Origin of the sequence: Sphaerochaeta sp. PS, assembly GCF_032144095.1 — a bacterium.
In the GTDB taxonomy this organism is placed as follows: Bacteria; Spirochaetota; Spirochaetia; order Sphaerochaetales; family Sphaerochaetaceae; genus Sphaerochaeta.
Genome location: NZ_JAVSNJ010000002.1, coordinates 1 through 115,343, shown reverse-complemented (window position 1 = coordinate 115,343; position 115,343 = coordinate 1). Strand labels below are relative to the sequence as shown.

Here is a 115,343-nt window from a genome sequence, read left to right as displayed (position 1 = left end):
AGTCAACCCTGTTGGTCCTGGTATCGACCTTCGCAGGAAAAGAGCTCATAGACCGGGCATACCGCCATGCGATCGATGAGCGCTACCACTTCTTCAGCTATGGCGATGCGATGCTGATACTCTAGAACAGGATGCCCTGGATTTCCAGGGCGATCTCCTCGATGCTTTTCAACCCGTCAAGGCGATAGAACTTCACATCCTTGGGCAGGTCGCTGAACAACGTTTCATAGTTGTTCCTTACGCTTTCCAGGAACTCTGCCCGGTCAAACAGTTCAGCCTCATCACCGCGAAGGGCGATGCGCCTGATGCATTCGGTGACAGGGGTATCGATGAAGAACAGATAGTTTGGGGCCGGAAACTGGTTGAGCTGCTCCACCTTTTCTAGCGGACACTCCACACCCTGGTAGGCAAGGGAGGAGTAGAGATAGCGGTCACAGATGACGAGTTTTCCCTCTTCAAGGTCGTTGACCAGGCCATATACGGGATTGTACAGGTGGTCCTCCCTGTCAGCGGCATAGAGCATCGCAAGCGCCAAAGGGGTTGTAACTACCTGTTTTTTCAGGATTGCACGCACCAGGCGTCCTATAGGCTTGTCAGTTGGTTCAAATGTGGCCTTGCAGGAACGGAGGTTTTTGTCACAGTATTCTGCCAACAATTGCATCTGTGTTGTGGTTCCCGCTCCATCAAGACCTTCAAAAACTATAAGATTTTCCAAAATAGATGACATTGCATTTCTCCTTGCACGACAATATGGTACCGTAAAGATGGGATTGCGTAAATCCAATTCGTGTGCAAACCCTAGCTGTGTAGCAAGCAAGTGGTGGCAAAGAACGCACAATAGGGTATACTGGTTCAAAGGTTTTAATCGGTGAGATATCATACTACGTTCAAGGACATAGCAGTTTCCCTCTTTGTCGTACTGGCATGTACCGGCATCTGCCTCTATGGGATGCTGTTTTTCAGTGTGATCAACCCAGCCCAGCCTTTTGCCGATTTCCTTGTATCACAACTCGATAGAGGCTCCTCCCTGAGCTTTAGATCTGAAGGTCTTGCACGATCCTTCCTCAAGCAGGTGGAACTTACCGAAGTCTCCATACAGAGTGAAGAGGAGATTCCGTTTGCAACCGATTCCGTGGTCATCGACCAAGGGGTAGGCTCACTTGTGTTTTCTTTGTTTGGGAAGGCCAGGCCCATTACCGTTACGCTCGTAAACCCCACAGTATCCCTCTCGGTGGCAGAGATTCCCAGCCTGTCCGACAGTGATGGCTCCTCCATGCCGGCTTTCCTCTCTTCCTGGCTTGCAAAAAACTCCCTGAACCTACGGACAACGTCCCTGGATTTCAAGCTTGAAGGCAGGGATTTTTCTACTTCTGCAACAGATGCAGACCTCTTTCTGTCGCTTGGAAAGGCGCTCAACCTCTCCTCGTTCAAAGGGACCATAGCCCAAGCCGAATTCCAGATGGGGCAAGCAGGACTCTCCCTTAGCTCCATTCGTTTGGATATGGATGGGAACCTCCTGGTTCTTGGGGAGGCAAAGCAGGGCATTGCCCGATTTGAAGATGGGTCAGTGGCCTTTGAGGATTTGGCAGTTGAGAGCGAACTGGCCTCCTTGCACATTGCAAAAGAGCAACTTGCCCTGGATTTTTCCCTCTCCAACCTTTTTCTTGACCATGCATCTGTACAGGCAACCATTCCACACCTCGCTTCCCATGTGGTCCTTGATTCTTTGGCCTTCACCTCCATGGATACTTCCTATGACCTGCTTGACCTGCAGGTTGGGGAGTTCACCCTCCATACCCCAACGGCCAGCATCAGCGCAAAACAGGGGGAAGATTCAATGCTCCTGGGATTTGCCACCAAGGCCCTTTCCCCTCTTTCCCTGCAGAAACAGGGCTTTGCACCTCTCTATGCAGATTCTCTGGTTGGATCTGCCCAAAGGGAACAACAGGGAGCTCTCTTTGCAAAGCTCTCCCTGCGGCAAGTGGCCACGGTGCTCGATGATGCGGCATTCACCCTCTCCGATGTGACGATAGCATCCCAGGCAGACAAGGATCTCTCTGTAGTTTCTGCGACGCTGGAAACCTTGGCAAACGTTGCATTCGCCCCAGCAGGGATAACCCTCTCCTCACCGGTGGTGGCGACCATCGCCCTGTCTGACCATTTCAGGGCGCTCTCCAGCTCCCTTTCCCTTCCGACACTATCCTCAAATCTGGTTGAGGAGCCCTTCTCCAGTTCCCTGGCCTACCAGCAGAACAGTGAGGGAGGTCAGTTCCAGGCTACCTTGTCCAATGGGAACAAGTTCCTTCTGCAGGCACTGTATGACCTTCCGAGGGGAGAGAAGGGTACCTTTTCCTTCCAGGCAAGGTTGCAGGACTTCGAGCTTGGCCTAGTCGAACCTACCCTGGAACGCTATGCACCCTTCTTTAGGCCCTACTATGGGAACGCCTCCACAATTACCGGCAACCTCTCCTTCCAGTCAACCCAAGGCACCGGTACGATTCTCGGCTTTGACGGAACCTTCTCCTCGGATTTGGTCCTTTTGGACATTACCTTGGGCAACCGCATCCTCAACGCAGGTTTCACCATTCTTGCGGGCATTGAGGGGGACCTTGTCGTGGTGGACTCGCTCTCACTCTCCACCGCTGACCTTCGTTTGGCCTACAACGGTACGACCGACCTGAACTACTGGCTTCCCTCCGGTGAGTTGCGTCTTTTTGATACGGTGAAAGGAACACAGCTTGCCTTCGCAAGTTTCTCGCCCCTGCCTCCGACCCAATACCGTTTCTCCATCACCACGCCCCTTGTTTCCTCCCTTCTCTTGGATGGGGTCATCGCCCGCGATGGTTTGGAGAGGCTCACCAGCAGGGCAAACCTCAGCCTCTATGGCACAACATATCCCCTGGATTTTTCCCTGTCGACTCCTACGTTGCAGATTGACCTTACCAGTGGGGAGATGCTTTCGTTGCAGGCATATCTTGCACCCCCCTACAGGGCAAAGGTTGTTGCAGACAACCTGCAGTTGCCCAAGGTTGGGGTATTTGACCACTCATCCATGGATGGGGAGCTTTCCCTCCAATTCAATACCGTCCATGACTGGAGGGTAGATGCAACGAACCTCAGACTCGGTTCATTGCTGCTCAATGGATTGCACTATGCCTTCTCAGGGTCCTTGTATGCCCTTCCTTCTAGCATCCAGACCATTGGCTCAGCCATTACACAGGATGCCACATCATATGGCCTCTCCCTGCAGTATTCAGGCTCTGACCTTCTTGACCTCTATGGTGCCAAGGGCCTGATGCCCTTTACCTTTAGCTTTACAATATCGGAGAACGCCATAAACAGGCTCGCCCTTTCGCTGATCGGAAGTGAAGAGAGGATCGAAGCCCTCAGTGAGGTCAAAAAGGTTGACCTTGGCAGGTTTGCCTCCTCTCTTGCAGGCGTTGAGATGAACCTGACAGCCCTTGGGCATACCGACTTCAAAAAGAAGGTCAGTATGGACGGAAAACTCTCCCTCGAGGGGCCACAGTTCTCCTTTTCCACCGACATGGAGGCAACTGAGACGCTGCTTACCATGGTGCATGGCTCATTCAGGAAGGGGAAGCTAGCGGTCGAAGATGTTTCCCTCACCCTTGATGGAGGAAACGGGAATCTCTCCTCCCAAGGACGATTCAGCCATATCAGAACCCTTTCCTACAAGGATCAGCTCTCCCAATTCACCTATTCCCTGAGCCTCCCCTTTACCCCGGTCGACTCCCTGTTCGATATCGGCCTTGCCATCAAGGCGATGAAGAGTGATCGGATTGCCGGTACCATTTCCCTTGGGGACCTCCTGCTGTATGGAGAGAAGGGGATCGCCGATGGTACCTATAGCTTCAGCTACAAGGACAAGGAAGTATCGATAAACAGTTCCTTGCTCTCGGCCCGCTACGATGCCAAGGATGGCTCCATCGATGCCCACGTGGATAACGCATTTGGGATTGGCATCACCCTAGGTGGGTGGGTACGAGAGGATGGGCTCTACCTCAGTGCAAAGGATATCTATTTCCCCCTGAATTTGCTGAACCGGCTCTTCCTCAAGCCTGTATTTGGATTTGTCGATGGGGTGGCGCAGGGTGAAGTCATCGTAGGGGGGACACTCTCCCAGCCCAAGATATATGGACAGCTCTCCCTCGATTCTGCGGCCATGGATCTCTTCTGGCTTCCCCAGGATATTCTATCTGTGAAAAATGCAACGGTAACGATCGACGGGCAGAGGGCCATCTCCCCGACATTCCCCTTCTTCTCGACCAATAGGGAGACAGGGGTCACGGTGAGGGGCATGGCAAGCTTACGGGCGGATTTTGACGGGTTCAACCTGAAGAGCTATGAGATTCATGCCGAACCTACGGAAGGGCAGGTCTACGTGTTCATACCTATCCAGGGCTTCGATGCCGATATCCGCACCTATGCCGAGGGGACATTCAACCTCTATGGCATTGGGTATGAGACCTGGGTATCAGGGGATGTGCTTCTGGAAAATACGACGATGAGCATGGGCATCACCGGCCTTCCATCCTGGTATGTCCCCACAGGCCTCTCCAGTGCGGACTTTACCCTTACCACGGGCAAGAATGTCACCTTCTTCTATCCTAACCCGGCCAATCCCTTCCTCAAGGCAACATTGACCGAGAACCAGAAGATAAAGGTGATGTTTGACCACACTACTGAAGCTATCTCCCTTGACGGGCTATTCTCGTTCAGAAGTGGTGAAATCTACTATTTCCAGAAAAACTTCTTCATAACGGAAGGTTCGCTGGACCTGCATACCGATGCCTTTACCGGCTCCTCGCAGATTCAGCCAAGGATCAACCTGCGTGCAAAACTTACCGATTTCGATCGGCAGGGAAACCGGGTCGACATCTTCCTGATCCTCAGGGACTCTAGCCTGACCAACCTGAATCCCCAGTTTGAGAGTGTCCCTTCCAAGGATATCAATGAAATTCTCGAGATTCTCGGGCAGAGCATCCTGCCAACCGGTGCATATGGTCAGGTCAACCTCTATAGCGTCGCCTCCCTTGCCGCGGCAGCTACCGATGTGGCTGGAAGGCTAGGCTACCTCAATACAGGGACAAACACAGCGTTGACTGAGTCCATCCGGATATCCCTGGGCCTGGATCTCTTCAGCCTGCGAAGCAACATTGTACAGAACATCCTTTTCGATGCCCTTCCTGGAAGCAGCATCTCCTCTTCCTTCAGCCCACTTGCCCGGTACCTGAACAATACGACCATCTTCATGGGTAAATATATTGGCAAGGACTACTTCCTCCAGGCCCTTATCCATCTTACGGCAACGGACAGGGCCAAAATTCTGCGTTCCTTCGTAGCCCCTGACCTTGCGATCGATCTTGAGCTCTCTTTGGAGTGGAGCAACCCCCTGGGTACATTCTCACTCTTCACCCAACCAAATGAGTTGTCGATTTATAATATTTTCGATACCATTGGTTTCAGTGTAACCAGACGGATAGTTTTGCGTTAGACAGTTTGATAGGAGTCAACATGGGTAACCAGAAAATAGTGCGGTTTTTTTTGATATTGATTTTACTTGTCTCTATGATAGCAACACTCGGTGCAGCTGAGGAACAGCCTTGGTACATGGGAAAAAAGATCACCTCTTTTTCCAATACCGGTTTGCAGAATGTTGCAAAGGGCGAGATAGAAGATATTCAATACGCCTATATTGGAAAAACCTTTACTGACGACGTGTTCAACGAATTGCAGGGCAAGCTCTATGCCATGGACAAGTTCCTCTATTTCCTGGCCGAAGCCCAGCGGGGAGGGGAGGGCAACAATGACCTGGTCATTGAGATGAACTTCTTCGAACTTCCGTACATAGAAAGTGTAACGTTGGTGGGAAATGACAACATCAAGAACAAGGATATCACCGATGTCCTCGTGGCAAAGACGGGCTCCTTCCTGCAGGACCAGAACATCGAGCTTTCCAAGGACGCCATCCAGAGCCTCTATAAGGGCAAAGGGTATGCAGATGCCAAGGTCGAGAGTTCCTACACGACCGATGAGGTTACCAACAGGACGGCCCTGACCTATACGATTGAGGAAAACAAGCAGAAGAAGATTGGGGAGTTGCTCTTTGAGGGCAACACTACCTTTACGGAAGAGATCCTGAAAAAACAACTGGAAAGCAAGGCTCTCTCCTATTTCAGTTCCGGCTACTACAACCCCCTTACCATTGAGACTGACAAGCAGAAGATTCTCACCTACTATGCAAGCAACGGCTACATCGAGGCCACCATCACCGACGTACGGCTGGAGGACATCAGCGAGGAGGGGGACAAGTTCACCCGGCTTCGTGTGGTCTTTACCATCGATGAAGGGTCGCAGTGGTTCTTCGGAGGCCTTGAGATCGAGGGGAACAACGTATTCACCACCGAGCAGTTCCAGAACCTCATCACCATAAAGAAGGGTGCCATCCTCGACCAGAGCCGAGTGGACGCACAGATTTCCAAAGTTGCCGACCTCTACTGGAACAATGGCTATATCTTCAACCTCATGTCCACTGAAAAGGTGCGCAACGAGGAGACCAGGACCATTTCGTACCTTCTGAAGGTGCAGGAGAACCAGCAGGCGGTTATCGAGGATATCCGCCTGGAAGGGACAACCAAGACCAAGCCCTATGTATTTTTGAGGGAACTGACCTTCAAAAAAGGGGATATCTTCAGCAAGGAACAGCTGATAAAGAGTGCCCAGAACATCTACAACACCCTTATCGTTACCGATGTCCAGTTCGACATCCTCAACGGCAGTGAAGAGGGCAAGGTCATCCCCGTCTTTACCGTAACTGAAGGCAACCAGATGGACATCCAGTTCGGCGCTACCTTCGGAGGCAATGTCGATGGTTTTCCTGTAAGTGGATTTCTGCAGTGGTCCGACAAGAACCTTGCAGGGACCGGCCGGGACCTCGCCATCTCCACCACCCTGAGCCCTGACACCCAGAACGTCTCGGTCTCATTCAGCGATGGCTGGGTAGGCGACCGCCGTTGGTCAAACGGCCTGACCCTCTCCTTTGACCGAAGCGTCAAGGACTCGGTGCTGCAAAAAGCTGGGGCAAGCCCCTACTATGGTGTCGACACCACTGAGAGTGCATACCCCAAGAACTACTCCAGCTATGCCGACTACCTTGCCGCAGGCAAGGCAACCCCAGCTAGCCAGTATTTGATGAGCTACGACTACCTACGATTCTCTGTCGCATACAACACAGGCTACACCTTCATGTTCCGCCCAGGTTCCCTGATCGTCTCAGGCGGGGTTTCCATCGGACTGAACCGTGCCATATATGACCAGGACCTCTACGATCCCTTTGAGAAACTTATCAGCCAGTACGCTGAAGCATGGCAGTTCTCCAACCGCATCAGCCTGGGCTTCTCATGGGATGGCCGTGACCTGATAGAGAACACCTCCAGGGGTTACCTGGTGTCCCAGAGCTTTGCCTATGCAGGAGGTGTTTTGGGCGGACTTTCCAACTACATCCGTTCTTCCTCCAGCGCAAGCGGCTATGTGACCCTCTTTACCTTTACCCTTGACGAGAAGAAGGCAAACGTGGTCCTTGGCGCAACCTCCACGGTAAATATCATGCTACCCCAGTTCTACCCTGACAGTTCAGGCTCCTGGGCATGGAGGGACGCAAAGGAAGGGGCTACCCGATATGAGCTGCTCTATATCGACGGCATGAATATCGGTAGGGGGTTCCCGGTCGTCTATGACCAGTCGTTCCTGTTCGACAACCAGCTCTCCATCAGCTGGCCCTTGGCCCAAAACGTCCTTTCTGCAGAGGTCTATACCAGCGCCACCGGTGTCAGCCCCACGCTGCAGGAGATCACCGGCCTCAGCTCCCTTTCCTGGTACTTCTCGATGGGAGCCGGTATCAAGCTGAAGATCCCAGGCTTCCCGCTGGGGCTCTACCTGGTCAAGAACGCAACCTACATGAACAACACCTTTGCCTGGAGCGAAAACAATACTCTCTTTAGGAATAGTTCGAATCCTGACAGTGGCCTGAGCCTAGTACTGGCCATTACGACCTCGCTCTATTGACCATGGCCGAAGAGAAACGCCTTACTCCCATGATGGTCCAGTACAGGAGCATCAAGGAGCAGCACAAGGACAAGGTCCTCTTCTTTAGGCTCGGTGACTTCTACGAGATGTTCGATGAGGATGCCGTAGAGGTCTCCCGCATGCTCAACATAACCCTTACAAGGCGGGGGAACCAGCTGATGTGCGGCATTCCCTACCATGCGGCAAAGGTCTACATTAAGAGGCTTTTGGATGCGGGGCAGAAGATAGCTATCTGCGAGCAGGTTGAGATGCCCCAGAACGCCAAGGAGATTGCCAAGCGTGAGGTGGTGCAGATCATCTCCCCTGCTACGGTGATCGAGGACGATTTCCTTGATGCAAGGAGCAACAGCTATGTGCTCTGCGTCTCTTTGCAGAAGCGGATGTTCTCGGTAAGCTATGCCGACATCACCAGCGGTGAGTTTGTGCTGAGAAGCATCGAGGTCGAGAAGCAGTTCTCCTCCTTGCTCTCCTTGTTGGAACAGGTCGGGCCGAGGGAAATACTGGTCAACGAGGATGAGTATTTTTCCAACCCTGATTTCCAGAGGGTGATCGACGGGCGCACTGCCATGGTCACCAAACTCCCTCCCTGGTATTTCTCCATCAAGGATGGGTATGCAAGCATGTGTTCCCAGGTTGGGACCTCCTCACTCAAGGCCTTTGGCCTGGAGAGTACCTCCATCGAGGTCGCCAGTGGTGGTGCTTTGCTGGGGTATCTGAAGGACTCTGCAAAGACTGCCCTGCAGCAGATCAGCCACTTCTCGGTCGAATCGGAGGACAGGTATCTCCGTATTGATGAATCAAGCAGGAAAGGGTTGGAACTATTGGCCAACACCTTTGATGGAAGTGAGCGCTTTACCCTCTTCTCCTCCCTTGATGAAACCATCACCAGTGCAGGCTCAAGGTTGCTCAAGAAGTGGATCACCTTTCCCCTGGTCGATGAGCAGCAGATCATGGAGAGACAGAAGTGGGTTACCTTCTTTGTTGAGGAGAGAAAGGAGCTGGAGAGGATCCGTCCCATTCTCAAGAACGTCCTCGACTTGGAGAGGCTCACCTCCCGTATTTCGATGGGTAGGTCTATTAGCCATGACCTGGTCGGCATCTCCCAGACTGTGCATGCATTCTTTGCCCTTGTCAGCGAACACTACCAGAGCTTGCTGCAGGAAGAACTCTCTGAGGAGAAGCTTCTGCAACTGGTGGAGGTGGTCAAGGAGCTGGACAGGGCGATCAACGACCAGTGCCAAGGTCCCTTTGTCGAAGGGCAGGTCATCCTTGACGGATATGATGCCACCCTTGATGAGCTGCGATCGATCAAAGGGGGAGGTAAGGAGCTGTTGGATACCTATCTTGCCAAGGTGAGAAAGGAGACCGGCATCACCAACCTCAAGCTCTCCTCCAACAAGATCCTTGGCCACTACCTGGAAGTTTCGAAAGGCCAGGTCGACAAGGTACCCCCTTCCTTCTATCGGAAACAGACCTTGGTAAATGCAGAGCGGTATACCAGCGATGTGCTTATCGAGTGTGAGCAGAAGATCCTCAGAAGCTCATCAGAGGCTGAAAAGCGTGAACGCTTCATCTATGAGGGACTTCTGGAAAAGGCGAGAAGCATGCAAAGCCAGCTGTTGGCCATTGCCGCCCTGCTCAGCCAGATCGACTGTCTCCAGGGGTTTGCCACCGCTGCGATCAAGGGAGGGTATACAAGACCTACCTTCGTACCGGAGAACAGGCTCTCCATAGAGGGTGGACGCCATCCTGTGGTGGAACAACAACTGGGAATGGGGAATTTTGTCCCCAATGACCTGGACATCGAGGAGAGTGGTGAACGGTTCTGTCTTATCACCGGTCCCAATATGGCCGGTAAGTCCACCTTCCTCCGCCAAACTGCCCTGATCGTCCTCCTTGGCCAGATCGGGAGCTACGTACCGGCACGGAAGGTGGAGATGCAGATCGTGGACCGTCTCTTCTGTAGGGTAGGGGCGAGTGACAATCTTGCCAGGGGAGAGTCCACCTTCTTGGTTGAGATGCAGGAAGCAGCCCACATTCTCCGAAGTGCGACAGATCGCTCCCTGGTCATCGTGGATGAACTTGGTAGGGGTACCAGCACCCAGGACGGGATGTCCCTGGCCTTTGCTGTGATGCAGACCTTGCTTGATATGGGCTCAAAGACCTTGTTTGCTACGCACTACCACGAGCTTGCCCATCTGGACAACTCCCGGGTTCAACTTCTTACCCTTCAGGTACTTGAGCAGAACAACCAGATCACTTTCGTACGGAAGGTGATCAAGGGCATTGCAAACAGTTCCTATGGCCTGAATGTTGCGAAGATGGCTGGCTTGCCCGCCTCCTCCCTGCGTACGGCCCGCAACTTCCAGAAAAAGCACTTTGCTGAATATGGTATGGCAAGCCCCCAGCTGGAACTGTTTGCCGACCATGAGCAAGGCCAGACCGACCTTCCCTCCCTTTCAGGTGAAGAGGAACAGGTTCTTTCCAGGATACGGGATTTCTCCGTTGAAAGCTCATCCCCCCTTTCAGCCCTCTTGTTTTTGGAAGAGCTCAAGGAGATGCTTGAAGAGAATTGAGTGAGACCGCACCTTACTGGGTATGCTTTGCCCACTCTGCGGTCGATTTTCCGATGATATCCTCTGCCCTGACTGTCTGTCACACCTAGAGAGTCTCTCCTTTGCACAGCTTTACCCAAACCGTTGTCCCCGATGCAACAGGCCTGTGGTGGATGAGGCGTATCCCTGCCTGTTCTGCCTCAATGCCTTCCAGGCCTATGGAACCTATACAGGCCTGTTGGCTGAGCTGCTTCTGCTCTACAAGATTGGGGGACAACGATCGTTGAAAAAAGTGTTGGCCTCCCTGTATGTACCTCTGCTGGAACCTTTGGGAAAGGTCGTGCTCATCCCCATCCCTGCCAGCAGGAATGGGCTGAAGAGGCGGGGGTTTGACCAGATGGGCCTTGTGTGCAGATATCTGAAACGGAGCAGGGGGTATGGGATGCTCTCCCTATTTGTCCAGACAGGGGTGGGCCAGAACAAGTTTCTCTCCCGCCACGAGAGGCATGAGCGGCATCCCCTCACCCTGATACCCAAAAAGGGGGCAGAGATTGCCCGGTATCAGAAGGAGGGGTATAGCTTTGTCATCATCGATGATGTCTCTACCACAGGCTTTACCCTACAGGTTGCACGAGACCTCCTTGCCAAGGCGTATGGAATAGACCCATTTTCCCTGGTTTTGGCCCTTGCATAGGGAATTTTTGCCCTATTGTCCAATCTTTTCTCCGATAGTCCTAGCCTACGATTGACAAAGGGGGGGTATCCACCTACTATTGCAGGTAGGATATGTCTGATTATTGGGGGATCGCTCGAAGGCGGATCCCTTTTTTATGAGAATTGGAAAGGTATGTTAGAAAAAGGAATACAAAAAACAAGTTTGTTTGCGGAGTATGCTCCGCTATTGGAAGCCCTTGGGATCACCATTGTTGATATCAACAGGGTCGATCGTGGCTTCGGTGTCGGGGTAACGATCATCATCATGACCAAAGACCATGAGGTGACTGTTGCAGATTGTTCGAAGGTATACAAGCTGGTCTATCCACGTATGGAACTGCAACTTGGCGAACGTGATCTGCACATCGAGGTTTCTACCCCAGGTCTGCAGCGCACCATCAAGGATGTATACGAATTTTCTCTCTTCGGGGGCAAGCGGGTACGCGTCTATGATACAAAGCATGAAGAGTGGGTCAGTGGACTCATCACCGACAGTGATGATGCATCGGTTACCCTTGCTTCTGCCTATATCGGAGATTCCAAAGAGATGATTGAGACAATGGTCGTGGATTTTTCAAGGATTCAAAAAGCAAAGCTCGACTACAGATGGGAGGACAATTCAAATGGCAACTGAATTAGGTGACGCTATCCAAAGCATGATAGCGGAAAAGAATATTTCCGAAGAATTGGTATTAAGCACCATTGAAGACATTCTCCGTGCAGCGTACAAGCGAAAGTTTGGTACGGAAGAGAATGCAGTCATCCAGTTCAGTGAGGATTTTACCTCTGTCGAGCTCAGTGCAAGACGTAAAATTGTTGATGATGACAACTGGTACAATGAAGTCACCGAGATTTCTCTCAGCGATGCAAAGGAAATCCACGAGGATTGCGAGATCGGCGATGAGCTGCTCATCCCTGTCGACCTGAAAGAGTTTGACCGCATCAGCGTTCAGAGTGCCAAACAGCGGGCTCACCAGAGCTTCAGGGACATCCAGAAGGATACCCTGTACAGCGAGTTCAAGGCCAAGGAAGGCCAGCTTATCATCGGCTATTTCCGCCGGCAGATTCCCAATGGCGACATCTACGTCGATATTGGCTCAACCGAAGGCATCCTTCCAAGAAGGAACCAGTCAAGTAGGGAGAGCTATGGCAACGGGGACAAGATCAAGTGCTTCGTCGACAAGGTGGAGAAGGCCGAACGTGGTGTTCGGGTTGTCCTGTCCAGGACAAGCCCTGAACTTATCAGACACCTTTTTGAGGTTGAGATTCCTGAGATCGCCCAGAACCAGATAGACATCATCAAGATTGTCCGTGAGGCAGGGTACCGCACCAAGGTCGCCGTTGCTTCCCGCAATGATGAGATTGACCCTGTAGGGGCTTGTGTCGGGTTGAAGGGAAATAGAATTCAGACTATCATGAGCGAGATAGAGGGTGAGAAGATCGATATCCTTCGCTATGACACCAATCCGTTGAACTATATCCGCAATGCACTCTCTCCTGCACAGGTGAAGGACGTTGTGGTATTGGACAAGAATATTTTCCATGCGGTGGCGATTGTAGAAGATAGTCAGCTCTCCCTTGCCATTGGAAAGCAGGGCCTGAACGTCAGGCTGGCCAACAAGCTTGTTGACTGGATCATTGATGTAAAGACGCAGGCACAGTTCAATGAGTTGGATATTGCTACGGAAGCCCGTTCCCGTGCAGAGAGTTTCTTCTCACAACCCGAGGAACTTGACCAGCCGCTGCGCTTTGAACAAGAAGTTCCACAGGTCGTTGCTGCTGAGCCAGAACAGGAAGAGAACCTTGTCGATGAAGACGAGATTGCCCTTTCTGACCTCCCGATGGATGCACAGCTTTTGAGCAAACTGCAGTTCCACGATGTGTACAGTGTTGAGGAGTTCATCAACCTCAGCGATGAGGATCTGGCTTCTTTCTCAGACCTGAGCGAGAGTGAGATCATTGCAATTAAGGATACTATCAACGAGTATGTCGATATCGTTGAGGATGAAGAAGATGGCGAGGCCGAGTATGTTTGCCCAAGTTGCGGTTCAGCAATCACCATCGATATGACTGTGTGCCCCAACTGTGGTACAGGTCTTGCATTTGAGGTAGAGTAATATTATCCAAGAGGGAATAATGACGGAAGAGAATAATAAGCCAAAAGCAACGTTGATCAAACATGTAGTGAATCCATCGGAAACCAAGGAAGAGAAGACAGCCTCTCCTGTTGAATCCGATACCAAGCCAAAAGCTCCTGAAAAACGGAGAGTGGTTGTGGTAAAGAAGAAGGTTGTGGTTGTAAAACCACAAGCTCGACCTGCTGCGTCAAGCTCAACACCCGATTCTCCAGGCTCTGAATCCGAATCCAAGGCTGCTGGGCAGAAACGCACCAGCACGCTGAGAAAGACCGTACGTTCCACTGGGGATAGGATCAACTCCTCTCCACTGCATACCGGTCCCGTTGTCATTAGGCCCACAAACCTTCCTCCTGTTCCCAATCAGGGACAGACAGTAAAAGATCACGCTGAATGGCAGAGCAAGAACCCCGATGGTGTGGCTCCTACTCCGGCACCTCCTTCAAACGGACCTCGCATTGCAGGCACCGTAGGTGGCAAGCCGGCTCCTGGAACACGTCCTGCCTATCAGGGCAATCGCACCGGTGGTGGCTATCAGGGAAACAATCCCCGACCAGCCGGAGCCGGTGGCTATCAGGGTAACAATCCCCGTCCAGAGGGAGGCGGTGGCTACCAGGGCAACAATCCCCGTCCAGAGGGAAGTGGCGGCTACCAGGGCAACAATCCCCGTCCAGAGGGAAGTGGTGGCTATCAGGGGTACAACCCCCGTCCAGCAGGTACCGGCTATCAGGGCAACAACCCCCGTCCAGCAGGTACTGGCTATCAGGGCAACAATCCCCGTCCAGCAGGTACTGGTGGCTATCAGGGCAACAACCCTCGTCCAGCCGGTGCTGGTGGATATCAGGGCAACAACCCCCGTCCAGCGGGTACTGGTGGATATCAGGGGTACAATCCCCGTCCAGCCGGAACAGGTGGCTATCAGGGTGGTGGTGCACCAAGGCCAGCTGGTACTGGTTATCAGCCCAGACAAGGTGGATTTCAGCAGAGACCTGGCGCTCCTGGCGGGCGTCCACCCTTCAATCGTCCTGGTACCGGTGGTAAACCTGGTAGCGGAAGCAGCGAAGGGCAGGATCTTGATGCACTGAACCAGAGAACTCCGAAGAAGACTTTCAAAAAGAAGACTTCTGCCAGCTACAAGAAACGAAACGCTGAAGAAGAGAAAGAGTTCCAGATTCAGAGAAGAAAGGAACAGGCTGCTGCAAAGCTCGCTTCTGTACCCAAGCATATTGATATGATGGAAGTCATTACCGTCTCGGATTTGGCCAAGAAGATGAACTTGAAAGCAAGTGAGATCATCGCCAAATTGTTCAAGATGGGTATGATGGTTACCATTAACCAACAGATCGACTATGAGACAGCGGAGATTATCTGCAGTGACTACAACTGTGATGTGCATCTTGTCTCCCTCTATGATGAGACCCTCATCTCCCGCGAACCTGAAACGAGCGAGGACTTTGTCCATCGTGCACCTATCGTTACGGTAATGGGACACGTTGACCATGGTAAGACCAAGTTGCTTGACGCAATCCGTTCTACAAAGGTTGCCGACGGTGAGTTTGGTGGCATAACCCAGCATATCGGTGCCTACAAGGTATCCCTTGAAGGCAGGGGAGATGTGGTATTCCTCGACACACCCGGACACGCTGCATTCTCGATGATGCGTGCTCGTGGTGCCCAGGTTACCGACATCGTCATTCTGGTCGTTGCCGCCAATGATGGCGTCATGCCCCAGACCCGAGAAGCCATCGACCATGCCCGTGCTGCAAATGTACCTATCGTGGTTGCCATCAACAAGTGTGACCTCCCTGAAGCAAAGCCCGAAAGGGTCATGCAGCAGCTGAGCGACCTCGGCCTGATGCCTGAAGCTTGGGGTGGTCAGACCTTGTATTGCCAGATTTCTGCCTTGAAGAAAATCGGTATCGAGGAGTTGCTCGATACAGTACTGCTCCAGGCTGAGATGCTTGAGCTCAAGGTCAACGCCAATTGCCGTGCTGAAGGAAAGGTCATCGAAAGTAGGATCGATCAGGGCCGTGGTATTGTTGCAAGCGTGTTGATCGAGCGCGGTACCCTCCATCAGGGAGACTACTATGTTGCAGGAATCTACCCCGGACGAGTCAGGGCGATGTTTGATGACAAGGGCAATAAGATTGATGTGGCAGGACCTGCAACCCCTGTGGAAATCATCGGGCTTTCCGATATTCCAGGAGCCGGCGATCCGTTCCAGGTAACTGAGGATGAGAGGCAGGCTAGGCAGGTAGGGGCTAAGAGGCAAGAGCTTGAGAGGGTTGGAGACAGCCGTAATGTCAAGAAGATTACCTTGGACAACCTCTATTCGAAGATCAAGGAAGGATCCATCCAGGAGTTCAATGTCATCATCAAGGGTGACGTGCAAGGCTCAGTTGAGGCACTGCAGGGAACACTCGATGCACTTTCCAACGATGAGATCCACCTCAATGTCATCCGTGCCTCGGCCGGTGCAATCATTGAGAGTGACATCACCCTTGCCAGCGCGTCCAATGCATTGGTCATCGGCTTCAATGTAAGGCCGACTCCCCGTGCCCAGGCCCTCGCTGACCAGGAGAAGATTGAGATCCGCAAGTACAACATAATCTATGATGCTGTCGATGACGTACGCGACGCCATGGAAGGTATGCTTACTCCGGATATCCGTGAAGTTGAGATCGGAACCGTCGAGGTTCGTGAAACCTTCAAGGTACCCAAAATCGGTACCATTGCTGGTGCCATGGTTACCCACGGTAAGGTCAAGCGCAACAGTCTGGTCAGGGTCATCCGTGACTCCATCCAGCTCAACCCCACCATGGTCAAGATTTCTAGCCTGAAGCGTTTCAAGGATGATGCCAGGGAAGTTACAGAGGGATTTGAATGCGGTATCGGTCTGGAAGGTTTCCATGATCTACGTGCAGGAGACATCCTCGAGATCGTTGAGACTGAAGAAGTTGCACGAAAATTGGAGAAAAGTGTCAAGGTATGAGTGAATATAGCCAAAAGCGTATAGAAGCAAAACTCTCTGAGGCGATCAGTACGCTGATCGTCACAGGGGAGGTCAAGAACCCGAATGTCAGCACGCTCTGCTCGGTAAACCGTGTTGAGCTCTCTGTCGACAACTCCTTTGCACTGGTCTTTATCTCATCGGTTCTGGATGAGGAGACCTTGCTCAAGTGTGTTGAGGGTTTGCAGAGTGCCAGTGGGTTCATTCAAAAAAGGGTCGGGTCTTTTCTGAAGACCCGAAACACTCCAGTGCTAAAATTCAAGGCAGATACATCCCTGAGGGATGGCCAGAAGATCAATGCACTGATTGATTCGCTGGTAGATAATGGGAACTAGGTCTAGCATTCTTCTGGTGAACAAACCCAGCGGGGTTACGAGCTTTACCTCTTTGAATTCCATCAAGCGTACTGTCGATCCTAAAGTAGGACACGCCGGTACGCTTGATAAGTTTGCAGAGGGGCTCATGATTGTCCTGACAGGGAGTATGACCAAGCTGAACCTGGTCTTCTCGACGATGGACAAGCGTTATCGGGCAACCATATCTTTTGGTGCTGAGACTGATACCCTCGATCCTGAAGGGGAGGTCATCGCCACTGCAGAAGCCCCTACGTACGAGCAGATTTTGCAGGCATTGCCGCTTTTTACGGGCGATATCCAACAAAGCCCTCCTCAATACAGTGCCCTGCACATCAATGGCAAACGTGCTTCCAAGCTCGCCAGGGAAGGGAAGGTCGTTGAGATGGAAAAACGACCGGTCTCGGTCTACTCCTTTACCCCGATTTCCTATGATGGAAAGCTCCTGGTAGCTGACATCCATGTATCCAAAGGGACCTACATACGGTCCTTGGCCAGGGACCTTGCCTTGGCATGTGGTTCACGGGGGTATCTGGTCGGACTTGTCCGGACACAGATAGGGCCCTTTCTACTGGAGAGTGCCTGTTCCTCTGTTGATACTGAAGCCCTTCTGGCCTCTACCGAGCACACCGATGCCCTGATCAGGGAGATCGATAGCCTCGCTTTGTTGGAAGTGGAGGACTCACAGCTGTTCTCCCTGGCAAATGGGGCCTATCCCGAGCAGTATACGACGATCAGGGATGCAGAGAATGCCCACTATGGAGCGGTCTACTCCAAGGATGGGACACTCTGTTGTGTCCTTGATCTGGAAGCAAGACGCATCCTAGCCCAAATACATCGACCACTAACGAGGTAACAGATGAAAAAATACGACTTCATGCACTTAAGTGAACACCCAGTCCTCTGGCAGACTGACATGTGTGTCTCCATAGGGGTATTTGATGGATTGCATGTTGGTCATCTTTCAATCCTAGGCAGGGCAGTGGCCTTGGCCAAGGAACATGGTTGGCAGAGCATGGCGATAACCTTCAACAAGAACCCCAAAATGGTGATGAAAAGCCAACCAGTACACAATAGATTGACAACAGAGGTGCAAAGTGAGGAAATTCTTGCTCAACTGGGCATCGATCACTTGGTTGTCATTGACTTTTCTCCTGATTTCAGTAAACTCACAGCTGAGGAGTTCCTCGCGCTCATCTGTGCATTTTGTCAGTTGAGGGCGATGGTTGTCGGAGAGGATTTCCGCTGCGGTGCCCCGGTTTCAAGCGCCGGACCTGTTCAGCTGCAGGAATATCTGTCACGACTAGCACCTGGTGCCATCATGGAAGTCCCCCCTTTTGTACGTACAAAGGATGGGGATGTTGCAAGTAGTACCTTGGTGCGGCAAAAACTTCTAGAGGGCGCTTTGGAAGAAGTCCAAAGTATGCTCGGCAGACCCTATGCCCTGGATCTGGTTGCTTACCCTTCCAAATTCACTGAAGAAGGCCTGCTGTATCGTACCGCTTCATTCGTACAGCTTCTGCCAAAGGCAGGAACGTATGAAGCCACGTTGCTTTTTTCGAATGGTCAAAGGACCGGGGTTGTCGCTTCAATCGATGAATCCTCTCTCCTGATCAGCGTGGAAGGCCCGATGTGGGACAGTAAGTCGGTACGTGCAAAATGTCTTAGCATTGCTAAGAGGAGTGTTTTATGATCTCGAAAGAAGAAAAACAAGAAATCATCATCAAGTTTGGTGGTGAAGCTACCAACACCGGTTCGACCCAGGCACAGATTGCCTTGCTTACCGCCCGCATCAATGAGCTACAGCCTCATTTCAAGAAGAACCCTAAGGACCACGCCGGTACCAGAGGGCTTCTGAAGATGGTCGGACAGCGCAGGAGATTGCTTAAGTACCTGAGAGACAACAATATCGAATCCTACCGTTCTCTGATTGCCGAGCTCGGCCTGAGAAAGTAGTTGTGGTGTTGTTCTCTAACGATTAGTAAGGATAGCTCCGGCAACCAAACAGGTTGTTGGAGCTATTTTCATTTGTAGCAGTAGGAAAAAAAGAACAAAGAAGGAATGAGAATATGCAAGAAGTAAAAAAAGTTTCCGTTAAGATTGGCAAGGGAGAACTGGTATTTGAAACCGGTAAGATTGCAAAGCAGACCAGTGGTACCATCTATGCACACTATGAAGGTAGTGCTGTCATTGCTACCGTTTGCTGTGGCAAGCAGCCCTCAGAAGCCCTTGACTATGTGCCACTCAGTGTTGAATACAATGAAAAATACTATGCTGCAGGTAAGATCCCCGGCGGATTCCTCAAGAGGGAAGCCAGGGCAAAGGACAAGGAAATTCTGGTAAGTCGCCTGATCGACCGTCCTATGCGCCCCTTGTTTGACAAGGCATTCGGTCGTGAGATCCAGATTGTCCCAACCGTTGTCTCCACTGACATGTCCCATACTCCCGACATCATTGCCATGAATGCTGCCTCAGCCGCTGTCACCATCAGTGACATCCCCTTCAATGGTCCTATTGCCGCAGTCCGCGTAGCCTTGGTCGATGGCGTGAATGTCATCAACCCAACCTTTGCCGAAATTGCAAAGTCAACCCTGGAAATTGTTGTTGCAGGAACCCGTGATGGCATTACCATGGTAGAAGGCGGAGCAAAAGAGGTGAGTGAGGAGCTGATGCTTGCAGCCATCGCCGCTGCCCAGCCTGTCATCACCGACATCTGTAATGCACAGCTGGAACTGCAAAAGATTGCAGGAAAGGCAAAGCTTCCCGTAATCGTCAGCAAGGTTGACCTTTCCTGGCTGGATCCTGTCAGGGCATTTGCAGAACCTTTGATCAAGACCGCATCCTTTGTAAAAGGAAAGATGGAACGCTATGCAGCCCTCGCTGTTGCACAGAACCAGGTCAAGGAGCAGTTTGCCGACCTTATCGCTGAGGATTCCAAGAGGGATGACCAGCTCTCAGCAATGTTTGAGGATCTTGAGTACCAGATTCTCCGCTCCTCCATCCTTAACGATGGCCTGAGGACCGACGGTCGTGCAGTAGACAAGATCAGGCCCATCACCTGTGAAGTCGGCTTGCTCGCAAGGACCCACGGTTCAGCCCTCTTTACCCGTGGTGAGACCCAGAGCCTTGCAGTTACCACCTTGGGAACAGCAAGCGACGAGCAGATGTTCGACACCATCGATGGGGACAAGTATTTCAGCAACTTCATGCTCCACTACAACTTCCCTCCCTACAGTGTTGGTGAGACTGGTCGTCTTGGAACAGGAAGAAGAGAAATTGGTCACGGACACCTTGCCCAGCGTGCCCTTGAAGCTGTCATTCCCTCAAAAGAGCAGTTCCCGTACACCATCCGTGTAGTCAGCGAGATCATGGAATCCAACGGTTCCTCCTCGATGGCCTCCGTCTGTGGTGGCTGTCTCTCCCTGATGGATGCCGGTGTTCCCATAAAGAAGCCTGTTGCAGGTATCGCCATGGGACTCATCACCGAAGGTGCTGACTACTCCAAGTATGTTGTCCTTTCCGATATCCTCGGTGAGGAAGATCACCTTGGTGACATGGACTTCAAGGTAACAGGAACCAGGGACGGCATTACCGCCTTCCAGATGGACATCAAGATCGCCGGCGTAACACCCGAAATCATGACCAAGGCCCTTTCCCAGGCCAAAGATGGCAGGATGCACATCCTTGGCATCATGGAAAAGACCCTCAGTGCACCAAGGGCTGAGATCAGCGACTATGCACCAAAGATCCTTACCATGAAAGTTGATGAGGAGAAGATCGGCGCTGTTATCGGCACCGGTGGAAAGACCATCAAGGCCATTGCTGCCCAGAGTGGAGCTGAGGTCAACATCGCTGATGACGGGACCATCACCATCTACGGAAGAAACAGTGCAGCTGCACAGTTGGCCAAGGAGTTGGTGAAGTCCATCATAGAGGAACCGGAAGTCGGTAGAATCTATGAAGGAACGGTCAAGCGCATCATGGATTTTGGAGCCTTCATCGAAATCCTCCCTGGAAAGGAAGGTCTCTGCCACATCTCCAAGCTCTCCAAGACACGGGTCCAGAATGTGGAGGACGTATTGAAGGTAGGTCAGGTAATTCCTGTGAAACTGATGGAAATTGACCGTCAGAACAGGCTTAACCTCAGCTACATCGACGCCCTTGAATCCAAATAACCATGGCCGAAGATCGTATCAACGTCCCTATAACCCTGCAAGCTGGTGCCAAGGCACCAGCGTATGCAACCCTGTTCAGCTCAGGTGCAGACATCTGTGCCTGTCTTGAACAGGATATGGTTCTTCCCAGTGGTTCCTATGCCAAGGTCCCTACAGGCCTCTCTATGGCCCTTCCCAAAGGGTATGAGGCGCAGATCAGGCCCCGTTCGGGCCTGGCTGCCAAGTTTGGGGTAACGGTCCTAAACAGCCCGGGAACCATCGATGCTGATTATCGTGGAGAGGTGCAGGTTCTGCTCATCAACCACGGCAAGGAAGACTTCACCATTCACCATGGGGATCGCATTGCCCAAATGGTCATTGCAAAGTATTCCCAGGGTACCTTTTTCCTGCAGGAGAGCCTTGAGGCGACTGAGCGGGGGCAAGGGGGCTTTGGTTCCACAGGAGTGTAGTTGTGGCCCACAATGAACGCTATACGTTGGTCTACCGACATGTAGGCAGAGAGTACCTACTCTCGTTCATTGTGGCGTTCATGTTCTTTTTTTTCATTTTCTTCATCAACCAGATTTTGCTTATTGCACAAAGGATACTGCTGAAAAATGTGAATTTTTTGGCAGTATTTCAATTGGTACTCCTTTCCATACCACAGTTTCTCCTCTACACCTTTCCCTTCAGCTCCCTCACGGCCTCCAGCATGGTGATAGGGGACCTCTCGGGAAGCAACGAGATACTTGCCCTACGCTCTTCAGGGGTTGCAATGAAGCGCATCTTCATCCCCATCATCCTCCTATCGATCCTCTTCTCCTTGGCCACATTCCTCACTGCGGACAAGGCACTACCCTGGAGTACGCGCCAGTACAAGGAGCTCTATACCACCCTGATGCGGGACCTTCCTACCCTGGAGCTGACCAGCAATGCAACAAACACCATAGGGGATAGGGTGATGGTCAACAAGGAGGTCACAGGCTCGATAGTTGAGGACATCGTCCTCTTTGACCTTGCCAAAGGCAAGAATAGCCAGGTCCTCAGCTCCCCTAGAGGTGAGGTCACCCTTGTTGACCTGCAGAATTTCATCTATAGGCTCGACCTCGATTCCCCCCTCATCTTCTCCTCAGATCAGGCGAACATCTCGTCCTGGACCCTGTCACAGGCCAAGGAGGCCCAGTTCTACCTCAACTTCTCAGGCCAAATTGCATCCTTGGCATCGGCCCTGCCTTCCCAACTCTCCATTGCCGAGCTTGGTGAGCGAATTGACAAATACAGGAGCTCCTATGAAGAGGACCTGCACATCTATGGAGCCAAGATGGAGGCAATGCAAGAGGAAAGAAACAGGCTTGCCTCAAATGGTGACCAAGAAGAGACAGCCCGCGTGGAAGAGCAGATTGTGCAATTCAGGAAAGAAAAGCCCATCAACTTCTACTACCAGTACTATAGGGCTGAGCTTCACAAGAAGTTTGCCCTTTCTGCTGCCTGCTTCATGCTGATCTTCATGACCTTCTCCCTCTCGTTCTTCCGGGTTAAGCATGGACGGTTGATAGGCTTCGGCCTTTCCATGCTGGTTGCCGTCACCTACTGGTATATGCTCTTTTTCGCCCAGATGCAGATTTTTTCCGTTTCGTTCAATCCAGCCTTCCTCATCTGGGCTCCAAACATGATCCTCTTTAGCCTTGGCCTACTGCTTATGCTGTTGACGAGGCGCCTATGAGGCTTCTGGATAGGCATATTGTGGTTTCCATCACCAAGGTGGGTTTGGTCACCTTGTCCCTCTGTACGCTCATGCTGGTAAGCGTCGACCTTTTCATGCACCTCGATTCCTACGTTACGGGCCAACTGCCATCGCTGACCATCTTCAGGCTGAGCCTGCTCTACATACCTGAGGCTCTGGTCTTTGCCCTTGCCCCCTCCTTGCTGTTTGCCGTAACCTACCATCTGTCGCAGATGCAGGCAAACAACGAACTCATATCGCTCTACAATTCAGGGATCAGCTACATGAGGATCATCCTCCCCATCCTTATCCTTGGTATCTGTTTCTCCCTGGTTCAGTTTGGTTTCAATGAACTGCTAGCCATACCCTCCTCGAAAAGCCGTAGTGTCATGCAAAATGAATTGTTTGGTCTCAAAAGCACCTTTGACAACCGTAATATCACCCTAAGTGACCCGATGGGGAGGTTTGTGGTGCATGCGTCCCACTATAATGATGAGAGGAAAAGGATCAGCTCCCTTACCCTGGTGGTGCAGGATGAGGTGGGTAGCATCCAAAGCCGCATTGATGCCACATCCGCAACCTGGGATGAAAAGCGTTTGGTATGGACGCTGGATGATGTGACCATCCATGACCTGGACAAGCTGGCTAACAGCGTAGTGTCGAGAAGGGAAGGCTCAATAGTGATTCCTTCCTTTGACCTGGAACCAGCCTTTTTCAGAAATATCTCCAATGACATCAAGACAATGGATTTGCCTTCGGCCCGAACATACCTGCAAAGGATCAGGCTCCTCAACCCAAAGCTCTGGTATCAGGCGGCGACAGATTTTGCCCAGAGGATCCTGGGTTCCCTGACACCGTTGGTCCTGGTCTTCATCGCTTGCACGATAAGCTACAGGTACAAGAAGAATGTCCTTTTGTTTAGCATCATCACCAGCCTGTTCATAGCAGTCATCTACTATGTGGTGCAGATGGTAACCCTCATTGTTGCCAAGCAAGGGGTGATCGAGCCACTATGGGGTATGGTAATCCCCATGATTGTGATAGTATCCATAGCAATACCAGAACGACTTATTCTCCGTTGAGGCAACATGCAAAAGATATTTGAAGAAACACATAAGGATGCAAACAGCAACGCAAGGCTAGGCCTTCTCTCCCTTGGACATGGGGTGGTTGAGACACCTGTATTCATGCCAGTCGGTACCAATGGTACAGTGAAGGGTATGTACCACCAGGATGTGGAGAAGATCGGCTACAAGCTGATCCTCGGCAATACCTACCACCTCTATCTGCGCCCAGGCATGGAGGTGCTCGATCAGTTTGGTGGCCTACATGCCTTCTCCAACTGGAAGCACAACCTCCTGACCGATAGCGGTGGCTTCCAAGTGTTCTCCCTCTCGGGCTTGCGTAAGATTAGCCAGAAGGGGGTTAGCTTCCAAAGCCACATCGATGGGTCGAAGCACCTCTTTACCCCAGAGAAGGTTGTCGACATCCAAAAGGTCATTGGCAGCGACATAGCCATGTGCCTGGATGTCTGTACCCCCCCTGAGATCAGCCTGAAGGCAGCAACAGAGGCAATGCACATCACCCACTCCTGGGCTGAGAGGGCCATCCTCCACAGGAACTCCCTTGGGGAGAGTTTTAGGGGGAATCTGTTTGGCATCGTGCAGGGGAATTTCTACAAGGAACTCCGCAAGGAGAGTGCCCAATTCTTCAACAGCATGGAATTCCCGGGCATTGCCATCGGCGGGCTCTCTGTAGGGGAGACTAAGGAGCAGTTTATTGAGTTCCTTGCATACACCGCTGATATCGTCACAAAGGAGAAGCCCCGGTATGTCATGGGAATCGGCAGTCCCGACTACATCCTGGAGGCTGTGGAAAACGGCATCGACATGTTTGACTGCGTGCTGGCAACCCGCATGGCACGCAACGGTGCTGTCTTTACCGATGATGGGGTAGTGGTCCTGAAGAAGGCGATCCACAAGTTTGATGCGCGTCCTCTTGAAGAGGGGTGCACCTGTACAGCCTGTACCCAGTATTCACGATCCTACATGCACCATATGGTCAAGACAGGGGAGATGTTGGGGGGGATGCTGGCCACTGAACATAACCTCACCTATTTCTATCGCCTGATGGAAAAGGTTCGGGCCGCTATCGCAGAAGACCGGTTCTCGTCCTTCAAGAGGGATTATCTTGCAAGATTCTACGGAAGATAGGGCAGGGGCGAAAAGCAGTGTCGTCGTAATGCTATGCACCCTTGCCAGCAGGGTGCTGGGAATCGTAAGGGCAAGGATCATCGGTTCCATATTTGGTGCAAGCGGAGTAGCTGACGTCATCAACTTCACGTTCAACATTCCCAACAACTTCAGGAAGATCTTCGCAGAAGGTGCGATGAACGCATCCATCATCCCCTTTTTCAGCAAGCTGTTGGGAAAGGAAGACCGCAAGTCAGCCAACAGGCTGTTTGCCTTGCTCTGCACCTACCAGACGCTGCTCCTTCTTCCCCTGGTTTTGGCATCATACTTCTATGGCGAGCAGCTCATTGCCTTCTTTTCGGATTTCGGCTCCGACCAACTTGCCCTTGGTGCCAGGCTTCTCCCCTTTTTCATGATATACCTGCTCACCATCAGCATCGGGTCCATATTCAATGGGTTGCTGCACTGCCACAAAAGCTTTTTCCACTCCCATGCGGCCCCCCTCCTGTTCTCGATCACCGTGATTGTCGGGGTACACTACCTTAGCCCGTATGTGGGGGCGATGAGCATGGCATATGCAACAGTGGTTGGAGGCTTTTTGCAAGGCTCCTATGCCTATCTGGTACTCAGAAGATATGGCTATCGGATTAAGCCTGCCCTTGACACCAGGGGCACGCTTTTCAAGCCTCTGATGAGATCCTGGGGCAAGATGGTGTTCAGCTCCGTCATGGTGGTGGTTGTGCAGATGGTGGCCTTCTGGTTTGCCTCATCGCTTTCGGAAGGGAGCGTGACGGCCTTCAGTAACTCCCTCATCTTCTGGCAGGCACCCTATGGCATCTTCTTCAATGCCATCGTTGCAGTGGCATTTCCCATGATGAGCCGTGCCATGTCCCTCTCCCGTAGGGATGAGCTACAAAAGATCAGCCGCGAGGCGCTGATTAATCTTTTGACGTTCCTGCTTCCCAGCACCATCCTGCTCTTTGCCCTGAGCTCTGAAAGTGTCTCTGCCGTACTGCAGACAGGAAACTACACCCTCCAGGATGCAAACCTCACAGCCTTGGTACTCAGATACTATCTGCTGACCATGGTGGTCGCCGCCTGGTTCAACTTGTTCCAAAGGGTAGGGTACAGTGCGAATCGTTTTACCCAGATGACAGTGGTAACCAGCCTGATGTGCTTGGCTGACATCGCCCTCATGTGGCTGTTCATTACCCTGGACTTTGGGATCAAGGCCCTTCCGCTGGCATCCATGGGTTCCTATGCGTTTGCCCTGATCCTTCTGGTTGTGCTCTTGCGGGATGTCTATCCAGCACATCGTGACAAGGCCCTGTTCAAGGGTCTAGGCAAAGTCCTGCTGGCAAACATTCCCCTTCTGGGGCTCTGCCTGCTCTATGGAATGCTGGAGATGACTTGGTACGAGAGTGGTTCGAACCTGAGGAATCTTCTCTACCTTGCCATGTTGGGAGTGGTGGGAGTGGCAACAACACTGCTCTCCTACAGCAAGGCAAACATCCCGTTCCTCCGCCTTCTCACAGGGAAGAATTAGGGGTTTTTACCCGTAGCATGGAAGAAGAGAAAAGCCCTTGTTCCTTTTGGGAGCCAAGGGCCTTTTTACATAGTGCTCTCTCTTACAGTTCGATTACAGAGATCTTACGAACAGTATAGTCATAATCCTGGTCGTTCAGGGTAAAGATGAACCTCTCACCTTCCTGGTGGTTGAGCAGGGCCTTCCCGAAGGGGGCCAGCAGGTTGATGATGTTCTCATTGGGGTTGGATTCCCAAGGTCCCATGATGGTGTAGGTAATCTCCTCACCCTTGAGGTTGTCGAACAGGACTACCTTGGTACCGAATCCAATCCGGGTAGGGTCAACCTTGTCCTTGGTGATGACAGTCGCACGATCGATCTCCTCACTGAGCCTGCGAAGCGTATTGCTGAGCATGGACTGCTTTTCCTTGCCATACTTGTATTCGCTGTTCTCCCTGAGGTCTCCCATATCACGTGCAAGGCCGATCTCCTTAGCTACCTCAACCAGCTCGACATGCTGGATGTGCTCCATCTCCTTCTTCTTGGCATCCAGGGCTGCTGCAGTGCAGAATAGGCCTGTAGGTACCAGAGACTCCCTATCGATGGGGCTGACCTCATCGAAGAAACGGAAGGAGGGGAACTTCTCGCTGATCGCATGCTTGATTTCTATCTTCTTTCCACCGGGAAGGTCGAACACATTTGCCACAAGGCTGTAGATCTTCTGTGCACTCTCTTCATTGCCCTCATTGATATGGTTCAATACGGCCTTGTCGGTGAACAGGAGGGTCATCAGGGTTTTTGCATTCTTGCGGTTTTCCTGGACATCCTTGCGGGTATCGATACAACGGTTGGTGAAATCGAGCAACTGCAGCTTGGTGAACAGCAGCTGTTCAGAAGTGATGCCGGCCTTGTTCCAAAGCTTCTCGTCCGAGTTCTTGATAAGGTAGATGAGGGTAGAGGACTTCTCCTTGAAGTTCTCCACAGCATCCCTGTAGACCTTGTTGAACTCTGCCTGCTTCTTGTGATGGCGGAAGATATCGGGAATATAGCTGGTCAGATAGTACTGGAAGAGGTTGGCAAGCACCTTGCTCCAGTTCTGGACCTCTTCAACTACATGGTCGATGAAACTCTTCTTGAGCTCCGGGTCCTTGATCGCATCAAAGGAGAGCTCATAGTTCTCTGTCCTTTCGAACAGGTCCTTGAAGGTCAGCCCCTCAGCACGGTTGATGAAGTTCATGTTCTGCTTTAGTACGAGATCCTCAAGTAGGAGGAATGCACTGAAGGTATAGTCGGTGACCTCTCCCATCTGCTTGAGTGAGCCATTTTCCTCAAGGAACATGTCACTGAAATACTTGACCATCTCATAGAAGAAATCACTTTCCACATCACCTTTGGACGAGAGGAACTCCTTCAGTCTCTTGATCTTGTCATAGAACTGCTTTTCGCTGCGGAAGACGGCAAGCTGCTTCTCCTCATAACTGACGGGAGTTGAGCGAAGGATGTAGGTATCGACATCGTTTGCAGAGAGGTCGAAGACCGGGTTGTTCATCAGTTCTTTCTTTGCATGGTTTGACCAGGAGGTCCATTGCTTGGGCTCAAGGACAGAGGGAACCAGTTCGGCCTTCATCTCCTTGAGTGAACTTTTGCCACCATTGCTGGTCAGCAAGGTCTTGAGGGTCCAGGGGATGTCCTCAAGTACCTTTGCACTGAGCTTCTCCTTGGGTAGGGCACTCTTGAGGACCCAGATATGGCTTTTGGCCAAAGGAAGCAGGCTCTTGAAGGCCATGGCGGTCGAAAGGCGGTTGCCTTCGGTGTTTTTCTGCCCGGCAAAATCGACGATGACATCGTTTTCGTTGATGGACCTGATCCTTCCGATCTTTCCTGTGGAGTTCTGGAATACAAAGGTTCCTTTGTCGAAGGCAATGTTGGTCTCAAAATCCTCTATGCTATGGATGACATCACGGACCATATTGCTGGTCAGTGCACTGGATTCGAGGCAGTTTTTAAGCCTGGAATGGTTTTTGTATTTAGCCTTGTAGCTCTTGATGAGGTTCTCTTTTGCATAGATATCCTCACGGTCGAGGCTAAGGATCTTCTTCTGTGCTTCGATCTGGTGGTCGACATTGTCCTTGTTGGCAATTTCAAGATCGCGCAACAGGGCAACGGCAGTGTTCTTGCTGAGGGTACCTACCTGGTCTGCAAGGTTCATGTAGTATTCGAAGTTGTCGTCATCCAGTTCAAGCAAGGTGTTGAAGATCGAGCGGATGGGGGAGCTGTCCTTTCGCTTGATGAGGCGATGGATGGCCTTCTTGTACATGGCTACGGCCTTTTCCTTGTTCCCTTTCTGCTGGGCATAGGTGCCGATAAGCTTGACGATCTCGATCTCGTCATAGTCAACCTTAACCAGTCGTTCCCAGATTGCGTATTTTTCGTCTTCACGGTTGTTCTGGGCATAGCTGTTTGCAAGCAGCCTCAGGGCATGCTTGTTCTCAGTCTTGCGCAGGATCTTTTGGCAGAGGAATTCCACAAGGGTCCATTTCTTACTCTCAGCGAACAGCTCGATGAGGTTGAGCAGCAACAGATAGTCCTCAGAACCTCTGCGTTCAAGTTGGATGGAACCGCTGATGTACATCGCAATGATGCTGTTGCGTTCCTTTTCAGTCAAATGGTTGTCACAAAGGATCTTAGCCTCTGTCTTCTCTTCCTCATCCAACTCACTGATCTGTACATCCAGCCCTTCCAAGCTCTGTATCGTATAATTGACTATGGTGGATCTCGTCCACTGCTCTTCTTTCAACAAGCTCTCGATTTCCTGGAATCCCATGGCTTCCTCCAAAATATTGCGTATATTCTATGACGTAAAAGAAAACCGGGCAGACCGGGACACAGCCTGCTCGGATTTGAATTTCATTTCATTGGCCATACTATACCATGAATTACGCTACTTAGCAATCGGTTAGTGCATAAGGTGTGAATATAGTTACAAATAGCGCATCACTACTCTGTCTTGGCAGAAGGCGGAGAAAATGTTATCCGTTGCAAAATCCCCTGTTTCCTGCTATAACAAGATTATATGAATACTGCACCTTTACTTGTAGCACCAAGTGTGCTTTCGGCCGACTTTTCCCGTATTGCCGAGGAAGTGGAAACCATCCGTACCAGCGGGGCTGCATGGGTTCACCTGGATGTGATGGATGGCTCCTTTGTACCGAACATCACCTTTGGGCACAAGTTCATCAAGGACTTGAGACCTTGCTCGCCACTGTTGTTCGATACCCACCTGATGGTAACACAGCCGGAACGGCATGTGGAGATCTTTGCCCAGAGTGGCTGTGACTACATCACCGTCCACGCAGAGGCTTCCATCCACCTGCACAGGACACTGCAGCTCATCAGAAGCTGCGGATGCAAGGCAGGGGTCTCCCTTGTCCCCTCTACCCCCGTAAGCATGATAGAGAGCGTTCTGGATATCGTGGACCAGGTCCTGATCATGACGGTCAACCCTGGATTCGGTGGCCAGCAGCTGATACCTGCAACCCTTCGCAAGATATCCGAACTGGACCAGATCAGGGCCGATGAGGGGTATGATTTCCTCATCAATGTCGATGGCGGCATCAACCTGAGGACAGTGCGGGATGTAGCCTCCTGTGGGGCCGATGTGGTTGTGTGTGGCAATGCCTTCTTTACCGCCGAGGACCGCGCCCAATTTGTCAGTGACATGATCCAGGCCGCTAGCGAAGAAAAGCGCAGATGAAAAGTGTGATCCAACGTGTCACCGAGGCTTCGGTGAGCGTGGAAGGTTCATGTGTTGGTAGGATAGACGGTGGGCTTTTGGTATACCTGGGCATCGAGAAAGGGGATACCGAGGAGCAGCTTCTCTGGCTCTGTACAAAGATAGGAAAACTGCGGGTGTTCTCTGACGAAAGGGGAAAGATGAACCTGGACCTCAGGGAGACGGGCGGGTCGGTGTTGGTGGTCAGCCAGTTTACCCTCTGTGCCGACCTGCACAAGGGCAACAGGCCTTCCTACAATGAGGCGGCCCTTCCTGAGGAAGCCCTGAAACTGTATGAACTGGCCATACGCACCTTTCAGCAGCAGGGCTTCCCTACAGAATCCGGGGTATTTGGGGCCCATATGCAGGTTAGCTACACCAACGATGGCCCTGTAACGATGTTGTTGGATGCCTAGGGTGAAGCACCTGAAGCAGAAACCAACCTTATTGATGGAAAGTAATTTAGAAACGTATTAGTAGGAGCATAGCATGGCAAAGAATAAGGAAAAGACTTTTCCTTCGGATACCTCACAAAAACAAGAGGCCCTGGAAGCTGCACGAGTCCAGATAGACAAACAGTTCGGAAAGGGCTCGCTGATGAAGCTAGGGGACAACAAGGACTCCCTGGACATTGACTGCATCTCCTCAGGCTCCCTCCTGCTCGATGAGGCCCTAGGGGTAGGAGGCTATCCCCGTGGTCGTGTCATTGAGATCTACGGCCCTGAGAGCAGTGGCAAGACCACCTTGGCCCTCCATGCCCTTGCCGAAAGCCAGAAGGCAGGGGGAATCGCAGCATTCATCGATGCCGAGCACGCCCTCGACCCCACCTATGCGAAGAAGCTAGGGGTCAACATAGATGAGCTGTGGATCAGCCAGCCGGACAGCGGGGAACAGGCCCTGGAGATCTGTGAGTCCCTGGTACGCAGTGGTGCTGTCGATGTCATCGTCGTCGACTCTGTTGCAGCCCTTACCCCCCAGGCAGAGATCGATGGGGACATGGGGGATAGCCACATGGGCCTGCAGGCCCGTCTCATGAGCCAGGCCCTGCGCAAGCTGACCGGCCTGCTGTCCAAGAGCAACACCACCATCATCTTCATCAACCAGATACGCATGAAGATCGGTGTCATGTTCGGTAACCCCGAGACGACCACAGGGGGTAACGCCCTCAAGTTCTACGCTTCGGTGCGCGTTGAGGTTCGCAAGATCGAATCACTGAGTAAAGGTGCCGATGATATCGTCGGAAACCGCATCAGGATCAAGATCGTGAAGAACAAGGTGGCACCTCCTTTCAAGAAGGTTGAGCTCGACCTCATGTTCGGTGAAGGCATCAGCTATGTCGCAAGCATCCTGGATGCTGCTGTGAAGTACAACTTCATCGAGAAGAGTGGCTCCTGGTACTCCTACAATGGGGAGAAGATCGGGCAGGGTAGGGACAAGTCGATCGACTTTCTGACCTCCAATCCTGATGTGGCAATTGACCTGGACAAGAGGCTCAGGGCCCTGATGTTCCCCCCAAAGGGTTCCACCCCAGTGCTTGAGAAGGCCGTACCACCCAGCGAAAGTTGATTGGAGCCTTGAGATTCATGGATGAAAGCGGGCTTTTTGCCCGCTTTCTTGCTATTCGGACCTTGCTTGGGTATACTCAAGGAAATACGTGGGGTGGATGTTGCAGGAAGACGAGATACCAGACAAGCACAGTGATGGCACCGAGTTTCTCCTTGAGTCGTTTGAGGGGCCTCTGGATGTACTTCTCTACCTCATCCAGAAATCGGAGGTAAACATCTATGACATCCCCATCTCACAGATCACCGACCAATACCTTGCCTACCTGAAAAACGCACAAGAGTTGGATCTTGGCAACCTGACCCAGTTCTACAAGATGGCTGCTGACCTGCTCTACATCAAGAGCAGGATGCTGCTTCCCGTCGACCTTGAGTTTGATGAGGAGTATGAGGATCCCCGGCAGGAATTGGTAGAGCGGCTCCTGGAATACCAGAAATTTCGCAAATACACCGAACTGCTTACCTCAACAGGTGGTGGTTCTGAGATGTTCATCATGCGTAAGGACTCCCAGTTCAGGCTTCCCTTCGGCGATGAGGAGCTGTTCAACGAGGTGACGCTCCAGGACCTGTTAACGACCTTCTCCAAGCTGATGACCAGCATCACGCCCAACAAGGTGTTCAACGTTTATGAGTCTGTGACGGTAAACGAGAAGATAGCCCTGATGCTCGAGCTGTTTGAGACAAGGCCGTACATCACCCTTGAAGAGGTAATTGTCCACCTGGATGTCAGGCTGCACATCATCTGCGCGTTCATGGCCATCCTTGATGCCTGCAAGTTCAGGCTCATAGCCCTGGAACAGTCACAATCCTATGGGCAGATCCTTATTCGCAAGCGTTTTGACGGACAGGAGGAGCACCTGGAAGAGGCCTATGATGACGATGAAATGGACAGTGACGAGCTATATCCTATCACAGATGAGGATGAATCTGAATTTTTAGCAGAAGATCTGCAACAAGAAGCGGAAAATGAGGTCACAACTGCTGACGATGGTAGGGTTTTTCTGTATGATGATGAGAGCGAAGCTGAGCAGATCCTGTTTGATGAGGATTAGCTTGGTTACGGAGGTTTGTCTGTTTTGAAGATTAAGGGCATACAGCTACCATTGGTTCAGAGGGAGAGTGGTCCCATCCTCAGTATGGAGGCAAGGCTTGCAGAAGCTTTCCTTTTTTTGGAAAATGAACCGGTCTCGCTGGAAAAACTGATGAGGATGGGTTCGTTTTCCCATGAAGAGGCGTCAAGCGCCCTCTCAGAGCTGAAGGAGCACTACACTCTTTTTATGCATGGGATGGACCTGGTCGAAAGCCAGGGCTCCTATCAGTTCCTCCCTTCCTCTGACTTGCATGACAGGCTTAAGGCCTGCTATGGCAAGCGTGTTGACCGTCGCTTATCCAAAGCGGCTTTGGAGACCCTCTCCATAGTTGCCTACAGCCAGCCGGTGACACGCCGAGAGATCGACAATATCAGGGGCGTTTCCAGCGATACGATCGTGCGTCTTCTGCGCGACCGTGAATACATCAAAGTGGTTGGCCGGAAGGATGTCCCTGGCCACCCCTGTCTGTATGGGACATCAAGGAAATTTCTCTTCGAATTTAACTTGAGCAGCATAAGTGCACTGCCAAAGCTATCCGACATCGATCGGCAGCGGTTCGAATGGGACGACGAACAGGAGAAAGAGACAGTATGAAATTGGAATATCCAATCCGCTTGCAGGCATATATGGCAAAAAGCGGTTGCGGTTCACGGAGGTTTTGCGAAACCCTCATTACAGCTGGTAGGGTTACCGTAAATACCAAGCGCGTGACAGAGTTGGGGACAAAGGTCAACGAAGACGATGTGGTGATGGTCGATGACGAGCTCGTAGAGCCCAGCGACAGGACCTACTACTACGCACTGCACAAGCCCAAGGGCTATGTATGCACAAACTACGATCCCAACGAGAAGCTCTATGCCAGGGACCTCATAACCATCAGGGACAAGAACCTGTTGTTCAACATCGGAAGGCTGGACAAGGAGTCCTCGGGCCTGATCCTCTTCACCAATGACGGTGAGGTTGCCCAGAAGATCATGCACCCCTCCGAGCAGATCGAAAAGGAGTACCTCGTCAATTGCAGCACTGAGGTACGGCGTATCGACCTTGAAGAGGCCTTGAAGGGCATCTACATCGATATACCCCAGCCATACAGGATAAAACGCTTTGAACTGCTCTCCAAACGGTGGGTACGCATTGTGCTGACCGAAGGCAAGAACAGGGAGATCAGAAAAATTTTCAGCTTTTTTGGCTATGATATCAAACAGCTGGTCAGGGTTAGGATCGGCAACCAGGAATTGGAAGACCTCAAGCCCGGCGAGTTCCGCCTGGTGACGGGAGCCGAGATCCAGTCGATGCTTGCAGGGGATACCGAAAAGCTGAAACAGGGGAGAGGAAGATAATGGTTGTTGCCATAGATGGACCAGCAGGAGTCGGGAAAAGTTCCATTGCTAGGATGATCGCAGACAAGTGCGGATTCTACTACTTGAATTCCGGTTCCTTCTATAGGGCTTACACCTATGCCCATCTACGCTCAGGTAAGGACCCCTTTGATGACGAAGGGGTCTTGGCAACTGCCATGGCTACAGAGATAACTGTCAAGGATGGAATGATTTGCATTGATGGCAATAGTGTAGAGGATAGGTTGCATACCTCTGAGGTCGATGCAGTAGTTGCTCAAATATCTGCCAATCCAGCCTTGAGGGACCAGGTAAATATCCAATTGCGTGAAATTGCGAAGGGTCTGGACGTCGTCGTGGAAGGAAGGGACATCACCACCGTGGTATTCCCCGACGCTGAATTGAAGTGCTACTTCGATGCAGAGCCTTCCGTTCGGGCTGAAAGAAGGTTCAAGCAACACCCCCAAGGGCAGAGCTATGAAGAGGTCCTTGCACAGATAGTTGCACGTGATGCAATCGATAAAAACAAGCAAATTGGGGCTCTGAAAGTTGCATCAGATGCCCTGTACATCGATACCTCACACTTGACTATAGGTCAAGTTTGTGAGAAAGTGTTATCTGCTATTTTTGCGCACAAAGCGAAGTAAATAGGTAAATTTAGGATCAGGAGAAATCAAGTGGCTGAAGAACAAGAAATGGATGAAAAGAAGACCAAAATGCAGAATATGCTGCAGGAGGAGTATCTTAAATCTCTTGATGGAATCGAAGACGGTCAGCTCGTGGCCGGTACTGTTGTCCAGGTAAACAACGAGTTTGTGTTTGTGGATGTCGGTTACAAGAGTGAGGGACGCATCTCTCTCGATGAATTCCAGACGGTTCCTGCTGTTGGCGAAGAGGTAAAAGTCGTCATCATCAACAAGGAAGGAAAGGGCGGACAGATCATTGTTTCAAAGAAACGTGCAGACTTCAAGGAACGCACCGATGAATTGAAAGCAGCATCTGAGACCCGTTCACCCGTTTTGGGCAAGTTTGAAAAAGTGATCAAGGGTGGTTTTGAGGTCGATCTCGGCGGCGAGTACAAGGGGTTCTGCCCTCTGTCCAAGGCTGATGTCGTACGAGTGGAAGAACCAGAGACGCTGATCGGAATTTCCGATTACTTCATCATTGACAAGTTCCATGGTGGCACGAAGCTCAAGAGCGTCGTGAACAGGCGTGAGTACCTTGACCAAAAGATAAAAGAAAACAAAGAGAAGTTCTTCTCTACCGTCCAGATCGGTGATGTGGTCGAAGGTGTGGTGAAGTCATTCACCTCCTTTGGTGCATTCATTGACCTTGGTGGTTTTGATGGGCTTTTGCATATCAATGACATGAGCTGGGGTCATGTAACCCGTCCTAAGGATTTCGTGAAGAAGGGACAGGTTGTACAGCTTCGTCTCATCAATATCGATCCTGAGACACAGAAGATCAACCTTTCCCTGAAGCACATGCAGGAAGATCCTTGGACAACCTTCGAACACAAGTTCAACGTTGGCGATATCATCAAGGCAGCAGTTACCAAGATCACAACCTTTGGTGCCTTCATTGAGATCGAGCCCGGAATTGAGGGCCTAGCCCACATCTCCGAACTCTCCTGGACCAAGAGAATCAACAATCCCAAGGAAGTCCTTGATGTTGGTGATGTGGTCGAGGCAAAGATCCTTGGTTACGACCTGGACAAGAAGCGTGTTTCCCTTGGCCTGAAGCAGCTTGATGACAATCCCTGGGATACCATCAGCGAGAGATATCCTACCGGAATGACCCTTTCCAAGCCTGTTGTCAAGATCACCAACAGTGGTGCATTTGTCAACCTTGAGGATGGCATCGATGGGTTCCTGCATATTGACGATATTTCCTGGACAAAGAAAGTCAAGAACATGGCTTCCTTCTGTGCAGAGGGTGATGTCATCGATGTGGTTGTTACCCGTGTTGAGCCTGAGAACAGACGGATTCGTCTTGGTGTAAAGCAGCTTGAGGGAAACCCCTGGCAGAACCTGCGCCGTGACTATCCCAAGTTCAGTACCATCAGCGGTGTCATTACCAACGTCACTGACTTTGGTGTGTTCGTCAAGGTCCCCGGTGAGATTGAAGGTCTTATCAGCAAGTACAACCTTGTTGGACCCGATGAAGAGTATACCGATGAAGCCTTGAAGAAGTTCACCGTTGGCGATCCTATCACTGCCATGGTCGTAGAATGCAATCCTTCTACCCAGAAGCTCTCACTCTCCGTCAAGGAGATGGTAAAGCGTTCACAGCAGTCAGAAATTGCAAAGTACATCCACGATGACAATGATGATGGTGACACCTATTCACTTGCTGATATGATGCGTTACAAGGACGAGGACAAAGAGAAAGGCGACAACTAGGACCTCTCTTTTGAGATACAGGCGGCTTATGCCGCCTGTAATGTATACCCTTGAAACGGAGAATATAGCATGAGTAATAAAAAAAAGGTTGAAACAGATCTTACCTTGAATGATAGGTTGGAGGGGTCTCTCGATTCCTTGCTCAACAAGAACAAAAAGGTTTTGATCATTGTCCTTGCTGTCCTGACAATTGTACTGATAACCCTTGGTGTTGTTTCTGCCGTATCCAAAAGCAATTTGCACAAGCAGTTCGATCAGATCGACCTGCTTGAAGAGACCTATACAGCAATACAGGCTATGGATACCGAAGATGCTACCTACCAGGCTAAGTATGATGAGCTTGTTTCCGGCTTGCAATCCCTCTCTTCCAAGAAAGCCAACTATCCTGCCTTGAAGGCCGAGTATCTTCTTGGAATGGTTTCCTTCGAGAAAAAAGAGTACCAGAAGGCCCTAGATAGCTTCATGGCAGTATATGGCAAGGCCAAGGCTACCTATCTTGGTTCCCTCGCACTTTCCAATGCGGCTGCTGCAGCTGAAGAGCTCAATGACAACACCCTTGCCCTCGAATACTACACCAAGCTTATTGATGAGTTTGGCTTCAGCTCTGCAGAGGCCCCAAAGGCTCTCTTCGGACAGGCCCGACTGCAGGAAAAGAGTGGTAACATGGATCTGGCCAAAGCTACTTTCCAGCAGCTTGCTGACCAGTTCCCAAGCTCTGAATATGGCAAACTTGCCCAGAACAGGGTTGCCTTGCTCTAGGCAAACAGGGTAGGGTGGAGTAAGACCACCACCTGAAAGGAGACAGATACTATGAAGATGAAACTAACCCTTCTTCTTTTGGTATCTGTCTTTTTTTGTCTCTTGGTATCGTGTGGGATGCCGACGATACTCTCCCTCAACTCCTGGGAGTATGTACTTGCCAATACCCCAATAACCCCTGTCACAAACCTTGTTCAGGGTACCTTCAAGATGGATGTAGATCCAGGGGTCACCTTCGACCTTCTGAATACAAACACCAAAGGGCCATCCCTGATGTTCTTCTATACCATCGATGACGGAACTGAGGCTGACTATACACTCAATGCAACCGACCTGAACTCGTTCATCACTGGGTTTGCCAGCACCTATACCAAAAATGGCTATGAAGGCATCCCTGTAACAGGTTCGAAAGAACTTGTTACCATAAAGAGCTACAGCCAGAATAAGGATGTATATCTTTACGCGTTAAGTGGTAAAGGCGCGGGTGCCACCTTCAATGCGAGTGACCAATATGTCCTCTATGCTACCAGCGATGCAAACAATGCAGAACTCACCTCCTTTACCCTCACGAAAACAGATGAACCTTCCCCAGGAACAGGATTCTCTCTTGAACTCGCCAGAACTTCACCAGGAAGTTCTCCCCCCTTTTCTGTAAATGCAACCAAGTTGTACGACTATGAAGGGAATCCTTTCCTGCAAACACGTTCGGATATACTGGCAAAAAAAGACTCATCCAATCATGAGTATGATTTTACCGGCGACTCTCCCTCAACGATCCGGATACATCTGTTTGTGGCCTTCTTTCTGGAAAAACCCAACACCAACAATTTCTGGAGTAGGCTGGTCTATCTGGATGCAATCCCCATTTGTCCCCTGATCGTTTCCCTATAAGAAAAGGCTAGCATAGTAATCTTAGCTTCCGTAACCTACGGAAGTTTTTTTTGTCTCTTTCTAAGGGTAAACAGAAAATCATAATACTTGTGAATAATATGTATTCTGTTAACTAGAATATCACATTGAATTACCCAGACCAACCATGGTTCATAGCCTCAGCTCTTCTGTCCTTTCTTGATCCCTTGTAGGTGGAACATCAATTCCAGTTCCTTATCACTGATATCACAGAAGTCTGCAAGCAGCCTGATCTCCCTCATATGCAACTCTATCTTCTTCAGATACTCATCCTTGACCTGGTCAAGGTCCCTGACCGCCACAAAGCTTCCCTTGCTGGGAATCGTACGGATGAAGTTCTCCCGTTCCAACTCCTCATACGCTCTCTTGGTGGTGATCGCACTTACCTGCAGATCCTCTGCCAGCTGCCGGATGGAGGGCATAGCCTCACCCTGGCTCAATTGGCCCGAATCTATCAAGGTCTTGATATGGTCAACTATCTGCTGATAGATTGGCTTGTTAGTATTGGACTGTGGCATCCTTTCCATGATTCAACCTCCGTATATATACACTATAAACACATTTGGAGGTTTTGCAACCCAATTTGATTGTTGTTATGGAATCTTTCCCCAATTTGCAGGTATACTGCTGTCTATGATTGATTACACTTATATACAGACACAAACCCTTGATGAAGCCCTCATGCAGCTCTTTTCCCTCGTTACGCTGCTTCGCAGCGAAGATGGCTGTCCCTGGGACCGTGAACAGGACAACAAGAGCATTGCCACATCCTTGCTTGATGAAACCTACGAGTACCTCGATGCTGTGCTCTCCAACAACAAGGAAGAGCAGAAAGAAGAGATCGGCGATGTTGCCCTCAATGTCATGATGCTATTGGAAATGCACCAGGAACATGAGGATTTTTCCATAGTTGATGCCATCAACGATGTTTGCAAGAAGCTCATCCGTCGCCACCCCCATGTCTTTTCCACGGCCAAGGCTGAGGACAGCACCCAGGTGCTCGACCTGTGGAACAAGATCAAGGTTGAGGTTGAAGGGAAAAGTGCCACGGAAGATGATTTCTTCAGCAGGGTCCCAACATCATTGCCTCCCATGGAGATGGCCAATGAAATACAGAAGAAGATCCGTAAGGTGGGCTTCGACTGGCCTGACAAGCAAGGGGTCATCGACAAGGTGTGCGAAGAGCTTGATGAGGTAATCGAAGCCGACACAGCCATTGACCGCGACCAGGATGAGGTGGAGATGGAGGTCGGTGACCTGCTCTTCGCTGTGGTCAATCTTGCCCGCTACCTGAAGGTATCGCCATCAGTTGCGCTGCACCGATCCAACATGAAGATGAAGCGTAGGTTCAATGCATTGAGCACCCTCTGCAAGGAACGTGGCATCACCCTTGACAGTGCACATCTAGAGGAGATGGATGCTATCTGGGATGAGGTCAAGGAAGGTGAAAAATAGTCCATGTTGTCCCAATTGGGGCAACATGCTATGATTCAAGTATGGAAAACACTGTTCAGGAGACATTAGTATCCTCCCCACGAAAGCGCCATGAGAGCGTAGCTGTCTATGAGAAGATTGCCTTGGATATAGCCAATCGCATCGTCAGGGGTGAACTAGCAGAAGGAAGCCGGCTCTCCGGCCGTTCGGTGATGTCCAGTGAGTATGGGGTATCACCCGAGACCATACGTCGGTCATTCTCCCTTTTGGAAGAGATGCAGGTAGTCGAGGTCAAGACAAACAAGGGCGTTTCCGTCATCTCTAGGGAACATGCCAAGAAATACATAACAGAGTATGGGAAAAGCAACGAAAACCGTCTCTTGCTCCTACGGCTACGCCAAGTCCTGGAGGAAAGGGAAGAGGTCGACCGTGAGCTATTTACCCTAGCCAAGGACCTCATTGAATCCAATGACCGGTTTTCAGCCAGCAACCCTTTTCCTACCTATGAATATTCTATCAAGGAAGGTTCCATTGCTGTAGGAAACTGTCTGGGGGAACTTGATTTTTGGCAAAAGACCGGGGCAACGGTCATAGCTGTCCGAAGGGACGGTTCCATCCTCCTATCCCCAGGCCCAGATCTCACCCTCAATACCTACGACATACTCATATTTGTCGGAAACCAGGACACCCTTGCCAAAACAGAGGAGCTGCTCGATTAGCATCTGACTCTGCTTTGTCCCATTCACCTGTCCTGGCAGCTATTGGCCTGCAGCTTCAGCAACTCAGCATTGAACTCTTTTGCTGTATTTATGTCCTGCAGCCAGAGCACCAGCTTCACTGTTGCATAGATGACCAATATGGCACATCCGAGCGAAATGACCATTGCTGGGCTGGTAAGTAGCCCAGCCCAAAGAAGCGTCGAGAGTACCACAGCTTCCAGCAATACAACATGGACTATATCCCTCACCAATACCTGCTTGGGTGAAAGTTCCTTTCTGGAATATTTCACCAGGCCAGGAAGGGATGCCATAAACCCAAACAAGAGCGGGGACAAAAACGCATCATATCCAAACCTGACATCAGGGGCAAACACCACCCCTATCAAAGCCATGGCAGCGGTTATACAGGTAATGGAAATGCAGAAGCCCATCACTACCTTCTTGATGAGGAATGTCTTAAAATCCATAGGGTTCACCTCCCAAAACTGCTAGTCTGACCTGTTGTACATACTGCCTTGAGATGATCAGATGGTCTCCATTTTTCATATTTGCCATGAACCGTCCGTTCAAGGCCGGGCTTATGCTCTCCAGCTTCATAAGGTTGATGATGTATGACTTGGAACACCTGACGAAGAATTGTTCTGCAAACGCACTCTCAAGCTTATAGAGGCGAATTCTGAGTTCGTATACCCTATCCTTTGTATAGGCCAGAACCTGCTCGTCAACTGCCTCAAAGTAGAACACCTCAGAAAGATTAAACTGATAAAAGCTATCATCCACCCGGCCTGAGAGCGTCGTCCCTATGGTAAGCACATAGGTGCGTATGTTCTCAATGTCAGGGGTAACTTCTACACATTCAATGTAGACACACTCTTCGGATTTTCTCCCGATCTGCTTGATCTGGACATTCATGGTCAGTATTCCTTTTCAATCAACAGCTCTTTTGCATCCTTCAGGTAGCAATCGAAAAATGCCAGAACGATGCTGTTCATAGTCTCTATACAGTATCTCGCATCTATGCGACCTACGCCAAGCAATTTTGCCAAAATCGGCGAAAATAGAGGAAGGTCGGTGAAATTCAGATGCCCGGATTCGTGAAATACCGTTTCATAGGCTATGGATGCGTTTTGTGAAGCAAAGAAATTAGGATAGGTTTGTCCAACAAGCGCTTTGGCATCTGTATAATGGTCATAGGCATATATATTCAGGATGGGAATCGGATAAGGTCTCTTTTCGAGCACTACCCTGTTGTCAAGAAACCCAACCTCCTCCCCTAGCATGGTCCCGTCAAGGACGATGACAGCAGCAATATCATTTCGTTCCCTGCCCAGCTGAGCTGAGGTTGCACCACCAAGGGAGTGACCCATAAGACCAATCCTATCCGTGTCGATAAGGGAGAATACCCCTTCGGGTTCCCTTACTTTGCACTCGGTGAAGATCCTGTCAAGCACAAAATTTTCGTCACCAATACGCAGAGCCATCCACTCTCTTGTCGTATTGTAGTTTTCTTCCTCGTGTGCTTCACCCTTGTCGGAACTGACCTCAATTGCCTTCTGCAGAAAATTGGGATTGACCGTAGTGAGTTTCCCCTGGGTATCAATGGTGTAGAAAGCCTGATAGGTGTGGGAGATGCTCGCAACAACATACCCATGGGAAGCAAGCTCAACAAAGGTGGAGTAGTTGCTTCCACTGAACCCAAACGCCCCATGCGAAAATACCACTAAGGGAAATGTCCCAGCTGATGCATCAGGGAACCAGAAATCAACGGTCAAGGCACGGCTCTCCCCGGAACTAGCAAATCCCTCTACCCTGCTTGTATCAAGCCAAGTATATTTCTCAGTTTCTACTCTAAGGTTCCCGCTAGTTGCCACTTGTTCATATTGGGGTAAGATGATGGCAATACAAAGAGTGAGGAAATATAGTAAGGAATTCCTTGCCAGGACTCCAATACGCCCCCCAATACCATAGAAGCTTTCTTTCATCCCAAGCAGTGCCCTTGTAGCAGCCAGAAACTGTATGACAAGAAGAAGAAGAAACGGCCCATAGCGAAAGCTCCACTCATAGAATCCAAACCCAAGCAACAAAACGAACAAAAACATGGTCCCTATCCGGATTATGGCAATCTCCTTGCGATGGACCTTCTTTGTCGTCACCGACCAGACAAACAAAAAACCCTCAAGACCAAGCATACCTATCAGTGTCAGCATCCCCATACCCATGTTCCTCCCATACATTTTTTCCCAGTATACCGAGGATTACGGACAGAAGTAGTTGATGTTGGATAGGATGCAATATGAGAGGACAAGCTACTTTCAGTATTGGAATATCTTCGGAATTGGGAGCCAAAGGGGCCTAGTAAGGAAACCACATAGCCCAAAATTCCAAGATGGATTTCTTAAATATGGAATGGTCACCCAATAGTTCGGCAAAAAAACAAAAAGATCCAATAGGTTCCCACAACAATGTTTCCTGTGCTTTTTGCTTTGAGGAAAGGAACAGCCAGGCAGGAAATAAGTATATACCTTCATTCGTGCAATCCCTGGAATCCGTATTTCTTTACAATTAATTTATTTCTTTCATTGCAAATAGTTAGAAGCTATCTTATACCTATTTGTGGATACTGGTTTTGAGAGCGAATACCCTTTGTATACAAAAGATACCCCTGGCAGAAACATAAATCCCGACTACCCTTTTGATAAAAAATGGCTGCCATTTTTCAAGGTAAAGTATCTTATTTCTTATCTGATATGGGGTTGACAAACCGCCAATCTATTAGTTTAATGAAGTTGTCGGTTATATACACCAAACATCTATCTTGGTTAGCAATGAACAGCATTAAAGGTATTGCATCTAGAACATACCAGAACCGACTAACGTTTTACGGAGGTACTTATGAAACGAACAGCACTCATTCTCTTGCTCTTGGTAGCAATGGTGACTACCCCACTATTTGCAGGCGGAGACAAAGAAGCCAAAAGCTCGGAAAAGGTTATCAGGATAGCAGAACAGGTCCCGGGTCTCATTACCCCAGGGGTTTGGGATGGCCAGGTCTTTTCCATGAACAGCTCAATGTATGAATATCTTGTGGAGATCAACGTTGGGACAGGACAACTTGACCCTGTCCTTGCTACCGACTGGTCAACAACAGATGGGAAAGACTGGACCTTCCATCTTCGCAAGGGGGTCAAGTTCCATGATGGATCTGACTTCACCTCCAAGGATGTACAGTATTCGTTGGAGAGAACCCAGGACCCTACCATTGGTCACCTGAAAAAACAGGATTTTTCTGTTGTCCAGTCCATTGAGACCCCTGATGACTACACAGTCATCATACATCTCAAGGAGAGCCGTCCTACCTTTGTCTACCAATTGACCGACTATAACATGGCTATGCTCTCCAGTGAGTATGACTATGCCAAGTATGGTGAATCAAAGCCGATGGGAACCGGGCCATTCATGATGAGCCAATACATTCCCAAGGAATCGATAGCGATGGTCAAGAACCCCAACTACTGGGATCCTGCCCTTCCAAAACTTGACAAGATCTTGATCTATTTTGTCGGCGATATCGATGCAAGCGTCTCGATGCTGGAAGCTGGGCGCGTTGATGTCGTAACCTTTGTAACCCCTGTCATCAAGAACAGGCTCTCAAAGATCGAAGGTATTTCGGTAATATCCCCCTACCAGGAGCAACGGTTCGTAGCCATGAACGTTGATATGAAACCCTGGGACGACAACCGTGTACGCCTTGCATTCAAGTATGCGATGGATCCCCAGATCATCGCCAAGAGCGTCACCCAGATGAACCTTGGAGAAGGGGCCCAGTACAACGAAACCCCCATCATGAACATGCTCAGCGAGTACAAGGAGCTGCCGCTGCGTCAGCGTGACATTCCCAAGGCAAAGGCCCTGTTGGCCGAAGCTGGCTACCCTGATGGAGTGAGCGTTGCATTGTACTACGCCTCTGACCACCCCTTTGGCAAGGAGCTTGCACAAACCCTGAAGGAACTTGCTCTTCCAGCTGGATTTGACCTGGAGCTCAAGGGTTTCACCCGTGATGTTTACCTTTCCCAGTATTGGCTCAATGTCCCAACCTCAATTACCGGCTGGGGTGGAAGGATAGACCCCTCAATGTTGCTTGGCCTTGCATTCAAGGGAGGCGGTCCCTGGAACGAGTCACACCTCAATGACAAGCGCATCAATGACCTGATCGACAAGATCACCGAGGAAATCGATGTACAGACCCGCATGGGCTATTATCATGAGTTGCAGGACATCTTCTATGCTGAGGGCGCACTGCTGAACGTGCAGGTCCCCTACCTGGTGGCTATCAACGATCGTGTGGTGGATTACAGACAACCCCTGACCATGATTCCCCAGTACAAATATACGGACATACGATGAATAGAACACTGAGCATTATCATTCGTAGGCTAGGGTCACTGCTGGTGACCCTAGCCGTAATGTCACTTATCATTTTCATGCTGGTCGAAATCATGCCAGGAGATGTTGCCCAGATGATTTTGGGACAGAGTGCTACCGATGAGGCAGTCCATGCCCTACGAGAGGCCCGGGGCTTGAATGACCCGGTTCTCCTGCGGTATGCACGCTGGGTTGGAGGTGTCGTTACCGGGGATCTGGGAGAATCAATCTACATGCAGGGCGTGTCGATCAATTCGATACTCTGGCGTCGGGTCGGACACTCTATGATTCTCGCCCTTACCGCATTTTTGATCTTTGTCCCCCTTTCCATGATCTTCGGGGTTCTAGCTGGGGTTAAGGAAAAATCGAAGACAGATTCGATCATCTCATTCTTTGGCCTGGCCACCATGGCCCTGCCCGAGTTTGTTTCCGGGGTATTTCTCATCTCCATCTTTGGTGTCCAGCTAAAATGGTTGCCCATTGTAAGTGTCATTCCCATTGGGGAGAGCCTATTCAGCAACCTGGAGATTTTGGTAATGCCTGCCCTTTCGGTCACGTTTGTCATGTTCGGCTATATCTCCAGGATGCAGCGCTCCTCCATGATTCAGGTAATGCACTCCGATTATGTAAGGGCGGCAATACTGAAGGGGATGCCTACAAGGTATGTAATTTTCAGGCATGCCCTGAAGAATGCCCTCCTGCCGACAATCACCATCATAGGGATGAACATGGGCTGGCTCTTTGGGGGACTGGTCGTTGTGGAAACTCTCTTTGGATATCCTGGTATGGGGTCTCTTTTGATGACAGCCATCAAGACACGGGACGTACCTCTTATCGAGGCATGCGTGTTGTTGATCACCATCATCTTCTCCCTTTCCACCATGGTAACTGACATTCTGTACAGTTACCTCAACCCCAGGGTCAGGTTACAAGGAGGTCAGAAATGAAATATTTCTTCTACCAGCTAAAAAAATACCCCCTTGCCATAGTTGGCATCACTGTTTTGTTGCTCTGGATAGTGGTCGCCATGTTTGGCCCTGTACTGGTCAACTATACCCATACTGCAATGGACTCAAACCATCAGATGACAGCCCCTGGGTTATATGGACATCTGCTGGGTACGGACAACATGGGCCGAGACATACTGGCCAGGATAGTATATGGCAGTCGCTCGATCCTCACCGTTGCCCTGATGACCTCTATCTTTTCCACAATCCTGGGAGTTCTCCTCGGCTTTGTTGCCGGGTACTTTTCCGGTAAGGTCGATGCTGCCTTCCTTCGTGCGATGGACATCCTGATGGCCATTCCTCCCTTGGTTCTCTCCATGGTGGTTCTGGGCATCCTCGGGGACTCTAGCATCATTACCCTGACGCTCATCGTATCCATTGCATTCATACCCGCAACCGCGAGGGTCTCAAGAGGAGTCCTCCTTACCGAAAAGAACCAGGAGTATGTATCCAGCGCCCGGATACGGGGAGAAAGCCACCTCTACATCATGTTTGTCGAGATCCTCCCCAACACAACCGGGCCGATCATCGTCGAGGCAACCGCACGGTTTGCCTATTCGATCATGATGGTCGCATCACTGGGCTTTTTGGGGGTCGGTTTGCAACCACCCACCCCTGACTGGGGAATGATGGTCATTGAAAATAAATCTATCATATCCCAGGCACCTTGGGCTGTCCTGTTCCCAGCCCTTGCAATCGCCTCCCTGGTCATAGCAATCTCGATTTTCTCTGACTTTGTCAGCAAGGTACTCATTCATGAACGATAATATACTGGAACTTGAACACCTGAATGTCCAATACAATACTTTTGAAGGCTCCTTCTCTGCGGTACGTGATGTATCGCTCTACCTTGGAACCAATGAATCCATTGGGATCATCGGGGAATCGGGTTGTGGAAAATCTACCCTAGCCTTCTCCATCATGCGCTATCTGGCACCCAATGCCCAGATGGACGGAACCATCACCTTCAAGGGTGAGAACCTCATGGAAAAAAGTGAAGCCGAGATGGGGAGGGTCCGGGGAAACCGTATCGCCATGGTTTTCCAAAATCCCTCCACCAGCCTCAACCCATCCCTTACCATTGGGTTCCAGCTTGATGAGGTGGGGATCTTCCACCAAAAGCTGGGCAAGGCCCAGGCGAGGAAAGCAACCCTGAAGGCACTGGAGATGATGAACATAGGCGATCCCAAGGGAACTGCCAAACGATACCCCCACCAGATAAGCGGCGGTATCCAACAGAGGATCTGCATCGCCATGGCAATCCTCTGCAAGCCTGACATCATGATCCTGGATGAACCGACCACAGCCCTAGATGTGACAACCGAGGCTGTCATCCTCGATTCCATAAAGAAACTGAAGGACCAGCTGAACATGTCACTCATCTATATCTCACACGATATGGGGGTCATCAACAAGGTCTCTGAAAAGATTGTGGTCATGTACAACGGGGAAATTGTCGAAGAGGGACCAAAGGCCCAGATCTTCGAGCAACCCAGCCACCCCTATACCAGGGCTCTGATCAACTGCATGCCACGTGGTGGCGTTGTCAAGGAGAATACCAAGCTCAACACCATCAAGGGGTATGTACGTCGTCGTGGCCTGATAGAGGGGGGATGCCCCTACGCCGACCGTTGTGACGCACGAAACGAAACCTGTGAGGCAAACTATGGGATGAGGGCGATACAGGATGACCATAGGGCAGCCTGTGACCGCGCATATGCCCAGGACATCGAGGAGACCCTCCAGAAAAAACGGATACCTCGGGTGCGCAGTGCCGTCTCCAAGCAAAACAAGAATATCCTGGAGATTGAAAATCTGCACAAGGTATATGGAAGCAGGAGAAAGATCTACGCTGTCAATGGAGTCGATGTAACCGTCGATGGAGGGACAGTGATGGGTATTGTCGGTGAGTCAGGATGTGGCAAGTCTACTACAGGCCACATGGTAGCCGGGCTGTACAAGCCTACAAAAGGCAAAATGACCTTCGACAAGAAGGACATCACCATTGGATGGAAAAAACGTGATGCAGAAACACTGAAGGACATCCAGCTGATATTCCAAAACCCAGGGAGGAGCCTCAACCCATCCCATACTGTCGAACAGATCATCGGTAGGCCGATGAAGCGCCTATTGCACATCAATGACAGAGAGGAACGGAGGAAGACCATCGTTTCGCTGCTGCACAAGGTGGACCTAGGCGGCGAGTATCTTGCTAAGAAACCTAACCAGCTGTCTGGAGGTGAGCAACAGCGTGTAGCCATCGCCAGGGCCCTCTCCATATCCCCCAAGATGATCGTCTGCGATGAACCCACCAGTGCCCTAGACGTTTCGGTCCAGGCATCGGTGCTTAACCTGCTCAACGATTTGCAGCATGACAGTGAGGTGACCTACCTTTTCATCTCCCATGACCTGAATGTGGTAAACTATATCAGTGATACGATCATGGTGATGTATGCAGGAAAGATCTGTGAGTTCGGCAAGCGAGATGAGGTGATGCAACCACCCTTCCATCCCTACACGGAGGCACTGCTCTCAGCCATGCCGGAAGTGGACCCGACCAAGCAAAGGGAACCGATCCGTCTGGAGGGAGGACTGCCCGATCCTGCAAAGAAACCCAAGGGGTGTCCTTTTGCAGGAAGGTGCCACAAGCAGGTCGGCAAGATCTGTGAAGAGCAGTATCCGCCGTTGGTGAGGATCAGTGATACCCACTACTACAACTGCCACATCGGAAACCCTGTTTCCTAGTCTTCGATCGGAATTCCTCTACAAAGCGGGAGGCCATCACGATGGAATGTCCATCCTGATGGCCTCTGGTTTGTTTTGCTCCTGAACCCACCTCAAACGAGGCGCTTCTGCTTACAGGCTGCTCTGGTATTCGGCCATCTTCCTGCTGAAGAACTGGACATAGTCCTCCTCCCAGGTTCCAGCACAGACGCTGGTACGTCGGATATTCAGCTGCGAAGCAATGGTGAACTTGTCAGTCTCGGTCCCGAATATGGTTTTTACCATGTTCTTCTCACCGGCAATACGAACCTCGTAGAGATACTCCCCCTTCTGGATAACCTGGAGCTCATCATTGTTCTTGGGAATGAAGGAGCGAAGGATCTGTTCATACTCATGGCTCTTCTGGGTATCTATGAGGTAGATGCTTCCCTTGATGAACTTTGCAAGGGTAAATTTCTTGCCTAGGTCGAGGAATAGCACCTTCTTCAGCTCATACCCTTCGTTCAGGCTCTTCTGCAGCTGCTGTTTTACCTGCTCTTCACTCATCTCCTGGGGGATCATCAGCTCTGCGAGCATCACCTCGTTCTCCCCACTGACACCAACGGCAAGAGGATTCACAAACTCCAGCTTGGGTTTGGGGTTGTATCCTTGGGTAAACTGCAGGTTCAGCCCACTTCTCTGGAAGGACATCTCAAAGTTCCTCATCGCATTGATGTGGCTTATGAACAGCGATCGCCCAACTCTCCTGTAGGTGATGATGACCTGCTTGGGAGGATAGACAGGGAGGACCCTTGCCACAATCTTTTCACCCGAGCTTTTCAGATCCTCCATGAGAGGGTCCTGGTATTCAGTATCGGTTACTTCGATGTTCTTGTTGCACACTCCACAGAGGTGGTCACACTCGGGTAGACAGCGCTCGGTGAGCAACAGGCTCTTGGCCTGCTCAAACTCCTCTTTCAGGAACTTCTTGCTTACCCGTAGGGAGACAGAGTCCCAGGGGAGCTCCTCTTCCAACGACAGTGGCTTGAAAATCGCCTCGGTAGGATCGTAGTCGGCCTCGTCAATCGCCTCCTGCCAGAGATCGGCCCTGAAGTGCTCATCCCAGGCATCAAGTCTGCATCCCTTTTGGTAGGCACTCTCGATGATGGATGCATAGCGCTGGTCCCCACGGCTGATGAGCCCTTCAAAAAAACTGATGTTGGGTTCATGGTAGCTGACCTTACAACCCCGGATCCTCTCCTGGATACTCCTCTTGAGGGCAGAGAGTTGTTCATAGGACTGCTGGGGTGTAAGCTGCTGGGCCCATTGGAACGGGGTGTGGGCCTTGGGAATGAAGGTTCCGATATTGATGTTCATGTTGATGTGGCTCGCTTCATAGACCTCGCTCAGGTAGTCTACGATCGCCTGGTTTTCCCGTTCCCGATCCACGAAGGGAAGCCCTATCATGAAGTAGAATTTGGCAAGTCTCCACCCCCTGCTCTTGGCTTCCTTCGCAATGGCTATCACCTGGTCGAGGGGAACAGGCTTGTTCATGGCAAGCTGCCAGCTTTCCACTGGAGTCTCAATGGCGAAGGTAAGGCCACTTTTGCGTACTTCGGACAGCTGCTCAAGGATACCCAGGGAAAAGGAGTTTACCTTGAGGCTAGGAAGGGAGAATGAGACATGGTCGGCACCAAATTCGGTATGGAGGTTTTCGATGATCTCCTTGATGTAGGGGTGGTCGCCACTGGAAAGTGAGGACAGTGTCACCTCCCTGAACCCAAAGTCATAGACATTCTGGGCGACCTGCTTTCTGATGGTCTCATAGGTCTTCTGCCTGTAGGGCTTGTAGAACTGGCCTGCATGGCAGAAACGGCAGCTGTTAGGACAGCCGCGCATGATCTCCACCACCCCATTGTCCTGGGTTACCTTGAAGTTTGGAACGACATAATGGTGGAATACATGGCCGATATCGGTTGCAAAGGTTGTATCAACCCTTCGTCTGGCACTCTTTTTTCCAGGATACCAAAGGGCATCAAAATCCTTGAGGGCTTCGATCTGCTGTGATCGGGTGAAGCCCTGCTTCTTTCCCTCGACCATGATCTGGACCAGCTCCTGTAGCCCTCCTTCAGCCTCCCCTATGTAGACAAAATCGACAAAGGGAGAGAACGGCAGTGGATTGGTTGCTGCAGGGCCTCCACAGATGACCACTGGGTCACTCTCCTTACGGTCTGCTGTCCGCAATGACAGGCCTCCAAGCTCCAATACCTGCAGGATGTTTGTTGCACACAGCTCATAGCCGATGGAGATGTTCAACAGGTCCAGCTCATTGAGGGGGATGGATTTCTCCATGGTAAAGAGAGGGAGGTTCCGTTGTCTCAGAAGAGCCTCAAAATCATGCGCGACAGAGAACACGAGGTCACAGTAGACTTCGTCCATCCTGTTGAGCAGGTCGTAGAGAATCCTCACGGCATTGTTGCTCATCCCTATCTCATAGAGGTCAGGAAAGCACATTGCCGTATGGAATATGGCCTTGTCAAAATCCTTCTCCCCGTAATGGAACTCACCGCCTGTATAGCGTGAGGGGTTCTGTATCAATAAAAGATCGTCCTTGATCATATCAAACGTATTCATCACTACCTTCTTCCTATAAATTCTGTGCAAGGGTACTATATTTCCTTGCCTGGACCCGCAAATCTGCATATCCATAGAGGTCAGCAAGCAACCCATATACCTGAACCGTATATGAAGAGTCCGTGATAGCCGCTTCCAGGGGGATTGCAAGGGAGAGCAAGAATTTGGCTCTCTCAGGTGAAACAGTATCAGAAGCAGAGCTTTGTATCAATGTAAGTTGCTCAAGGGGATGCAGAAAGGAGAACGCCTCAACCACTTTTTTTTCCTCGGCTTCTGAGGCAAGCAACATCCTGGCATAGGCAACCGGTTCTATCGTATCCTTCAGGAATCTGGTAAAGATGGTGGTAGCCTCATCGACATTGCCTGTCATCAACAAGGCCTGGTAGTAGAGCTCGACCTGTTCCCTCTCCAAAAGGGAGAGGGAGTCCAGCCAGCGTGCACTAGAAAGGACCTTTTCAGGTTCTTTTGCCTCGGTGGCAACGCGGCACATCAGCCGGTGGGCAACAACCAGATTGGCATCCTTAGCCGATGCCATGGCAAAATACAAGGAAAGGAGATGAAAGGCCTCATCATGCCTTGCCAATCCCTCCAAGGCCACTGCCCTATAGTAGAGGGTCTCAGCTTCAATCCTTTTGGAAAGGGCCTTTGCACTCTTCTGTTCCAGTTCGGCAAACTTGCCCCCATCTGCCAGTCTTGAAAACCCAGGAGCAGGAGAAATCCCACAAGAGGCAAGCAACAAAAAAAGGGAGAAGAGCAAATACGCAAGAGTTCTGTTTCTTTGCATACGCTATTCTCCCATGGTTATCTAAAAAAAGGCAAGCAATAAGCCGGGTTCTGTTTATGATGATCATCTATCCACACCCATTGTTACCAATGGATTGCAGCAACCGACCCGCAGGCTAAAGGCGGACAGCCCAACCTGCTGCTTGGTCTTGCTCCTGACGAGGCTTACCATGCCATCCCTGTTGCCAGCGATGCGGTGGGCTCTTACCCCACCATTTCACCCTTACCGGTAAACCGGCGGTATATTTTCTGTGGTGCTTTCTATAGCGTTACCGCTCCCGGGTGTTACCCGGCGTCATGTCCTATGGAGCCCGGACTTTCCTCAAGCGGTCTTGCGACCGCCCGCGATCATCTAGCTTGCCTTACAAATCCAAACCCTAGAGCAAATCGTCGAATTCGCTGCTGTCGACAAAGTCAGAAAGACTGCCTTCCTCGAAATCACCATCATCGATGCTTTTGCCGAACTGGTCTTCAGCACCGTCAACGTCCTCATAGAAGAGGATACGGCTGCAGTACGGGCAGAAATCTATCTGCTTCTCACTACGCACGTCATTGACAAACTGTACAGGAAGCACAATATGACAACCCTGACAAACAAGACCATGGACAGGTACAATACCCTTGCCTTTCTTGTTCTTCACGATGTTGCAGAACTTGTTGTACAGGTCCTCTGTAATATCGGCACCAATGTAGGAGTTGCATTTGATCTCCAAAGCGGAGAGTGCAGTATTTTTTTCAGCAAGCAAGGCTTCGATCTTGCTGGACTCTGAATCAACTTCGCTCTGCTGGAGGTTCATCAACTGCTCTTTCTCGGTAAGGCTCTCACCAAACTCATGAACCTGCTTTTCCTTGGCATGTACCTGCTTGAGCAGGCTCTGCTCTTTGGATGCAGCGTCCTTGATCTCTTTCTCCAAGGCTTCAAATTCACGTTGGGTAGTGATCAACTCCATCTGCTTTTCAGAATTCTCACGAGCACGAACAGAGTCGTCATACTGGATCTTGAGACTTTTCAGCTCCTGTTTCGCAGTTTCACTCCGGTCATTTTCCTCGATATATTCCTTGTTGATCTTGTCCAGCAACTCTTGCTTGACTTTCAAATCCCTTGGTAACTTGACAATCTCGTCCTCAAGGGAGAACCTAGCGGTGAGATCCTCCTGCAATTGGTTGAGTCTTGCGAAAACTTCTGCTTCTTCCATCATCCTCTCCTGCTATCTATCAAATGAAATCCTTCAATTTCCTGCTGCGCTTTGGGTGACGCAACCTTCTGAGCGCCTTGGCCTCGATCTGCCTGATGCGTTCTCTGGTTACTTCAAAATACAGTCCCACCTCTTCAAGTGTCAATGAGTATCCATCCTCAAGACCAAAACGCATCTTCAAAACCTCCTGCTCGCGGGCAGGCAGGGTTGCAAGCACGTCCTTCAGCTGTTCCTGAAGGAGGGAGTATGCCGTCTGTGTGGCAGGATTCTCCACTTCCTTGTCTTCTATGAAGTCAGAGAGCAAGGAGTCTTCCTCCTCACCTACGGGAGTTTCCAGACTGATGGGTTCCCTGGCAACGTTCTTGACTGCCTTCACCTTGACTTCTGTCCATCCAAGCTTTTCAGCGACCTCTTCGTCGGTGGGTTCCCTTCCAAGGGACTGCATCAGCATCCTTGACTCACGGACCACCTTGTTGATCTGCTCTATCATGTGGACAGGAACACGGATGGTCCGTGCCTGGTCGCTGATGGAACGGGTGATCGCCTGGCGGATCCACCAGGTGGCATAGGTGGAGAACTTGAAGCCCTTGCGGTACTCGAACTTCTCGACTGCCTTGATAAGGCCGATGTTCCCTTCCTGGACGAGGTCAAAGAAGTGCAAGCCACGGTTCGTATATTTTTTGGCGATCGAGACTACCAGACGCAAGTTGGCTCGAATGAGGCGGTCCTTGGCATCCTTCATCATCTTCTGCCCGTATTTGATCTTCGTCGAGTGAACGAGGATGTTGTCACAACACTCCTCGAACTGGTACTCGATCATCTTCAGTTCCTTGTCGGTGAGCTGCAGCTCCCTGATGAGGTCCTTGATCGTGTCACTGGTGAGGTGGAGTTCTTCCTCGATGACTGAGCATCGGCTCTGGGTTGCAAGGTCCCGGCCCAGCTGGCGCAGTTCCTTTGGGGAGGATATGTGCAGCTTGTTTTCCAACTGCTGCTTTTTCTCCTTGTAGGAGCGGATCTTGTTTTCGGAATCGATGAAATCATGGGTAAAGGAGGTGATCTCCTCTGGTTGCAGATCAATCTTCCCAAGCTTCTTGAGCAGGGCAGAGCGGCTCTTGGCAAGACTTTCATCATGGAAGACATCCTCTCCACTGCTGATCATCTGTTCCTTCTTGGCCATGTAGGTCTTCAGGGATGCCTGGACTTCCTTCAGGGGTTCTTTGTAAAACTGGGTAAAACGTTTCTGGTTGTTTACAAGGTCCTTGTAATCCTTGGCGTTGTACTCCTCTTCCTGGCCTTCCATCTTGGTGTTGAGGACCTTGATGATATCATAGAAACGGGTGATCATGATGCCGCTTTCCTGGATAACCTCGGTTATGATGCGTGCGCCATCCTCCATCTTCTTGCTCAGCTCGACCTCTTGTTCGGCGGTAAGGAGGTTCTCCCTTCCGATTTCGCGAAGGTAGAGCCGAATGGGATCATCACCGGAAGAGTCACTCTTGTCTGTACCAAGGATGGTGTTGTGCCTGACATGGTCGGTATCGCTGTCCTGGTCATTGAGTGAAGAGATATCCACAAAGCGGTTTCCACCGGCTGCGTCATCGTCTGTGCTCATGCCACTCCAGGCGTGTTTCATGGAGGATCCCTGGTCATCATCGTCCAGGTCGGAATCATCGTCATCCTCTTCAGCATCATCATCCCCATCTTCGACATCCTTTTTCTTGGAGGAATCCTTTATGGGGTAATCGTCAATGATAGAGTCTACAATGATGTCATCTTCCTCGTCTTCGAGGGTGTCATCGAGCAAGTCGGTATCATCCGGCTCGTCTTCTATGTCTGTGTCCAATTCATCGGCAGAGGGTTCTTCAACAAAGATGTCGGGAACAAGGGCCTTGTCACTTTCGGTTACAGGTATTTCCAGTTCACCTAAAGTCTGTAAGATCTCGTCAAGCGATTCATCCGTTGCCTTATCCTCACCAAGAGCATTGCGAATATCATCCTTAGAGACATAGCCCTTTACTGCCGAACGAGCTACCATGTCCTTAATGACGGTCTGCAAAATATTTTCATCAAGCATCTGTGTAATTACCTACCCTGTTTTGTATCTTGTCCAAGAGCTTGCCGAAGAATGGAGATTTTGGCGTCAATCTCTGTCTTTTCCCGAAGCAAATCCTCGATCTCGTCGTCTGCTGTCCCATCACTGAGGCTGATATCCAGCAGCCGTTTGTTGCTTACCCGTTTCTTTTCATAATTCCTGAGTTGGATCCTATTCACTGCTTCATTTAGGACATCCTGTGGTGCCAGCTTGAACTCTTCCATTGTGAAGGAGAGGGCTACATCACTGCGAAGCTGTGGGTCGTCGATCATTTGCAAGATATATTCGTCGTTCTTACCGACATCCTCACGGGCAGCATCTTCCAATACGTTGTACAGCGCTTCGGCCTCCTTGTCCTCAAGATCTTCCACAACCAGTTTGTACCGGGTTTGCAGGTACAAATCCCTATTGTTTACCAAGGTCAACATCGCATACAAGTCCAAAGAAAGGGTTGCAGGATTCAAAGGTCTGACCTGTGCCGCAGTTTCTTGCACAACCGGTTTTGCAATGAATTGCTTACCACGCAAATAATCGTCAATTATTGACGATTCGTCAACATTAAGCAACATAGAGAGATGTTTTATGAGAGCTTCCTTCTCAATTGCCGACTCCGTGGCATCCAAATAGGGCCTGACAGCCGAAAAAACAGCCGACTTTCCTTTGGACGTTGTTGTATCATACTTGTTTAACGCATTGTTTACAAGATAATGAAAGCCTTGCAATGAGGTTTGCAGGTCGCTTTTCAGTGCCTCCTCACCAGCCTTCTCAACCAGTTCCGCTGCATCCTTTGCCTTGGTCAGCTTGAGCACCTTATTCTCCATGCCAAACTTCTGTGCAAGGATGAGGGCCTTTGCGGTTGCATTCTGTCCAGCATCATCACTGTCGAAGAGTGTGGTGACGGAAACGCAGTATCGTCTGAGCAGTTTTACCTGTTCTTCGGTAAAGGAAGTGCCCAAAGGGGCCATGGCATTGGTGTACCCACTCTGATGCATCGCAACCACATCGAAATTTCCCTCACAGAGGATGGCCTTCTGGTCCTTCTTGATAGTTTCCAGGGACTCATAGAGGCCGAACAAGTTGTTTTTCTTGCTGTATATGGCAGTTTCGGGGGTATTGATGTATTTGGCCTTGCTGGTACCGGAGAGGTCCCGTGCCCCAAAGGCGACGGTTTTCCCCTGCCAGGTGCGGATAGGAAACATCAGGCGGTCCCGAAAAAGGGGATATTGTGTATTCTTTTGGCTGAACAGGCCGCTTTGCAACAGAATCTCATCGCTATAGTGCTGTTTCTTGAGGAAATCATAGAGCCACGAGGCATTGTCAGGTGCGTAGCCAAGGCGGAAACGTTCCCACATCGCAGGGCTCACATTTCGGCCCTTCAGGTACTCCCTCCCCTTCTGTCCCAACGGTGAGGAGAGCAGGATGTAGTGGAAGGAACCAGCAATCTTGTCGTAAAGGGAGTAGAGCGTCTCGTTGAGGTCTCGTTTCTCCTTTTCATGAGGGCTCTCCTCAGCAAGTTCCACATTGGCTTTGGTAGCAAGTATCTTTACCGACTCTATGAAGGGGACCTTCTCCATCTCCATGATGAAGTCAAACATCGACCCACCCTTCTTGCAGCTGAAACAGTAGTAGAAACCCTGGTCGTCGACTACAGAAAAGGATGCAGTCTTCTCCTGGTGGAAGGGACAGAGCCCCCACAGGCGCCCACCCCTATTGGAAAGGGTGACATAATCAGAGACAACCTCACTGATGGATAGCCTGGCCTTGATCTGGTCAAGGACATCATCGGATATTTTTGCCATAAAGACCTAAAACCTGATGATGGGTTGGTTGCCAGACCTGTCTTCAAGCAACGCTTCAATCTCTTCTTTGGTGTAGAGCTTTCCGATTCCCATACCAGGACACGATGCCATCTCGGCATCCCAAGCAGCTTTGTTTTCCACTATGCTTCTCCAGAACGGGTAGGTACGACACTGTTCGGGTCTACCTTCATAGACGGAACAGCCTTTCTCTGTCAGGAAAATGCAATCGTAATTCTTCTTTTCTTGAAGACTGATCATATGATGGGTATCAACAGGGACCTTTCGGCAGTAGAGCTCGATGCACTTCTCTTCGGAAATTCCAAGATGGGAGGATAACCTGGTAAGGTCTTCCTGGGAAAGGAACACAAACCCGGGTTCACAGCTACAACAGTAGTTGCAGCCAGTACATTCGAATTGTAACCCTTTCTCATAGAAGCAGCTCATTGACACCCCTTTTAGCGCAGTGTGACGGAAAAGAGGCCTTCCTCTGAGAAGAAGGCCTCCATTTGGAGAGAGAAGGATTCGAACCTTCGAAGGTGTAACCAACAGATTTACAGTCTGCCCCCTTTGGCCGCTCGGGAACCTCTCCGTTTGCCAAAGACAACCGTACATTACCGAGTATTGGTATCTTTGTCAACCTTGATTCCAGAAAAAAGCTTGTAAATACCCCATGGAATCCAATTTCTCAGAAGCCCTTGACATTGTCACAACCCAACCAGTATATTGCAGATGGTCTTTTTGCCGCCTTAGCTCAGTTGGCCAGAGCACGTGACTTGTAATCTCGGGGTCGTCAGTTCGAATCTGACAGGCGGCTAAACCAATCAGGGACATACCATAGGGTGTGTCCCTATTTTATGTCCATGGGTTTAGATTGATAGGTACTCCAAACCAGTTTTTATAGAAGTTGATTCAGAACAAATCAGAATGAGTACCAGTCCTAGTCAACACCAAAACCAGCAACTCCTGTTCTAGATGGTACACCAGCAACCTATCAGGCTGGACATGACATTCACGGTAACCTGCCCAATTACCTGATAAGGCATGATTCTGGCAACGGAAGACCATCGGCTAGGAGACTGACTATCTGATGAAGCCTTTTGTATGACAAACCCCCGCTTTTGCATGAGTTTTATATCTTTTTGGAATCTTCTCGTCGGTTTGATTTCATATTTAGTCATGCAAAAGATCATTGAACAGGGAATCAACATCGAGATACCCCTTCACATCTGGATCACTTGCAATTATCTCAGCCTCTCGCATTGCCTTGATAGTCTCTTTGTTAGGTATATCCAGTGAGATTTCAAAGGGAATACGACCTTGCCGCACAACTTGACGAGCCAAATATATTTACAGCTGTTGACACATTCATTCCCAGGTCAGATACAACTTCTTCCAATTGGGATTTGAGTGTTTTATCCATTCGGATATGTATATTTGAATTTTCTTTCATGTTTGCCCTCTCTACATGATGCTTTAGTACTACATTTGTAAGAATGCTATACATGGTAACTACATTTCAATACAAGGTCATTGTTTTCTATAATATATTGAGAATTGGGTATAATCACTCGGCTATGTCCGGCAATTGATGATCTCTTGTAAAGTATATAGTACATCATAGCGGTATACTTTAGCGTAGAGGTAGATAAGACGAGTATTTTGAAACTATCAAAATATCGTATTGACAGGATTCATCAGCTGTAAAAAGGGAGTAACCTGTTCACAAAAAATATACAACCAGATACAAACAATCCTTGTAATTTGTTTTTAGTAGTATGTTTATGGGCATTACAATGCCCTTTTGTGCTGTTCGTTCGTATAAAGTTTCTCAGAATTGCCAACAGGCGGCTTATACAACCAATCAAGGGCATGTGTGTGTGTTTTTGGGCTAGGCCTGCTTCATCGCAGTTGAGCTACGTATCGTCAGGTAGGTATCAAGGACTACATCGCCTACCTCACCCTTGTCAAAGAGCGAGCCTATCATCTCAACCGATCTGACACCCAGCTGCTTTGCATCCTGGTAGACCGAAGTGAGCTCAGGACGGGCAATGCTGGCAAGAGTGGAGTCATCGTACCCTATGACCGATACCTGGCTTGGCACCTGTATGTGCTGTTCCCTGAGGGCCTGGAGCACCCCTGCCGCAACCGAATCGTTTCCGCACAATACGGCATCGAAATCCCTCAACGTGGAAAGGAACTGCTTAGTCCTTTCATAGCCGCTCTCAAAGGTGTAGTCAGTCGTACAGAGCAGCGTAGGGTCAAGGACGAGACCGAACTCGGAAATAGCCCTCAGATACCCTGCCAAGCGATCCAGGGAGGCATAGCTACCCCTTCTGGGGTCATCAATGAGCGCAAGGATCTCCTCGATGGACCCCCCAGGCTCCTGCCAGAACCCAATGAAGAAGGCAATATTGCGCCGTCCCAGCCTAAGCAGCAGTTTGGTGGCAAGATAGCCACCCTGCTCGTTGTTGTAGTATATGTGGGGCCTGTGTTGGAGAAAACTCCTCCTGTATAAAACCAAAAGAGGAAACGATTCGGCAAACAGAGCCTGTGCCAGCTGTGCAGAGCCATCGGCTAGAGGGCAGAAAAGAAGCCCATCGACCTGGGCCCTTGAGGCAAGGCGTAGGCACTCCTCCTCCCTACCAGGATCCCCATGACAGCTGAACACCAAGGTCTGGTAGGAGTGTTGGGTAGCGCCCAAGAGGACACCCTCAAGCATCTGTGCAAAGAAGGCATTGCTAGCACTGGGAAGGATGATGGCAAGCATCCTGGCCTGGCTGTAGCGAATCGGCTGTCTCAGCTTGTAGTCCAGCTTTGCAATGGCATCGGCGACTTTCCTGTGGGAAGAGGCATCGACAATGGAAGGGTTGTTCATAGCCCTTGATACTGTGGCAATGGAAACACCAGCCTCATCGGCCACATCCTGGATGGTAACCTGCTTTTTCTTCTTCATTCGCCTACCCCTTCAGAGACAAGAGAAAGTGCAACACCCACCTTGGCAAGGGATGCAAAGAACTGGGGATAGGAGACTTCAGCACACTCAGCGCCCTTGACCTCTACCGGGCCATCGGCCATCAGGGCCGCTGCGGTGAGGGCCATCGCCACCCTATGGTCGCCATGGCTCTCCACAACCCCACCATGCAGGGGTCTTCCCCCATGGACAATCATCTGGTCCGAGGTTATCTCAACCTCAGCTCCAAGCTTTGCCAGTTCTTCTGCCATTACCAGCACCCTGTCGCTCTCCTTGACCCTCACATGGGCAAGGTTGGTGAACACGGTCCTACCTTGGGCAAAAAGGGCTGCGACAGAGAGGGCTGGCAGGGCATCGGGGATATCTCCGAGGTCAATAATCTGCCCCCCCTTGAGCTTTTTGCCACCCTTGATCACCAGGCTTCCCGCCTCCCTGTCGGCCGTCAGGTCTGCACCCATGGCCATCAGCAGCTCAACGATGCGCTTATCACCCTGGGCATCCTCAAAATTCAAGCCCGTTATCGTAAGCGATGAGGGACTTACCAGAGCGGCAACCAAGGGAAAGGCAACGGCTGACCAGTCAGAGGGGATCGTACATTCCCCGCCTGTGTACCTCTGGCCACCTTCGATGACAAAATGGGTGTACAGCGGTTCATCGCTCTCTATCCTGGCCCCAAAGCGTCGGATCCAATCAAGGGTCATCTGTACATAGGGCTTTTCCAGGGGCTTACGTACGTGGATCTCAGTTTTGTTCTTCCCTAAAGGGGAGACCAGAAGCAGGCTTGAGACAAATTGGGAATTGAACCCATCCAGGGTAACGGAGCCTCCCTCCAAACCACCCTTCACAAAGAGCGGGGGCGCATTGTGGTTGGGCCTTGTGATCTCAAGCTCGACACCCAGCTGGCGCAAGGCCTCCACCAGGACCCTGATGGGACGGGCCCTGACCTGCTCATCGCCTGTGATGAAGGTATAGCCCTCAGCAAGACTGGCCATGGAGGTGACAAAACTGGTGGTAGTGCCAGAGTTCCTGGTGTCAATATGGGATTCAGGGCTCTGCAGGCATTTCCCTTTTCCCTGGATGACCACCCCTCCCTCGCCTTGGGTTACCGTAGCACCAAAGGCCTTCGCGGCAGAGATGGCACTCAACCCATCACCGCTGACCAGGGGATTGTGAATGAGGCTCTCTCCCTCTGAAAGCGTGGCAAGAAGGACCGCACGGATCGTATGGCTCTTCGAACCGGGAACCTGAAGGGTGCCTGTCAATGAGCTCTTTGTTATGGTAACTGTCATCGCAATCCTCCTCATGCTCGTTTTCGCGCAAACATGGAGCAAAACAGACGCTTCACCCCTTTGCTATTGGACAGGAGCGTCAATACAGTCAAAAGGGTCAAAGTCAGGGTCAAAGGACGGCCAAACAGGGCGGTATAGAAATGATCCTCTGATGAGGCCAATGAAATGGCCCTTCGAAAATTGGAATCCATCATCCCACCAAGCACGATGGCTAGGGTCATGGGAGCAACCGAATATTCACGCCTGCGCATGACAAATCCGAGGATCCCGAAAAAGAACATCAGCCCCACATCAAACATCCTGTTGTTGACCGCAAACGAGCCGATGACACAGAGCACGGTAACCAGGGGAAGGAGGATCCGTTTGGGCACCGCTATGATCTTGCTGATCCTCGGGGCTGCCAAAAATCCCAACAAAAGCAAAAAGATGCTTCCCACAAACCCACCTGCCAATATGGCATGGAACATCTGGGGATTGGTCTTGATGAACATCGGCCCTGGGCGCAAGCCATGGACATAGAATACTGAGAGGATGATCGCTGTGACGGCATCACCCGGGATGGCAAGGGTAAGCAGAGGTATCATTGCCCCTCCGATACAGGCATTGTTGGCTGTCTCGCTGGCAACGATACCCTCGACAGCCCCTTCACCAAAGGGAACGGAGGGGTGTTTGACAACCCGTTTCGCCTCACTGTAGGCAAGGAATGCGGCAACAGGTCCGCCAGCCCCTGGAAGGGCCCCGACAAAGGTGCCTATGGTAGCATAATAGAGGGAGATGGTGAACTGTTTCAGGACCTCCTTGGTCTTCACTACCGTCCTGGTAACCTTGGAAACCTCGGCATCCATGGAAGAGCCGGAGATGACCGTCAGGACCTCTGCAAACCCAAACAGCCCAACCAGGGCCGGGACGATGTTGATGCCAGCCTGCAAATTCTGGATGCCAAAGTTCAGGCGGGCAGTACCCATGACCGAATCTATCCCAACAAGGCTGAACAGCAGGCCCAGACAGGCACTTATCAGGCCTTTGGCAAAACTCTTGGTCGTAAGGGACCCTACGGTGCTCAAACCAAAGAGGGCAAGCAAAAAATAATCCATGGGAGTGAAATTGAGGGCAACATTTGATATCGGCTTTGCAAGCAACCAAAGAACGATAAAGCCAAACAACGTACCTATAAAGGAGTAGATGATGGCGTATTTCAGGGCCTTGTACGCCTCCCCTCTCTTCGCCAGGGGGAACCCGTCAAGGGTAGTGACGACCGAGGAGGGAGCCCCTGGAATGTTGATGAGGATCGCAGAGATGGCCCCGGAGAATACCCCCACCACATAGACACCCATCACCGTTGCCAGAGCGTCTGTTGTCTGCCATGAGTAGGTTATGGAGACCAGCAAGGCAGTGGCCATTGAGACGGAAAGGCCAGGGATCGCCCCCACGAAGAGACCGGCGACAGAGCCGGCAAAGACCAACAGGACAAAGCGAATATCCAGCATATAGGCCGCTATTCCCAGAATTTCATTCATACGACACCCTTTATGGCAACATGACATGCAAAAGCATGCCAAAGAGAACATAGACGACAAGAGGAAAAGAGATGCTCAGCAAGGCTATGAGCCAGAGCCTTCTCTCCTTGAGGTAGAGAAAGGTCGCTACCAAGAACAAGAACGTGGCCAGGATGAACCCAACCAGGCCGATCCCTTGCATATAGGCAAATACCAACAGGGTTACGACAGCGGTCTTTTTCCAGGAAATATCAGCAACCGGCCCTTGTGCAACCTCTCCATCAGCCCTGTTTGCAGAGCCTTCTTGCCGTCCCTCACGTAACAGCGAAAGGGAGAGGAGAAAGAGAAACACCGCTATGACGAGAGGGAACAGGTAGGGGGATTGCTTCCATTGGGAGCCGGAATCGGCATGAAAATAGAGGGAGTAGACAAACAGGGCTGTAGAGGCAACCAGAAAGAACAACCCTTCCAGGCATGTACCGTTTGCATTGAGTTTCTTACCATTCATCCAAAGGTTCCTTTTCATAGGGAAGCCCTCCCCTTCATCAGGCAGAGGGCATCCACATCGCAATTCGGTCAGTATGTCAGCTTGGAAATTCCAAATTTCTCAGGACTGATCTTGGCAGCACCGCTGTCATAGAGCATCCAGGAGACCAATGACTCCCAATCCTTGAAGAAGGTGCGCATCTTCTCTTCAGTAGGATATTTCTCATAGAGCTTGTCCAACGAATTGGAGGCGACGAAGGCTTTCCAGCCCTCTTCCTGGACACTCTTCTGAGCGGCATCCTTGAGGATGGCCACGATCTCCTGGGGAACATCCTTGTCTACCAGGAGGGATAGGGGGGTAAAGGGGTTGGAGAGATATACCTCAGACCCTGAGACCACTTCGGCCAGGGTGGGTACATCGGGATAGGAGGCCAATCGGTTCTGTTCGGAGATGCCGAGCAGCCTGAGGTCCCCGTTTTCCAGATACCCGGTTACGGTCGAGAAGTTTGAGTTGGTAAAGTCAACCTGGTTACCAAGAACGGCAAGGATGCAATCCGATCCACCTGGATAGGCGGTGAGGGCCATCTGCATGCCAAGCTTGTTGTAGATCAGGGACTGCACATGGCCTGACCCACCGGGGCCGGTATAGGACATCTTCACCTTTCCAGGTCGTGCCTTGATGTCGGCGACTAGGTCTGCAAGGCTCTTGTACGGGGAATTCTTGTTGACGACAATGACCTTCGGGTCATTTACTACAACCATGATTGGGGTAAAGTCAGCATAGCTCATGTCACTGAGGCCCATCACCCGCTGTGTGCCCAGGGACTCTGCGGTAAAGAGTATGGTATAGCCATCAGGCTTGGCATCAAGGACAGTCCTTGCTCCAATGGATCCCGAGGCACCACCCTGGTTGATGACTGTAATGGATTTTCCCAGATGCTTTTCCATCTGTATGGCAAGCTGCCTTCCACTCAGGTCGGTGGTTCCCCCTGCCCCATACGGGACGATCATGGTAATGGCCCGTTTTGGGTAGATGGCTTCGTTTTGTGGCTCAGCCATTCCACTGGCCATCAGAACGGTTGCTAGTGCAAACAGGACCACCGTCAGTGCGAGTGATTTTTTCATCGAATTCTCCTATTCTGTATCCATTTGTAATGAATGGACAGTGTGATGTAAAAAGTATCATTGAATTATCCGTTTTTGTCAATTCAAATGAATATTTTTACATTTTAGGGTACAAGTATATTACTCCTTATTATGAAAGAGATTGCATACGCTTGCATGAAGAATTGAAGAAGTGCTTATGTAGATAGAATACAAACAGAGAGAATCATGCGAGAAGGACAGTTCTCCCATAAGCTAGTTTTTACAGAAAATGTAAATTTTACATCCCAGAAATGCTACTGGCTCCCGCAAGGTCTGGGCGCAGTTTTTCTGCACCGTCAAGGAATACCGGCCGAACCTGCTCGACAGCCCTGTTGGCTACTATCATCACCCGGATGACCCGTTCGAGCATCCCCTCGATCTCAAGCTCCTGCATGCAGAACAGGGGGGTAGTTGCACAGTACCCACCCTTTCGCAACCCAGCTGCAGGGTTGCGGCTTTTCAGGTCCCCTGTCTGGGTAAGCAACAGGCAGGCTATATCAGCCTCACACAGGCCATTGGCCTCCAATACTGCGGCAAATAGCTTGCAGGCTGCCATATCAATGAGGGCCGGATCATCTGCCGCTACGCAGATAGCCCCTCTAATTGCGGAAATGAGTGGATTGGACATGCATTCTCCTTAACTGACAACCACACCATGGGCTACCAGATTTTCAATAATCGCAACAAGGGTACTGAGCAAGAATACCCCAACCATCCTGGCAAGGGTCAGAAGTATCGGGGAAAGCGGGAATACATGGTCACTGCTCCAGACAATGAAGGAGAACACTATGATCCACAGCCCAAAGAGAAGACTCGACCAGCTGATGAGGATGAGTGCAAACTGCAAAAGGTCAATGAACTGCTGGCCCACATAAAAATAACTGCTCAGCAGGTATACCAGGAAAAAGAACAGGTATAGGAGCAATGTATAGGTGTGTACCCTGCTGGAAAAAGCCAGCAACCTTCTTGTATGCAACATATGCCAATGGTATCACTTATGGCAGGATGGGGGCAACCGGGAAACTCACAAAGATGGGCGATCCCGTAACATGCACTTCCAGCGAATCCGATAGACCCAGGTTGGAAAGGGAGATGGTGGAGAAGTCCATCCTATACCCTACCAAAGGCCAACGGAGTGCTGGGGCATCCACCTTCGACTCACCATGGAACAGGGCTGGGTAGAAACTTACCGTCACCCCAGGCTCGAGGCCACTGAACTTGTGGAAGGACTGGACAAGAAAATTGGTCTCATACCGGGTATACCAAATCCTTGGTGGCCCAAAATGGGAAAAAAGGGCGTAGGTCTGAAACAGGTGGTCCATGCGGTAGCCACCACCTCCGACCAGTACATAGTCCTGACACCCATGCTCAAAAGCCTTCTCCAGGGCGAGGTAGGTATCGCTGTGGTCCTTCTCCCTTGCAAAGCGTCGATGGGCCAGAGCCTGAATCTCATCGGCGAACAGGGTAGAATCAAAATCGCCAACGGCATAGTGGACTGAGTACCCCAGACGTTTGGAGAGATCGTAGCCACTGTCGGCCGCGATCAGGTAGTCCCCTTCCTCAACAAGATCTTCAGGAAGGGAAGCTGGAGCCCCTCCTCCGGTAAATACAATGGCCTTACTCATATTTTTCTCACTTTACCTTGCTGGATGCCATATATTGGAATACGATATCCCTATACTCTTTCAAAAGGAACTGTCATGTCAAACACTCAAGAACGTCTTAGGAATCTTGCGCTCCATAGCGCTGACATCCTCCTACCCAAAAAAGGAGTGGATCTTTCCAAGTGGGCTGTTGTCGCTTGCGACCAGTATACTTCAGAAAAATCCTATTGGGAACAATGCAAAACCTACGTTGGGGAGGAGCCATCCACCCTTAACCTCATATTCCCCGAAGCCTATCTGGAAGAAGCAGAGCCGGAAAAGCGTATCGCCACCATCAACGAGCACATGGCCAACTACACCAAGGGGAATCTGTTCGATACCTATGAGAACTGCTTTTTCCTGGTACACCGGACCACCGATACCTTCGAAAAAGGCAGATGGGGACTGCTGGTCTTGCTTGACCTCGAGCAATACGACTACTCGGTGACTTCCCGCTCCCTTATCCGTGCCACAGAAGGCACCATCCTCAGCCGCATCCCACCAAGAAAGCAGATCCGGAAAAAGGCATCCCTGGAACTGCCCCATATCATGGTGCTCATCAGTGATGAGAAACGCTCGGTCATCGAGCCGTTGGCAGCCAAGACAGACAGGTTGCAGAGGGCCTATGAAACGACTCTCATGGCCGGCGGTGGTACCCTTGAGGCGTGGGTGGTCGACAGCGAGGAGGACTTTAGCGCAATAGCCGATGCCCTTGAGGTGTTGCGTGACAGGCTCAACCCCGAAAACCCCCTGCTCTATGCAATGGGAGATGGGAACCATAGCCTCGCAACCGCAAAAAGCTGCTGGGAGGACATCAAGGCAACCCTTCCGTCTGACAGGTGGGACAACCATCCTGGGCGGTATGCCATGGTGGAGCTTGAGAACATCTATGACCCAGGCCTCGCCTTCGAGCCTATCCATCGCGTCCTCTTTGGCCTGTCATTCGAGACCTTCCGACAAGAGGTGGCCAAATGTGCTGAGATCGTGATCGTTGAGCAGGTGGACGACCTGGAGACCCTGCACACCCTCATAAACGAGAGGTCCGATTCACAGCGGTTTGGCTATAGGGACAAGAGTGGCTTCTACCTCTTCAGCCTTAGCGGGGCCATAGCAAGCATTGCTGCCGGCACCCTTCAGATAGTGATAGACTCGCTGCTCGCCCAGAAAAAGGCTACTGTCGACTATATCCATGGAGAACAGGTAACTGCAGCTCTTGGCGAGAAGGAACACAATTGCGCCCTGATCCTTCCCAACGTTTCCAAGGAGACCTTCTTCGATACCATCATCAAGGACAATGCGCTGCCCAGAAAGACCTTCAGCATGGGTGAGGCAAACGAGAAGAGATATTACATGGAGGCGAGGAAGATCGGCAGCTAGCCTTTCAGCAGTGCCGAGGCATCATATTGGCCACAGCGAACCAGGGTATACGGTTTGGTTGTACAGTCGATGAGCGTTGAGGGAACAGTCCCCTGCTTTTCCGACCCTACGACAAAAGCCGGTACCCTGTCCTTGAAGGCAAAGATGATGTCGGTTATGTTGGTGATGGTCTGGTAGCCCGACTCATTGACACTGGTGGAGTAGATGGGGGAACCGAGCTTTTTCAGCATCCCCTGGAGAAACTCCCCTGAGGGAACCCTGACAGCTGTTGTCCCGCTGCCGTCGATGTTGTTCAGGATCGCCGTCAGGGCACAGGGCCATGCCTCTTCGATATCCTTGGGGACGATGCAGATCTCTTTGGCTTGGCTCAAGGTAGCAAGCACAAGGAAGGGTTTTGTCTCCCCTCGGTACTTCACCTTCCGCAAGGCCTGTTCGGCTGAACCGACTTTTGCGCATAGGCCATAGATAGTATCACAGGGAAGGACCAACACCTTGTCCTCCTGCAGCAACTGGACAACCCTATCTAGGGTCCCAGGCAACTGCCTATACAATACTTCTGCTTCTTCACGTTCACTGATCATCTATGACTGGTTCTCCTCTTCTGTATGAAAGCCCATACTACTGTAAACACAACGGAAAATGCTAGAGCCATGAGCGCTATCGAAGATTTTGCCAATCCCGTATATCTCGTATTTCCTGTAGTGGTATCGGGTATTTGTTGGGAGGTCTGTGCCGGTTGCAAGCCACCATCATCGGCAAAATAGAAGACCTGCTCCCCCTCCCCTTGATAGCCGAACCTGAAAGCGGCATCCTTGAGAGCATCGGAGGAAGACATCTGCGTCTTCTGCTGTTCGAGCGAAGCAACCTGCAGATGGAGTATCTCCTGCTGATAGCGCAACCTTTCCAATTCCAGCTTGAGGGACCTGGCATGGAAAAAACCCTCTTGGCCAAACAAACCAAGAATCAAAAAATATGATATTATCATGCTCAGAGTGAATACTAACCCTAATTTTCTTGTCATGCATTTGTTCAACTTATATACTATCTATGATACTATACCTTTTATGTACGTGTAAAGTTCACTTCTGGAGGTTCCAATGTCCGAAAACAAGCATTACGGCCGTCAAATATTGCTCAGCCTGTTTATAACTGTCTTTATCCTACTGGGATTGCTCTATCTTGCCTCAAGATACCTGCTTCCCCTTTACTCAGTTAATCAAGAGCAGATATATGATGTTCTGGTGAAGCTTTTCCCCTTGCTCATCGGACTGGTTATGATTGAGATCGGTGTGTTGGTCGCCAGAAAGCGTGATGAAGATTACGCCGACGAGGTGGACAAGCTTCCTCCCAATGCCTATGACAAACCCTTTTACACCCTTCCTGGAGACGATCCTGCCCATCGCCATTCCGATGAGATGGCCTTCAGCCAGCCCTTGGTATCGCGCAAGGAGATGCAGGAGAGTTCCCCCGCACCGGAAGATGAACTGATCGCACCTACCCCGGTGATCCGCGAAGTCATGCAGCCTACCTACACGATAGCTGAGAGGGCAGAAAAGGAAGAGGTTGCTCCTATCACGACCGCTGCCGTTGTCGAGAACATCGAGCCGGTTGCAGAGGTTGCCATACCCGCTGTGACGGCCAAGACCTACAGCACCGACTTTGCCTCCATGCTCTCCCTCGAATTGGAAAATGCCCAGGAAATGGATTATGACCTCACCCTGGTCCTCATCGATGTCAGCCATGGACCGGCAGAGCAGATCGCAAACAAGATGCTCATGCTCAGTGGGGAACTTGCCTATAGCTTCTCCCTGCCAAACAGCCGGATTGCAATGATCCTTCCCTTCTACAACGCTGAGGAAGCCCGCTCCTTTACCCTTTCCCTGATCGATAGCTGCAAGAAGGAGTTCTCAGGCTCCTCCCTGCAGATTGGGTTTGCCTCACGAAACGGCAGGGTACTGGACAGCTCCCTGCTCCTGCATGAAGCAGAGGCTGCATGCGTCCTTGAAGAGGACGATAACCAGGCCTAGGATTTCAGGGGAATATCAAAGCACATCCTGTCCCGGGTAAGGATAGTGGAAGGGAATATCTTCTGGGCATCCTCAGCCAGGAACTTCAGTTCCCAGTCATTGTAGCGGGGACTGTAGTGGATGAGGGCAAGCTGCTTGACTTCAGCCTCCTTGGCAATACGGGCCGCCTGCTCTGATGTCATGTGCTTCTTCTCCTTGGCTGTCTCTTCCATGTCAGAACAAAACATCCCTTCACAAAACAACAGGTCACTCTTCTTCACATGCTCGGCAATTGATGGCAGGTAGAGGGAATCAGTGACGAAACTGAACTTCCTTCCCTCCCGCGCCTGTCCCATGACCATGGAAGGTTCAACCACCTTCCCATCGTCAAGGGTGACGGGGATACCTTTCTGCAGACGTCCCCATAAAGGCCCCTTGGGGATACCGAGCTCCTCGGCAAGTTCAGGATGGAACTCACCGGGACGTAACTTCTCCTCCATCACATAGCCAACACAAGGCTTGGTGTGGCTGAGCTCAAATGCAGATACCGTATACTCCTCATTGTCGATCAGGATGCCAGGATTGGCGACCTTGACGACGATCTCGTAGTTGATATACATGTCAAGGATCCTGCGGTTTGCATCGATGTACTCCTTCAGCCGGGCGGGTCCATAGATGGTCAGCGGATCGTTCCTATCCACCTGGCTGGAGAGCATCAGCATGCCAGGGAGTCCTGTTACATGGTCGGCATGCATATGGCTGATAAAAATGGAGTTGATCTTCTTCCATTTCAGGTTGAGCATCTTCAACGATATCTGAGTCCCTTCCCCACAATCAAACAAAAAGAGTTCGCCGTCACGTCTGACCATGGCACTGGTAAGGAATCTATTGGGCAGCGGCATCATACCACTGGTCCCTAAAGCAAATACTTCAAAATTCATGGTGGTAGTATATAGAAAAACCTAGCTTAGTCAAAGCGGGTACTCTGCAACAAGGGAATCTTCCTCACTCTTCGTATGCTCCAGACAACCGACAAGGCACTGACCAGGACAAGAACCAGGACAATCTTAGCAATATCGAGAAGGGGAATGGTGACGGGAAAGTCCAGCAGGTAAAAGGAAAGTGCGGGAATCGAGCGGAGGGCGAGCCATGACAGCATCGATCCCAGATTGAGACCCAGCAGGATTCCCAGCGCAGTCCCAAGCAGGATCGAGATGAGGGTAACTATCATCACAGTGGAGAAATATACACTCCTTACGAGAGCGTTGCTTGCCCCAAGCAGCTTGAGCAGGGCAATCCTGTTCTTGTCATCCTCGATCAGTTCCCTACTCAGTTCGCTGATGAAATACCCACAGAGGATTGCAACGACGATCATGACCCCCAATACAGCCTGCCGGCTGGTCTCGAGGTTGGTTGCCACAGCATAGTTCTCCTGGTCCCAGGAGGTCACGGAAAGCCCTTCCCCCTCCAGAAACTGGCGGACAGGCCTAATGGCATTGTTCGCAACAAGAATTTCATAATAGGTATCGGCCTTGGTGGAGAAGAGCTTCTCCATCAGGGAGATGTCACAAAACATCAGATTCTCATCCAGTTCCTTGTACCCAGAATCATAGAGGTTCCCTACGATGCAAAGCTGGGGCCTCAAGCTAGTGTTGTTGATCATCATCAGGGCAATCCTGTCCCCCTGCCCTACGCCCAATAGGTTGGCAAGTGTCGTGCTCAGTAGGACTTGGGGCAGCGTGGAACCATTGGCATCGAGAGGGGGGTCAAGGAAGGTCAGCGCCTGCTTCCTCTCTTCGTTGAAATAGGAGCTCTCCACCCCCTTGAGGCGGACCATGAGGTTTTTGGAAGGGCTATATACCAAGGAAAAGGTCTGGGCTACCAGCTGTACATCGACAATTTCAGGATGGGTGGGTATAGTGGTCCCAGGTTTCTCATGCACCTGCAGATGGCCATTGCCCAGCAGTGCATACTTGTTGGCAATGCCATTGCTCATCGAGACAACGAAGAGCTGGGCAAATACCAGGGATGCAACTACCAGGGTGACCAGCAAGACATTGTACAGGATCCGTTTCTTTGCAGAACGGCTACTGTGGATGCCAAGCTTGCGGGATATGAGCATGGAGACCAGCGCTGAGCTCACTGTACAACCTCCAGAGATCGGTTGTGGAGGTTATAGACCCGGTCGCAACGAAGGGCAAAGGCCTTGTTGTGGGTAATGAGCATCAGGGCAACCTCTTTTTCGGCAACCATGGCGAACAACATGTTCTCGATAAGCTCTGCGTTCCTCTCATCCAGGGAACCTGTGGGCTCATCGGCAAACAGGATCAGCGGGTCATTGACCAGTGCCCTGGCAATTGCAACCCGCTGCCTCTCCCCTCCTGACAGCTGGTCACTCTTGTGGTCCAACCGGTCCCCCAGCCCAACGCTCTCCAGCAGTTTTTTGGCCCTTTTCTTTGCCACCCTCTGGGGAATGCCAGCGATCATGGCAGGGACTGCTACATTTTCCAGGGCTGTGAAGTCATCGAGCAAGAGGCTGCTTTGGAAAATGAACCCCATCGAACGGCTCCTAATCGTGCTGAGCTTATCGTCCCCGAGGGCTGTGAGGTCCTGGCCTGAAAAGAGCACCTTCCCCCTCTGGGGTGAGAGCAGTCCGGCACTGATTTGCAGCATCGTACTTTTCCCGGAACCACTCTTCCCCGTAATGGCAACGCTGGTTGCTGAAAACAGGCTGAGATTAATGGAATCAAGGATCTCAATAGGCTCCCCGCCGCGGGCCGTAGCAGGAAAACTCTTGCCAACCCCCTGTAGGGAGAGAACTTCATTGGACTTCATCATGTGCAAACATCTCCATGATATCGGCCTTCAGGATCCGGCGTGTCCCCAGATAGGAGGCAATGCCGCTGAAGAAAAGGACGAGGACCACCAGGAAAAGCAAATCAAGCGGCCTTATCACCAGCTTGAGGTGAACACCAAGGCTTGTGTAGATATACTCGGAAAAGGCAGGATAGGCCAGGACCCCACAGAAGGAGAGCAAACCACCACTGATCGCCCCTACTGCAGAGACGATCAATGCTTGCAGAACAAAGAGCTGCTGTACCCGCCTCTTGGGCAGCCCCATCGACCGAAGCATCGCAATCTCCCTCTGCTTGGCCAAAAGAAGACGTTTCGAGCTGTTTCGGATGTGGATGAGAATGACGACAATCATCAAGAACAACATCAGGGCCATCATGCCCTGTTCCAATTGCATCGCCCCATACAAGGAAGCATTGGCCTCTTTCCAGGTTACAGGCTCAAGGGTAGGATCCATCTGCCTGACCTGCCTTGCCACAGCCTCACTCTTTGCAGAAGAGAATATCCCAACAGAAAGAGGGGCATTCTCATTGAGCGAATAGAGGGTCGGAAGATCGGTAAGGAAGGTGCTGCTATCAAAGTCGTACATCGACGTATAGAAGATGGATCCGACAGTGAGGCTTTTCTGGGTGGGGATCACCGTAGCCTGCTTGCCCTTCTTCAGGAGGGTTACCTCCACGCTCTCCCCTAGTTTCACTGAGGAAAGATGCAGGTAGGATGAGGCAAGGGTTCCCGGGGTAAAGAGCTGCCCGCGATAGGGATGCAGCTGTTCAGCGAAGGGCCCCTTGCTTTCGATGGCACGGATCCTCCCTGCAAGGGTAGAACCATCAAGCCCCTGGAGAAGGACAGGTATCTCGCTGTAGAGGAAGGCATGGTCAACCAGCGGAAGCTCTTGCAGCTCCCCTACCAAGGCAGCGCCTTTTTTGAGGTCGGTAAAGGAGAGTGGGATATGGACATCAAACGACTCAAATGTCCTGATGTCCTCAAACTGGTTGGTCTGTAAGGCTTGCATGAACGCCAACACCATCGTTATGGCAAACAGACAGAGGGCAAGGCCAGATGCAATGCGTACACTGGTGATCCTATGCCGGTTCTCTGAGGAGAACGCATACCGCCTTGCCAAAAATACCATCATACAGGCTACCTGTACCTGATGGAGAGCACACGGTTGCCATCCAGAGCGTAGGTGATGTCACAATAGGGGAGATTGTTGTCATACAAGGTCTCGACCTTTCCCTTGTCCTCAAAAAAGCGTGTCTCCTTCTCGAGGTTTGTATCCCTATAGAGCTTTTCCTGCACGCGCCTGCCCTCCACATAGACCGATACCCGCCTCGATCCCTTCAGATCCTCCTCACTCTCCTCAACAAGGACCCGTTCATCATTATACCGGTATCCAGTCGTTAGGGAAGGAGAAATGCGAGATATGAGTAGTCCGTGCTCGTCATACACCTCCCGTACCTCCTGGCCGTTTCTCTCTGTTGTCAGCTCAAGGCCTCCCTGTGGGAGGTAGGCAATCCTTACCGACTCCAAAAGCGTATCCCTGTTCCAGACCTCCTTGGCCTGAAGGTTGGGCGTTACCTGGAGTACCTTCTCAAACTGACCATCCTTGAGGTAGGAGAACCAGCTTTTGGAGGATGAACTGTCAAAATAGGAGATGGAAGTTCCTGTTTTTGTTATGGTGAGGATCCCACTCAGGCCTTTGGTTATGGCATCGTAGGCATAGAGTTCCATCTCAAGGAGAAGGCCATCTTCCACCACGGTGGTCTTTCCCAGGATACCGCTATCCTCATAGTAGAAGTAGCGGGTGGTGTTCCCTTCGGCCTCCGAGATGAGGCGGTTGTCCAGATAGTGCTCTGTTTTCACCGAATCATCGGAGAAGGTGTGGGTACTGACAATCAGGGCACTACCCTCCTGCCTCTCCGTCTTTTCCCAAACAGGGGCTTCAAGATGGAAGAGTATCGAGCTCTCCCCATCGAGGGTGAGTCTATACTCGCTATCCTGCCCATAGCTGCCTCTTTGCTGTCCGATACTGTTGGATACCAGATCCTGATGGGCTGGCAGGGAAGAAACTAGCAACAGGAACAGCAGCAAGGAGGATAGCCTTCTCATAGGCCTACCAAGGTGTCGAGAAATTCGTCCTTGTCGAAAGGATGCATGTCCGAGTAGGTCTCCCCTGTTCCCACAAAGGAGATGGGGATGCCGAACTTCTGGCCGATCTGGACCAGTGCACCACCCTTTGCAAGCGAGTCATACTTGGAGAGGATCAAGGCATCGAGCTTGACAGCCTGATTGAAGAGGTCAGCCTGGCTGATCCCATTCTGTCCGGTCGTGCTGTCGATCACCAGGAACTTCTTGTAGTGCGCCTCATCAACACCCCTACTCTTTACGACCTTGTCTATCTTGGAGAGTTCCCGAAGCAGGTTCTCCTTGTTGTGCATTCGCCCTGCAGTGTCGACAAGGATCAGCTGTTCCCCCTTGGCTTGGGCAGAGGTGATGGCATCATAGACCACAGAGCCAGGGTCACTGCCATTCTTTTGCTTGACGATCCTGCAGCCAAGTCGCTGGGCATGTACTTCAAGTTGGTCAATGGCGGCAGCGCGGAAGGTATCCCCGGCAGCAAGCATGACATCATAGCCCTGGTCCTTGTACATCTTTGCCATCTTGGCGATGGAGGTGGTCTTTCCAACCCCGTTGACCCCGAGGATCAGGAACACCGTCAGGCTGTTCTTGTCTATTTCAGGGGTGTACGCCTCTACCTTTGTAGCGAGCAGGCGTTTCATCATCTGCTGGAGGTCCTGTTGTGTGGCAGGCTTTTCACTTTTTGCTACCTTGCGCAACTCATCGGATATTTCCATGGCAAGCGTTGCCCCCAGATCCCCCTCTATCAGGAAATCCTCAAGATCCTCATAGAACTTCTCATTGAAGCTCTTGACTCCAAACAGGGCCTTTAGCCTTGAACCAAATCCTTTCAGCATTGCATTCTCCAACAGAGTGCTACCGTACGCTTGACCCAGCAAGGGATGCATAGGAAGCAAGATTCATGATTGTTTGCAAGGAGGAGACAAGGGCAAAGCCACTTGTCGCAACCAGCAGTGGCTGCCACAACGGGTTTGCCACCTCGAACGTTTCAGAGAGTGTGGAACAAGCCACATAGAGTCCAAAAACCAGCATAGTATTTCGCAAACTTTTATAGAAGCCCCTCTGTTTTTCCTCAAGGAGCTCAACACTGCTCATCCATTCAGGTTTGAGTTCGACAAGAAGCGAGTCCGTGGGACTCTGGAGTTGGATGGTCTTGCTTGCAAACCCATCCTTCTGGGCAACGACAAGCATGGGGAGGGAGTACTGGCCAAGGGTAATGCTTGATGCATTGCCGAGGAAGGATCCCTGTACATACCAGTTGCTCGCGCCAAAGGGTGAAACAAGCTCGATGGAGCCCAGATCCAATGGTTTCAGCGAACCTGGGATGTGGGTGATCGTACCAGGCTGCACCGTCAGGCTGACCGTACGGCTGGCATATCCAACACTGGAGAGGGTGAGTACTAATTCCCCTGGCTTTACCAGGGTATGGGAGCCGCTCAGGATGAGGTCCTCATTGTTTGCCTCTATCCTCACTGCAGGACCAAGCTGGTCGAACACAAGCATCGAGGCATCTGATCCGGCTGTCCTTTGCAGCAAAGCCAGGGCGATATCCTCTTTCTTCTCCCTCAGGTCCTGCTTTACGACCACCTGGTCAAAGATAAGTCTTGTACTGGAAGAAGGCGCATCATACCAGAAGAGCCTGATTCGCTTTACGGAGGCAAGTTCTGTCGTCTGTATCAACAGCAGGGCATCCAGACCTTCCTTGGAACAAAACCAAGGTCGGGAAGCCTCAAACGTCCCCAACATCGTTGCTCGTTTTTCCTCAAAGGGAAAGGTGCGGTAGGTCACACCAAGAGGATATGGGGGTTCGACCAGGGCAGGCAGCTCTGCCTTGGAAGCCTTTTCCAGCTCCAGGGGGGAATGCTTGGCATAGGAGAGGGAGATGGTTTCGTTTTTCATCATCTCAGAAGATCTTTCCTGCTTTGCAAGCAGATACTCAGAATAGGAAGTAGGTGCAATAGTGAAGAGGTTGGCATATCCTGTGCCAACCTCTTGCACAAAACTTTCCAAAGCCTCGGTGCCACTTTGCAAGGAGAGGATGCCGACGGAATAGGAGACCTGCTCGCCAAACAAAGGCAGGCATACCAGGAGCATGCCCATGACTGCCAACCTAAGCGGGAACAGCCTCACCCCTATGCCTCCTTTTTCGACCACCGCAAATAGCTTTCGATAAATGGGCCTATGGCACCATCCATGACCGCCTGAATATTGCCGATGGTCTCCCCTGTCCTATGGTCCTTTACCATGGTGTAAGGTTGGAAAACATAGGAACGGATCTGGCTGCCCCAGGTTATCTCTTTTTTCTCGATGGCAGTCTTCTTTTGTTCCTTTTCACGTTCTTCCCTGTAGTATTCATACAACCGGCTCTTGAGCACCTTGAAGGCCAATTCCTTGTTCATCCCTTGGCTACGTTCATTCTGGCACTGTACCACGATCCCGGAAGCAAAGTGGGTAAGCCTTACCGCACTGTCGGTCTTGTTGACGTGCTGGCCTCCCGCACCTCCGGCCCGGTAGGTATCCAGTCGGTAATCCTCGGGCTTGAGGTCAATCTCAATGGTGTCATCCACCACAGGGGATGCATAGACACTGCTAAAGGAGGTATGGCGGCGTTTCTGTGAATCGAAGGGGCTGATCCGCACCAGACGGTGCACCCCAGCCTCACCTTTCAGATAGCCAAAGCAATAGGAACCGCTTACCTTCATGGTAACACTCTTGATGCCACCCTCATCTTCCTGGAGGTCGAGGATCTGGTTCTTGAAACCATTGCGCTCGCAATAGCGAAGATACATGCGCATGAGCATGCTAGCCCAGTCACTGGCCTCTGTCCCGCCGGTGCCCGCATGGATGGTGAGGAAGCAGTCGCTCTTGTCGAACTGCCCATCAAGGAGGGTCTTGAGCTTGAGCTTGCCGTACTCTTCCTGGAGATCCTCTATCTGGCCATTGATCTCATCCTGCTCTTCCTTGTTTTCAGGTTCATCAGCATAGATCGCAATAAGGTCGGCCATTTCGTCCATCTTGCCGATGAGTTCCTTCCACGGATAGTAGGCATCCTTCAGGCCATTGAGCTCGGCGAACAGTGCTTCAGCGCCTTTCTTGTCTTCCCAAAATCCTGGTTCCAAGGTCTTCTTTTCCAACTCTGAAATTCGTTCCAACAGGTTGGAGGAGTCAAAGACGCCTCCATACGGTATAGGCTTCTTCTTTCATATCCTCAAACTGTGATCTATTCTGGAAATACATAGGGACTCCTCAATATTATTTTCGTTCCAGCCTTAGTCCAAGCGTATGCTTCTGATGTGCACCTGGGGCCAGGTCCAACCGCCATACAGGCATGAATAAGGTGTGTTGGTAGAGGCTTTCCTCACCCAACGTCGTCTTATAGTCAATAGTATAATCTTCTTTCAGCAAGGTAAAGCGAGTATCGGAAACCAGGGTGATCATGGTATTGTTGGGTTCATCAAAGATCTTGAAGGACTTTACCTCATTGACCACCACTTCGGCTTCCTCGTAAGGGGTGAGTTTTCTCTCTTCCATTAGGGAGAAGGAAATCGTAGGCTTGTTGGAACCTATGGAGAGGGGGACCTCACAACCATACATGCTCTGGATGGTCTCATCGCCTGTGTTTATGAGGGTAAGCTCCACCAGAACCGTATTCTGCCTGAACTTGAACCGTTTCTCGATGGAAAGGGAGCTGGACAGGATGTGATTGGCATCACAATTGGCCTGGGCCAGGTATTCAGTATTTCTGCGGTCGAGTACCGAGACATCATAGACAACCCTTCCCATGTCGATGCACTGCTGCCCATTCTCCTTCTGGTATTCGTACAAGGGGGTCGAGATGGGGAAAAAGACATCGGTGAATACCCGTTGTTTTGTTCCGGGAGTCGGTGCATGGAGGTTCCGGCTGGAGCCCAGACCCTTGAGAGGAACAAAGGTATCGCCGTAGTTGTAGAGGGAAGGTAGGTAGGTCAGCTCACTCAAGGAGCCACCCTTTGCATCAACGACTGCGCTGAGGTTCTTGCCTATGGTAAGGAATTCATCCAGGTCATCACCATCATAGTCAGTGCTTACCGGGTAGGTATGGTCAGGAAGGGCAGAAAGTACGGCATCGGCCTCGTTGAGATAGCGCCAGACAAGCTTCCTCACCGAGGAACGGAGCATGGAGCCATTGGCATCACAGATGTAGGGAGCACCGATGGAGATTTTTTGCAGCAGGATCTCCAGGCGCTTGCGAACATCCTTGTCCTTCTTGTAGTTGCGTGCCGATTCCCACATGGAGGTATATCTTCCATAGAGGTACTGAAGCGACTCATCCTGTACAAAGAGATCATTGAAGCTGGAGAGACCAGAGGTGAGGCTGTCATATCCATAGAGGCCTGCCTGCAGATACCCTCTCTGGGTGGGCTCATTGGGATCATTGACCTCCTCGATGGAGATGGGGCTATAGCTGTACAACAGGGAGAACAGCTCTTCGCTCTGCGCTTCTGTTATGTTGCCCTGGCAGAGTTGGTCAATATTGATCATCGGAAAGCAGAACCTCTTGGAGGGGTCATTCATCAGAAGCCTGATGCGGCTCAATAGGTGTCCAAAGCTGATCTCACCAGAGCCATACTGTTGCACCAATTGGCTGACACCGTTTTCAGTGGGGAGTATCTGCACGTTTTTCCCCAATTCCTGCATCTGGAAAGGCTCCTGGAGGTAGTCCTGCCCCTGGATCGCATTATGGGTGGAGATCACGATCTTGTCGATGCAGCAAAGCGCGAGCGTATTGATATAGACTGGATTGAAATACTGCCCATAGCACCAGAGGGTCTTGCTTCGCTGTGCATACCGCTTCCGGATGGAGGTGGTATTCATCTCTATCTGGTTTGAGCGGTCCTTTGGGGTGAGCAGGGAGAGGACACTCTGGTGGTAGGAACCTGAGAGCAGCTCCACCCTACCCCTTCTGACAAGGTCGGATATGAGCATGTTGACTTCAGGATGGTTCTTCTCCAACCAGTCCATGAGGAAACTGCTCAGGTAGAGCTGCAGTACAGCATCCTGCTCAGAGTTGTACAGATAGGTCAACAGAGGTTTCAACACAGAAACCAACGCCCGTTCGAAAACGGGAGTTGGAGAACCTGCTGGGATCTGGCTATAGGCACCTATCAGTACTTTCATTCCCTACCGCTTGATTATACACTTCGTAGGACAAGCCTCGGCGGCTTCCGCTATCTGAGAGTGTGGCACAGATTGGGTGAATGTGGAAAGGAAATTATCGACCTTACATCCAGATTCTGGAAACTTGTTTTCACAAATCTTACAACCGATACAGGCAACACTGCAAATCTTGCGGATCTTTCCACCAGGATCGTGGTTGTTGCACTCAATGGCATACTCATTATCCTCGTAGATCATCTGAATGACCCCGTTCGGGCAGATCTGTGTACATTTCTCGCAACTGATGCACAAATCTTCGTCAACGATGATGTAGCCATCCTTGTCTTTGGAGATGGCATCTACCGGGCAGACAGCTATACAGCTACCCAAATGCATACAGCCATTCTTGCAGCCATTGTCACCGGCAAAAAGCAGGGCGGCTGCATTGCAGTCGTTCATGCCTTCGTACGCATAGTCCTTGGTTGTAAACTCAGTATTTCCCCGACACATGACGTGGGCAATTTTTCTGCGGGTATCACCGCCTGCCTCAATCTTTGTGCCCATGATCTCAGCCATCTTCTCGTTGAGGGACGAACCACCAGGGGAACAGAGGCCGATCGGTGCCTCACCAAGGGCAACAGCTGCTGCATAGGCGTTACACCCTGCATAGCCGCAGACACCACAATTGGCACCAGGCATCAAGGGTTCTAGGGCCAGGATCTTGGGATCCTTCTTGACCGCAAACTTCTTCTCAGCAATGGAGAGGCCAAAACCGAACAGACCGCCCAACAGGGCTATTACCAAAACAGCGAGTAAAATATTCATGGCTCCCTCCTTATACCAGATGCAGATTAGTGATGAGTGCCTTGTCGAATGCCATGAAAGCCAAGGCCATCAAACCTGCAGAGACAAAGGCAATGGGCATGCCACGAAATGCTTTGCGTACAGGCACCAGGTCAAGCCTCTCGCGGATGTTGCTCATCAGCACAATCGCAAGGGTAAAACCGAGACCGGCAGCAAGACCCGCGGTAAAGGCTTCCATCACATTGTACCCACTGGTTATGTTGATGATCGCGATACCCAGGACGGCACAGTTGGTGGTGATCAAGGGAAGGAAAATTCCCAGGGCCTTGTACAAGGGAGGGCTAATCTTCTGGATGACCATCTCAAGAAGCTGTACCAGGGATGCGATGACCAAGATAAAGGAGAGCGTCTGCAGGTACTGCAAGTTGAAGGGAACCAGAAGATAGTAGTAGATCGCCCAGGTCACCACAGATGCTACTGTGGTGACAAAGGTAACCGAAGCTCCCATGCCAATGGCATTCTCGCTGTTTTTGGAGACCCCGATAAAGGGGCACAGGCCCAAGAACTGGACGAGGATGAAGTTGTTGATAAAAATGAATGTTATGAGTATTGCAATATAGGACATGTTACTTACCCTTCTTTCGTGAGCTCTTCCAGTCGAAGAATGCCTTCAGATATCCCATGAGCAACAGTGCACCAGGTGCAAGTGCCATGACCCTGACAGGGTTGTCATAGAACCAAGGGATATTTATGACACCACTGAATCCACCGACGGGAAACAAGGTGATGGTACCTGAGCCGAACAGCTCGCGGATAAAGGCAATCAGCGTAATGCCCATGGCAAAGCCGATGCTCATTCCGATGGCATCAAGGGCACTGTCAAGAGGAGTGTTCTTGCTTGCAAATGCCTCTGCCCTTCCCAATATGATGCAGTTGACAACGATCAGGGGAAGGTAGACACCCAAGGCACTGTAGACTGCAGGGACAAAGGCGTGCATCACCATCTCAGTTACGGTAACCAAGGAAGCGATGACGACAATGTAAGCAGGGATGTGGATGCTTGCAGGAATTACCTTGCGAAGCAACGATATGATGATGTTGCTGAACAGGAGCACAAAGAATACCCCTGCTGACATGCCGATGGCATTGGAGACCTGTGTCGATACACCAAGAACAGGACATAGGCCCAGAACAACAATAAAAACCGGATTCTGCTCAAAGAAGCCTTTGGTCAGTTCCTTCATGTGGTTTCCTTTCATTTTGAACCTCCCAGGGTCTTTACATAGTCACTACCACCCCTAATGGCCTTACCAACTGCCATAAAGGTTACAGAGGACCCACTTACTGCGGCAGCATCGGAACTGTTGAGCATGTCCTTGGTTGTGGGAACTGGCTTGGTTGCCCCTGTCCCTACAAACTTGTCCATATATCCTTTCAGCTCGCTTTTCTTGCCGAGGCCGGGGGTCTCGCTGTTTGCGAGCATCTGGGCAAAGAGCATCTTTCCGTCAAGGGTATAGGAGGCAACGAGCGTAAGCTCACCACCGTATCCAGAGCCCTTGAGACCAACGATGTACCCTGTGGTGGCATCGCCCTCGGTGAGGGGAAGCGAGTACACGACGTAGGGAACACTCTCGACACTCTCTTGTTCACCGATGGTCCAGCCGTTGCTCACAGCTTCCAGGGCCCGAGTCTTCTTCTCAAGCTCCTGACGGGCGATGACAGGCTCGGTAATGGAATTGGTGTATCCAAGGGCAAAGGCACAGACAGCACAGATGGAGAGCAGGATGAATGCATATTTCAGGTTCTTTTTCATATCTTCGCCTCCTTAAGCTGCTTGCGATACTCCTTGGTATCGCCAAACTTACGGGGTTTGATATACCGGTCAATGGTTGGCGTGAGGATATTCATCAGCAGGATAGAGACGGAGACCGCCTCAGGCATGCTTCCGAAATATCTGAACAAAAAGGTAAAGAAACCACAGCCCAGACCAAAGATGATCTGACCCTTATGGGTGATGGGAGAGGTTACGTAGTCTGTAGCCATGAACAGTGCACCAAGCATGAGACCGCCCGAGAACAGGGATGGGAAGAAGAAGCCCTTGAACAAGCCCAATTCAGTGGGGATTCCACCGAAGACCCAGCTGAGCAAGCCAACCGAGGCGAGGTAGGTCAAAGGTACATGCCAAGTAATGATTTTCTTCACAAAGAGATAGATTCCGCCAACAAGCAACAGAACTGCACTGACCTCTCCGATACATCCGCCGACATTGCCTAGGAAGGCGTCAATTGAGTAAGGGGAAAATCCCGTAGCCGAAGCGATGGATTGTGCAAAACTGGTCGATGGATATCCACCTTGGGCAAGCAGGGCATTGGAATCCATTCCCAACTTGCCGGAAGCCAATGCTGTCTTGGCAAAGGAGAGTGGGGTTGCTGAACTCAAGGACTCGGGTACCAACGCAGCGAGAGTCCTGGGGAGCTTGTAGTGGCTCATCGGTGTGGTGAAGGAAAAAAAGACAAACACACGACCGGCAAGGGCTGGGTTTACCCAGTTTGCCCCAAGGCCACCAAACGTCCATTTGGCCACGAAAATGGCAAACGCGCTTGCGACAAACGGAATGTAGAGAGGAACGGTCGGGCTCATGTTCATTCCAACCAGCAAGCCGGTAAGGAAGGCAGAACCATCCCAAAGGGTGGATTCCTTAGAGAAGCGGCCCAACAGATGCTCACACAGCAGAGCCGACAGGATTGCTACGGCAAGGACCAGCAGCGAACGGAATCCGAAGGCATAGATACCCCAGAGGGTCGCAGGAGCAAGTGCCAAGGAGACACTCCACATGATAGATGCAGTATCGGCCTTCGCATGGATATGCGGTGATGACGATACTGTCAAAGAGGGTTTGTTCATTTCTTTTTTCTCCCCAACTTCTTTCCTGTCTTCATCCCATGCACCAGCGGAAGGTGAGCCGGGCAGACATAGGAACAACAGCCACACTCTTTACAATCCATGAGGCTATGCTGCATCGCATTCTCATACTGGCCGTTTATGATGTATCGATAGAGATGTGAAGGCATCAATCCAATAGGACAGGCTGCCACACAACGTCCACAGTTTATGCATACGGTGGTTCTCTCTTTCTTCTGGGGGGCAAGGGCAAGCAAGCCGCTGGAGCCCTTGGCTATCGGGGTATCTTCACTGAAGAACGAAAAGCCCATCATGGGACCGCCGCTTACCAACTTTTCGGGCTCACTGGAGAACCCACCACAGAAGGCGAGAAGATCACTGACCTTGGTACCGATGGGTGCAAGGATGTTCTTGGGTTGTGCGATGCACTCCCCGGTGACACTGATGACCCGTTCATACAGGCTCTTGTGCAGGACAATAGCCTCATATATCGCATAGCAGGTACCGACGTTGGCAACTACAGCCCCAATGTCGAGGGGAAGCTTGCCCGAAGGAATCTCCCTGTTTATGGTTGCCTTGAGCAGCTGCTTCTCATCCCCCTGGGGGTATTTCATCTTCAGGCCCATGACTTCAATGGGATAGCCCTTGCTCTGGGCAATTGCAGAAAGGTGCTCGATGCAGTCTACCTTGTTCAGCTCGATGCCGATGATGATGCGTTTTGCACCGATGATCTTTGCTGCGATCATAGCCCCTTGCAAGGCCTCATCACCTTTCTCCAGCATGATGCGATAGTCTGCAGTAAGGTAGGGCTCGCACTCTACACCATTTACCACAAATGCATCCACGCTCTTGTCTGCGGGGATGGAAAACTTTACATGGGCGGGAAATGTTGCCCCACCCAACCCAACGATTCCAAGGTCCTTGACCTGTGCAAGCAACTGGGCACTATCCTGGGTCTTCCAATCGAAGGTTTCGGTAGGTTCTGCATCCTGCTCCGTATCGGGAACGATGACAAAAGCATCGCAGGTCACACTATTTGCCAAGGTGACCTTTCGGATCTCCTTGACGATACCATTTACTGGTGAATGGACATCGGCACTGATGAAACCAGAAGCCTGTCCAATCTTCTCTCCCCGTTTGACGGTGTCCCCTTTGGCCTTGAGGGCCTTTGCCGGTGCACCAAGATGCTGTGACAATGAGACCAGCAACTCGCTAGGCATGGGAAGTCGTTCTATCGGCTGCGAACGACTAAATACCTTTTTGTCGCTTGGATGCACACCACCCTTGCTGAACGTAGGCACTTTCTGCATAGAAAACGCTCCTTACTATGATGATCATAAACTCTATGAGTGAATTTTTACGAAATGCGGTTCTATTGTACAGGAAAATACGTATAATGGAAACCATGAATCGAATATTTAGGTATGCTTTTTGGAAGCTCAAGAGAACGAAAGTGTATGCCCTCGTTGGAAAAAGCGGGACAGGAAAAAGCTTTCGTTCAAAACTTGTGGCACAAAAATATGGCATTGACCTCATCATTGATGACGGTTTGCTCATCCGCGGCGACCGTATCCTTGCAGGCAAGTCAGCCAAACGCGAGGAGAATGTCCTCTCCGCTGTAAGGACTGCGGTTTTTGATGACGCTGAACATCAAAAGCAGGTAATCGATGCAATACAGAAAGAAAAATTCCACAAGATACTGCTGATTGGTACAAGCGAAAAAATGGTCTACAAGATAGCCAGCAGACTGAACCTGCCCCAACCGGAAAAATTGCTCCGCATAGAGGACATTGCCACCAAAGAGGAGATCGAGACCGCCATGCGCATCCGCTATACGGAAGGCAAGCATGTAATCCCTGTCCCTTCGATAGAGATCACCCGAAACTATCCACAGATTGTCTATGACACGATGCGGGTCTTTTTCAAGAAAAAGCACCGCACCCCCTTCAAGAAGAGGGACATGAGCTTCGAGAAGACCATTGTCCGGCCCGAGTTCAGCAAATATGGGAAAGCCACCGTAAGTGAGGCTGCCCTCACCCAGATGGTGGCCCACTGCCTCGATGAGTTTGATAGCCAAATCAAGGTTAAGCGGGTGCAGGTAGTGATAAAGAGCGAGGGCTATGCCCTTACGGTCAAGCTACGGGTGCCACTACAACACCACATAGCCACCACCCTTAGCGAACTGCAGGAGTACATTGCTGACAGCCTGGAAAAATATGGCGGAATCTTTGTAGCCAGCGTAAACATTGAGATCGAGGAGTGGGCCTAAAGGTCGTGGGCCTCTGCACTGGTGGTTACAGCAGGCTGCTGCCCACCGGTTCCCTCACCGGTTCGTTTGGGTCCCCTGGTTCTGCTTCTTCTCTTTTTGGTTACTGCAGAGACCTCGCCTGAACCTTCGCTTCGCTTGGGCCTTGACGGGCCCCTTCTCTGCGGTGGCTTGTTTGCAGGCCTCTGGTTACGTACACAGTTGCGGGGAGTACGGAACCCACGCTCGGTCAGCAGCCGTTCACTGGCCAGTTCCACCTCATAGTTCGACGGGGTCATGGGGCTTATGAGCACCTTGATCTGTCTGAAGGTTTCCTTGAAACGCTCATCAATGGTCAACTGGTCATCGGCAAATACAATGAGTGGGTCAACCAGGGCCTTGATCATATCGGCAAGCATGACCTGCGAGCCCTTGTTCGCCTTGGCCAACATCACCCGTTCATCCAAGTTCTTCAGGCTTGACTGCACCTGGGGAAACTTGCTGTAGATGGAAAAACAGGGGAGCATGAAGACCAGAAGCTTGTATTTCTGTAGTTCATTGAAGATCTCACGGCTATGGCCGGAGGCGAGGATCTTGTTCACCTCTTCAGTCAGCCGGCTGCTGGAGGTCCTCGAAAGTTCATTGCAGTGCTTGCGGATTGCCATGCGGATATTGAGCCTCAAGGCAAAGCCGGTGGTTACCGAGTACTTGATGGCCCGGATCATCCGAACAGGATCTTCCTTGAATGACTCATCCAAGGGGATGATGGAGCTGATCCGCTTTTTCTTGAAATCCTCCATCGCATTGTTGAAGTCCAGCAACTGGTTGGTGGTCGGGTCATAGTAGAAGGAGTTGACAGAAAAGTCACGGCGCTTTGCATCCTGGTCTATGGAACCAAACACATTGTTGTTCCCTTCCATTGCCTCTTCGCCGCTACGGAAGGTGGAGACCTCATGAATCTTGTCCTTGAAGACAAGGTGAACCAGCTTGAAGCGCTTGCCGATTATCCGGGCATTCCAGAACAGCCGTTGGATCTGTCTGGGAGATGCACTGGTGGCTATATCAAAATCCTTGGGGATCTGGTTTAGCATGAGGTCACGTACAGCTCCACCCACGAGGTAGGCTTCCGCCCCTGACTGCTGTAGTTTCTTGATCGCCCAGACGGCATCCCTGTCAAGGAGAGCATAATTAATCTTATGCTCCTTTTGGGTGTAAATGTTCGCAACCGGGACTGTTTTTCCGTTTTCGTCTTGTTTGTATCTAATCAGCATACTGCTCTCAATGTATAATATAGGAAAGAACCGCATATTGCAGAGCACCAGCGATTCGTTATACACTATTTGTACACCATCCAGGTCAAAAGCACAACAGGAGTATGAGATAATGAGAGATGAAAGAGAGAGGCGGACTATCATTGAACCCAAAGTTTTGAAGGGATTTCGTGATTTTCTGCCATCCATGGAGATACCGAAGAAAGCCATTATCAATAAACTTGAAGCACATTTCTCCCTGTATGGATTTGTACCGATAGACACTCCTGTACTGGAATACACTGAAGTGCTGCTCGGTAAGGGCGGAGGGGAGACCGACAAGCAGATCTTCCACTTCCTTGACAACGGGGAACGTGATGTGGCGCTTCGCTTCGACCTCACCGTCCCTTTTGCCCGTTTTTTGGCCCAACACCAGAATGAACTCTCCCTACCCTTCAAGCGATTCCACATCGACAAGGTCTGGCGTGGGGAAAACCCCCAGAAAGGACGATTCCGGGAATTTACCCAGTGTGATTTTGATATTGTCGGTACTGACAGCGCAGAGGCCGACTACGAGATCCTCTCCATGATGGAGAGCTCCTTCTCCGTCATGGGAATTACTGACTTCCAGTTCTGCATCGCCCACCGGGGCCTGTTCAACGCATTCCTGGCCCATCTGGAGGTTGAGGAGAAGAGTGTCGAAATCCTCAGATGCGTCGACAAGCTGCGAAAGATCGGAGAACAAGAGGTAGTCTCCTTGCTGCATGAGATTACCTCCTCCCAAAAGAAGGCGGAGATGATCGTGCAGTACATCACCAAGGAAAACCCTGACGAGAGTTTTCTGACAACCTTGGAGCGCCTCTCTACCCTTGCAGGAAATGAGACGGAACACACCTCAAGGATGAGGACGATCTACGCCTACCTCCAGGAGGCCGGCATCGAAACCCACTTTACCCTTGACCCGTCCATTACAAGGGGCCTGGACTACTACACCGGTATCGTCTATGAGACCTTCCTCACCAAACTACCCCACTTCGGGTCGGTATGCAGTGGAGGACGGTACAACGACCTTGCATCCCTCTATACCAAAGAGAAGCTCCCTGGTGTCGGGTCCTCCATCGGGCTTGACCGCCTCCTTGCAGCCTTGGAAGAGCTGGACAGCCCGCTCATAAAGAAAGCTAGTTCGTCCGACCTTATCATCTTTTGCCAGGATGCCACCCTTCGCAGCTGGTATGACCAGCTTGCCCGCACCTTCAGGGCAAGGAAGATCCGTACCGACGTCTACCTTCTTGACAAGAAGATGGCAGCCCAGTTCAAGTACGCAGAGGCAAACCACATACCCTTCGGCCTGAGCTGCGGGAAAGAAGAAAGAGAGGCTGGGAAGGTAAGCCTCAAGAACCTAGAAACACGGCAGTCGCACCCGATGATTTCCATCGAGGAAGCCATTGCCATCATCACAAAGGAATTATTTTGAAAGATATGAAAATGTTGCCTGTGTACCAACACAGGAAGGAAATTCTCAATGCACTACAGGACAACCAGGTAATCATCGTAGAAAGTCCTACAGGAAGCGGAAAGACAACCCAGCTTCCCATAATCCTCCATGAGGCCGGGTATACTGACTCGCTCATGGTGGGAATCACCCAACCCAGGCGGATAGCCACCCTCAGCGTTTCGGACTTCATCCGCAAGCAGGTCAACAAGGACCTTGATTTCGTCGGATACAAGATGCGGTTCGACGATACAACAAGCCTCAATACAAAAATCAAGGTCATGACTGACGGGATCCTGCTGATGGAACTGAAGGCTGACCCCCTCTTGAAAAACTACGGGGTAATCCTCGTGGACGAAGCCCATGAACGGTCGCTGAACATCGACTTCATCCTCGGTCTCTTGCAGGATGTCATGAAAAACAGACCCGATTTCAAGGTCATCATCTCCAGCGCAACCATCAATACCAAGGTCTTCAGCCAGTTCTTCGGCAATGCACCGGTCATCAGCATAGATTCCAAGATCTACCCCATCGATGTTTTCTACCGTCCTCTTGAACAGGAAAACATCGAGAACCAGGTCGAGGCCATCACCAAGATTGTCATGGCACAGGCCAAAAAACATGGTGGGGATATCCTGGTGTTCATGAGTGGCGAGTTTGACATCACAGCCTGCGTCAACAGCCTCTACATGGCAGACCCTGACAAGCTTCTGGAAATCTACCCCCTCTTTGGGCGGCTGAGCAAGGAAGAGCAGGAGTCGGTATTCAACGAGACAGGCGAAGGAAAGACCAAGGTAGTCGTCTCCACCAACATCGCAGAGACCTCGGTTACCATCGACGGCATCACCACCGTAATCGATACCGGCATTGCTAAGATCAACTTCTACAACCAGAAGGACTTCACCTCCTCCCTTGTTCCGCTTCCTACCAGCAGAAGCAGCTGTGACCAGCGCAAGGGCCGGGCAGGAAGGACGGCACCAGGTGTCTGTTTCCGCCTCTACAGCGAAGAGGATTTCAAGGAGAGGATGCTCTACGGTACCGAGGAGATCCTCAGGACCGACCTCAGCGAGGTAGTGCTCAGGATGAGCGACCTTGGCATCTACGACTATGAGCACTTCCCCTTCATCACCCGACCCAAGAACAGCGCCATCACCAGTGCTGAGGAGACCCTGCGTTTCATCGGTGCCATCGACGAGAACCGCCGCCTAACCACGGTTGGGGCCCTGATGTGCAAGTTCCCCTTGCTGCCAAGGCACTCCCGTGTGTTGGTAGAGGCCCTGGTTCACTACCCTGATGTCCTGGAAGAGGTGCTTATTGCCGTTGCCTTCCTCTCCACCAAGAACCCATTCCTCTTTGTCCCTGGAGAAGAGGACCTCTCGCGGGCGGCACACAAACGATTCAGCACCACCGAGTATGGTGACTTTGTCAAATACCTGAACCTATTCAAGCAGTACACGGCAAACACCACCAAGGAAGCCAGGCAGAAGTTCTGCAAGAAGTACTACCTCGACTTCCAGGGCATGCAGGAGATCGTCCATGTTGACGAACAGCTTGGTGAGATTTGCGGAGCGATTGGATTTCCCCTCACCCATGGCGGGAACATCCGTGAATACCTGAGCTGCATTGCAAGCGGCCTGTTGCAGTACATCTGCATCAGGACAGACAGAAACATGTACAAGAGCCTTACGGCAAACCAGGTATTCATCCATCCGGGGAGTGCCTACTTCAAGACCCTTCCCCAGTTCATCATAGCCGGAGAGATCGTACAGACCAGCCGGATGTATGCCCGCTCTGTCAGCCCCCTGGAAAAAGAGTGGCTGGATGACATTTCACCCGATATCTACAAGCAGTTGGTCGGAATCTCCAGACCAGAGAAAACAGAAATCTCTGCAAGGGAAAAGAGAAAGCTGGAGCAGGAAGAGCAGAAGATCGAGCGGGAAGAGAAAAGCAAGACGACCGTCTCTGTCTACAAGCGCACCTACCCTACCGTCACCCAGGGCAAGAAGAACCGTATGGTCGCCATCATTCCCCTGGAAGATCTCGCATATCTCTACCAAGCAAACGAAAAGGCCCCCAAAAGACCAAAGAATTTTTCTGCAGCTCTCATATGGCAGGGGTTCTACATCCACTACGGGGACAAGTTCTTCTCCATCCTCGACCTGCATGAGAAGATTGACCTGGCCAAGGGAGTCCTGGACAACCCGCCCAGTGGTGTCTTCACCATCAATGACGGGCAGGCCTTGGTGGATAACCTGAAGTGGATATTGACCCTCTGCAAAAGCAAAAAGGAACGCAAGCGCCTTGGCTTTGTATCCTTTGAGGAGAGTGGGGATGGAAACTTCCGCTTTACCTTCAACCATGACGGCTTCGATGCCCTCGATGAGTCACTGTACAACCTGTTGCAGCTTGCTGACCGATTTGAGGATGCAGGACTTGAAAAGCTTGCCAAACAGACTGGCAAGCTCTATGGGAACCTGTTGAAACTGGTCGAATAGACTAGAATATCGGTTTCGCGATAACCAGATGCTGCACCATCTGCAGCTCAAGAGGCTTGAGAGTGGCTTTGCCCTGACCTTCCATCAGGACAAAGAGCACTTTTCCGGCCTCTTTCTTTTTGTCCTTGGAAAGGTGTTCCTTGAAATCTATCCAGTCACCACGACCGATGCGATAATCCATGTCATAGCCAAAGGACTTGAAGAGTTTTGTAGCACCGGTGGCGTAGGCCTTGTCGGTAATCCCGAGGCTGGCCCCAGCTTCCAGAGCCCTGCCTGTCCCCCAGGCCACGCAAGAGCCGTGCCCGAAAAGCCCAAAATGTGAGGAAGACTCCAAGGCGTGTCCAAAGGTGTGCCCTAGGTTGAGCATCTGCCTGATGCCAAGCGATTCCTTGGGATCCTGCTCTATATACCAAATCTTCACATCCAGGGAGAGTTCCACAAGATGGCGCAGCGTCTCACCATCACGGGCAAGGATCTCGTTCTTCTTTGTCAGAAGAAGCTTGTACAGCTCCTCATCCTGGCTGAGCAAGGCGTGCTTGACCACCTCTGCAAGCCCGTTGAGGAACTCCTTCTCACTGAGGGTACGTAGGGTGTCAAAACAGATCAGCACCTCATCAGCAGGGTAAAAGGAGCCGACCATGTTCTTCAGGCCCTTGAAATCGATGGCGGTCTTGCCACCGACCGCTGCATCGACCATGCACAGCAAGGTGGTGGGAACCAGGGTAAGGCGACAACCCCGCATGTAGACAGAGGCTGCAAAGGCTGCCATGTCACAGACGACTCCTCCCCCAAAGCCGATGATCCTGCCATCCCTGGCGAGCCCTTCATCCATGGCAGTGGAGAGGATCCTTTCCAGGGAGGTAAAGTTCTTGGAGCTTTCACCGCTCTCCAGGACAACATGGACTGGGGGCAGCTGTTTGAACAGTTTTGCAGTATTGGTATCAAATACCCAAAGTACCGAGCGACCATATCCACCCAAATGGGCGGAAAGATCCTTCAGGTCATCGGCCAGGAATATCTCGGTCTCCTTGCCATTATCAAGCGTTACCGTGCGTAGTGTATTCATATCACCATTTATACCGTTTGTGGAGGGGAATAACAAGATGAAAAATGAGAGAGGGCTTCCCTACTTTCCTATAATCAGCTTGAATTTATCGTTGAATTCGGGGACAATACCAGCCATGACCGACATACACTATTTTGACAATGCAGCTACCACGGCGATGAGCAAACAAGCCATGGATGCATACGTCTATACTGCATCTTCCTATATTGGCAACCCTTCGGCCCTTCACCTGGAGGGACGCAAGGCGAAGGCCCTGCTAGAGGAAAAACGTACCGTGTGTGCAAATCTTCTGGCTGTCCCCCCCTCCACCCTGACTTTCACCAGCGGAGGGACTGAATCGAATGCAATCGTCCTCAACCATCTGGTCTGGAAACCCCAGAAGGCCGAGGCGATACTGACCAACATCGAACACCCCTCTGTCAAGGAGTATGGGACACTCTTGAAGGCTCTTGGCTGGAAGGTAATCTACCTCGATGCACCCGGAGGATTTGTACGCCCCTCAGACCTTGGGCTTGCCCTTACAGAGAGGACACGCCTGGTCTGCTGCCAGCTCGTGAACAACGTGGTAGGCTCCATTTTGGACGTGGCTGCCCTGGTCCGGGTCGTCCGTTCATTTGAGCAAAAGAGTGGAAGGAAGATACATTTCCATACCGATGCAGTGCAAGCACTCGGAAAGATCCCCTTCTCCCTGACCGACCTGGGAGTGGACAGTGCCGCCTTCAGCGCCCACAAGTTCCATGGGCCCAGGGGAGTTGGGATTCTATACAACACAAATCCAGCCCTAGTAGCACTCAACCGGGCGGGCGAACAGGAAAACGGCTTGAGAGGTGGCACGGAGAACCTCAGTGGCATTGCAGCCATGACATCAGCATTGGAGGATGCAATGGCCAACCAGGAGGAGCATCTCTCACAGGTGCAGGCCATACACTCGCTTCTACGAGAGGAGCTCGCTTTCCTGCCTATCCTTTCCCCATCAGAACTGTGCTCACCGTATATACTCACTGTCTCGGTGCACCCCTGGCCCAGTGAAGTATTCACCCGCATGCTCTATGCCAAGGGTTTTTGTGTTTCAGCAGGATCTGCCTGCTCGAACAACTCCAAACAGAAAAGCCAGGGAGTGCTTGCTTCGATGCAAGTCAGGCCTGAAGATGCCAAAAGCAGCCTGCGCTTGTCTTTTTCCTACGATACTACCATAGTAAGCGCACAATTGCTTAGCTCGACAATACAAACCATATACAGGGAGCTCACATGAAAGATTCGACCCTCTACCTCGTCAGACTCGGGGAAATATCACTGAAAGGCCTCAACCGTGACTTTTTCGAGAAACGGCTCAAGCAGAACATAAAGAACAAGCTCAAACCGTACCGTAGCCTTGTAACCAAACAGAAAGGAAGACTCTACTTTGAGGTCAGCAACGAGTGTCCTGAGGAACAGGCATTGATGGCCTTCAGGACAACCTTTGGCGTGGTGGGATTTTCAAAATGTCTCCGTTGCGAAAAGGATATCGAGGCTATCAAGAAGGTCGCGGCCATCCTCATCAAGGAACCACCGTTCGCATCGGGAGAGGGTACCTTCAAGAGCGAGACTAAAAGAGCTGACAAGCTCTTTCCGATGAACAGCTACGAAATCGACTGTGAGCTCGGTGGTGTCGTCCTTGACGCCTACCCTTCCATGAAAGTCAATGCCAAGTATCCTGACAAGGTCATCTTCTGCGAGATTCGTGACATGGCCTACCTGTACACCTCCCCCCAGCCGGGTCCTGGAGGACTGCCGGTAACCACTGCAGGCAAGGGGATGTTGTTGCTCAGCGGTGGCATCGACAGTCCTGTGGCCGCATACATGATGGGCCAACGGGGACTGAAACAGGAGTGCATCTATTTCCATGCCTACCCCTACACCAGTGAGCTTGCCCAGGAAAAGGTGGAGAAGCTAGCCTCCCTCATAGCCCCGTACCTGCAAGGAACACGGTTGCACGTCGTTCCCTTTACCGAGCCCCAGCTTTGGATCAGGGAGCATAGCCCCGAGGATGAACACACCCTCATGTTCCGGGCGGCAATGATGAAGGTTGCCAATGCAATCTCCCTCAAGCAGGAAGGCATGGCAATCGTGACAGGTGAAGCGCTGAGCCAGGTTGCAAGCCAAACACTGGAGAGCATGGCCTTCACCGACAGCATGAGCGACCAATTGGTCCTACGCCCCCTCGTCGGGATGGACAAGCTTGAGATCATAACCCTTGCAAAGGCCATCGGCACCTACGAGACTTCCATACTCCCCTATGAGGATTGCTGTGTCATCTTCAGTCCCAAGCACCCACTAGTCAGGCCAAACAAGAAAAGCGTGACTGAGCACTTTGTCTCGATGGGTATTGAACCCCTGCTTGAGAAAGCAATTGAGGAGACCCAAACCCTTGATTTCGGACCTGATGGAAACCGTAGGGAGTAGAGTATCTAGACACTTTTTCCATATGTGTATAAAACTCTAGAATATCCCTATACTGGATAGGGGTGAATCGGGTAGTGTTGTAGTAGTTCGGAGGCATTTCGGTGAGAATCGGATTAGATGTTGGCTCCACAACCATGAAAACCGTGTTGCTTGATGATGCGGGCAACCTTGTGCATAAGCAGTATACCCGGCATTTTTCCCAGATCAGGGAAACTGCTACATCACTGCTCTCAGAAATCTTGGCTGCATATGGAGATATTGAGCTTGTCATAAACGTTTCAGGGTCTGCAGGGATGGGTCTTGCCCAAAACCTTGGGCTCAGTTTTGTCCAGGAGGTCTATGCAACCCGCCTTTCAGTTCGGCACTATCTTCCCAGTAGCGATGTGGTGATCGAGCTCGGCGGCGAGGATGCAAAGATCCTCTTTCTTGGCGACCAGATGGAGGTCAGGATGAACGGCACTTGTGCCGGAGGCACAGGTTCCTTCATCGACCAGATGGCCTCATTGCTCCATGTAAACCAGGACGAGATGGACGGCCTTGCCGCAAGGGCACAGCAGACCTACTCCATAGCGTCGCGCTGTGGTGTATTTGCAAAAAGTGATGTGCAACCCCTGCTCAACCAGGGGGCAGACAAGACAGACCTGGCTCTCTCCATCTTTTATTCGGTAGTCAACCAGACCATCGCAGGGCTCGCCCAGGGCAGACCCATCAAGGGACAGGTAGTCTATCTTGGGGGACCGCTGACCTTCTTCTCCCAACTCAGGAGAGCATTCGACACAACCCTCAAGCTGGAGGGGATCTGTCCGGAAAACTCCCTCTATTTTGTCGCCTTGGGAACCGCATTGGCAAGCAACACGGAGAAGGTATCCCTTACCAAACTCATCGACATGGTCCAGAATACGAAAGTGGAGGCAACCTACACCTCCATCCCCCCCCTCTTTAAGGATGAAGGACAGTATAAGCTGTTCAAGAGCCGGCATGCCCAGGCAAAACTTGCCTATACCGACCCCCAGACCTATGAGGGAGAGGCCTTTATCGGCATTGATGCCGGATCCACCACGGTCAAGCTCTGCATCCTCGACTCAGATGGGAGGGTTCTGCACACCCGGTACCAGAGCAACAATGGCAATCCTGTGCAGACCATCAAGGAGTTCCTTACCTCCTTCATGGTCTCCTACCCAAGGATATCCTTGGTGAAGGGGTGTTCCACCGGCTATGGGGAACAGCTCATCAAGAACGCCTTTGACCTGGAATACTCACTGGTGGAGACCATTGCCCACTACCAGAGTGCAAGGACCTTCAATCCCGCGGTTGACTTCATCATCGACATTGGGGGACAGGACATCAAGTGCTTCAAGATTGCTGATGGGGTGATAGATGACATATTCCTCAACGAGGCGTGCTCTTCAGGCTGTGGGTCGTTTTTGCAGACCTTTTCCAATGCCTTGGGCTTTACCGCCGAGGAGGCAGCCCAGCAAGCCATTGGGGCCAAGCGCCCGGTAGACCTCGGAAGCCGATGCACCGTTTTCATGAACAGCTCGGTAAAGCAAGCCCAGAAGGACGGGGCGACGGTTGCCGACATCTTTGCAGGGCTTGCCATCAGTGTGGTAAAGAATGCCCTGTACAAGGTTATCCGTTCTACCGACCCTTCCATGCTTGGTAACCAGATTGTCGTCCAAGGAGGGACCTTCCTCAACGATGCAGTACTGCGTTCCTTTGAGCTGGAACTGGGTACCGAGGTGGTCCGTGTCCAGGAAGCGGGACTAATGGGAGCCTATGGATGTGCACTCTATGCCAAAAAAATGCACCAGACAGTCCCCATGGGAACCACCATGCTGCAGCTCGATGCCCTTCAGCACTTCACCCATACGACAAAGACCCTCCACTGTAAGGGGTGTACAAACTACTGCCTCTTGACGGTCAACCGGTTTGACCACGACCGTAAGCTGGTAAGCGGAAACAAGTGCGACCGCATCGTCAAGCCCGAGAGTTTCATCAGCGACCCCAAGGAGCTGAACATCTACGCCTTCAAGCAGCACTACCTCCAATCCTTCAAGCCGGCCAAGAACCGTAGGGGTCAGATAGGCATACCCTTGCAGCTGAGTTTCATCGAGCAGCTCCCCTTTTGGCACACCTTCTTCTCCTCGCTGGGTTTTGAGGTAATTGTCTCCCCCTTCTCCACCCGGCAGACCTATCTTGATGGGCAATCGACCATTCCCAGCGATACGGTTTGCTACCCTGCCAAACTGATGCACGGCCATATCCAGTACCTGCTCGACCAAGGGGTAGAGACGATCTTCTACCCGTGTAGCAGCTACAATATCGATGAGTTCAAAGGGGACAACAACTTCAACTGCCCGATAGTTGCCTACTACCCAGAGGTGCTGAAAAACAACATGAGCGGCCTTTCACAGGATGGGGTTACCTTCATTTCGGACTATCTCTCCCTTGCCGACAGGGCCTATCTTTCCAAACGCCTTGACCTGGTGATAGGAAAGCCCTACTCCATTCCCAAAAGGGAGATACGTGAGGCTGTCAAAAAAGGATTTGAGGCGTATGGGCTCTATCTGAAGGCCATCAGGGCACAAGGGGAGCACATCATCGAACAGGCACGAAGCCGCAATTGGCCCATCATTGTCCTGGCGGGGAGACCCTACCATGTGGACAGTGAGGTCAACCATGGCATTGACCAACTGCTGTTGCAGTGCGGGTGTGCCATCATCAGCGAGGATACCGTAGCCTACAAGATGCAGAAGGAGAAAAGGAAGGTCCTCAACCAGTGGCCCTACCATGCACGTCTCTATGATGCAGCTAGGTATGTGCTCAACCAGAAGGATATGAACATCATCCATCTAGTCTCCTTCGGCTGTGGCCTTGATGCGGTCACCTCTGACGAAATTAGGGATATCCTCCATGACAGCGACAAGATCTACACCCAGATCAAGATCGATGAGATCACCAACCTTGGGGCGGTGAAAATCCGTATCAGAAGCCTCCTGGCTGCACTTGAAGAGGGGAATAGATAATGGCAGTTTTGTTTACCAAGGAGATGAAGAAGGAGTATACCATCCTCATCCCAAATATGTCCCCGGTTCATTTCACCTTGGTCAAGGAGGTGTTCGTAAACCATGGATACAAGACAGTATTGCTTGAAAACCAGGGGCCGAATGTCATTCGTGAAGGGCTGAGGTATGTGCACAATGATATCTGCTACCCTGCCCAGCTGGTCATCGGCCAGTTGATTGATGCCCTGAAAAGCGGGTTGTACGATGTGGACAAGACAGCGCTGGTAATTACCCAGACAGGCGGAGGTTGCAGGGCGAGCAACTACCTCTTCCTTTTGAGAAAAGCGTTGAAGCGGTGCAACCTGGAGCAGATCCCTGTCATCAGCCTCAACTTCAAGGGGATGGAGAAGAGCCCAGGGATGAAGCTTACCCCTTTCATGTTACTTCAGGCCTATGCCGGGTTTATCTATGGGGACCTGTTGATGACCCTCTCAAACCAGGTCAGGCCCTACGAGGTCAACAAAGGGGAGACCAACCGCCTGGTTGACTGGTGGATAGCCGACCTTTCGAAAAAATTTGCCAACAACAGCGGATATATCGGCTGGGCAATGAAAAGCAATCTGCACGCCATCTGCTCGCAATTTGCCAAAATCGAAGTCAACAAGGTCAAGAAGATCAAGGTTGGGATCGTCGGGGAGATCTACATGAAGTATGCCCCCCTAGGCAACAACAACCTCCAGCAGTTCCTTGAAGACCAGGGCTGTGAGGTGATGGTCCCCTCCATGATGGGATTTCTCTACTATGGGGCAGACAATGCCATCACTGACAGGGAGTACTACGGGGGGAGGTTCTTCTCCTCGCTTATTACCCAATTTCTGATGAAGCAGCTCTTCAAGGTCGAGAGGATGGCCCTCGATGCCATGAGAAAACAAGGGTGTTTTACCCTACCGTCCACCTATCTTGAGATGAAGAAGCTAAATGAAGGAATCCTCGACTACGGGGTAAAGATGGGTGAAGGATGGCTACTGACAGCAGAGATGCTCGAGCTTGTCCATGCAGGGTATGAGAACATCGTCTGCACCCAGCCGTTCGGCTGCCTGCCCAACCATATCTGTGCAAAGGGTATGATACGCACCGTCACCGAGAAGGCCCCTCAAGCAAATATCGTCCCCATCGACTATGACCCTTCCGCCACCCATGTAAACCAGGAGAACCGCATCAAGTTGATGCTGGCAATAGCAAAAGAGAAGCTGGAAACCAACCAACTGTAGGGCAACCTTACGGAGAAAGCCCCTGGGCCACTGTTCGCATGTGGGTATATTGGGTATATTTACCCCATGAAGAAACTAGTACTTACAGACATAGAGGACCTAGCAGCCCTTGTCCAGGCCCAAATCGAAGAGGTATCCCGTACCAGTGCTGAGACTATCCGCCTTGGAATTCCCGGCGGAAGAAGTGCAGCCTTCCTTATAGAGGGCATGCTTAAGCTCCCTGATGCCATCCTTTCCAGGGTCCGTCTCTACCTGCTTGATGAACGGCTCAGTGGGGAACGTAACCTGGATACCCTGTTGGCCTCAGGGCTTGCACAGGCCATGGAAGAGGGCAGGTTCAAAAAGGACAGCCTCTCCATCCCAGAGGTGGGGAAACCCCTCCTGGAAGAAAAGGCCACAAGATTTGACCTCATATACCTTGGAGTTGGAGAGGACGGGCATATTGCCTCTCTCTTCCCTGGCTCCTACCCCTCAGAGGAAAAAGGTCAGACTGCATTGGTTCTGGACTCACCCAAACCGCCATTGGAACGGGTAACCTTTACCTATGCCGGGTTTCGTACCTACGCAAGAACCACACCCATCTGCCTGTTGTTCCTTGGCGAGGGAAAAAGACCTGCCTACCTAAGATTTCTTTCGAAAAAGGAACAAGCTGAAAGCTTGCCTTGCGCCTTCTTTACCCAAGAGAACTTTTCTGTGACAATCATAACGAACCTAAAGGAGCAACCACGATGAAAAAGATCATCATACAATACGGCGGCACCGGAGACCTTGCCCTCAAGAAACTCTATCCAGCATATGAGCAACTGATGGGAAAAGGGTTTGAGTTCGACGTACTTGCCCTTGGTAGACGGTACAATGACAGGGAAAGCTTTGTAAGTTCCATCATCGACAAGCAGGCATCGGCAGATTTCCTCAAGCATCTGGACTATCTTCCCTACGATATGGATGACCCGGAAGCAACAAAACACCTAAAAAGCAAACTCAACGAGATGGTGGCAGGAAAGGAGTCGGTTGAGCTGATCTACTACCTTGCCCTGCAGCCATCCCTCTATGAGGAGGCCATCCACCAGATACAGGAGGTCGATTCCTCCATGGTTTGCTCATGTAACCTTACCAAAAAGATTGTGGTGGAAAAACCCTTTGGCTTTGACCTGGACTCTGCTATCCGGTACAACAAGATCCTTGAGACTGCGTTCCTGGACAAGGAAATCTTCAGGATCGACCACTATCTGGGCAAGGAGTTCATGCAGAATCTGCTGATCATGCGCTTCCACAATGACATCATCCGCAGCATCTGGGACAAGGACTCCATCGAAAGCATCCAGATCATCTTTGATGAGACCCATGGGGTGGACCAGCGGTTGGGCTTCTATGAGAAGATCGGGGTGGTACGCGATACCATCCAGAACCACATCCTGCAGATAATCACCTACCTGACGATGAATGAGCCCGCTTCCCTCTCCTCAGAGGATATTGCCGTCGAGAAGGTCAAGGTATTGAAAGCCATCTCCCCCATCGAGGAGTTCTCCATGGGAAGGTATGAATCATTGGGGGCAAACAGCGGCCATGTGGTCGATATCCCTACCTATGCGGCCCTCAAGCTCTATGTAAATACCTATTTCTTTGCAAATATCCCCATCTATGTGCGCACAGGCAAGATGCAGGGAGAGGCCAAGAGCCTTATCTACGTCAAGTTCAAGAATACAACCAAGGACGTGATGCACGACCCGAGCATCGCCGACAATGCGGTGATCATCAACATCCATCCTGAACTGACGATAGACATCAGCGTAAACCTCAAGCAGCCGAACACTTCCTGGAAGTCAAAGCCGGTGAGGTTCAGGTTCAACCAGGCAGAAACCTATGGAGCGAACACCCCTGAGGCATACGAGCAGATCCTGCAAAAGATCCTGCAAAGCGACAAGAGCCTCTTTCCGACCATGCGCGAGATTACCGAATCCTGGAGGATCGTGACCCCGATGCTGGAGCATGATGGACATAGTGAGGTCTATCCTGTCAGGACCCTGCCACGATTTGCCACCCAGCTGGCAGAAAAGAACCATTTCACCTGGTATAACTAGACAAAGGAAAATTCCTATGCAGGGAAAACGGTGAAAGGAGGCCCCTCCTTTCACCGTTCATGGATGAAAACCTAGAAGAAAAGAACAATCTCTTACCATAGAAAATGAGCAAGTGTTCGCCCAATAGGGGATAGTTGCTCCTACCTATACGATTGCTGCACCTTTACGATCTCATCATAAACCCTCTGCCCGATTCGCTCATCGCTGGCTATTACTTCCCAGCGTACCAGGGCATCCTCACTCTGGCTCACCCTTTGGAAGACCTGGAACCAAGGGGTTTTCAGCTTGGCCTTTGCATCATATTGCGCAGGGAGGTTGAACCGATACAGGGATGCACCAAGGCTTTCGCCCTGCTCGTTTTCCGTTACCTTGGTAGAGCCCATCCTGAAGAGCAATTCCTCAACCTGAAGTTGCAGTGCATTGCGCCTTCCCTCTTCCTTGATCATCATCGACCATTCCCGAGCCCTCCAGCTGCTGTCCTGCAACCTTTTTGCCTCATCAAAGCGTGTAGGGTCCTGCATATAGGCTTTCAAGACCAGCAGGGTATAGAAGAGTGTGTTCTCAGTGGAGAACAGAGGAGAATTCCAGTCACCCACCCTCTGGGGCATCTGCAGATAGTAGTGTGCCGACTCCTCGACTGCTGCCAGCAGCTGTTCTTCCCTACCCTTGAGTAGGGTGCTCTTGATGTAGGAGTGTCCGTTGCGAATTAGGGAGATCTTCTTTCCCTGCATTACGCTCTTGAGCAAAAGTGGAGGGGCAGCCTTGATGTCAAACAGGAATGTAGGGTCAAAGGTTTTTTCGTCCGAGACAAAATAGGGGGCGAACATCGTCTTCAGCTCGTTTGAGATGATCCCCATGACAAAAGCAGGTGCAAGCTGGCTCCCCTTGTAGAGCAGGTCCATCCTGTCCCCATCGCCATCATAGGCAAAGCAAAGCTCCTTCTGGCTCTCAGCCAGGTAGGCTACGGTGCTCTCCATGCTCGAATCAATCCCTGGATTGGGATCCCCTACCGGGAAATCCCCATTGGGAATGAGATGCCGGTAGGTTCCTTCCACCCCACACTGGGTCAGGGCCCTGCTTACCGCAAGGCCATAGCTGCCGTGCAGGAAGTCGCACACTACAGGCAAACCTTTCAAGCTGTCAGAAGACACTCCTGCCAGACGCATCGAGTAGTCGATGAACTGGTCAAGGGAATTGAGGGGAATGACAGAACCACCCTTACGATTGTTTGCAAGAAGGGGCTTGTCGTAATAGAACTCAATCTTTGCAAGCCCGCCTTCAGGACCGCTTGCAAGGGAGACACTCTCCACATTGGAAGCGACAATCTTCATCCCAAGATAGGATCCAGGATTGTGGCTTGCCGTTATCATGACCCCACCACTGGTTGGGTGTTGCATGCAGCTAAAGTAGAACTGGCAAGAGCCGATGGGGTTTGGTTCTAGATATACCGTCAGACCTGACTGGACAAAGATATCCAGGGCGGTCTGCATAAGCTCATCGCCCCCCAGTCGGGCATCGCGTGCCAGGACTATAGAGTGTGTCTTTACATCATGGAGCATGTAGTATGCTATTGCATGACAGAGCCCAGCCGAAGTTTCCGCATCGAAATTGGTTCGTTTGCTTCGGATGTCATACGCTTTAAAGAGATTCTTTTTCATTGCCGATCCTTTATACGGCTAGCCGTACATCTACAGAAAAAAAGGACAATCCCACTCTGATGAGCAAGAGTGTCCCTGTCAACCATCATGCTCTGCTCAAAAGACCCTGCCCCAGATTGACGGTACTCTGTTCATCGAAAAGGTTGGACTTGCCCGAGGCAAAACTCAAGCCAACCTGTTTTTCCAGGTCAAAATCAAGGTCACCAAAAACAACGGAGTGGAGATAGCTCTCCCCCATCCTCAGCTGCACGATGGTCTCCATCCCCGAAGGGAGGGAGGAGAGGACTGTCGCTTCGGCCATGGAAGGACCTTCAGTTATGGCAACATGCTCTGGCCTGAGGCCAAGAATAATCTTCTGCCCTACAGAGAGACCAATTGTCTCCAAGGGTTTGAAGACCAGGTTGATACTCCCTGGAAGGGCCAGGGTAATAGGGTTGAGCTTGGTAACCTCGCCCTTGATGAGGTTTATGTTGGGCGAGCCCACGAAATCGGCTGTGAAGGTGTTTGCAGGCTTTCGGTACACTTCCAAGGGAGGGGCGTACTGCTGCATATACCCATTTTTCATGAGGCAAACCCGGCTCGATAGGGTCATTGCCTCCAGCTGGTCATGGGTGACATAGACAAAGGTGGAGTCAGTTTCCCGGTGAAGGCGCTTGAGTTCGGTTCGCATCTCCATCCTCAACTTGGCATCAAGGTTGGAAAGCGGCTCATCCATGAAGAGTGCCTTTGGCCCGGTCGCCAGCGTCCGTGCGATGGCAACCCGCTGTTGCTGTCCACCAGAAAGCTCTGATGGATATCGGGCTGAGAATTCGGAGATCTTGAGCATGGCAAGCAGCTCTTCCACCCTCTGTTTGATATCTTCCTTGGACCACTTCAGATTCTCCAGCCCAAATGCAATGTTCTTGTATACGGTCATATGGGGCCAGAGCGCATAGTTCTGGAAAAGGAACCCCACATCACGCTTGTCGGCAGAGATATCAATACCCTTCTCAGAGGAAAAGACAATCCTGTCGTTGATGGTTATCTCACCTTCGGTAGGGGTCTCAAGGCCTGCTATCATCCTCAGTGTGGTAGTCTTCCCGCAACCGGATGGACCAAGCAAGGTAACAAAGCTACGATCCTCAATGACCATATTCAGGTCATCTACTGCAACAAATTTTCCAAAACGTTTCGTAACGTGTTTCAATTCAATCTTTGGCATCTTAGGCTCCTTAGGTGTTTCCGATTCCCTTGTCGATAGAGGCACCGGTGAGTTTGTTAACCAACAGGTTGAAGCCTACTACGATGAGTACAATCATGAGGTTTATGGCATTGGCATACTGGTTCCAGCCTTTCTCATTGTACTGGAATAGCAAGGTGGTGAGGATTCTCGTCGAGGGAGAAACCAACAGGATAAACAGCGACAACTCGCGCATGCAGGAGATGAATGGCAACAGGTACCCACTGATGAAGGTGGTCTTCTGGATTGGGATGATGATGCGGGTCATCCTCTTGAACCATCCGATTCCCATGATGGTACCGGCCTCCTCGATCTCTCCTGAAAGCTGGAGCATCGCGTTTATCCCGCTTCTTGAGGCAAAGGGGAGGTATTTTACTGCCCCTACGATGACAAGGAGCCAGAACGAACCATATAGGGCGGGAATGAACCCCCTACGGACGGCGAATATCGACAGGAAGATGGCTCCGAAGGCCATCGATGGCATCAGGTAGGGGAAGAAGGTGAGGTTGTTGACCCAGGTCGAGAGCTTCGACCCCCTTCGCTTTGCAATGGAGTACCCGGCGAGGATTCCAACCGTACCAGCTATAAGGGAGACGATTACCGACAGCTTCAGGCTGTTGGTAAGGCCGAGCCAGATGGAAGGGTTACGCAGGATGCCAGGCTCACTGTTTGCAATGTCTGCCCTACCCTCACCGATCCAGAACTCGGTGGTGAAGTTAGAGAAGGAGTAGTTGCCAGGTGCCATGATGAATGACTCCAAGGCGAATGAGAACAGGGGAAGGATCGCGACCATCAACAAAAAGACAATGAGCAGTACGGTCAGGGGGGTCCTGGCCTTACGGAGGTTGAACAGGGAGATGTTGGAGCTCTTGCCTGTGATGGTGGTGTAGGATTTGCGCCTGCCGGTGATCCATTGGTTGAGCATCAGAATTCCTACTCCGATGATGATCATGATGAGGGCCATGATGTATCCATAGCCAGGGTTCATCCCGTTCAGCGTGCGGAACATCTGGGTGGTAAGCACCTGGTACCGGACAGGGCTCCCTAGGAAGGCTGGGACTGCGAAGGCGCTCATCGTTGAGGAGAATACCAGCAGGAAGGTGGAGAGCAAGGCAGGCCTAACGATGGGTAGGGTGATCTTACGGGTAATCTGCCACCTTGAGGCGTGCAGCAACATGGCCGCCTCCTCGAGGTTCGCATCCATGTTCCTGAGGATTCCTCCGATGAGGATGTAGGCAAAGGGTGCATAGTGGAGCCCCTGCACGATGACTATGGGAAAGAGACCGTAGGCAAACCAGTTTGCCGTCTCTATGCCGGTAAGCACCGTAAAGAGCCCGGGTGCCCCTCCGATGCGGGAGTTTCTGAAGAAGTTAAGCCATGCCATGGCCAAGGTCCAGGCTGGCATGATGTAGGGAAATACGAAAACCGTCGAAAGGAAGCCCTTGGCCTTGATGTTGGTTCGGGTAACCGCCCATGCAAAGAATCCTCCTATGAGGATGGCCATGAAACAGGAGAGCGAGGCAACGACCATCGTGTTGACAAAAGGTTCATAGAACGTCTTCTGGCTGGTGACCCCGCTGGCAAACATCTTCTTCCAGTGATAGAGGGTAAAGGTCCCGATATCCTGCTTGACAAAGCGTGCCTCTGACGAATGGACCGTCAAGGTATCAACCATGATGGTAAGCAAAGGGACAAGGGTAAGATAGCCCAAAACAACAAACAAGACGATCAGGATGATGTTGTGGGGTTTCTTGATGAAAGACCTAAAGGTATTAAATTGGCTTTTGGCACTCATGAGCTGGTTCCTTACCAAACGGCCTGCAGGATATCTGCAGGCCGTAATGCTATTCAGAGACTAGTAGATGTACTGGTTGAGGAATTCCTCGACCTCGGCACGATTGTCGAAGCAGTACTGTCCATCCTCCTGTACAAGCAGGGGCTGCCATACAGCAAAGGGGAAGTCAATGTCTTCGTGGATGGGGTTGTTCGGGTTGGCACTATAGGTTCCGACATCATCACCCCAAGGAGCAAACCCTTCAGCGGTGAAGAGGTACTCGATGAACAGCTTGGCTGCATTGGGATGCTGGGCAGAGCGGGTCATCAGGGCATAGAGGCTATAGTAGAAACCGGAGAACGGGTCCATGGCCATTGCAGGCTTGAGGGCAAGGTTCTTGCTGGTGGCATACCGTGCCTTGGAGAATACGAACAGGCCTACAGGGGGGAAGCTACGCTTTGCATTCTGGCCTTTGATGCCAATGTTCTCTGCAAGGGTCGTGTCGCTTGTACCGACGATCAGGTCGTTGCTGTAGATCGCCTTGATCCACTCATATCCGGCATTGGGGGTAGTCAGGACAATATCCTTGCCAAAGTAGGACTTGTACGCCTTTGCAATCTTGGCTGACCATTCAGGGCTTGTGCACATGGTCAGGAAGTTTGCATTTACCCCTTCCTGGAACGGGTTCTTGAACTGCAAGAGGCTCTTGTACTTAGGATCGGCAAACTGCCAGATGTTGGTATAGGGAGAGGTTGCAACATTTTCATCGTTGTAGATGAATACCTTGTTGATGGCAAAGACCTGGAGAGGGTCCTGCATGTTTGCAGGGATAACGCCCTTGAGGTTGGCAGGGATGTAGTTGTAGAGATATCCTGGCTTGATAAGCTCACCCACCAGCCTTCCTGCATCCTGGGCAAGAACAAAGTCAGCACCGAAAACACCAGCCTGGGCCTCTTTCGATACCTTCTCGATCAACTCGAAATCCTTGAGGTTCGAGCTTACGACTTCAATGCCATATGCCTTGGTAAAACCTTCGGCAGCCTTTGCAATCCGGCTTGATGTGGCATAGACGACAACCTTGCCTTCGGCTTTGGCGAGGGCAACCAGCTCGTCATGGGAAACTTCCTTGACAGCTTGGGCAGGAGCAGGGGCAGCAGGGGCTTCTTTTGAGCCTGTTGCAAAAACTGAGGTTGTGAGCAAAGCGGCAACCATCAGCAGTGAAAGCATTTTCTTCATAACAGTTCTCCTATGTTTTCTTGATAGAGTCCAATCCTGAAATAAGTATACCATAGCCATAAGACTTCACAACAAGTAAGAATTGAATAGAATTGTCATTCCTAGCACACTAGGTGTACCAAAGGTACAGATGCAAGAAAAAGGGAGGTGCTACCCTCCCCTCCTTCAGATCTTCAGGAACATCTTTTCCTTGATGGCATCAAGGTTTTCATTGCCTATCCTGTTTGCTTTTTTCGTTCCTTCGACGATGATCTCCCGCACTTCCCCAAGATGGCTCTCGTAGTATGCACGCCTCTCCCGCATGGGCTCTAGAAGGTCGTTCAATACGGTATTGAGCCGTTTCTTGCAATCAAAACAACCGAGTTTTCCACTGGAGCACTGTTCGTAGATCTCAGGAGCCTCGCTCGGGTTGAAGATCTGATGGTACTTGTAGACGTTGCAGATCTCAGGATGGCCCGGGATCTCGGTCCTTACCCTTGCCGGGTCGGTAACCGCCTTGCGGATATGCTTCCATACCGTTTCAGGCGTATCGGAGAGGTAGATGGCATTACCCATGCTCTTGCCCATCTTGGCATTGCCATCCAGGCCACTGAGCCTTCCAACCTGGCTGAGCTTCACCTGAGGCTCCACAATATTGGTCCCGTAGAGCTTGTTGAACTTGCGCACGATCTTGCGTGAAAGCTCAATGTGGGGAACCTGGTCCTCACCGACTGGAACGAGGTCTGCATTGATGAAGGTGATGTCTGCCGTCTGGCTTACCGGGTATCCGAGAAAACCATAGGTCAGGTCCTCGTACCCATAGTTCTGGGCCTCAGTCTTGATGGTCGGGTTATGCCGCAGCTGATTGACCGTTACGATCATGGAGTAGAAGATCGTAAGCTCGGCGATGGAGCTTACCTGGGATTGCTGTACAAAGGTAACCTTGTTGGGATCGAGCCCGACCGAAAGGTTGTCCATAGTCACATCATAAATACTGCTGTTGATCAGCCTGGGATTATCAAAGTGGGTGGTGAGGGCCTGGATATCGGCAAGAAGGATAAACTCCTCATAGGTATCCTGCAGCTCTACACGTGACTTCAAGGAGCCTACATAGTGGCCCAAATGGAGCCTTCCTGTGGTCCTGTCACCGGTCAATATTCGTTTCTTGGTTTCCACACCCTACTCCTTACTCAGTTTCTCTTGTTCTTCCTCGGAATTGGCCCCAAGAGGATTGAACACCCTGACCATAGTGTGTTGCATGCTGCAGGAAGGGCAGGCGGCAGGCGGTTCATGTTTTTCGACCGACTGCACCAATTCAACATGGGCATGGCAATTCTGACATTCGTATTGATAGCTAGGCATCTGATATCTCCTCGTATTTATAGCAATCCGGTAAGGCTTTGCTTTAGCAACTGCATCTGTTCTTCGCCCAAACGCATCTGTTGGATAGTGACAAGGTCCTCTTCGAGTAAAAACATCTGCTTCAGTTCGGCAATTGTATAAGGAATCTTTTCCTTTTTCAACCTAGCAAGATATCCACTGCGCACCATCTGGGAGAGAGTGGATGCAAGCTTCGGACTTTCCATGGTGATGTACGCATCCACCGTGTAGAGCCCGTTTGCCTTGTTGATGAGCAAGAGCACTTCCACCGCCTGCTGGAATACAGACTGGGGAAGATTCAAGCCAAGGTCAAAGAACGTTTCAGGCTCTAGGGAGTAGAGGGCGATGGAGGCATTTGCCATACGCGAGGCGACCTCATCGGGTATGAGCACCTCTTTCTTTTCAAAGGAGGCATATGCGCTCTCATACTCCCCATTCGTAAATATCAGGGCATTGTTCTTGGGTGTATAGAGGCTTAGCGGTCCATCCTTCTGGCTGAACCACATAAGCCCATCCTTGTTGCTCTTCTTTGCCAACTCCTTGGCATACATCATGCCGGTATTGAGCAAAAACTTAGGATAGTCCCCCTCGACCACCCCATATGCATTGAGTGACTCGGGCGTTGCCGGATACTCTCCTGTGGTCGGCAGCAGTGAGAGCGATACCCGCTTCGCACGTTTGGAAAACTCTTGCAGATCCCCAAAGGCCGAAGCGACCAGGTCAGGCTCGGCAAGGGCATCGACGGTAACGACGATGACCCCTTTCTGGGCCATCCCCTGAAAATGGTAGTAAGGCCGCTCTCTCTTTGCAAGAGTGGCACAGGAGCTAAGAAGCAGCACCAAAAGTAGTGATACGATAACAGCCTTACTCTTTCTCATTGGGTTACTCCTTTGCTACAGCCAACCTCACCATATGCTCCCCACACTCCACAGCCTCAACACTTTCCAGTGTAGCAAAGGTTATGGTATTCGACAATGTTTCCCTTGCAATGGTCTCCCCAAAGTTGGCGAACACCTTCTGGACAACTTCATCACCGTCGTAGGTGAGCACAATCCTGTCTGAGACATCAAAGCCACTCTCCTTTCGGAGATTCTGGATACTGCGTACGATATCGCGGGCAATCCCTTCCTGGAGGAGTTCCTCGGTCACCTTGGTATCGAAACCGACGGTGAGCGATCCGTCATTGAGCACCTTCACCCCTTCCATCTCTGTGCGTTGGACAAGGATTTCCTCATTCCCAATGGCTATCTCTCCCTCACTGTACTGCAGGGTGACGAGTTTCCCATCGAGGATGGAAGCAATGGTCTCAGCTGAGAAGGCAGCGATCTGTGAGGCTACCTCCTTCATCTGCTTGCCGAGCTTTGCACCAAGGACCTTGAAGTTTGCCTTGGCACTGTAGCTCACAAGGCCACTCTCATCCCCCTGGAGGACAACCTGCTTGACGTTCAGTTCTTCTGCAATGATATCTTCCATGGAGGAGAGCACTTCCCTCTCCTCAACTGTCCTATCGACGAGGAAGAGCTTGGAAAGCGGCTGGCGAATCTTCAGGTTGTTTGAGGCGCGGACAGAGCGTCCCATGGCAATTGCCTTTTGGGCAAGGGCCATCCGGCTCTCCAGTTCCAGGTTGCGCTGGGAACTCTGGTATTCTGGGTAGAGGGCAAGATGGATGCTCTGGGGCATATCATCGGTCTTGAGATTCTGATAGATATCCTCAGTGGTAAAGGGGATGATCGGGGCAGCGATCTTGATGAAGGTCATCAAGGTACGGTAGAGGGTGTCATACGCCTCTTTCTTGTCCGTATCGTTCTCGCTTCTCCAGAACCGTCTCCGGCTCCTTCGGATATACCAGTTGTTCAAATCATCAATGAAGGGGACAAACAAGGAACAGGCCTTCTGGATATCATAGGCATCAAGGGCAGCGGTTGTCTCGGCGATGAGTTTCTCGCTGCTGCTGATGATCCAGATGTCCATGGGATTGGAAAGCTTCTCATAGGCAGTCTCACCCGGCACGTAGCCGTCGATATTCGCATAGGTTACAAAGAACGAATAGGCATTCCACAAGGGGATGATGAGGGTCTTCAAGACCTCCTTGACCGAATCCTCACTGAACTTGAGGTCCTCTGCCCTGACCACAGCACTGTTCATCAATGCAAAGCGTAGCGAGTCGGCACCATAGACATTGACGATCTCCTTGGGATCGGTGTAGTTCTTGGCACTCTTGCTCATCTTCTTGCCTTCAGGGGTAAGGACGATTCCGTTGGTGACACAGTTCTTGAAGGCTGGCTTCTCAAACAGTCCGGCCGCGATGACTGTGAGTGTATAGAACCAACCACGGGTCTGGTCCAGGCCCTCACAGATGAAGTCAGCCGGGAAATGCTGTTCAAAGTACTCCTTGTTCTCAAACGGATAGTGTAGCTGGGCATAGGGCATGGAACCCGATTCGAACCAGCAGTCCAATACATCGGAAATACGCCTCATCGTTCCCATACCATCGGGACTTGGCCAGGTAAGCTCATCCACAAAGTGCTTGTGCAAATCGGGGACAGCCTTGCCGCATTTTGCTTCCAGCTCCTCCCTACTGCCAATGATCTCGATGTGGTCGCTGCCGTCACACTTCCAGACGGGAATGGGGTTACCCCAGAAACGGTTACGGCTGATGGCCCAGTCACGGGCACCTTCCAGCCATTTCCCGAAACGTCCGCCCTTCAGGTGCTCAGGCATCCAGGTGATCTGCTCATTAGCAGCGAGCATTGCCCCCTTGATCTTCTGAATATCCACAAACCAGCAACCCATTGCCCTATAGATGAGGGGCTTGTGGGTGCGGTAGCAGAAGGGATAGGGGTGAAGGAAGTTCTCACGCTTCACCAGTTTCCCGCTCTCCTTGAGATAGGCAATGATATCCTTGTCGGTATCCTTGACAAAGCGCCCCTCGTAGTCAGGCACTTCGCTGGTGAACTTTGCCTCGCTGTCGATCGGGCAGACTACAGGAATGCCGGTACCCTTGAGTACCTGGTAGTCATCCTCACCAAACCCTGGGGCGGTATGGACGATGCCACAACCATCCTCTGTGGTTACATAGTCACCCAGGACGCAGACAAAGGCGCCCTGTTCCTTGAGGTTGGCAAAATAGGGGAACAGGGGTTCGTAGCGCATGCCAGCGTAGAAGGAACCTTTCTGCTCCTCCACGATCTCATACTGGCTCTCATCCGTGTAGTAGTGGCCCAGTCGGGCCTTGCCCAGGATGTAGTGGCAGTTGTCGCTCTTGTCGAGAATCTTCACGTAGTCGATGTCCGGACCAAAGGCAAGGGCCAGGTTTGAGGGAAGGGTCCAGGGCGTGGTGGTCCATGCCAGGAAGAAGGTATCCTTCTCTCCGTCGACGGCAAACCTGACGGTAACCGCCTGGTCGACCACATCCTGGTAGCCGCCAAGGTTCACCTCAAAGTTGGAAAGAGGACACCCTAAGGCGGGGCTGTATGGAAGGATATTGTACCCTTCGTAGATGAAGCCCTTCTCATAGAGAGACTTGAAAACCCACCAGATGGACTCCATGTAGTTGGTGTCCATCGTGCGATAGCCATTTTCCCAGTCAACCCATCGGCCCATCCTGTTGATGGTATTCTCCCACTCCTTGGTGTACCGCAGCACAATGGAGCGGCACTGTTCGTTGAAATTGGCTACCCCATACTCGCGGATAGCAGAGGGGCCGCTAATGCCCAGGGTCTTCTCCATCTCGAACTCTACAGGCAGGCCGTGGCAATCCCAGCCAAAGCGCCTGTTTACACGCTTGCCTTTCATGGTTTGGTAACGGGGAATGGCGTCCTTGATGGTTCCAGGAACCAGATGGCCAAAATGGGGAAGCCCGGTCGCAAAGGGAGGCCCGTCATAGAAGACAAACTCGTTGTCTTCTGGGCGCAGCTCGATGGACTTGCCAAAAATATCTTCATCATGCCAGAAAGAGAGAATATTCTCCTCCAAGGCCGGGAAATCAACTCTTGTTGTTACTGGACGAAACATAGACGCTCCTCGCTTCTGAAAGTTTTGGTGAACTTCCGCATTAGTGCCATTCTATTCATATTGAGCCGAAATGACAACCTTTACCATTCGTTTTTACCGTTGACCTTTACGCTTTGTAGCGGTAGTGTGGCTGTATGAATGCTTTCCAGGTACCTTCGGCCATCAGACGTTTTTCCTCCCGCTTCAAGGAAGCCGGCTTCTCCCTCTATATCGTGGGGGGAGCCATTCGAGACTTCTTGTTGGGTTTGGAAAGTGAGGACTACGACTTTACCACCGACGCCGAGCCCAATGAGGTCATGGCCCTGTTTGGCCATGTCATCCCGACAGGGATCGAACATGGCACAGTAACGGTAGTGTTTGAGAAACAGATGTTCGAGGTTACCACCTTCCGCAGCGAAGGCTCCTACTTCGACGGCAGGCATCCCAGTTCCGTCTCTTTCATACGGAACCTCGAGGAGGACCTCAAGCGAAGGGACTTCACGATAAACGCATTTGCCGCCGACTGCACATCAGGGACCATCATTGACCTCAACGGGGGGAGAGAGGATCTGAAGAAGAAGGTCATCAGGGCAATTGGAGTGCCCCAGAAACGATTTGAAGAGGATGCCCTACGCATTATGAGGGCCTGCAGGATAGCTTCCAAACTAGATTTCACCATTGAACCGGAAACCCTCAAGGCCATGGCTGAAGCCAAGGAAAACCTGAAGAACGTCAGCGCAGAAAGAATCAGGGAGGAGCTCTTCAAGCTGGTCGACTCCCCCTATCCCACTGTAGGATTGGCGTATATGCACCGAAGCGGTGTGCTCACTACCCTCTTGCCAACCCTTGCCAAAGGCGATGGGATCGAGCAGGGAGGCATGCATCACCAGGATATCCTGCAGCACAACATCGCTGCCTGCCAAGCAGCTGCCACCATGGGCTTTCCCCTACCAGTAAGGCTTGCCTGCCTGTTCCATGATATGGGCAAGAGCGAGGTCATCATGCATGGGGAGGGGCGGAACACCTTCTACAACCATGAGACCGTTTCAGCCAAGCAGACGCAATCCATCATGGATGGCCTTAAGGCAAGCAGGGAGCAAACCAGAATCGTCAGCCACCTGGTTCGTGAGCACATGTTCAACTACCAGAGTTCATGGACCGACAGCGCTGTCAGACGTTTCATCAACAAAGTGGGGCTCGAGGATATCCCCCTGCTTTTCCAGGTACGGATAGCAGACCAGATAGCCATACATGGCAGGGCTGACACCACACTCCTAGATGAACTGCAAGAGAGGATAGAGAGTATCCTGGAGGCCCGTGATGCCTTGGGCATCAAGGACCTTGCAGTGAATGGAAACGACCTGATGGTGTTGGGGATTCCCAAAGGGAAAATGATAGGAGAGATCCTCTCCTACCTGCTGGAAACAGTGCTCGATGATCCGGCCCAAAATACCCGGGACCAGTTGCTTACGATAGCAAGGTCCTATTGCTCCAGAGTCGGGACAACCACGCTCTCATAGGCAAGCTTTGCAGCATTCTGCTCAGCTTCCTTCTTGTTGCTCCCCTGGGCTGGGCCAAAGGTCTGGTTGTTCACCTGCACTTCCACGAAAAACGTGAACTCATGTTCAGGGCCTGTTTTCTTTACCAGGGTATAGACGGGACATTTTCTCCAGCGCTTCTGCATATATTCCTGCAAGCTGGTCTTGTAGTCCCTGTGGTAGTCATATTTGAGCACTGCCTCTATCTGGTCCTTGAGAAAACGCATGACAAACTCTTTTGCAACCTCAAAGCCACTGTCAAGATAACAGGCGGCAAAGAGGGCCTCCATACAGTCGGCAAGCAGGGCTTTCTTCTCCCTACCCCCACTGTTCTCCTCACCCTTCCCAATGAGCAGGTACTTGTCCACCTCAAGGTTACGGGCGATCATGGCAAGGCTATCCTCACTGACCACGACGCTCTTGATTTTTGAGAAGTCCCCCTCCTGCTTAGCAGGAAGATTTCTCAAAAGCCAATCGGCAACACACATGCCAAGGACACTGTCACCCAAAAACTCAAGCCGTTCGTTGTTCCCAACCTCTTCAGACGTTTCATTGGCAAAGGATCGATGGGTAAACGCAAGGTTGAGGAGGTTCAGGTTATTACATTGCATGGCACAGGATTCTTTAAAAACAAGAAGCTCCCTTTCTCTCAATTCGGAGATAGCGGGAGCTTTACCAAAGGCATACGGATCCATACGGAATGAGCCTTAGAGCTGGGTTGAAAGAAAGTCTACAGCATCCTTGACGGTTTCAAACTCGTTGGCTTTCTCATCAGGAATGGAAACACCGAGTTCTTCTTCGATTGCATACACCAGTTCATAGGTGTCCAAGCTGTCTGCACCAAGATCTTTACGGAATGAAGCATCCATAGTAATCTTTGCTGCGTCAATTTCCAGTTTATCGGCAATAAGTGCCTTTACTTTTTCAAATACGTCTTTATTATCCATAATTTTTACATCTCCTAAAAATGGGAACTATTTGTCTTGCAGTTCAATGACTTGAACACCACGATAAAAGCCACACTTGGGACATACACGGTGAGGAACAACCATGTTACCACAGGTACCGCATCGTGAAAGGGTTGGAGAAACAAGACGCATGTTTGCTGCCTTACGAGAAGCTGCACTTGCTTTTGAAGTCTTATATTTAGGTGTTGCCATGTTGAAAATCCTCTTATCCTACGCAAAATTTTGACACTTAGGGAAGAATAACGAAAAACCCCAATTGCGTCAACAACTAAACCCGTTTTCCACTCTTTTGTACAAAGCTATGTGGATGAATTGGTTAGCAAAAGCACGAATCCAGCTGAAGAAGACGGGTATTCTCCAGAAGCCCAAAACCCTAATCTGACAAATTCAAAAAAACTATACAGTGTACCCATAGTGTATGTCTAGCCAATACCACTCTCATTTTTGAGAAAGAGAGTTCATTCCACTATATATAGCTATTTGTCGAGACTGTGCTATCTTTGACCTGTGTACCAGAGAAACCCCATATAGCTCTGGAACAAAAATACTCTTTTTAAGAAGATTGGCGTTGGCCAGTCAGTATTGCATCAGTTGGTAGCTGAGCTACCCACATACCAAGGAGTCTGCCATGTATGCCTTTCCCTACTTTCTTGTAGTTGCCGTGTTGGTTGTCCTGTTCATTCTCCTTATTCGAGAACTTGTCTGCTGGTATTGGAAGATCAACCTTATCAAGGAGACCCTGGGGACCATCGATGCCAAACTGGAGCAGTTCCAAAGATCCAACCATGCCTTGGAAACATCCATTGGTTATGGAATGGAAACAATAGCTTCAACCCTGGTAGCACTGCATAGAAGCGCTGAGAAGCAGGTTGTACTCCTGGAGCAGATGCATCAGGATTCCACAAGCCAGCACCAG

General features: G+C 51.1%; 98 protein-coding genes, 2 tRNA genes, 1 other RNA gene and 1 pseudogene (1 of these 102 running past the window's edge). 48 read left to right on the top strand and 54 right to left on the bottom strand.

Annotated elements, in window-relative coordinates:
• Nucleotides 1-125 carry the 3' portion of a tRNA preQ1(34) S-adenosylmethionine ribosyltransferase-isomerase QueA gene (gene queA / locus ROJ03_RS03035; protein ID WP_313725512.1) on the top strand. The gene continues 910 nt to the left of window position 1, outside the view, so the window shows 125 of its 1,035 coding nt (coding positions 911-1,035); its start codon lies beyond the left edge, outside the window; its stop codon occupies nucleotides 123-125.
• Here the strand turns inward: queA and tmk are convergent.
• A complete protein-coding gene (gene tmk, locus ROJ03_RS03030; protein ID WP_313725511.1) occupies nucleotides 122-727 on the bottom strand; it encodes a dTMP kinase in 606 nt (201 codons plus the stop codon). The two genes, queA and tmk, sit on opposite strands and share 4 nt — an antisense overlap.
• A 141-nt stretch (nucleotides 728-868) precedes the next feature.
• On the opposite strand from tmk, the gene ROJ03_RS03025 reads away from it, so the two are divergent.
• The 17 genes from ROJ03_RS03025 to murJ all read left to right on the top strand — a co-directional run bounded on the left by ROJ03_RS03025 (nucleotide 869) and on the right by murJ (nucleotide 26,488).
• The gene (locus ROJ03_RS03025) at nucleotides 869-5,515 is read left to right on the top strand and encodes a hypothetical protein (RefSeq protein WP_313725510.1); all 4,647 of its coding nucleotides are present in this window, start codon (nucleotides 869-871) and stop codon (nucleotides 5,513-5,515) included.
• 74 nt (nucleotides 5,516-5,589) lie between these two features.
• Complete coding sequence (bamA, locus tag ROJ03_RS03020) at nucleotides 5,590-8,085, top strand: outer membrane protein assembly factor BamA (protein WP_313725509.1); 2,496 nt, start codon at nucleotides 5,590-5,592, stop codon at nucleotides 8,083-8,085.
• A gap of 2 nt (nucleotides 8,086-8,087) precedes the next feature.
• Nucleotides 8,088-10,682 (top strand): DNA mismatch repair protein MutS, encoded by a 2,595-nt coding sequence (gene mutS, locus ROJ03_RS03015; RefSeq protein ID WP_313725508.1) that lies wholly within the window; start codon nucleotides 8,088-8,090, stop codon nucleotides 10,680-10,682.
• A 22-nt stretch (nucleotides 10,683-10,704) separates the two neighbouring features.
• Complete coding sequence (locus ROJ03_RS03010; protein ID WP_313725507.1) at nucleotides 10,705-11,355, top strand: hypothetical protein; 651 nt, start codon at nucleotides 10,705-10,707, stop codon at nucleotides 11,353-11,355.
• Between the two features lie 207 nt (nucleotides 11,356-11,562).
• Complete coding sequence (locus tag ROJ03_RS03005; protein WP_313725506.1) at nucleotides 11,563-12,009, top strand: ribosome assembly cofactor RimP; 447 nt, start codon at nucleotides 11,563-11,565, stop codon at nucleotides 12,007-12,009.
• Nucleotides 11,999-13,492 (top strand): transcription termination factor NusA, encoded by a 1,494-nt coding sequence (gene nusA, locus ROJ03_RS03000; protein WP_313725505.1) that lies wholly within the window; start codon nucleotides 11,999-12,001, stop codon nucleotides 13,490-13,492. Before ROJ03_RS03005 ends, nusA begins: the two co-directional genes overlap by 11 nt.
• 19 nt (nucleotides 13,493-13,511) lie before the next feature.
• Entirely contained in the window at nucleotides 13,512-16,502 is a 2,991-nt protein-coding gene (gene infB, locus ROJ03_RS02995) for a translation initiation factor IF-2 (RefSeq protein ID WP_313725504.1), read from the top strand.
• On the top strand, nucleotides 16,499-16,855 hold the full coding sequence (gene rbfA / locus ROJ03_RS02990; RefSeq protein ID WP_313725503.1) for a 30S ribosome-binding factor RbfA: 357 nt from the start codon (nucleotides 16,499-16,501) through the stop codon (nucleotides 16,853-16,855). The genes infB and rbfA overlap by 4 nt, the downstream gene beginning before the upstream one ends.
• Before the next feature lie 16 nt (nucleotides 16,856-16,871).
• Nucleotides 16,872-17,729 (top strand): tRNA pseudouridine(55) synthase TruB, encoded by an 858-nt coding sequence (gene truB, locus ROJ03_RS02985; RefSeq protein WP_313725502.1) that lies wholly within the window; start codon nucleotides 16,872-16,874, stop codon nucleotides 17,727-17,729.
• A gap of 3 nt (nucleotides 17,730-17,732) precedes the next feature.
• A complete protein-coding gene (locus ROJ03_RS02980) occupies nucleotides 17,733-18,566 on the top strand; it encodes an FAD synthetase (protein WP_313725501.1) in 834 nt (277 codons plus the stop codon).
• Nucleotides 18,563-18,829: a 30S ribosomal protein S15 gene (rpsO, locus tag ROJ03_RS02975; RefSeq protein ID WP_313725500.1), complete on the top strand. Its 267-nt coding sequence runs from the start codon at nucleotides 18,563-18,565 to the stop codon at nucleotides 18,827-18,829. The genes ROJ03_RS02980 and rpsO overlap by 4 nt, the downstream gene beginning before the upstream one ends.
• A 113-nt stretch (nucleotides 18,830-18,942) precedes the next feature.
• Complete coding sequence (pnp, locus tag ROJ03_RS02970) at nucleotides 18,943-21,048, top strand: polyribonucleotide nucleotidyltransferase (protein ID WP_313725499.1); 2,106 nt, start codon at nucleotides 18,943-18,945, stop codon at nucleotides 21,046-21,048.
• A 2-nt stretch (nucleotides 21,049-21,050) separates the two neighbouring features.
• Nucleotides 21,051-21,497 carry a dUTP diphosphatase gene (gene dut / locus ROJ03_RS02965; protein ID WP_313725498.1) on the top strand — a complete coding sequence of 149 codons (447 nt, stop codon included), beginning with the start codon at nucleotides 21,051-21,053 and terminating at the stop codon, nucleotides 21,495-21,497.
• A 2-nt stretch (nucleotides 21,498-21,499) separates the two neighbouring features.
• Nucleotides 21,500-22,750: an LptF/LptG family permease gene (locus ROJ03_RS02960; RefSeq protein ID WP_313725497.1), complete on the top strand. Its 1,251-nt coding sequence runs from the start codon at nucleotides 21,500-21,502 to the stop codon at nucleotides 22,748-22,750.
• On the top strand, nucleotides 22,747-23,832 hold the full coding sequence (locus ROJ03_RS02955) for an LptF/LptG family permease (protein ID WP_313725496.1): 1,086 nt from the start codon (nucleotides 22,747-22,749) through the stop codon (nucleotides 23,830-23,832). The genes ROJ03_RS02960 and ROJ03_RS02955 overlap by 4 nt, the downstream gene beginning before the upstream one ends.
• A gap of 6 nt (nucleotides 23,833-23,838) precedes the next feature.
• The gene (gene tgt, locus ROJ03_RS02950; protein WP_313725495.1) at nucleotides 23,839-24,963 is read left to right on the top strand and encodes a tRNA guanosine(34) transglycosylase Tgt; all 1,125 of its coding nucleotides are present in this window, start codon (nucleotides 23,839-23,841) and stop codon (nucleotides 24,961-24,963) included.
• Nucleotides 24,941-26,488, top strand: coding sequence for a murein biosynthesis integral membrane protein MurJ (gene murJ / locus ROJ03_RS02945; protein WP_313725494.1), 1,548 nt, complete (start codon nucleotides 24,941-24,943; stop codon nucleotides 26,486-26,488). Before tgt ends, murJ begins: the two co-directional genes overlap by 23 nt.
• Before the next feature lie 82 nt (nucleotides 26,489-26,570).
• Here the strand turns inward: murJ and greA are convergent, their stop codons facing one another.
• The gene (gene greA / locus ROJ03_RS02940; protein WP_313725493.1) at nucleotides 26,571-29,291 is read right to left on the bottom strand and encodes a transcription elongation factor GreA; all 2,721 of its coding nucleotides are present in this window, start codon (nucleotides 29,289-29,291) and stop codon (nucleotides 26,571-26,573) included.
• A 249-nt stretch (nucleotides 29,292-29,540) separates the two neighbouring features.
• Between greA and rpe the strand changes: the two genes are divergently transcribed.
• The 10 genes from rpe (at nucleotide 29,541) to ROJ03_RS02890 (ending at nucleotide 38,281) form a co-directional block, all read left to right on the top strand.
• Entirely contained in the window at nucleotides 29,541-30,221 is a 681-nt protein-coding gene (rpe, locus tag ROJ03_RS02935; protein WP_313725492.1) for a ribulose-phosphate 3-epimerase, read from the top strand.
• A complete protein-coding gene (gene dtd / locus ROJ03_RS02930; protein WP_313725491.1) occupies nucleotides 30,218-30,655 on the top strand; it encodes a D-aminoacyl-tRNA deacylase in 438 nt (145 codons plus the stop codon). The genes rpe and dtd overlap by 4 nt, the downstream gene beginning before the upstream one ends.
• A 73-nt stretch (nucleotides 30,656-30,728) precedes the next feature.
• Nucleotides 30,729-31,805 (top strand): recombinase RecA, encoded by a 1,077-nt coding sequence (gene recA, locus ROJ03_RS02925; RefSeq protein ID WP_313725490.1) that lies wholly within the window; start codon nucleotides 30,729-30,731, stop codon nucleotides 31,803-31,805.
• A 97-nt stretch (nucleotides 31,806-31,902) separates the two neighbouring features.
• The gene (locus ROJ03_RS02920; RefSeq protein ID WP_313725489.1) at nucleotides 31,903-32,853 is read left to right on the top strand and encodes a segregation/condensation protein A; all 951 of its coding nucleotides are present in this window, start codon (nucleotides 31,903-31,905) and stop codon (nucleotides 32,851-32,853) included.
• 24 nt (nucleotides 32,854-32,877) lie between these two features.
• Nucleotides 32,878-33,486, top strand: coding sequence for an SMC-Scp complex subunit ScpB (gene scpB, locus ROJ03_RS02915; protein ID WP_313725488.1), 609 nt, complete (start codon nucleotides 32,878-32,880; stop codon nucleotides 33,484-33,486).
• Nucleotides 33,483-34,232, top strand: a complete 750-nt coding sequence (locus ROJ03_RS02910) for a pseudouridine synthase (protein ID WP_313725487.1) — start codon at nucleotides 33,483-33,485, stop codon at nucleotides 34,230-34,232. Before scpB ends, ROJ03_RS02910 begins: the two co-directional genes overlap by 4 nt.
• Complete coding sequence (gene cmk, locus ROJ03_RS02905; protein WP_313725486.1) at nucleotides 34,232-34,876, top strand: (d)CMP kinase; 645 nt, start codon at nucleotides 34,232-34,234, stop codon at nucleotides 34,874-34,876. Before ROJ03_RS02910 ends, cmk begins: the two co-directional genes overlap by 1 nt.
• Nucleotides 34,877-34,906: 30 nt before the next feature.
• A complete protein-coding gene (locus tag ROJ03_RS02900; RefSeq protein ID WP_313725485.1) occupies nucleotides 34,907-36,631 on the top strand; it encodes a S1 RNA-binding domain-containing protein in 1,725 nt (574 codons plus the stop codon).
• A gap of 69 nt (nucleotides 36,632-36,700) precedes the next feature.
• Nucleotides 36,701-37,390 carry a tetratricopeptide repeat protein gene (locus tag ROJ03_RS02895; protein WP_313725484.1) on the top strand — a complete coding sequence of 230 codons (690 nt, stop codon included), beginning with the start codon at nucleotides 36,701-36,703 and terminating at the stop codon, nucleotides 37,388-37,390.
• Nucleotides 37,391-37,441: 51 nt separating this feature from the next.
• Nucleotides 37,442-38,281 carry a hypothetical protein gene (locus ROJ03_RS02890; protein WP_313725483.1) on the top strand — a complete coding sequence of 280 codons (840 nt, stop codon included), beginning with the start codon at nucleotides 37,442-37,444 and terminating at the stop codon, nucleotides 38,279-38,281.
• 158 nt (nucleotides 38,282-38,439) lie between these two features.
• On the opposite strand, the gene ROJ03_RS02885 is transcribed toward ROJ03_RS02890, so the two are convergent.
• On the bottom strand, nucleotides 38,440-38,826 hold the full coding sequence (locus ROJ03_RS02885; protein WP_313725482.1) for a GntR family transcriptional regulator: 387 nt from the start codon (nucleotides 38,824-38,826) through the stop codon (nucleotides 38,440-38,442).
• Between the two features lie 106 nt (nucleotides 38,827-38,932).
• Here ROJ03_RS02885 and mazG point away from each other — a divergent pair, with 106 nt between their 5' ends.
• Nucleotides 38,933-39,754 carry a nucleoside triphosphate pyrophosphohydrolase gene (mazG, locus tag ROJ03_RS02880; protein WP_313725481.1) on the top strand — a complete coding sequence of 274 codons (822 nt, stop codon included), beginning with the start codon at nucleotides 38,933-38,935 and terminating at the stop codon, nucleotides 39,752-39,754.
• Between the two features lie 41 nt (nucleotides 39,755-39,795).
• The gene (locus ROJ03_RS02875; protein ID WP_313725480.1) at nucleotides 39,796-40,452 is read left to right on the top strand and encodes a TrkA C-terminal domain-containing protein; all 657 of its coding nucleotides are present in this window, start codon (nucleotides 39,796-39,798) and stop codon (nucleotides 40,450-40,452) included.
• Between the two features lie 23 nt (nucleotides 40,453-40,475).
• On the opposite strand, the gene ROJ03_RS02870 is transcribed toward ROJ03_RS02875, so the two are convergent.
• From ROJ03_RS02870 to ROJ03_RS02860, 3 genes are read right to left on the bottom strand one after another with little or no spacing between them, the layout of a single operon-like run.
• Nucleotides 40,476-40,919: a DUF3021 family protein gene (locus ROJ03_RS02870; protein ID WP_313725479.1), complete on the bottom strand. Its 444-nt coding sequence runs from the start codon at nucleotides 40,917-40,919 to the stop codon at nucleotides 40,476-40,478.
• Entirely contained in the window at nucleotides 40,909-41,364 is a 456-nt protein-coding gene (locus ROJ03_RS02865; protein WP_313725478.1) for a LytTR family DNA-binding domain-containing protein, read from the bottom strand. Before ROJ03_RS02865 ends, ROJ03_RS02870 begins: the two co-directional genes overlap by 11 nt.
• Before the next feature lie 2 nt (nucleotides 41,365-41,366).
• Nucleotides 41,367-42,665, bottom strand: coding sequence for a hypothetical protein (locus ROJ03_RS02860; protein ID WP_313725477.1), 1,299 nt, complete (start codon nucleotides 42,663-42,665; stop codon nucleotides 41,367-41,369).
• Between the two features lie 679 nt (nucleotides 42,666-43,344).
• On the opposite strand from ROJ03_RS02860, the gene ROJ03_RS02855 reads away from it, so the two are divergent.
• The 4 genes from ROJ03_RS02855 to ROJ03_RS02840 are packed head-to-tail and all read left to right on the top strand — an operon-like array spanning nucleotide 43,345 to nucleotide 48,626.
• Complete coding sequence (locus ROJ03_RS02855) at nucleotides 43,345-44,856, top strand: ABC transporter substrate-binding protein (RefSeq protein ID WP_313725476.1); 1,512 nt, start codon at nucleotides 43,345-43,347, stop codon at nucleotides 44,854-44,856.
• The gene (locus ROJ03_RS02850; protein ID WP_313725475.1) at nucleotides 44,853-45,821 is read left to right on the top strand and encodes an ABC transporter permease; all 969 of its coding nucleotides are present in this window, start codon (nucleotides 44,853-44,855) and stop codon (nucleotides 45,819-45,821) included. The genes ROJ03_RS02855 and ROJ03_RS02850 overlap by 4 nt, the downstream gene beginning before the upstream one ends.
• Nucleotides 45,818-46,648, top strand: coding sequence for an ABC transporter permease (locus ROJ03_RS02845; protein ID WP_313725474.1), 831 nt, complete (start codon nucleotides 45,818-45,820; stop codon nucleotides 46,646-46,648). Before ROJ03_RS02850 ends, ROJ03_RS02845 begins: the two co-directional genes overlap by 4 nt.
• The gene (locus ROJ03_RS02840) at nucleotides 46,638-48,626 is read left to right on the top strand and encodes a dipeptide ABC transporter ATP-binding protein (RefSeq protein ID WP_313725473.1); all 1,989 of its coding nucleotides are present in this window, start codon (nucleotides 46,638-46,640) and stop codon (nucleotides 48,624-48,626) included. The genes ROJ03_RS02845 and ROJ03_RS02840 overlap by 11 nt, the downstream gene beginning before the upstream one ends.
• Nucleotides 48,627-48,737: 111 nt before the next feature.
• Here ROJ03_RS02840 and ROJ03_RS02835 read toward each other — a convergent pair whose 3' ends face one another.
• The 9 genes and pseudogenes from ROJ03_RS02835 to ROJ03_RS02795 form a co-directional block, all read right to left on the bottom strand.
• Complete coding sequence (locus tag ROJ03_RS02835; protein WP_313725472.1) at nucleotides 48,738-51,218, bottom strand: TIGR03936 family radical SAM-associated protein; 2,481 nt, start codon at nucleotides 51,216-51,218, stop codon at nucleotides 48,738-48,740.
• A 13-nt stretch (nucleotides 51,219-51,231) separates the two neighbouring features.
• Nucleotides 51,232-52,002, bottom strand: coding sequence for a hypothetical protein (locus ROJ03_RS02830; protein ID WP_313725471.1), 771 nt, complete (start codon nucleotides 52,000-52,002; stop codon nucleotides 51,232-51,234).
• Between the two features lie 24 nt (nucleotides 52,003-52,026).
• Nucleotides 52,027-52,365: RNase P RNA component class A (gene rnpB, locus ROJ03_RS02825), an RNA gene on the bottom strand.
• Nucleotides 52,366-52,378: 13 nt separating this feature from the next.
• Entirely contained in the window at nucleotides 52,379-53,197 is an 819-nt protein-coding gene (locus tag ROJ03_RS02820) for a C4-type zinc ribbon domain-containing protein (RefSeq protein WP_313725470.1), read from the bottom strand.
• A gap of 19 nt (nucleotides 53,198-53,216) precedes the next feature.
• Nucleotides 53,217-55,271: an RNA polymerase sigma factor RpoD gene (gene rpoD / locus ROJ03_RS02815; RefSeq protein WP_313725469.1), complete on the bottom strand. Its 2,055-nt coding sequence runs from the start codon at nucleotides 55,269-55,271 to the stop codon at nucleotides 53,217-53,219.
• An 8-nt stretch (nucleotides 55,272-55,279) separates the two neighbouring features.
• The gene (gene dnaG / locus ROJ03_RS02810; RefSeq protein ID WP_313725468.1) at nucleotides 55,280-57,088 is read right to left on the bottom strand and encodes a DNA primase; all 1,809 of its coding nucleotides are present in this window, start codon (nucleotides 57,086-57,088) and stop codon (nucleotides 55,280-55,282) included.
• A gap of 6 nt (nucleotides 57,089-57,094) precedes the next feature.
• A complete protein-coding gene (locus ROJ03_RS02805) occupies nucleotides 57,095-57,229 on the bottom strand; it encodes a hypothetical protein (protein WP_313725792.1) in 135 nt (44 codons plus the stop codon).
• Nucleotides 57,230-57,247: 18 nt separating this feature from the next.
• A pseudogene (locus tag ROJ03_RS02800) lies at nucleotides 57,248-57,532 on the bottom strand (YkgJ family cysteine cluster protein); the annotation flags it as partial.
• Between the two features lie 63 nt (nucleotides 57,533-57,595).
• A tRNA-Tyr gene (locus ROJ03_RS02795) sits at nucleotides 57,596-57,677 on the bottom strand.
• 151 nt (nucleotides 57,678-57,828) lie between these two features.
• Here ROJ03_RS02795 and ROJ03_RS02790 point away from each other — a divergent pair.
• Nucleotides 57,829-57,902 (top strand) — tRNA-Thr (locus ROJ03_RS02790).
• Nucleotides 57,903-57,997: 95 nt separating this feature from the next.
• Here the strand turns inward: ROJ03_RS02790 and ROJ03_RS02785 are convergent.
• The 9 genes from ROJ03_RS02785 to ROJ03_RS02740 all read right to left on the bottom strand — a co-directional run bounded on the left by ROJ03_RS02785 (nucleotide 57,998) and on the right by ROJ03_RS02740 (nucleotide 66,101).
• Nucleotides 57,998-58,153: a type II toxin-antitoxin system mRNA interferase toxin, RelE/StbE family gene (locus tag ROJ03_RS02785; RefSeq protein WP_313725467.1), complete on the bottom strand. Its 156-nt coding sequence runs from the start codon at nucleotides 58,151-58,153 to the stop codon at nucleotides 57,998-58,000.
• An 823-nt stretch (nucleotides 58,154-58,976) separates the two neighbouring features.
• A complete protein-coding gene (locus tag ROJ03_RS02775; protein WP_313725466.1) occupies nucleotides 58,977-60,041 on the bottom strand; it encodes a LacI family DNA-binding transcriptional regulator in 1,065 nt (354 codons plus the stop codon).
• A complete protein-coding gene (gene aroA, locus ROJ03_RS02770) occupies nucleotides 60,038-61,348 on the bottom strand; it encodes a 3-phosphoshikimate 1-carboxyvinyltransferase (protein ID WP_313725465.1) in 1,311 nt (436 codons plus the stop codon). Before aroA ends, ROJ03_RS02775 begins: the two co-directional genes overlap by 4 nt.
• A gap of 11 nt (nucleotides 61,349-61,359) precedes the next feature.
• Nucleotides 61,360-62,865: a tripartite tricarboxylate transporter permease gene (locus ROJ03_RS02765; RefSeq protein ID WP_313725464.1), complete on the bottom strand. Its 1,506-nt coding sequence runs from the start codon at nucleotides 62,863-62,865 to the stop codon at nucleotides 61,360-61,362.
• 10 nt (nucleotides 62,866-62,875) lie between these two features.
• The gene (locus tag ROJ03_RS02760; RefSeq protein ID WP_313725463.1) at nucleotides 62,876-63,370 is read right to left on the bottom strand and encodes a tripartite tricarboxylate transporter TctB family protein; all 495 of its coding nucleotides are present in this window, start codon (nucleotides 63,368-63,370) and stop codon (nucleotides 62,876-62,878) included.
• Between the two features lie 50 nt (nucleotides 63,371-63,420).
• Nucleotides 63,421-64,455, bottom strand: coding sequence for a tripartite tricarboxylate transporter substrate binding protein (locus ROJ03_RS02755; RefSeq protein WP_313725462.1), 1,035 nt, complete (start codon nucleotides 64,453-64,455; stop codon nucleotides 63,421-63,423).
• A gap of 259 nt (nucleotides 64,456-64,714) precedes the next feature.
• Nucleotides 64,715-65,104 carry a chorismate mutase gene (aroH, locus tag ROJ03_RS02750; RefSeq protein ID WP_313725461.1) on the bottom strand — a complete coding sequence of 130 codons (390 nt, stop codon included), beginning with the start codon at nucleotides 65,102-65,104 and terminating at the stop codon, nucleotides 64,715-64,717.
• A gap of 9 nt (nucleotides 65,105-65,113) precedes the next feature.
• Nucleotides 65,114-65,455, bottom strand: coding sequence for a hypothetical protein (locus ROJ03_RS02745; protein WP_313725460.1), 342 nt, complete (start codon nucleotides 65,453-65,455; stop codon nucleotides 65,114-65,116).
• Between the two features lie 16 nt (nucleotides 65,456-65,471).
• Nucleotides 65,472-66,101: a thiamine diphosphokinase gene (locus ROJ03_RS02740; protein WP_313725459.1), complete on the bottom strand. Its 630-nt coding sequence runs from the start codon at nucleotides 66,099-66,101 to the stop codon at nucleotides 65,472-65,474.
• A 75-nt stretch (nucleotides 66,102-66,176) separates the two neighbouring features.
• Between ROJ03_RS02740 and ROJ03_RS02735 the strand changes: the two genes are divergently transcribed.
• Nucleotides 66,177-67,496: a DUF1015 domain-containing protein gene (locus tag ROJ03_RS02735; protein ID WP_313725458.1), complete on the top strand. Its 1,320-nt coding sequence runs from the start codon at nucleotides 66,177-66,179 to the stop codon at nucleotides 67,494-67,496.
• Here the strand turns inward: ROJ03_RS02735 and ROJ03_RS02730 are convergent.
• Complete coding sequence (locus tag ROJ03_RS02730) at nucleotides 67,493-68,077, bottom strand: L-threonylcarbamoyladenylate synthase (RefSeq protein WP_313725457.1); 585 nt, start codon at nucleotides 68,075-68,077, stop codon at nucleotides 67,493-67,495. The genes ROJ03_RS02735 and ROJ03_RS02730 overlap by 4 nt on opposite strands.
• Entirely contained in the window at nucleotides 68,074-68,481 is a 408-nt protein-coding gene (locus ROJ03_RS02725) for a hypothetical protein (protein ID WP_313725456.1), read from the bottom strand. The genes ROJ03_RS02730 and ROJ03_RS02725 overlap by 4 nt, the downstream gene beginning before the upstream one ends.
• A gap of 112 nt (nucleotides 68,482-68,593) precedes the next feature.
• Between ROJ03_RS02725 and ROJ03_RS02720 the strand changes: the two genes are divergently transcribed.
• Nucleotides 68,594-69,523 (top strand): hypothetical protein, encoded by a 930-nt coding sequence (locus ROJ03_RS02720; protein WP_313725455.1) that lies wholly within the window; start codon nucleotides 68,594-68,596, stop codon nucleotides 69,521-69,523.
• Here the strand turns inward: ROJ03_RS02720 and ROJ03_RS02715 are convergent.
• The 15 genes from ROJ03_RS02715 to rsxC form a co-directional block, all read right to left on the bottom strand.
• Nucleotides 69,520-70,443 (bottom strand): ribonuclease Z, encoded by a 924-nt coding sequence (locus tag ROJ03_RS02715; RefSeq protein WP_313725454.1) that lies wholly within the window; start codon nucleotides 70,441-70,443, stop codon nucleotides 69,520-69,522. The two genes, ROJ03_RS02720 and ROJ03_RS02715, sit on opposite strands and share 4 nt — an antisense overlap.
• A gap of 26 nt (nucleotides 70,444-70,469) precedes the next feature.
• Nucleotides 70,470-71,645, bottom strand: coding sequence for an ABC transporter permease (locus ROJ03_RS02710; protein WP_313725453.1), 1,176 nt, complete (start codon nucleotides 71,643-71,645; stop codon nucleotides 70,470-70,472).
• Nucleotides 71,642-72,340 (bottom strand): ABC transporter ATP-binding protein, encoded by a 699-nt coding sequence (locus ROJ03_RS02705; protein WP_313725452.1) that lies wholly within the window; start codon nucleotides 72,338-72,340, stop codon nucleotides 71,642-71,644. Before ROJ03_RS02705 ends, ROJ03_RS02710 begins: the two co-directional genes overlap by 4 nt.
• Nucleotides 72,324-73,490 carry an FtsX-like permease family protein gene (locus ROJ03_RS02700; protein ID WP_313725451.1) on the bottom strand — a complete coding sequence of 389 codons (1,167 nt, stop codon included), beginning with the start codon at nucleotides 73,488-73,490 and terminating at the stop codon, nucleotides 72,324-72,326. The genes ROJ03_RS02705 and ROJ03_RS02700 overlap by 17 nt, the downstream gene beginning before the upstream one ends.
• Nucleotides 73,491-73,495: 5 nt before the next feature.
• Complete coding sequence (locus tag ROJ03_RS02695) at nucleotides 73,496-74,464, bottom strand: hypothetical protein (RefSeq protein WP_313725450.1); 969 nt, start codon at nucleotides 74,462-74,464, stop codon at nucleotides 73,496-73,498.
• Nucleotides 74,461-75,330 (bottom strand): signal recognition particle-docking protein FtsY, encoded by an 870-nt coding sequence (ftsY, locus tag ROJ03_RS02690; RefSeq protein WP_313725449.1) that lies wholly within the window; start codon nucleotides 75,328-75,330, stop codon nucleotides 74,461-74,463. Before ftsY ends, ROJ03_RS02695 begins: the two co-directional genes overlap by 4 nt.
• Before the next feature lie 19 nt (nucleotides 75,331-75,349).
• The gene (locus tag ROJ03_RS02685; protein WP_313725448.1) at nucleotides 75,350-76,624 is read right to left on the bottom strand and encodes a hypothetical protein; all 1,275 of its coding nucleotides are present in this window, start codon (nucleotides 76,622-76,624) and stop codon (nucleotides 75,350-75,352) included.
• Nucleotides 76,625-76,626: 2 nt separating this feature from the next.
• Nucleotides 76,627-77,731, bottom strand: a protein-coding gene (gene prfB, locus ROJ03_RS02680) for a peptide chain release factor 2 (protein WP_313725447.1) whose coding sequence is annotated in 2 segments (ribosomal slippage) — nucleotides 76,627-77,661 and nucleotides 77,663-77,731 — 1,104 coding nt in all. Because the reading frame shifts where the segments join, the coding sequence is not laid out codon by codon here.
• A gap of 15 nt (nucleotides 77,732-77,746) precedes the next feature.
• A complete protein-coding gene (locus ROJ03_RS02675; protein ID WP_313725446.1) occupies nucleotides 77,747-79,651 on the bottom strand; it encodes an alpha-amylase/4-alpha-glucanotransferase domain-containing protein in 1,905 nt (634 codons plus the stop codon).
• A gap of 3 nt (nucleotides 79,652-79,654) precedes the next feature.
• Nucleotides 79,655-80,455 carry an RnfABCDGE type electron transport complex subunit B gene (locus ROJ03_RS02670; protein ID WP_313725445.1) on the bottom strand — a complete coding sequence of 267 codons (801 nt, stop codon included), beginning with the start codon at nucleotides 80,453-80,455 and terminating at the stop codon, nucleotides 79,655-79,657.
• 10 nt (nucleotides 80,456-80,465) lie between these two features.
• Nucleotides 80,466-81,059 (bottom strand): electron transport complex subunit RsxA, encoded by a 594-nt coding sequence (rsxA, locus tag ROJ03_RS02665; RefSeq protein ID WP_313725444.1) that lies wholly within the window; start codon nucleotides 81,057-81,059, stop codon nucleotides 80,466-80,468.
• Between the two features lies 1 nt (nucleotide 81,060).
• Nucleotides 81,061-81,693, bottom strand: a complete 633-nt coding sequence (gene rsxE, locus ROJ03_RS02660) for an electron transport complex subunit RsxE (RefSeq protein ID WP_313725443.1) — start codon at nucleotides 81,691-81,693, stop codon at nucleotides 81,061-81,063.
• On the bottom strand, nucleotides 81,690-82,247 hold the full coding sequence (locus ROJ03_RS02655; RefSeq protein WP_313725442.1) for an FMN-binding protein: 558 nt from the start codon (nucleotides 82,245-82,247) through the stop codon (nucleotides 81,690-81,692). The genes rsxE and ROJ03_RS02655 overlap by 4 nt, the downstream gene beginning before the upstream one ends.
• On the bottom strand, nucleotides 82,244-83,338 hold the full coding sequence (locus ROJ03_RS02650; RefSeq protein ID WP_313725441.1) for an RnfABCDGE type electron transport complex subunit D: 1,095 nt from the start codon (nucleotides 83,336-83,338) through the stop codon (nucleotides 82,244-82,246). The genes ROJ03_RS02655 and ROJ03_RS02650 overlap by 4 nt, the downstream gene beginning before the upstream one ends.
• Nucleotides 83,335-84,645, bottom strand: a complete 1,311-nt coding sequence (gene rsxC / locus ROJ03_RS02645; RefSeq protein ID WP_313725440.1) for an electron transport complex subunit RsxC — start codon at nucleotides 84,643-84,645, stop codon at nucleotides 83,335-83,337. The genes ROJ03_RS02650 and rsxC overlap by 4 nt, the downstream gene beginning before the upstream one ends.
• Nucleotides 84,646-84,731: 86 nt before the next feature.
• Here rsxC and ROJ03_RS02640 point away from each other — a divergent pair, with 86 nt between their 5' ends.
• Nucleotides 84,732-85,604, top strand: a complete 873-nt coding sequence (locus tag ROJ03_RS02640; protein ID WP_313725439.1) for a hypothetical protein — start codon at nucleotides 84,732-84,734, stop codon at nucleotides 85,602-85,604.
• On the opposite strand, the gene ROJ03_RS02635 is transcribed toward ROJ03_RS02640, so the two are convergent.
• Entirely contained in the window at nucleotides 85,601-86,851 is a 1,251-nt protein-coding gene (locus ROJ03_RS02635; protein WP_313725438.1) for a poly(A) polymerase, read from the bottom strand. The genes ROJ03_RS02640 and ROJ03_RS02635 overlap by 4 nt on opposite strands.
• Nucleotides 86,852-86,963: 112 nt before the next feature.
• Between ROJ03_RS02635 and hisS the strand changes: the two genes are divergently transcribed.
• Together hisS and ROJ03_RS02625 are read left to right on the top strand one after the other, a co-directional pair.
• Nucleotides 86,964-88,304, top strand: coding sequence for a histidine--tRNA ligase (gene hisS, locus ROJ03_RS02630; RefSeq protein WP_313725437.1), 1,341 nt, complete (start codon nucleotides 86,964-86,966; stop codon nucleotides 88,302-88,304).
• A 5-nt stretch (nucleotides 88,305-88,309) separates the two neighbouring features.
• Entirely contained in the window at nucleotides 88,310-90,817 is a 2,508-nt protein-coding gene (locus tag ROJ03_RS02625) for an ATP-dependent RNA helicase (protein WP_313725436.1), read from the top strand.
• Between the two features lies 1 nt (nucleotide 90,818).
• On the opposite strand, the gene ROJ03_RS02620 is transcribed toward ROJ03_RS02625, so the two are convergent.
• Nucleotides 90,819-91,883, bottom strand: coding sequence for a 3-dehydroquinate synthase family protein (locus tag ROJ03_RS02620; protein WP_313725435.1), 1,065 nt, complete (start codon nucleotides 91,881-91,883; stop codon nucleotides 90,819-90,821).
• 115 nt (nucleotides 91,884-91,998) lie between these two features.
• Here ROJ03_RS02620 and ROJ03_RS02615 point away from each other — a divergent pair, with 115 nt between their 5' ends.
• The 6 genes from ROJ03_RS02615 to ROJ03_RS02590 all read left to right on the top strand — a co-directional run bounded on the left by ROJ03_RS02615 (nucleotide 91,999) and on the right by ROJ03_RS02590 (nucleotide 100,682).
• The gene (locus ROJ03_RS02615; protein ID WP_313725434.1) at nucleotides 91,999-93,135 is read left to right on the top strand and encodes a cysteine desulfurase family protein; all 1,137 of its coding nucleotides are present in this window, start codon (nucleotides 91,999-92,001) and stop codon (nucleotides 93,133-93,135) included.
• The gene (thiI, locus tag ROJ03_RS02610; RefSeq protein WP_313725433.1) at nucleotides 93,132-94,325 is read left to right on the top strand and encodes a tRNA uracil 4-sulfurtransferase ThiI; all 1,194 of its coding nucleotides are present in this window, start codon (nucleotides 93,132-93,134) and stop codon (nucleotides 94,323-94,325) included. Before ROJ03_RS02615 ends, thiI begins: the two co-directional genes overlap by 4 nt.
• A gap of 101 nt (nucleotides 94,326-94,426) precedes the next feature.
• Nucleotides 94,427-97,351, top strand: coding sequence for an acyl-CoA dehydratase activase-related protein (locus ROJ03_RS02605; protein ID WP_313725432.1), 2,925 nt, complete (start codon nucleotides 94,427-94,429; stop codon nucleotides 97,349-97,351).
• Nucleotides 97,351-98,601 (top strand): 2-hydroxyacyl-CoA dehydratase, encoded by a 1,251-nt coding sequence (locus tag ROJ03_RS02600; RefSeq protein ID WP_313725431.1) that lies wholly within the window; start codon nucleotides 97,351-97,353, stop codon nucleotides 98,599-98,601. Before ROJ03_RS02605 ends, ROJ03_RS02600 begins: the two co-directional genes overlap by 1 nt.
• 66 nt (nucleotides 98,602-98,667) lie before the next feature.
• Nucleotides 98,668-99,333 carry a 6-phosphogluconolactonase gene (locus tag ROJ03_RS02595; protein ID WP_313725430.1) on the top strand — a complete coding sequence of 222 codons (666 nt, stop codon included), beginning with the start codon at nucleotides 98,668-98,670 and terminating at the stop codon, nucleotides 99,331-99,333.
• The gene (locus tag ROJ03_RS02590; RefSeq protein WP_313725429.1) at nucleotides 99,330-100,682 is read left to right on the top strand and encodes a glucose-6-phosphate dehydrogenase; all 1,353 of its coding nucleotides are present in this window, start codon (nucleotides 99,330-99,332) and stop codon (nucleotides 100,680-100,682) included. Before ROJ03_RS02595 ends, ROJ03_RS02590 begins: the two co-directional genes overlap by 4 nt.
• 140 nt (nucleotides 100,683-100,822) lie before the next feature.
• On the opposite strand, the gene ROJ03_RS02585 is transcribed toward ROJ03_RS02590, so the two are convergent.
• The 8 genes from ROJ03_RS02585 to ileS form a co-directional block, all read right to left on the bottom strand.
• Nucleotides 100,823-102,340 (bottom strand): hypothetical protein, encoded by a 1,518-nt coding sequence (locus ROJ03_RS02585; RefSeq protein WP_313725428.1) that lies wholly within the window; start codon nucleotides 102,338-102,340, stop codon nucleotides 100,823-100,825.
• Between the two features lie 85 nt (nucleotides 102,341-102,425).
• Complete coding sequence (locus ROJ03_RS02580; protein ID WP_313725427.1) at nucleotides 102,426-103,541, bottom strand: ABC transporter ATP-binding protein; 1,116 nt, start codon at nucleotides 103,539-103,541, stop codon at nucleotides 102,426-102,428.
• 10 nt (nucleotides 103,542-103,551) lie between these two features.
• The gene (locus tag ROJ03_RS02575; RefSeq protein WP_313725426.1) at nucleotides 103,552-105,354 is read right to left on the bottom strand and encodes an iron ABC transporter permease; all 1,803 of its coding nucleotides are present in this window, start codon (nucleotides 105,352-105,354) and stop codon (nucleotides 103,552-103,554) included.
• A 60-nt stretch (nucleotides 105,355-105,414) separates the two neighbouring features.
• Nucleotides 105,415-106,569: an extracellular solute-binding protein gene (locus ROJ03_RS02570; RefSeq protein WP_313725425.1), complete on the bottom strand. Its 1,155-nt coding sequence runs from the start codon at nucleotides 106,567-106,569 to the stop codon at nucleotides 105,415-105,417.
• 165 nt (nucleotides 106,570-106,734) lie between these two features.
• Nucleotides 106,735-107,724 (bottom strand): tryptophan--tRNA ligase, encoded by a 990-nt coding sequence (trpS, locus tag ROJ03_RS02565; RefSeq protein WP_313725424.1) that lies wholly within the window; start codon nucleotides 107,722-107,724, stop codon nucleotides 106,735-106,737.
• 3 nt (nucleotides 107,725-107,727) lie between these two features.
• Entirely contained in the window at nucleotides 107,728-107,910 is a 183-nt protein-coding gene (locus tag ROJ03_RS02560; RefSeq protein WP_313725423.1) for an FmdB family zinc ribbon protein, read from the bottom strand.
• 17 nt (nucleotides 107,911-107,927) lie between these two features.
• Nucleotides 107,928-108,806 carry a hypothetical protein gene (locus tag ROJ03_RS02555; protein ID WP_313725422.1) on the bottom strand — a complete coding sequence of 293 codons (879 nt, stop codon included), beginning with the start codon at nucleotides 108,804-108,806 and terminating at the stop codon, nucleotides 107,928-107,930.
• 4 nt (nucleotides 108,807-108,810) lie between these two features.
• Nucleotides 108,811-111,942 (bottom strand): isoleucine--tRNA ligase, encoded by a 3,132-nt coding sequence (gene ileS, locus ROJ03_RS02550; protein ID WP_313725421.1) that lies wholly within the window; start codon nucleotides 111,940-111,942, stop codon nucleotides 108,811-108,813.
• A gap of 134 nt (nucleotides 111,943-112,076) precedes the next feature.
• Here ileS and ROJ03_RS02545 point away from each other — a divergent pair, with 134 nt between their 5' ends.
• Nucleotides 112,077-113,441, top strand: a complete 1,365-nt coding sequence (locus ROJ03_RS02545; RefSeq protein WP_313725420.1) for a CCA tRNA nucleotidyltransferase — start codon at nucleotides 112,077-112,079, stop codon at nucleotides 113,439-113,441.
• Here the strand turns inward: ROJ03_RS02545 and rnc are convergent.
• From rnc to rpmF, 3 genes are read right to left on the bottom strand one after another with little or no spacing between them, the layout of a single operon-like run.
• Entirely contained in the window at nucleotides 113,405-114,154 is a 750-nt protein-coding gene (rnc, locus tag ROJ03_RS02540; RefSeq protein ID WP_409530488.1) for a ribonuclease III, read from the bottom strand. The genes ROJ03_RS02545 and rnc overlap by 37 nt on opposite strands.
• A gap of 12 nt (nucleotides 114,155-114,166) precedes the next feature.
• Entirely contained in the window at nucleotides 114,167-114,406 is a 240-nt protein-coding gene (gene acpP / locus ROJ03_RS02535; protein ID WP_313725418.1) for an acyl carrier protein, read from the bottom strand.
• A 27-nt stretch (nucleotides 114,407-114,433) separates the two neighbouring features.
• Complete coding sequence (rpmF, locus tag ROJ03_RS02530; protein WP_313725417.1) at nucleotides 114,434-114,619, bottom strand: 50S ribosomal protein L32; 186 nt, start codon at nucleotides 114,617-114,619, stop codon at nucleotides 114,434-114,436.
• Between the two features lie 436 nt (nucleotides 114,620-115,055).
• On the opposite strand from rpmF, the gene ROJ03_RS02525 reads away from it, so the two are divergent.
• Nucleotides 115,056-115,343 (top strand): hypothetical protein (locus ROJ03_RS02525; RefSeq protein ID WP_313725416.1); only part of this gene is annotated, 288 nt, incomplete at its 3' end.

Excerpts from the sequence above, each read along its gene's own strand:
- ROJ03_RS02860 (WP_313725477.1), bottom strand. The coding sequence starts at position 42,665 with ATGGGGATGCTGACACTGATAGGTATGCTTGGTCTTGAGGGTTTTTTG.
- mazG (WP_313725481.1), top strand. The coding sequence starts at position 38,933 with ATGATTGATTACACTTATATACAGACACAAACCCTTGATGAAGCCCTC.
- ROJ03_RS02885 (WP_313725482.1), bottom strand. The coding sequence starts at position 38,826 with ATGGAAAGGATGCCACAGTCCAATACTAACAAGCCAATCTATCAGCAG.
- aroH (WP_313725461.1), bottom strand. The coding sequence starts at position 65,104 with ATGTCCAATCCACTCATTTCCGCAATTAGAGGGGCTATCTGCGTAGCG.
- ROJ03_RS02835 (WP_313725472.1), bottom strand. The coding sequence starts at position 51,218 with ATGAATACGTTTGATATGATCAAGGACGATCTTTTATTGATACAGAAC.
- rsxC (WP_313725440.1), bottom strand. The coding sequence starts at position 84,645 with ATGCAGAAAGTGCCTACGTTCAGCAAGGGTGGTGTGCATCCAAGCGAC.
- dtd (WP_313725491.1), top strand. The coding sequence starts at position 30,218 with ATGAAAAGTGTGATCCAACGTGTCACCGAGGCTTCGGTGAGCGTGGAA.
- ROJ03_RS02715 (WP_313725454.1), bottom strand. The coding sequence starts at position 70,443 with ATGAATTTTGAAGTATTTGCTTTAGGGACCAGTGGTATGATGCCGCTG.
- ROJ03_RS02735 (WP_313725458.1), top strand. The coding sequence starts at position 66,177 with ATGTCAAACACTCAAGAACGTCTTAGGAATCTTGCGCTCCATAGCGCT.
- ROJ03_RS02545 (WP_313725420.1), top strand. The coding sequence starts at position 112,077 with ATGAATGCTTTCCAGGTACCTTCGGCCATCAGACGTTTTTCCTCCCGC.
- ROJ03_RS02595 (WP_313725430.1), top strand. The coding sequence starts at position 98,668 with ATGAAGAAACTAGTACTTACAGACATAGAGGACCTAGCAGCCCTTGTC.
- recA (WP_313725490.1), top strand. The coding sequence starts at position 30,729 with ATGGCAAAGAATAAGGAAAAGACTTTTCCTTCGGATACCTCACAAAAA.
- dut (WP_313725498.1), top strand. The coding sequence starts at position 21,051 with ATGGCCGAAGATCGTATCAACGTCCCTATAACCCTGCAAGCTGGTGCC.
- rnc (WP_409530488.1), bottom strand. The coding sequence starts at position 114,154 with ATGGATCCGTATGCCTTTGGTAAAGCTCCCGCTATCTCCGAATTGAGA.
- ROJ03_RS02575 (WP_313725426.1), bottom strand. The coding sequence starts at position 105,354 with ATGAGTGCCAAAAGCCAATTTAATACCTTTAGGTCTTTCATCAAGAAA.
- ROJ03_RS02730 (WP_313725457.1), bottom strand. The coding sequence starts at position 68,077 with ATGATCAGTGAACGTGAAGAAGCAGAAGTATTGTATAGGCAGTTGCCT.
- ftsY (WP_313725449.1), bottom strand. The coding sequence starts at position 75,330 with ATGCTGAAAGGATTTGGTTCAAGGCTAAAGGCCCTGTTTGGAGTCAAG.
- ROJ03_RS02740 (WP_313725459.1), bottom strand. The coding sequence starts at position 66,101 with ATGAGTAAGGCCATTGTATTTACCGGAGGAGGGGCTCCAGCTTCCCTT.
- aroA (WP_313725465.1), bottom strand. The coding sequence starts at position 61,348 with ATGACAGTTACCATAACAAAGAGCTCATTGACAGGCACCCTTCAGGTT.
- dnaG (WP_313725468.1), bottom strand. The coding sequence starts at position 57,088 with ATGGCAAAAATATCCGATGATGTCCTTGACCAGATCAAGGCCAGGCTA.
- ROJ03_RS02580 (WP_313725427.1), bottom strand. The coding sequence starts at position 103,541 with ATGCCAAAGATTGAATTGAAACACGTTACGAAACGTTTTGGAAAATTT.
- ROJ03_RS02745 (WP_313725460.1), bottom strand. The coding sequence starts at position 65,455 with ATGTTGCATACAAGAAGGTTGCTGGCTTTTTCCAGCAGGGTACACACC.
- ROJ03_RS02590 (WP_313725429.1), top strand. The coding sequence starts at position 99,330 with ATGAAAAAGATCATCATACAATACGGCGGCACCGGAGACCTTGCCCTC.
- ROJ03_RS02765 (WP_313725464.1), bottom strand. The coding sequence starts at position 62,865 with ATGAATGAAATTCTGGGAATAGCGGCCTATATGCTGGATATTCGCTTT.
- ROJ03_RS02840 (WP_313725473.1), top strand. The coding sequence starts at position 46,638 with ATGAACGATAATATACTGGAACTTGAACACCTGAATGTCCAATACAAT.
- ROJ03_RS02820 (WP_313725470.1), bottom strand. The coding sequence starts at position 53,197 with ATGGAAGAAGCAGAAGTTTTCGCAAGACTCAACCAATTGCAGGAGGAT.
- rpe (WP_313725492.1), top strand. The coding sequence starts at position 29,541 with ATGAATACTGCACCTTTACTTGTAGCACCAAGTGTGCTTTCGGCCGAC.
- pnp (WP_313725499.1), top strand. The coding sequence starts at position 18,943 with ATGCAAGAAGTAAAAAAAGTTTCCGTTAAGATTGGCAAGGGAGAACTG.
- ROJ03_RS03010 (WP_313725507.1), top strand. The coding sequence starts at position 10,705 with ATGCTTTGCCCACTCTGCGGTCGATTTTCCGATGATATCCTCTGCCCT.
- greA (WP_313725493.1), bottom strand. The coding sequence starts at position 29,291 with ATGGGATTCCAGGAAATCGAGAGCTTGTTGAAAGAAGAGCAGTGGACG.
- ROJ03_RS02635 (WP_313725438.1), bottom strand. The coding sequence starts at position 86,851 with ATGCTGATTAGATACAAACAAGACGAAAACGGAAAAACAGTCCCGGTT.
- ROJ03_RS02620 (WP_313725435.1), bottom strand. The coding sequence starts at position 91,883 with ATGAATACACTACGCACGGTAACGCTTGATAATGGCAAGGAGACCGAG.
- ROJ03_RS02845 (WP_313725474.1), top strand. The coding sequence starts at position 45,818 with ATGAAATATTTCTTCTACCAGCTAAAAAAATACCCCCTTGCCATAGTT.
- ROJ03_RS02650 (WP_313725441.1), bottom strand. The coding sequence starts at position 83,338 with ATGAACAAACCCTCTTTGACAGTATCGTCATCACCGCATATCCATGCG.
- ROJ03_RS02875 (WP_313725480.1), top strand. The coding sequence starts at position 39,796 with ATGGAAAACACTGTTCAGGAGACATTAGTATCCTCCCCACGAAAGCGC.
- ROJ03_RS02955 (WP_313725496.1), top strand. The coding sequence starts at position 22,747 with ATGAGGCTTCTGGATAGGCATATTGTGGTTTCCATCACCAAGGTGGGT.
- ROJ03_RS02555 (WP_313725422.1), bottom strand. The coding sequence starts at position 108,806 with ATGAGAAAGAGTAAGGCTGTTATCGTATCACTACTTTTGGTGCTGCTT.
- ROJ03_RS02670 (WP_313725445.1), bottom strand. The coding sequence starts at position 80,455 with ATGAATATTTTACTCGCTGTTTTGGTAATAGCCCTGTTGGGCGGTCTG.
- ROJ03_RS02895 (WP_313725484.1), top strand. The coding sequence starts at position 36,701 with ATGAGTAATAAAAAAAAGGTTGAAACAGATCTTACCTTGAATGATAGG.
- ROJ03_RS02850 (WP_313725475.1), top strand. The coding sequence starts at position 44,853 with ATGAATAGAACACTGAGCATTATCATTCGTAGGCTAGGGTCACTGCTG.
- hisS (WP_313725437.1), top strand. The coding sequence starts at position 86,964 with ATGAGAGATGAAAGAGAGAGGCGGACTATCATTGAACCCAAAGTTTTG.
- tmk (WP_313725511.1), bottom strand. The coding sequence starts at position 727 with ATGTCATCTATTTTGGAAAATCTTATAGTTTTTGAAGGTCTTGATGGA.
- rpsO (WP_313725500.1), top strand. The coding sequence starts at position 18,563 with ATGATCTCGAAAGAAGAAAAACAAGAAATCATCATCAAGTTTGGTGGT.
- ROJ03_RS02890 (WP_313725483.1), top strand. The coding sequence starts at position 37,442 with ATGAAGATGAAACTAACCCTTCTTCTTTTGGTATCTGTCTTTTTTTGT.
- ROJ03_RS02775 (WP_313725466.1), bottom strand. The coding sequence starts at position 60,041 with ATGAAGAAGAAAAAGCAGGTTACCATCCAGGATGTGGCCGATGAGGCT.
- ROJ03_RS02700 (WP_313725451.1), bottom strand. The coding sequence starts at position 73,490 with ATGATGGTATTTTTGGCAAGGCGGTATGCGTTCTCCTCAGAGAACCGG.
- ROJ03_RS02675 (WP_313725446.1), bottom strand. The coding sequence starts at position 79,651 with ATGAAAGTACTGATAGGTGCCTATAGCCAGATCCCAGCAGGTTCTCCA.
- rsxE (WP_313725443.1), bottom strand. The coding sequence starts at position 81,693 with ATGAAAGGAAACCACATGAAGGAACTGACCAAAGGCTTCTTTGAGCAG.
- mutS (WP_313725508.1), top strand. The coding sequence starts at position 8,088 with ATGGCCGAAGAGAAACGCCTTACTCCCATGATGGTCCAGTACAGGAGC.
- ROJ03_RS02640 (WP_313725439.1), top strand. The coding sequence starts at position 84,732 with ATGGAAACCATGAATCGAATATTTAGGTATGCTTTTTGGAAGCTCAAG.
- rpoD (WP_313725469.1), bottom strand. The coding sequence starts at position 55,271 with ATGCTTGATGAAAATATTTTGCAGACCGTCATTAAGGACATGGTAGCT.
- ROJ03_RS02720 (WP_313725455.1), top strand. The coding sequence starts at position 68,594 with ATGTCCGAAAACAAGCATTACGGCCGTCAAATATTGCTCAGCCTGTTT.
- bamA (WP_313725509.1), top strand. The coding sequence starts at position 5,590 with ATGATAGCAACACTCGGTGCAGCTGAGGAACAGCCTTGGTACATGGGA.
- ROJ03_RS02695 (WP_313725450.1), bottom strand. The coding sequence starts at position 74,464 with ATGAGAAGGCTATCCTCCTTGCTGCTGTTCCTGTTGCTAGTTTCTTCC.
- ROJ03_RS02615 (WP_313725434.1), top strand. The coding sequence starts at position 91,999 with ATGACCGACATACACTATTTTGACAATGCAGCTACCACGGCGATGAGC.
- ROJ03_RS02980 (WP_313725501.1), top strand. The coding sequence starts at position 17,733 with ATGAAAAAATACGACTTCATGCACTTAAGTGAACACCCAGTCCTCTGG.
- nusA (WP_313725505.1), top strand. The coding sequence starts at position 11,999 with ATGGCAACTGAATTAGGTGACGCTATCCAAAGCATGATAGCGGAAAAG.
- ROJ03_RS02760 (WP_313725463.1), bottom strand. The coding sequence starts at position 63,370 with ATGAAAAGGAACCTTTGGATGAATGGTAAGAAACTCAATGCAAACGGT.
- ROJ03_RS02920 (WP_313725489.1), top strand. The coding sequence starts at position 31,903 with ATGTTGCAGGAAGACGAGATACCAGACAAGCACAGTGATGGCACCGAG.
- ROJ03_RS02560 (WP_313725423.1), bottom strand. The coding sequence starts at position 107,910 with ATGCCTAGCTATCAATACGAATGTCAGAATTGCCATGCCCATGTTGAA.
- ROJ03_RS02600 (WP_313725431.1), top strand. The coding sequence starts at position 97,351 with ATGGCAGTTTTGTTTACCAAGGAGATGAAGAAGGAGTATACCATCCTC.
- tgt (WP_313725495.1), top strand. The coding sequence starts at position 23,839 with ATGCAAAAGATATTTGAAGAAACACATAAGGATGCAAACAGCAACGCA.
- ileS (WP_313725421.1), bottom strand. The coding sequence starts at position 111,942 with ATGTTTCGTCCAGTAACAACAAGAGTTGATTTCCCGGCCTTGGAGGAG.
- rpmF (WP_313725417.1), bottom strand. The coding sequence starts at position 114,619 with ATGGCAACACCTAAATATAAGACTTCAAAAGCAAGTGCAGCTTCTCGT.
- ROJ03_RS02865 (WP_313725478.1), bottom strand. The coding sequence starts at position 41,364 with ATGAATGTCCAGATCAAGCAGATCGGGAGAAAATCCGAAGAGTGTGTC.
- ROJ03_RS02755 (WP_313725462.1), bottom strand. The coding sequence starts at position 64,455 with ATGAAAAAATCACTCGCACTGACGGTGGTCCTGTTTGCACTAGCAACC.
- acpP (WP_313725418.1), bottom strand. The coding sequence starts at position 114,406 with ATGGATAATAAAGACGTATTTGAAAAAGTAAAGGCACTTATTGCCGAT.
- ROJ03_RS02585 (WP_313725428.1), bottom strand. The coding sequence starts at position 102,340 with ATGAAAAAGAATCTCTTTAAAGCGTATGACATCCGAAGCAAACGAACC.
- ROJ03_RS02785 (WP_313725467.1), bottom strand. The coding sequence starts at position 58,153 with ATGGTCTTCCGTTGCCAGAATCATGCCTTATCAGGTAATTGGGCAGGT.
- thiI (WP_313725433.1), top strand. The coding sequence starts at position 93,132 with ATGAAAGATTCGACCCTCTACCTCGTCAGACTCGGGGAAATATCACTG.
- ROJ03_RS02705 (WP_313725452.1), bottom strand. The coding sequence starts at position 72,340 with ATGATGAAGTCCAATGAAGTTCTCTCCCTACAGGGGGTTGGCAAGAGT.
- ROJ03_RS02910 (WP_313725487.1), top strand. The coding sequence starts at position 33,483 with ATGAAATTGGAATATCCAATCCGCTTGCAGGCATATATGGCAAAAAGC.
- ROJ03_RS02725 (WP_313725456.1), bottom strand. The coding sequence starts at position 68,481 with ATGATAATATCATATTTTTTGATTCTTGGTTTGTTTGGCCAAGAGGGT.
- ROJ03_RS02870 (WP_313725479.1), bottom strand. The coding sequence starts at position 40,919 with ATGGATTTTAAGACATTCCTCATCAAGAAGGTAGTGATGGGCTTCTGC.
- ROJ03_RS02830 (WP_313725471.1), bottom strand. The coding sequence starts at position 52,002 with ATGCAAAGAAACAGAACTCTTGCGTATTTGCTCTTCTCCCTTTTTTTG.
- ROJ03_RS02570 (WP_313725425.1), bottom strand. The coding sequence starts at position 106,569 with ATGAAGAAAATGCTTTCACTGCTGATGGTTGCCGCTTTGCTCACAACC.
- ROJ03_RS02655 (WP_313725442.1), bottom strand. The coding sequence starts at position 82,247 with ATGAAAAAGAACCTGAAATATGCATTCATCCTGCTCTCCATCTGTGCT.
- cmk (WP_313725486.1), top strand. The coding sequence starts at position 34,232 with ATGGTTGTTGCCATAGATGGACCAGCAGGAGTCGGGAAAAGTTCCATT.
- ROJ03_RS02855 (WP_313725476.1), top strand. The coding sequence starts at position 43,345 with ATGAAACGAACAGCACTCATTCTCTTGCTCTTGGTAGCAATGGTGACT.
- rbfA (WP_313725503.1), top strand. The coding sequence starts at position 16,499 with ATGAGTGAATATAGCCAAAAGCGTATAGAAGCAAAACTCTCTGAGGCG.
- ROJ03_RS02625 (WP_313725436.1), top strand. The coding sequence starts at position 88,310 with ATGAAAATGTTGCCTGTGTACCAACACAGGAAGGAAATTCTCAATGCA.
- infB (WP_313725504.1), top strand. The coding sequence starts at position 13,512 with ATGACGGAAGAGAATAATAAGCCAAAAGCAACGTTGATCAAACATGTA.
- rsxA (WP_313725444.1), bottom strand. The coding sequence starts at position 81,059 with ATGTCCTATATTGCAATACTCATAACATTCATTTTTATCAACAACTTC.